The organism is Novosphingobium gossypii, assembly GCF_050433305.1.
Taxonomy (GTDB): domain Bacteria; phylum Pseudomonadota; class Alphaproteobacteria; order Sphingomonadales; family Sphingomonadaceae; genus Novosphingobium; species Novosphingobium gossypii.
Map to the genome: position 1 here is coordinate 109,263 of NZ_JBNPXM010000001.1, position 112,515 is coordinate 221,777.

General features: G+C 65.5%; 107 protein-coding genes and 4 tRNA genes (2 of these 111 running past the window's edge). 45 read left to right on the top strand and 66 right to left on the bottom strand.

Annotated elements, in window-relative coordinates; all coding sequences use genetic code 11:
* The 8 genes from recO to GGR40_RS00635 form a co-directional block, all read right to left on the bottom strand.
* Positions 1–223, bottom strand: the 5' portion of a protein-coding gene (recO, locus tag GGR40_RS00600; RefSeq protein ID WP_429274259.1) for a DNA repair protein RecO. The gene continues 383 nt to the left of window position 1, outside the view; the window shows 223 of its 606 coding nt (coding positions 1–223); its start codon is at positions 221–223; its stop codon lies beyond the left edge, outside the window.
* Between the two features lie 27 nt (positions 224–250).
* Positions 251–517 (bottom strand): hypothetical protein, encoded by a 267-nt coding sequence (locus GGR40_RS00605; RefSeq protein ID WP_429274260.1) that lies wholly within the window; start codon positions 515–517, stop codon positions 251–253.
* A gap of 81 nt (positions 518–598) precedes the next feature.
* Complete coding sequence (gene mmsB / locus GGR40_RS00610) at positions 599–1,468, bottom strand: 3-hydroxyisobutyrate dehydrogenase (protein WP_429274261.1); 870 nt, start codon at positions 1,466–1,468, stop codon at positions 599–601.
* A 27-nt stretch (positions 1,469–1,495) separates the two neighbouring features.
* Entirely contained in the window at positions 1,496–2,278 is a 783-nt protein-coding gene (locus tag GGR40_RS00615; protein ID WP_429274262.1) for an enoyl-CoA hydratase-related protein, read from the bottom strand.
* Positions 2,275–3,318 (bottom strand): enoyl-CoA hydratase/isomerase family protein, encoded by a 1,044-nt coding sequence (locus GGR40_RS00620; protein WP_429274263.1) that lies wholly within the window; start codon positions 3,316–3,318, stop codon positions 2,275–2,277. The genes GGR40_RS00615 and GGR40_RS00620 overlap by 4 nt, the downstream gene beginning before the upstream one ends.
* Positions 3,319–3,329: 11 nt before the next feature.
* Positions 3,330–4,472 carry an acyl-CoA dehydrogenase family protein gene (locus GGR40_RS00625; RefSeq protein ID WP_429274264.1) on the bottom strand — a complete coding sequence of 381 codons (1,143 nt, stop codon included), beginning with the start codon at positions 4,470–4,472 and terminating at the stop codon, positions 3,330–3,332.
* Positions 4,473–4,500: 28 nt separating this feature from the next.
* Entirely contained in the window at positions 4,501–5,022 is a 522-nt protein-coding gene (locus tag GGR40_RS00630; RefSeq protein ID WP_429274265.1) for a hypothetical protein, read from the bottom strand.
* A gap of 140 nt (positions 5,023–5,162) precedes the next feature.
* A complete protein-coding gene (locus tag GGR40_RS00635) occupies positions 5,163–6,659 on the bottom strand; it encodes a CoA-acylating methylmalonate-semialdehyde dehydrogenase (RefSeq protein WP_429274266.1) in 1,497 nt (498 codons plus the stop codon).
* Between the two features lie 122 nt (positions 6,660–6,781).
* On the opposite strand from GGR40_RS00635, the gene GGR40_RS00640 reads away from it, so the two are divergent.
* Together GGR40_RS00640 and GGR40_RS00645 are read left to right on the top strand one after the other, a co-directional pair.
* Positions 6,782–7,675: a LysR family transcriptional regulator gene (locus GGR40_RS00640; protein WP_429274267.1), complete on the top strand. Its 894-nt coding sequence runs from the start codon at positions 6,782–6,784 to the stop codon at positions 7,673–7,675.
* A 46-nt stretch (positions 7,676–7,721) separates the two neighbouring features.
* The gene (locus GGR40_RS00645; RefSeq protein WP_429274268.1) at positions 7,722–8,213 is read left to right on the top strand and encodes a flavin reductase family protein; all 492 of its coding nucleotides are present in this window, start codon (positions 7,722–7,724) and stop codon (positions 8,211–8,213) included.
* A gap of 35 nt (positions 8,214–8,248) precedes the next feature.
* Here the strand turns inward: GGR40_RS00645 and GGR40_RS00650 are convergent, their stop codons facing one another.
* Positions 8,249–9,529: a phospholipid carrier-dependent glycosyltransferase gene (locus GGR40_RS00650; RefSeq protein WP_429274269.1), complete on the bottom strand. Its 1,281-nt coding sequence runs from the start codon at positions 9,527–9,529 to the stop codon at positions 8,249–8,251.
* A gap of 126 nt (positions 9,530–9,655) precedes the next feature.
* Between GGR40_RS00650 and GGR40_RS00655 the strand changes: the two genes are divergently transcribed.
* From GGR40_RS00655 to GGR40_RS00665, 3 genes are all read left to right on the top strand, one after another.
* On the top strand, positions 9,656–10,864 hold the full coding sequence (locus GGR40_RS00655) for a trans-sulfuration enzyme family protein (protein ID WP_429274270.1): 1,209 nt from the start codon (positions 9,656–9,658) through the stop codon (positions 10,862–10,864).
* 125 nt (positions 10,865–10,989) lie between these two features.
* Positions 10,990–11,388 carry a Co2+/Mg2+ efflux protein ApaG gene (gene apaG, locus GGR40_RS00660; protein ID WP_429274271.1) on the top strand — a complete coding sequence of 133 codons (399 nt, stop codon included), beginning with the start codon at positions 10,990–10,992 and terminating at the stop codon, positions 11,386–11,388.
* Positions 11,389–11,438: 50 nt separating this feature from the next.
* Positions 11,439–12,221, top strand: a complete 783-nt coding sequence (locus GGR40_RS00665) for a LysR family transcriptional regulator (RefSeq protein ID WP_429274272.1) — start codon at positions 11,439–11,441, stop codon at positions 12,219–12,221.
* 59 nt (positions 12,222–12,280) lie between these two features.
* Here GGR40_RS00665 and rlmN read toward each other — a convergent pair whose 3' ends face one another.
* Positions 12,281–13,600 carry a dual-specificity RNA methyltransferase RlmN gene (rlmN, locus tag GGR40_RS00670; RefSeq protein ID WP_429274273.1) on the bottom strand — a complete coding sequence of 440 codons (1,320 nt, stop codon included), beginning with the start codon at positions 13,598–13,600 and terminating at the stop codon, positions 12,281–12,283.
* A gap of 277 nt (positions 13,601–13,877) precedes the next feature.
* On the opposite strand from rlmN, the gene GGR40_RS00675 reads away from it, so the two are divergent.
* Complete coding sequence (locus GGR40_RS00675; RefSeq protein WP_429274274.1) at positions 13,878–14,549, top strand: outer membrane protein; 672 nt, start codon at positions 13,878–13,880, stop codon at positions 14,547–14,549.
* Between the two features lie 63 nt (positions 14,550–14,612).
* On the opposite strand, the gene GGR40_RS00680 is transcribed toward GGR40_RS00675, so the two are convergent.
* Genes GGR40_RS00680 through GGR40_RS00700 form a run of 5 tightly spaced genes read right to left on the bottom strand, consistent with a single transcriptional unit; the run spans position 14,613 to position 18,713 of the window.
* Positions 14,613–15,083, bottom strand: coding sequence for a hypothetical protein (locus GGR40_RS00680; RefSeq protein ID WP_429274275.1), 471 nt, complete (start codon positions 15,081–15,083; stop codon positions 14,613–14,615).
* A gap of 26 nt (positions 15,084–15,109) precedes the next feature.
* Complete coding sequence (locus GGR40_RS00685) at positions 15,110–15,901, bottom strand: TSUP family transporter (protein ID WP_429274276.1); 792 nt, start codon at positions 15,899–15,901, stop codon at positions 15,110–15,112.
* Positions 15,898–16,377, bottom strand: a complete 480-nt coding sequence (greB, locus tag GGR40_RS00690; protein WP_429274277.1) for a transcription elongation factor GreB — start codon at positions 16,375–16,377, stop codon at positions 15,898–15,900. Before greB ends, GGR40_RS00685 begins: the two co-directional genes overlap by 4 nt.
* A gap of 52 nt (positions 16,378–16,429) precedes the next feature.
* A complete protein-coding gene (locus GGR40_RS00695) occupies positions 16,430–16,720 on the bottom strand; it encodes a hypothetical protein (RefSeq protein ID WP_429274278.1) in 291 nt (96 codons plus the stop codon).
* A 13-nt stretch (positions 16,721–16,733) separates the two neighbouring features.
* Positions 16,734–18,713, bottom strand: a complete 1,980-nt coding sequence (locus GGR40_RS00700) for a lytic transglycosylase domain-containing protein (protein ID WP_429274279.1) — start codon at positions 18,711–18,713, stop codon at positions 16,734–16,736.
* Between the two features lie 101 nt (positions 18,714–18,814).
* On the opposite strand from GGR40_RS00700, the gene dapA reads away from it, so the two are divergent.
* From dapA to GGR40_RS00765, 13 genes are all read left to right on the top strand, one after another.
* Positions 18,815–19,696 carry a 4-hydroxy-tetrahydrodipicolinate synthase gene (dapA, locus tag GGR40_RS00705; protein ID WP_429274280.1) on the top strand — a complete coding sequence of 294 codons (882 nt, stop codon included), beginning with the start codon at positions 18,815–18,817 and terminating at the stop codon, positions 19,694–19,696.
* 104 nt (positions 19,697–19,800) lie between these two features.
* Positions 19,801–20,283 carry an SsrA-binding protein SmpB gene (smpB, locus tag GGR40_RS00710; RefSeq protein WP_429274281.1) on the top strand — a complete coding sequence of 161 codons (483 nt, stop codon included), beginning with the start codon at positions 19,801–19,803 and terminating at the stop codon, positions 20,281–20,283.
* A gap of 7 nt (positions 20,284–20,290) precedes the next feature.
* Positions 20,291–20,878: a DUF2062 domain-containing protein gene (locus tag GGR40_RS00715; RefSeq protein WP_429274282.1), complete on the top strand. Its 588-nt coding sequence runs from the start codon at positions 20,291–20,293 to the stop codon at positions 20,876–20,878.
* On the top strand, positions 20,875–23,322 hold the full coding sequence (locus tag GGR40_RS00720) for a hybrid sensor histidine kinase/response regulator (protein WP_429274283.1): 2,448 nt from the start codon (positions 20,875–20,877) through the stop codon (positions 23,320–23,322). Before GGR40_RS00715 ends, GGR40_RS00720 begins: the two co-directional genes overlap by 4 nt.
* A 110-nt stretch (positions 23,323–23,432) precedes the next feature.
* Positions 23,433–24,506 carry a recombinase RecA gene (gene recA / locus GGR40_RS00725; RefSeq protein WP_429274284.1) on the top strand — a complete coding sequence of 358 codons (1,074 nt, stop codon included), beginning with the start codon at positions 23,433–23,435 and terminating at the stop codon, positions 24,504–24,506.
* A gap of 404 nt (positions 24,507–24,910) precedes the next feature.
* Positions 24,911–27,562: an alanine--tRNA ligase gene (gene alaS, locus GGR40_RS00730; protein WP_429274285.1), complete on the top strand. Its 2,652-nt coding sequence runs from the start codon at positions 24,911–24,913 to the stop codon at positions 27,560–27,562.
* Positions 27,559–28,050 (top strand): hypothetical protein, encoded by a 492-nt coding sequence (locus GGR40_RS00735; protein ID WP_429274286.1) that lies wholly within the window; start codon positions 27,559–27,561, stop codon positions 28,048–28,050. Before alaS ends, GGR40_RS00735 begins: the two co-directional genes overlap by 4 nt.
* The gene (locus tag GGR40_RS00740) at positions 28,043–28,990 is read left to right on the top strand and encodes a glutaminase (protein WP_429274287.1); all 948 of its coding nucleotides are present in this window, start codon (positions 28,043–28,045) and stop codon (positions 28,988–28,990) included. Before GGR40_RS00735 ends, GGR40_RS00740 begins: the two co-directional genes overlap by 8 nt.
* Before the next feature lie 88 nt (positions 28,991–29,078).
* The gene (locus GGR40_RS00745; protein ID WP_429274288.1) at positions 29,079–30,104 is read left to right on the top strand and encodes an aspartate-semialdehyde dehydrogenase; all 1,026 of its coding nucleotides are present in this window, start codon (positions 29,079–29,081) and stop codon (positions 30,102–30,104) included.
* Positions 30,105–30,182: 78 nt separating this feature from the next.
* On the top strand, positions 30,183–30,626 hold the full coding sequence (locus tag GGR40_RS00750) for a GFA family protein (protein WP_429274289.1): 444 nt from the start codon (positions 30,183–30,185) through the stop codon (positions 30,624–30,626).
* A 28-nt stretch (positions 30,627–30,654) separates the two neighbouring features.
* A complete protein-coding gene (locus GGR40_RS00755; RefSeq protein ID WP_429274290.1) occupies positions 30,655–31,425 on the top strand; it encodes an alpha/beta fold hydrolase in 771 nt (256 codons plus the stop codon).
* Between the two features lie 146 nt (positions 31,426–31,571).
* On the top strand, positions 31,572–33,650 hold the full coding sequence (locus GGR40_RS00760) for a putative bifunctional diguanylate cyclase/phosphodiesterase (RefSeq protein ID WP_429274291.1): 2,079 nt from the start codon (positions 31,572–31,574) through the stop codon (positions 33,648–33,650).
* 90 nt (positions 33,651–33,740) lie between these two features.
* Entirely contained in the window at positions 33,741–35,564 is a 1,824-nt protein-coding gene (locus GGR40_RS00765; RefSeq protein ID WP_429274292.1) for a M2 family metallopeptidase, read from the top strand.
* Between the two features lie 52 nt (positions 35,565–35,616).
* On the opposite strand, the gene GGR40_RS00770 is transcribed toward GGR40_RS00765, so the two are convergent.
* From GGR40_RS00770 to rpsF, 4 genes are all read right to left on the bottom strand, one after another.
* Entirely contained in the window at positions 35,617–37,047 is a 1,431-nt protein-coding gene (locus GGR40_RS00770; RefSeq protein ID WP_429274293.1) for an AMP nucleosidase, read from the bottom strand.
* Between the two features lie 148 nt (positions 37,048–37,195).
* Positions 37,196–37,792: a 50S ribosomal protein L9 gene (rplI, locus tag GGR40_RS00775; RefSeq protein WP_429274294.1), complete on the bottom strand. Its 597-nt coding sequence runs from the start codon at positions 37,790–37,792 to the stop codon at positions 37,196–37,198.
* Between the two features lie 15 nt (positions 37,793–37,807).
* Positions 37,808–38,032, bottom strand: a complete 225-nt coding sequence (rpsR, locus tag GGR40_RS00780; RefSeq protein ID WP_007686754.1) for a 30S ribosomal protein S18 — start codon at positions 38,030–38,032, stop codon at positions 37,808–37,810.
* Positions 38,033–38,037: 5 nt separating this feature from the next.
* Complete coding sequence (rpsF, locus tag GGR40_RS00785; RefSeq protein ID WP_429274295.1) at positions 38,038–38,400, bottom strand: 30S ribosomal protein S6; 363 nt, start codon at positions 38,398–38,400, stop codon at positions 38,038–38,040.
* Positions 38,401–38,666: 266 nt separating this feature from the next.
* Between rpsF and GGR40_RS00790 the strand changes: the two genes are divergently transcribed.
* A complete protein-coding gene (locus GGR40_RS00790; RefSeq protein WP_429274296.1) occupies positions 38,667–41,339 on the top strand; it encodes a M1 family metallopeptidase in 2,673 nt (890 codons plus the stop codon).
* 122 nt (positions 41,340–41,461) lie between these two features.
* On the opposite strand, the gene GGR40_RS00795 is transcribed toward GGR40_RS00790, so the two are convergent.
* Genes GGR40_RS00795 through GGR40_RS00815 form a run of 5 tightly spaced genes read right to left on the bottom strand, consistent with a single transcriptional unit; the run spans position 41,462 to position 47,256 of the window.
* Positions 41,462–42,328: a glucosamine kinase nucleotide-binding domain-containing protein gene (locus GGR40_RS00795; RefSeq protein ID WP_429274297.1), complete on the bottom strand. Its 867-nt coding sequence runs from the start codon at positions 42,326–42,328 to the stop codon at positions 41,462–41,464.
* Positions 42,325–44,001 carry a D-lactate dehydrogenase gene (gene dld / locus GGR40_RS00800; RefSeq protein ID WP_429274298.1) on the bottom strand — a complete coding sequence of 559 codons (1,677 nt, stop codon included), beginning with the start codon at positions 43,999–44,001 and terminating at the stop codon, positions 42,325–42,327. The genes GGR40_RS00795 and dld overlap by 4 nt, the downstream gene beginning before the upstream one ends.
* Complete coding sequence (locus GGR40_RS00805) at positions 43,998–45,062, bottom strand: beta-N-acetylglucosaminidase domain-containing protein (protein WP_429274299.1); 1,065 nt, start codon at positions 45,060–45,062, stop codon at positions 43,998–44,000. The genes dld and GGR40_RS00805 overlap by 4 nt, the downstream gene beginning before the upstream one ends.
* Positions 45,059–46,204, bottom strand: coding sequence for an N-acetylglucosamine-6-phosphate deacetylase (gene nagA / locus GGR40_RS00810; protein WP_429274300.1), 1,146 nt, complete (start codon positions 46,202–46,204; stop codon positions 45,059–45,061). The genes GGR40_RS00805 and nagA overlap by 4 nt, the downstream gene beginning before the upstream one ends.
* Positions 46,201–47,256: an SIS domain-containing protein gene (locus tag GGR40_RS00815; RefSeq protein ID WP_429274301.1), complete on the bottom strand. Its 1,056-nt coding sequence runs from the start codon at positions 47,254–47,256 to the stop codon at positions 46,201–46,203. Before GGR40_RS00815 ends, nagA begins: the two co-directional genes overlap by 4 nt.
* Before the next feature lie 142 nt (positions 47,257–47,398).
* Here GGR40_RS00815 and GGR40_RS00820 point away from each other — a divergent pair, with 142 nt between their 5' ends.
* The 5 genes from GGR40_RS00820 to GGR40_RS00840 all read left to right on the top strand — a co-directional run bounded on the left by GGR40_RS00820 (position 47,399) and on the right by GGR40_RS00840 (position 54,693).
* Positions 47,399–48,496 (top strand): anhydro-N-acetylmuramic acid kinase, encoded by a 1,098-nt coding sequence (locus GGR40_RS00820; RefSeq protein WP_429274302.1) that lies wholly within the window; start codon positions 47,399–47,401, stop codon positions 48,494–48,496.
* A gap of 154 nt (positions 48,497–48,650) precedes the next feature.
* On the top strand, positions 48,651–51,374 hold the full coding sequence (locus GGR40_RS00825; RefSeq protein ID WP_429274303.1) for a TonB-dependent receptor plug domain-containing protein: 2,724 nt from the start codon (positions 48,651–48,653) through the stop codon (positions 51,372–51,374).
* 114 nt (positions 51,375–51,488) lie between these two features.
* Positions 51,489–53,054: a sodium:solute symporter gene (locus GGR40_RS00830; RefSeq protein ID WP_429274304.1), complete on the top strand. Its 1,566-nt coding sequence runs from the start codon at positions 51,489–51,491 to the stop codon at positions 53,052–53,054.
* A gap of 13 nt (positions 53,055–53,067) precedes the next feature.
* The gene (locus GGR40_RS00835) at positions 53,068–53,958 is read left to right on the top strand and encodes an N-acetylmuramic acid 6-phosphate etherase (RefSeq protein ID WP_429274305.1); all 891 of its coding nucleotides are present in this window, start codon (positions 53,068–53,070) and stop codon (positions 53,956–53,958) included.
* A 6-nt stretch (positions 53,959–53,964) separates the two neighbouring features.
* Positions 53,965–54,693 carry a GntR family transcriptional regulator gene (locus GGR40_RS00840; protein ID WP_429274306.1) on the top strand — a complete coding sequence of 243 codons (729 nt, stop codon included), beginning with the start codon at positions 53,965–53,967 and terminating at the stop codon, positions 54,691–54,693.
* A 28-nt stretch (positions 54,694–54,721) separates the two neighbouring features.
* On the opposite strand, the gene GGR40_RS00845 is transcribed toward GGR40_RS00840, so the two are convergent.
* The 7 genes from GGR40_RS00845 to GGR40_RS00875 all read right to left on the bottom strand — a co-directional run bounded on the left by GGR40_RS00845 (position 54,722) and on the right by GGR40_RS00875 (position 63,308).
* On the bottom strand, positions 54,722–55,753 hold the full coding sequence (locus GGR40_RS00845) for a c-type cytochrome (protein ID WP_429274307.1): 1,032 nt from the start codon (positions 55,751–55,753) through the stop codon (positions 54,722–54,724).
* A complete protein-coding gene (locus GGR40_RS00850; protein WP_429274308.1) occupies positions 55,750–56,343 on the bottom strand; it encodes a cytochrome c oxidase assembly protein in 594 nt (197 codons plus the stop codon). The genes GGR40_RS00845 and GGR40_RS00850 overlap by 4 nt, the downstream gene beginning before the upstream one ends.
* The gene (locus GGR40_RS00855; RefSeq protein ID WP_429274309.1) at positions 56,340–56,720 is read right to left on the bottom strand and encodes a hypothetical protein; all 381 of its coding nucleotides are present in this window, start codon (positions 56,718–56,720) and stop codon (positions 56,340–56,342) included. The genes GGR40_RS00850 and GGR40_RS00855 overlap by 4 nt, the downstream gene beginning before the upstream one ends.
* Positions 56,717–59,239 carry a cytochrome c oxidase subunit I gene (ctaD, locus tag GGR40_RS00860; protein WP_429274310.1) on the bottom strand — a complete coding sequence of 841 codons (2,523 nt, stop codon included), beginning with the start codon at positions 59,237–59,239 and terminating at the stop codon, positions 56,717–56,719. Before ctaD ends, GGR40_RS00855 begins: the two co-directional genes overlap by 4 nt.
* On the bottom strand, positions 59,236–60,183 hold the full coding sequence (gene coxB / locus GGR40_RS00865; protein WP_429274311.1) for a cytochrome c oxidase subunit II: 948 nt from the start codon (positions 60,181–60,183) through the stop codon (positions 59,236–59,238). The genes ctaD and coxB overlap by 4 nt, the downstream gene beginning before the upstream one ends.
* Before the next feature lie 91 nt (positions 60,184–60,274).
* Positions 60,275–62,542, bottom strand: a complete 2,268-nt coding sequence (locus tag GGR40_RS00870; RefSeq protein WP_429274312.1) for an acyl-CoA dehydrogenase — start codon at positions 62,540–62,542, stop codon at positions 60,275–60,277.
* Between the two features lie 67 nt (positions 62,543–62,609).
* Positions 62,610–63,308 (bottom strand): murein L,D-transpeptidase catalytic domain family protein, encoded by a 699-nt coding sequence (locus tag GGR40_RS00875; protein ID WP_429274313.1) that lies wholly within the window; start codon positions 63,306–63,308, stop codon positions 62,610–62,612.
* A 348-nt stretch (positions 63,309–63,656) separates the two neighbouring features.
* Here GGR40_RS00875 and GGR40_RS00880 point away from each other — a divergent pair, with 348 nt between their 5' ends.
* Positions 63,657–65,738: a TonB-dependent receptor domain-containing protein gene (locus tag GGR40_RS00880; RefSeq protein WP_429274314.1), complete on the top strand. Its 2,082-nt coding sequence runs from the start codon at positions 63,657–63,659 to the stop codon at positions 65,736–65,738.
* Positions 65,739–65,756: 18 nt separating this feature from the next.
* On the opposite strand, the gene GGR40_RS00885 is transcribed toward GGR40_RS00880, so the two are convergent.
* From GGR40_RS00885 to GGR40_RS00905, 5 genes are all read right to left on the bottom strand, one after another.
* Positions 65,757–67,043 (bottom strand): methyltransferase domain-containing protein, encoded by a 1,287-nt coding sequence (locus GGR40_RS00885; RefSeq protein ID WP_429274315.1) that lies wholly within the window; start codon positions 67,041–67,043, stop codon positions 65,757–65,759.
* Between the two features lie 125 nt (positions 67,044–67,168).
* Positions 67,169–67,245 (bottom strand) — tRNA-Pro (locus GGR40_RS00890).
* Positions 67,246–67,676: 431 nt separating this feature from the next.
* Positions 67,677–67,752, bottom strand: a tRNA-Ile gene (locus GGR40_RS00895).
* 81 nt (positions 67,753–67,833) lie between these two features.
* Positions 67,834–68,838: a polysaccharide deacetylase family protein gene (locus tag GGR40_RS00900; RefSeq protein ID WP_429274316.1), complete on the bottom strand. Its 1,005-nt coding sequence runs from the start codon at positions 68,836–68,838 to the stop codon at positions 67,834–67,836.
* 38 nt (positions 68,839–68,876) lie between these two features.
* Entirely contained in the window at positions 68,877–70,877 is a 2,001-nt protein-coding gene (locus GGR40_RS00905) for a histidine kinase (protein WP_429274317.1), read from the bottom strand.
* A gap of 271 nt (positions 70,878–71,148) precedes the next feature.
* Between GGR40_RS00905 and GGR40_RS00910 the strand changes: the two genes are divergently transcribed.
* Both GGR40_RS00910 and GGR40_RS00915 read left to right on the top strand, forming a co-directional pair.
* On the top strand, positions 71,149–71,610 hold the full coding sequence (locus GGR40_RS00910) for an Lrp/AsnC family transcriptional regulator (protein ID WP_429274318.1): 462 nt from the start codon (positions 71,149–71,151) through the stop codon (positions 71,608–71,610).
* Positions 71,610–72,080 (top strand): hypothetical protein, encoded by a 471-nt coding sequence (locus GGR40_RS00915; RefSeq protein WP_429274319.1) that lies wholly within the window; start codon positions 71,610–71,612, stop codon positions 72,078–72,080. Before GGR40_RS00910 ends, GGR40_RS00915 begins: the two co-directional genes overlap by 1 nt.
* Positions 72,081–72,123: 43 nt before the next feature.
* Here the strand turns inward: GGR40_RS00915 and aroQ are convergent, their stop codons facing one another.
* The 5 genes from aroQ to GGR40_RS00940 all read right to left on the bottom strand — a co-directional run bounded on the left by aroQ (position 72,124) and on the right by GGR40_RS00940 (position 74,163).
* Positions 72,124–72,561 carry a type II 3-dehydroquinate dehydratase gene (aroQ, locus tag GGR40_RS00920; protein WP_429274320.1) on the bottom strand — a complete coding sequence of 146 codons (438 nt, stop codon included), beginning with the start codon at positions 72,559–72,561 and terminating at the stop codon, positions 72,124–72,126.
* An 82-nt stretch (positions 72,562–72,643) separates the two neighbouring features.
* The gene (locus tag GGR40_RS00925) at positions 72,644–73,021 is read right to left on the bottom strand and encodes a hypothetical protein (RefSeq protein WP_429274321.1); all 378 of its coding nucleotides are present in this window, start codon (positions 73,019–73,021) and stop codon (positions 72,644–72,646) included.
* A 36-nt stretch (positions 73,022–73,057) separates the two neighbouring features.
* Complete coding sequence (locus GGR40_RS00930; RefSeq protein WP_429274322.1) at positions 73,058–73,471, bottom strand: holin family protein; 414 nt, start codon at positions 73,469–73,471, stop codon at positions 73,058–73,060.
* A 107-nt stretch (positions 73,472–73,578) separates the two neighbouring features.
* On the bottom strand, positions 73,579–73,941 hold the full coding sequence (locus tag GGR40_RS00935) for a hypothetical protein (protein WP_429274323.1): 363 nt from the start codon (positions 73,939–73,941) through the stop codon (positions 73,579–73,581).
* 145 nt (positions 73,942–74,086) lie between these two features.
* A tRNA-Pro gene (locus GGR40_RS00940) sits at positions 74,087–74,163 on the bottom strand.
* Between the two features lie 292 nt (positions 74,164–74,455).
* Between GGR40_RS00940 and yajC the strand changes: the two genes are divergently transcribed.
* Genes yajC through secF form a run of 3 tightly spaced genes read left to right on the top strand, consistent with a single transcriptional unit; the run spans position 74,456 to position 77,431 of the window.
* Positions 74,456–74,791 carry a preprotein translocase subunit YajC gene (gene yajC / locus GGR40_RS00945; protein WP_429274324.1) on the top strand — a complete coding sequence of 112 codons (336 nt, stop codon included), beginning with the start codon at positions 74,456–74,458 and terminating at the stop codon, positions 74,789–74,791.
* A 23-nt stretch (positions 74,792–74,814) separates the two neighbouring features.
* Positions 74,815–76,425: a protein translocase subunit SecD gene (gene secD, locus GGR40_RS00950; RefSeq protein WP_429274325.1), complete on the top strand. Its 1,611-nt coding sequence runs from the start codon at positions 74,815–74,817 to the stop codon at positions 76,423–76,425.
* A gap of 16 nt (positions 76,426–76,441) precedes the next feature.
* Complete coding sequence (gene secF / locus GGR40_RS00955) at positions 76,442–77,431, top strand: protein translocase subunit SecF (protein WP_429274326.1); 990 nt, start codon at positions 76,442–76,444, stop codon at positions 77,429–77,431.
* A gap of 625 nt (positions 77,432–78,056) precedes the next feature.
* Here the strand turns inward: secF and rsmA are convergent.
* The 4 genes from rsmA to GGR40_RS00975 all read right to left on the bottom strand — a co-directional run bounded on the left by rsmA (position 78,057) and on the right by GGR40_RS00975 (position 83,749).
* Positions 78,057–78,881: a 16S rRNA (adenine(1518)-N(6)/adenine(1519)-N(6))-dimethyltransferase RsmA gene (rsmA, locus tag GGR40_RS00960; protein WP_429275191.1), complete on the bottom strand. Its 825-nt coding sequence runs from the start codon at positions 78,879–78,881 to the stop codon at positions 78,057–78,059.
* Between the two features lie 5 nt (positions 78,882–78,886).
* A complete protein-coding gene (gene pdxA, locus GGR40_RS00965) occupies positions 78,887–79,891 on the bottom strand; it encodes a 4-hydroxythreonine-4-phosphate dehydrogenase PdxA (RefSeq protein WP_429275192.1) in 1,005 nt (334 codons plus the stop codon).
* A 7-nt stretch (positions 79,892–79,898) separates the two neighbouring features.
* Positions 79,899–81,218: a peptidylprolyl isomerase gene (locus GGR40_RS00970; RefSeq protein WP_429274327.1), complete on the bottom strand. Its 1,320-nt coding sequence runs from the start codon at positions 81,216–81,218 to the stop codon at positions 79,899–79,901.
* Between the two features lie 203 nt (positions 81,219–81,421).
* The gene (locus tag GGR40_RS00975; RefSeq protein ID WP_429274328.1) at positions 81,422–83,749 is read right to left on the bottom strand and encodes an LPS-assembly protein LptD; all 2,328 of its coding nucleotides are present in this window, start codon (positions 83,747–83,749) and stop codon (positions 81,422–81,424) included.
* A gap of 95 nt (positions 83,750–83,844) precedes the next feature.
* Between GGR40_RS00975 and GGR40_RS00980 the strand changes: the two genes are divergently transcribed.
* Together GGR40_RS00980 and GGR40_RS00985 are read left to right on the top strand one after the other, a co-directional pair.
* Positions 83,845–85,308, top strand: a complete 1,464-nt coding sequence (locus GGR40_RS00980) for a leucyl aminopeptidase (protein ID WP_429274329.1) — start codon at positions 83,845–83,847, stop codon at positions 85,306–85,308.
* Positions 85,309–85,331: 23 nt separating this feature from the next.
* Complete coding sequence (locus GGR40_RS00985; protein ID WP_429274330.1) at positions 85,332–85,775, top strand: DNA polymerase III subunit chi; 444 nt, start codon at positions 85,332–85,334, stop codon at positions 85,773–85,775.
* Positions 85,776–85,794: 19 nt separating this feature from the next.
* Here the strand turns inward: GGR40_RS00985 and GGR40_RS00990 are convergent, their stop codons facing one another.
* From GGR40_RS00990 to GGR40_RS01015, 6 genes are all read right to left on the bottom strand, one after another.
* Complete coding sequence (locus GGR40_RS00990; protein WP_429274331.1) at positions 85,795–86,442, bottom strand: inner membrane-spanning protein YciB; 648 nt, start codon at positions 86,440–86,442, stop codon at positions 85,795–85,797.
* Complete coding sequence (gene ftsY, locus GGR40_RS00995) at positions 86,439–87,389, bottom strand: signal recognition particle-docking protein FtsY (RefSeq protein WP_429274332.1); 951 nt, start codon at positions 87,387–87,389, stop codon at positions 86,439–86,441. The genes GGR40_RS00990 and ftsY overlap by 4 nt, the downstream gene beginning before the upstream one ends.
* Positions 87,386–88,579, bottom strand: coding sequence for a MiaB/RimO family radical SAM methylthiotransferase (locus GGR40_RS01000; RefSeq protein ID WP_429274333.1), 1,194 nt, complete (start codon positions 88,577–88,579; stop codon positions 87,386–87,388). Before GGR40_RS01000 ends, ftsY begins: the two co-directional genes overlap by 4 nt.
* Positions 88,576–89,406: a diaminopimelate epimerase gene (gene dapF / locus GGR40_RS01005; RefSeq protein WP_429274334.1), complete on the bottom strand. Its 831-nt coding sequence runs from the start codon at positions 89,404–89,406 to the stop codon at positions 88,576–88,578. Before dapF ends, GGR40_RS01000 begins: the two co-directional genes overlap by 4 nt.
* A 73-nt stretch (positions 89,407–89,479) precedes the next feature.
* A complete protein-coding gene (locus GGR40_RS01010) occupies positions 89,480–91,120 on the bottom strand; it encodes a putative bifunctional diguanylate cyclase/phosphodiesterase (RefSeq protein WP_429274335.1) in 1,641 nt (546 codons plus the stop codon).
* Between the two features lie 139 nt (positions 91,121–91,259).
* The gene (locus tag GGR40_RS01015) at positions 91,260–92,195 is read right to left on the bottom strand and encodes an isopenicillin N synthase family dioxygenase (protein ID WP_429274336.1); all 936 of its coding nucleotides are present in this window, start codon (positions 92,193–92,195) and stop codon (positions 91,260–91,262) included.
* A 79-nt stretch (positions 92,196–92,274) separates the two neighbouring features.
* Between GGR40_RS01015 and GGR40_RS01020 the strand changes: the two genes are divergently transcribed.
* The 3 genes from GGR40_RS01020 to GGR40_RS01030 all read left to right on the top strand — a co-directional run bounded on the left by GGR40_RS01020 (position 92,275) and on the right by GGR40_RS01030 (position 93,403).
* Positions 92,275–92,682, top strand: a complete 408-nt coding sequence (locus GGR40_RS01020) for an EVE domain-containing protein (protein WP_429274337.1) — start codon at positions 92,275–92,277, stop codon at positions 92,680–92,682.
* 148 nt (positions 92,683–92,830) lie between these two features.
* Positions 92,831–93,013: a CsbD family protein gene (locus GGR40_RS01025; RefSeq protein ID WP_429274338.1), complete on the top strand. Its 183-nt coding sequence runs from the start codon at positions 92,831–92,833 to the stop codon at positions 93,011–93,013.
* A 174-nt stretch (positions 93,014–93,187) separates the two neighbouring features.
* A complete protein-coding gene (locus GGR40_RS01030; protein WP_429274339.1) occupies positions 93,188–93,403 on the top strand; it encodes a hypothetical protein in 216 nt (71 codons plus the stop codon).
* 7 nt (positions 93,404–93,410) lie between these two features.
* Here the strand turns inward: GGR40_RS01030 and GGR40_RS01035 are convergent, their stop codons facing one another.
* Positions 93,411–94,724, bottom strand: a complete 1,314-nt coding sequence (locus GGR40_RS01035; RefSeq protein WP_429274340.1) for an MFS transporter — start codon at positions 94,722–94,724, stop codon at positions 93,411–93,413.
* 123 nt (positions 94,725–94,847) lie between these two features.
* Here GGR40_RS01035 and pgsA point away from each other — a divergent pair, with 123 nt between their 5' ends.
* Together pgsA and GGR40_RS01045 are read left to right on the top strand one after the other, a co-directional pair.
* Positions 94,848–95,441, top strand: a complete 594-nt coding sequence (gene pgsA / locus GGR40_RS01040; protein WP_429274341.1) for a CDP-diacylglycerol--glycerol-3-phosphate 3-phosphatidyltransferase — start codon at positions 94,848–94,850, stop codon at positions 95,439–95,441.
* Positions 95,442–95,586: 145 nt separating this feature from the next.
* On the top strand, positions 95,587–96,759 hold the full coding sequence (locus GGR40_RS01045; protein WP_429274342.1) for an MFS transporter: 1,173 nt from the start codon (positions 95,587–95,589) through the stop codon (positions 96,757–96,759).
* Between the two features lie 2 nt (positions 96,760–96,761).
* Here the strand turns inward: GGR40_RS01045 and GGR40_RS01050 are convergent, their stop codons facing one another.
* From GGR40_RS01050 to GGR40_RS01060, 3 genes are all read right to left on the bottom strand, one after another.
* Entirely contained in the window at positions 96,762–97,658 is an 897-nt protein-coding gene (locus GGR40_RS01050) for a hydrogen peroxide-inducible genes activator (protein WP_429274343.1), read from the bottom strand.
* Positions 97,659–97,753: 95 nt separating this feature from the next.
* Positions 97,754–98,956: a ribonuclease D gene (rnd, locus tag GGR40_RS01055; protein ID WP_429274344.1), complete on the bottom strand. Its 1,203-nt coding sequence runs from the start codon at positions 98,954–98,956 to the stop codon at positions 97,754–97,756.
* 65 nt (positions 98,957–99,021) lie between these two features.
* A complete protein-coding gene (locus tag GGR40_RS01060; protein ID WP_429274345.1) occupies positions 99,022–99,366 on the bottom strand; it encodes a hypothetical protein in 345 nt (114 codons plus the stop codon).
* A gap of 197 nt (positions 99,367–99,563) precedes the next feature.
* Between GGR40_RS01060 and aspS the strand changes: the two genes are divergently transcribed.
* The 7 genes from aspS (at position 99,564) to GGR40_RS01095 (ending at position 106,223) form a co-directional block, all read left to right on the top strand.
* Complete coding sequence (gene aspS, locus GGR40_RS01065) at positions 99,564–101,384, top strand: aspartate--tRNA ligase (protein ID WP_429274346.1); 1,821 nt, start codon at positions 99,564–99,566, stop codon at positions 101,382–101,384.
* A gap of 177 nt (positions 101,385–101,561) precedes the next feature.
* Positions 101,562–101,798 carry an acyl carrier protein gene (locus tag GGR40_RS01070; RefSeq protein WP_007679564.1) on the top strand — a complete coding sequence of 79 codons (237 nt, stop codon included), beginning with the start codon at positions 101,562–101,564 and terminating at the stop codon, positions 101,796–101,798.
* Between the two features lie 178 nt (positions 101,799–101,976).
* The gene (fabF, locus tag GGR40_RS01075; RefSeq protein ID WP_429274347.1) at positions 101,977–103,236 is read left to right on the top strand and encodes a beta-ketoacyl-ACP synthase II; all 1,260 of its coding nucleotides are present in this window, start codon (positions 101,977–101,979) and stop codon (positions 103,234–103,236) included.
* A gap of 10 nt (positions 103,237–103,246) precedes the next feature.
* Positions 103,247–104,221, top strand: coding sequence for an endolytic transglycosylase MltG (gene mltG / locus GGR40_RS01080; RefSeq protein WP_429274348.1), 975 nt, complete (start codon positions 103,247–103,249; stop codon positions 104,219–104,221).
* Positions 104,222–104,237: 16 nt separating this feature from the next.
* On the top strand, positions 104,238–104,801 hold the full coding sequence (locus GGR40_RS01085) for a 2'-5' RNA ligase family protein (protein WP_429274349.1): 564 nt from the start codon (positions 104,238–104,240) through the stop codon (positions 104,799–104,801).
* A gap of 109 nt (positions 104,802–104,910) precedes the next feature.
* Positions 104,911–104,987 (top strand) — tRNA-Met (locus tag GGR40_RS01090).
* Between the two features lie 678 nt (positions 104,988–105,665).
* Positions 105,666–106,223, top strand: a complete 558-nt coding sequence (locus tag GGR40_RS01095; RefSeq protein ID WP_429274350.1) for a hypothetical protein — start codon at positions 105,666–105,668, stop codon at positions 106,221–106,223.
* A gap of 28 nt (positions 106,224–106,251) precedes the next feature.
* Here the strand turns inward: GGR40_RS01095 and GGR40_RS01100 are convergent, their stop codons facing one another.
* The 11 genes from GGR40_RS01100 to GGR40_RS01150 all read right to left on the bottom strand — a co-directional run.
* Positions 106,252–107,262, bottom strand: a complete 1,011-nt coding sequence (locus GGR40_RS01100) for a tyrosine-type recombinase/integrase (protein ID WP_429274351.1) — start codon at positions 107,260–107,262, stop codon at positions 106,252–106,254.
* Positions 107,237–107,440, bottom strand: a complete 204-nt coding sequence (locus tag GGR40_RS01105) for a hypothetical protein (protein WP_429274352.1) — start codon at positions 107,438–107,440, stop codon at positions 107,237–107,239. The genes GGR40_RS01100 and GGR40_RS01105 overlap by 26 nt, the downstream gene beginning before the upstream one ends.
* Positions 107,437–107,721 (bottom strand): hypothetical protein, encoded by a 285-nt coding sequence (locus tag GGR40_RS01110; protein ID WP_429274353.1) that lies wholly within the window; start codon positions 107,719–107,721, stop codon positions 107,437–107,439. Before GGR40_RS01110 ends, GGR40_RS01105 begins: the two co-directional genes overlap by 4 nt.
* Positions 107,721–108,296: an MT-A70 family methyltransferase gene (locus tag GGR40_RS01115; protein WP_429274354.1), complete on the bottom strand. Its 576-nt coding sequence runs from the start codon at positions 108,294–108,296 to the stop codon at positions 107,721–107,723. Before GGR40_RS01115 ends, GGR40_RS01110 begins: the two co-directional genes overlap by 1 nt.
* On the bottom strand, positions 108,293–108,652 hold the full coding sequence (locus tag GGR40_RS01120) for a hypothetical protein (RefSeq protein ID WP_429274355.1): 360 nt from the start codon (positions 108,650–108,652) through the stop codon (positions 108,293–108,295). Before GGR40_RS01120 ends, GGR40_RS01115 begins: the two co-directional genes overlap by 4 nt.
* The gene (locus GGR40_RS01125) at positions 108,649–110,553 is read right to left on the bottom strand and encodes a DNA cytosine methyltransferase (protein ID WP_429274356.1); all 1,905 of its coding nucleotides are present in this window, start codon (positions 110,551–110,553) and stop codon (positions 108,649–108,651) included. The genes GGR40_RS01120 and GGR40_RS01125 overlap by 4 nt, the downstream gene beginning before the upstream one ends.
* The gene (locus GGR40_RS01130; protein ID WP_429274357.1) at positions 110,550–111,095 is read right to left on the bottom strand and encodes a hypothetical protein; all 546 of its coding nucleotides are present in this window, start codon (positions 111,093–111,095) and stop codon (positions 110,550–110,552) included. Before GGR40_RS01130 ends, GGR40_RS01125 begins: the two co-directional genes overlap by 4 nt.
* A 124-nt stretch (positions 111,096–111,219) precedes the next feature.
* The gene (locus GGR40_RS01135) at positions 111,220–111,402 is read right to left on the bottom strand and encodes a hypothetical protein (RefSeq protein WP_429274358.1); all 183 of its coding nucleotides are present in this window, start codon (positions 111,400–111,402) and stop codon (positions 111,220–111,222) included.
* Positions 111,399–111,869, bottom strand: coding sequence for a hypothetical protein (locus tag GGR40_RS01140; RefSeq protein WP_429274359.1), 471 nt, complete (start codon positions 111,867–111,869; stop codon positions 111,399–111,401). Before GGR40_RS01140 ends, GGR40_RS01135 begins: the two co-directional genes overlap by 4 nt.
* Complete coding sequence (locus GGR40_RS01145; RefSeq protein ID WP_429274360.1) at positions 111,862–112,359, bottom strand: hypothetical protein; 498 nt, start codon at positions 112,357–112,359, stop codon at positions 111,862–111,864. The genes GGR40_RS01140 and GGR40_RS01145 overlap by 8 nt, the downstream gene beginning before the upstream one ends.
* Positions 112,356–112,515: the 3' portion of a hypothetical protein gene (locus tag GGR40_RS01150; protein ID WP_429274361.1), read on the bottom strand. Its footprint extends 152 nt past the window's final position; only the last 160 of its 312 coding nucleotides appear in the window; its start codon lies off the right edge, out of view; it ends in the stop codon at positions 112,356–112,358. Before GGR40_RS01150 ends, GGR40_RS01145 begins: the two co-directional genes overlap by 4 nt.

Below are 112,515 nucleotides of genomic sequence, written 5' to 3' on the forward strand. Positions count from 1 at the left end.
GCAGCAGTTCCAGCCGGGCAAACGGCAACTGCGTGTCGGAGCGGGAGCGGACTTCGGCCTCCACCGTGTTGCCGGGGATCAGCACGGGCCGCATCTCGCGCCCGCGCCCCCCGGCGACATAGGCGGCGACAAGGCCGTGATCCTCTGTCAGCAGGCGCGCGATGACGGCGTTTTCGCCGTGCGGCAGGGCGGCGCAGACCAGGGCAGGGGTGCGAAAGTGCATCGCCATCCCCTGTGAAGCGTCAGCGCGTCAGTTGCAAATCTCCTGTTGCGCGGCGTCCTTGGCACGCTCGGCCTGCTTGTCCTTGGTGATGAGCGGGTTTTCGGCGCGACCCATCGTCCAATTGCGGCCCAGCCGCACTGTCGCGTTCGGCGCGCACCAGATCTCTCCCGAATCGTCCAGCGCGGTGACCCAGATCAGATTGTGCTCCTGTCCGTAGTCGATCATGCCGATGGCATAGCCATCGCCCTTGCCGACGACATGCAGCGGGATGGTGGGATTGAGCTGTGTGAACATCGCGGGTCTTTCGTGGCGTTTGCGATGTCCAACGAAGCGTCGGCGTGCTGTGTTCCCGGGGAACACAGCACGCCGACGCGTTTACAACGTGGTGAAGATCGCGCCGAAATCCTTGCCACCATTGCCGGCCTCCACGAAAGCCTCGTAGATCTTCGCCGCATGCTCTCCCAGCGGGACGGAGGCGCCCGCCGTCTCGGCTCCGCCCATGGCAAGGCGCAGGTCCTTGAGCATCAGCGCGGAGGCGAAGCCGCCTGCATAGCCGTTGTCCGCCGGGCTGGCTGCGCCGACGCCGGGGGCGGGGGTATAGTCGTTGAGTGACCAGCAGTAGCCGGTCGACTTGGAACTGATTTCATAGAAGGTCTGGGGATCGAGGCCCGCCTTATCGGCAAGGGCGAGCGCTTCGCAGGTGCCGATCATGTGGATCGCCAGCAGCATGTTGTTGCACATCTTGGCGACCTGCCCTGCGCCGCTGTCACCGGCGCGGATCACGGCCTTCGCCATCGGTTCGAGGACGGGCCGGGCCTTGTCGAAGGCCGCTTCGCTGCCACCAACCATGAAGGTCAGGGTGCCACCGTTGGCCGCCGCGATACCCCCCGAAACCGGCGCATCGACCATGTCGTAACCGGCGTCGATGGCCGCTTGCGTCACTTCGCGCGCGGTGGCGAGGTCGATGGTGGAGCAATCGATGAACAGCGCGCCCGCCGGAGCCTTGCCGATGACGTCTGCAGTGTAGACCGCCTTCACGATCCCGCCGTTGGGCAGCATGGTGACGACTGCGTCCGCCCCGGCGACTGCATCGGGAACGGCGCTGTGGGTGGCGCAGCCGTTTTCCGCCGCCTTCGACAGGGCTTCGGGCGAAAGGTCGAAGGCGTGGACTTCGTGTCCTGCCCGGACGAGGTTCGCGGCCATGCCGCCGCCCATGTTGCCAAGGCCGATGAATGCGATCTTCATTGTCTCTCTCCCGATCCCTTTTTGAGCTTACTTGCCCTTCCACACCCCCGGGCGCTTTTCGACGAAGGCGGTCATGCCTTCCACCTTGTCCTCGGTGGCGGTCAGCACCTGGAACATGCGCCGTTCCAGCACGAGGCCGGTGTCCAGCGTGGTCTCGAAGGCCAGGTTCACCATTTCCTTGTTCATCGTGGCTGCGAGCGGCGGCATCGCGGCGATCGTCTCGGCGGATTTCAGCGCCGTTTCCAGCAGCGCGTCGAGCGGCACGACCTGGCTGACGAGGCCCGAACGCTCGGCCTCGGCGGCGTCCATCATGCGGCCGGTCAGGCACATGTCCATCGCCTTGGACTTGCCGACGGCGCGGGTCAGGCGCTGCGATCCGCCCATGCCGGGGGCGACGCCCAGCTTGATCTCGGGCTGGCCGAACTTCGCATTTTCGGACGCGATGATGAAGTCCGCCATCATCGCCAGTTCGCAGCCGCCGCCCAGCGCGAAGCCGTTCACCGCCGCGATCCACGGCTTGCGGGTGGTCTTGACGATCTGGCTGGTCCACCCTGCGAAGAAGTCCTCGGCATAGAACTGGGCGCTGGGCTTGTCGGCCATTTCCTTGATGTCGGCGCCGGCGGCAAACGCCTTTTCGCCCGATCCGGTCAGGACGGCGCTGCGCTGCGAGGGGTCGCTTTCGAAAGCGGCGAACGCCTCGATCAGTTCGGCCAGCACCTGCGAGTTCAACGCATTGAGCGCCTGCGGACGGTTGAGGGTGATGAGGGTGACGGCCCCCTTCTGCTCCACCAGGATCGTTTCGTAAGTCATAGGGGCTTCCATTCCTCTTCGTGGGGAAGGGGCGCGAAGACCGCGTCCAGCATCTCTTCGGTCACGCCCTGGGGGGTGACGGGGTTCCATTGGGGGTTCTGGTCCTTGTCGACGATGACCGCGCGCACCCCTTCGGCGAAATCGGGCAGGACCAGCACGCGCGCGCCAATGCGGTATTCCATCGCCATGTTCTGGGCGAAAGTGTCCAGCCCCAGCGACGTCTCCAGCTGGCGCAGAGAGACCTTGCAAGCCTGCGGGCTCTTGGTGCGCAGCGTGGCAAGCTCCTTCGCCGCCCATTCGCCGCCGTCTGCTTCGAGCGATTCGAGCACCTGTTCCAGCGTGTCGAAGGCGAAGTGCCGGCGGATCACCCCGGCGTTGGCGGCCACCCTGGCTTCGGGCGCGGCGGTGGACAGCGCAGCCAGGACGCCGCCGATGTCCTCGCCAAGGGCGATGCGCGCCTTGGCGTCGATGAGGGCTTCGGCGGGCAGGTAATGCGTGGCCAGCCCGGCCCACAGGCATTCCGCGCCGTCGAACCGCGCGCCGGTCAGCGCCAGGAACTGGCCGATCCGCCCGTCCAGCCGCGACAGGTACCAGCCGCCGCCCACGTCCGGAAACAGGCCGATGCCGGTCTCTGGCATGGCATAGCGGGTGTTTTCGGTGGCGACGCGATAGCGTGCCGGCTGCGAGATGCCGACGCCACCACCCATGGTGATGCCGTCCATGAAGGCGACCACCGGCTTGTCATATGTGAACAACTGGTGGTTCAGGCGGTATTCCGCGAAAAAGAACCTGCGGCCTTCCGCCCCGCCATCGTTGAGGGCGGAGTGGCGCAGCAGGTTGATGTCACCGCCCGAACAGAAGCCGCGCCCCTCGGCGTGATCGATGATGACCGCTCCCACCGCATCGTCGGCGGCCCATGCGGAAAGCTGCGCGCTGATCGCCTCGCACATGGGAAGGGTCAGGGCGTGGATCGCCTTGGGCCGGTTGAGCGAGATGATCCCCGCGACGCCTTCGCGCCGGAACAGCACTTCGTCGGTCATCGTGAGGCCCCTTACTTCACCAGATCCCGGCCGACGATCATGCGCATGACCTCGTTCGTGCCTTCGAGGATGCGATGCACGCGCAAGTCGCGCCAGAAGCGCTCGATCGGATAGTCGCGCAGGTAGCCGTAACCGCCGAAAATCTGCAGCGCCCGGTCCACCACGGACGACCCGGTGTCGGTGGCGATCAGCTTGGCCATGGCGGAAAAGCGCGTCTTGTCCGGCGACCCGGCGGACACCTTGGCGGCGGCAAGGTAAAGCAGCGCGCGGGCGGCTTCCAGTTCGGCGGCCATGTCGGCCAGGCGGAACTGCGTGTTCTGGAACTCGGCGATCGGCTGGTCGAACTGCCTGCGGTCCTTGGCATAGGCCACCGCTTCGTCGAGGCAGCGCTGCGCCCCGCCCAGCGAGCAGGCGCCGATGTTGAGGCGGCCGCCGTCAAGGCCCGCCATCGCGAACCGGAACCCGTCACCTTCGGCGCCGACGCGGTTCTCGGCTGGCACGCGGGAATTGTCGAAGATCACCTGCGCCGTGGGCGAGGCGTTCCAGCCCAGCTTCTTCTCCGGCGCGCCGAAGCTGACGCCGGGCGTGTCGCGGTCCACCACGAAGCACGAAATCCCGCGCGACTTGTGTTCGCCGGTGCGTGCCATGACGAGGTAGACGTCGTTGACGCCGCCGCCGGAAATGAACTGCTTGGTGCCGTTGAGGACGTAGTGGTCGCCATCGCGCCGCGCCGTCGTCTTGAGCGCGGCGGCGTCGGAACCCGACCCCGGCTCGGTCAGGCAGTACGATGCGATCTTCTCCATCGTCACCAGATCGGGAAGATAGCGGTCCTTGAGCTGCTGGTCCCCGAAAGCATCGATCATCCATGCGCCCATGTTGTGGATCGAGATGTAGGCGCTGGTCGCCGGGCAGCCGTAGGACATCGCCTCCATGATGAGCGCCGCGTCGAGGCGCGACAGGCCGATGCCGCCGTTCTCCTCCGAAACGTAGATCGCGCCAAAGCCCAGTTCGCCCGCGGCCTTCCACACGTCGACCGGATAATGATGCTTCTCGTCCCACTCCGCCGCGAAGGGGGTGATCCGGTCGGCGGTGAACCGCTGCGCGGTTTCCTGGATCGCAAGCTGGTCGTCGGTGAAGCCAAACTGTTCGGTCATCGCTATCCCTGTATGGTCCTGTGCGCCGTCATGTGCAGCGCGTATATTTCAGCGGTCCGGGCATGGCATCCTTGCCGTAATCCCGCCGGATCATCGTCTTGCCGTCGTCCTGCACGTCCAGCACCACGTCGTTGGTCCAGCTCTGGCCTTCTCCGGAGTAGTCGAACGTGCCGCGGATGCGGCTCTCGCCTGCTTCCTTGATCTCGCCCAGCTTCGCAACCGATTCATAGAACTTGAGCTGGTCCGCCGAAATTTCGAGCAGGCCCTTGGCGTCGCCCTTCGTGCTGGTGCAGTCCGCCGCGACAAGGCCCCAGCGGCCCCGGATCGTCTCGGGAATTTCGGACAGGCCGCCTGCGGGCGTTGCCTCCGTCTCATCCGCGGCCAGCGAAGCTTCGGCAGGTGCGGGCGTTTCCTGGAACACCTCTTCGGTCTCCGTCGCCGAAGCGGTGGGCTGCGGCGCATCCGATTTGGACGAGCAGCCGGAAATGGTCGCCAGTGTCAGGATGGACGCAAGAGCGAGCGGGGCCAGTCGGGTGAGCGGGGCGGGCACGGCATTTCCTTTCGTTGGCAGCACCATGATGGGGGCCATGGCCATGGCAACGTCCGCACCGCGCCCGGTGTTCCCGCCCCCAACCGGAAAGGCACGAACCGCAAAAGGACGGGGCCGCCGCCCCACGCTCGATCCTCTCCTCAGCCCATCGTCGGGATGATGAAGGCGCTGTCGCCCGCCGCGCCGCCATCGGGCCAGCGCTGGGTGACGGTCTTCACCTTGGTCCAGAAGCGCACGCCTTCCATGCCGTACTGGTTGTGGTCGCCGAAGGCCGAGCGCTTCCAGCCGCCGAAACTGTGGTAGGCGACCGGCACCGGGATCGGCACGTTGATGCCCACCATGCCCACCTGCACCCGGCTGGCGAATTCGCGCGCCGCGTGGCCGTTGCGGGTGAAGATGGCAACGCCGTTGCCGTACTGGTGGCGGCTGGGCAGTTCCAGCGCCTCTTCGAAGCTGGCCGCCCGCACGATCTGCAGCACGGGGCCGAAGATTTCCTCCCTGTAGGCGCTCATGTCGGTCGTCACGCGGTCGAACAGCGAAGGGCCGACGAAGAAGCCGTCCTCGTAGCCCTGCAGCTTGAAGCCGCGTCCGTCGACGACCAGTTCCGCGCCTTCGTCCACGCCGGTCTGGATCCAGTCCTCGACCCGCTTCTTGTGGATGGCGGTGACGACGGGGCCGTACTGCGCCTCGGGGTCTGTGGAGATGCCGACCTTGAGCGTGTCCATGGCGGCGACGATCCTGTCGCGCAGGAGGTCGGCGGTCTTCTCGCCCACCGGCACCGCGACGGGCAGGGCCATGCAGCGTTCACCCGCCGAACCGAAGGCCGCGCCCATCAGGTCGTTGACGGTCTGGTCCATGTCCGCATCGGGCATGATGATCGCGTGGTTCTTGGCGCCGCCCATCGCCTGGACGCGCTTGCCCGCTTCGACGCCGCGCTTGTAGACATAGTGCGCGATGTCGGACGAGCCGACGAAGCTGACTGCCGCGATGCCCGGATGATCTAGGATCGCATCGACCATCTCCTTGTCGCCGTGGACCACCTGCAGCACGCCTTCCGGCGCGCCGGCTTCGCGGAACAGTTCGGCCAAGCGGATCGGCACGGAAGGATCGCGCTCGGACGGCTTGAGGATGAAGGTGTTGCCCACCGCGATGGCGGTGGCGAACATCCACATCGGGATCATCGCCGGGAAGTTGAACGGGGTGATCCCTGCACCGACGCCCAGCGGCTGGCGCATCGAATAGACGTCGATGCCCGGCCCCGCGCCCTGCGTATATTCGCCCTTGAGCATGTGCGGGATGGAACAGCAGAACTCCACCACCTCAAGCCCGCGCTGGATGTCCCCCTTGGCGTCGTCGATGACCTTGCCGTGCTCGGACGCGAGCATCTCGGCCAGTGACTGCATGTTCTGCTCGATCAGTTCCTTGAAGCGGAACAGGACGCGGGCACGGCGCTGCGGATTGGTGGCGGCCCATGCGGGCTGCACCGCCTGCGCGGTGGCGACGGCTGTGTCGAGCAGAGCCTTGTCGCCAAGGTTCACCCGTGCCTGGACCTGGCCGGTGCTGGGATTGAACACGTCGCTCTGGCGGCTGGTGCCGCCGCCGGTGCCGCCGACGATGTAATGGTCGATCAGTCGCATGGCCTCTTCCTTTTGCGTCTTTAGTTTGGTGACTAGGTGCCCCTCGAAAGATTTGCAGGCAAGCTGAGAATGCGCCATCTATAACTGCAATTTTGCAGCTTGAGGTCGCGCCGTCCATGTCCATGCCGTCAATCAGCTGGAGCGACTATCAGGCGTTCCTAGCCATTGCCCGCGCGGGGCAGTTGGCATCGGGCGCGCGGGCGCTGGGCGTGGACCCCACCACGGCGGGGCGGCGGCTGCGGCGGCTGGAGGCGGCGCTGGGCACCCGCCTGTTCGAACAGTCCCGCACCGGGCAGGAACTGACCGAAGCGGGGGAGGCATTGCTGGCCTCGGTAGAAGCGATGGCCAGTGCAGCGGGCCGGATCACTGAGGATGCACAAGGGGGCGACGGACTGCACGGCACCTTGCGCATCAGCGCTTCGGAAGGGTTCGGGTCGTGGTTCCTTGCCGCGCACCTGCCGCGCTTTCAGGCCGCCCATCCGCGCCTTGCCATCGACCTTGTCGCCAACAGCGGCTTCCTCAGCCCCAGCCGCCGCGAAGCCGATGTCGCGATCATGCTGTCGCGTCCGCATACCGGCCCGCTGGTAGCGCACAAACTGGCGGACTATACCCTGCGGCTTTACGGATCGCGCAGTTACCTCGATGCTCACGGCGCACCGCAGAAGCCGTCGGAACTGGCGGAACGCCACGCGCTGGTCGGCTACGTGCCGGACCTGCTCTATGCCCCCGAACTGCGCTATCTCGATGAAATCCACGCCGGGCTGAAGGCGCAGATCCGCTCCCCCAGCATCACTGCGCAGATGCAGCTGGTGATCGCCGGGGCGGCGCTGGGCGTGCTGCCGTGCTTCATGGCCGAAGGCGACCCGCGGCTGGTGCAGGTGCTGCCCGAGTGCCGCATAACCCGCTCGTTCTGGTGCGTGACGCATCAGGACATCCGCAAGTCGCCACGGGTCGCTTTATTCCGCCAGTGGCTTGACGAAACCGTGCGGGACATGGAGGAAGTCCTCCAGCCATGATCCGCCCGTTTTCGGGCGTTCCCGCCGCAAGAACAGGGATACGCATTTGACCACCTCCACCATCGATCCGGCAGAGTTCCGCAAGGTGCTCGGCAGCTATCCCACCGGCGTGTGCGTCATCACCGCGCTGGACGAAGACAAGCCTGCCGGCATGGTCGTGGGCAGCTTCACGTCGGTATCGCTGGATCCGCCGCTGGTCGGGTTCTTCCCGGACAAATCATCGTCCTCGTGGCCGCTGATCGAGAAGGCGGGCCACTTCTGCGTCAACGTCATGGCCGCCGACCAGATGGACGTGTGCCGCTCGGTCGTCGCCAAGGGAGAGGCGAAGTTCGTGGGCGTGGAATACACGGTCTCCGACCACGACCTGCCGGTGATCGCGGGATCGATCGCGACGATCGAATGCCGGCTTTATTCGGTCACCGAGGCGGGCGACCACTGGTTCGTGCTGGGTCAGGTGCTGCGCATGGAAAACGTGCGTGAGGACGATCCCATGCTGTTCCACCGGGGCCGCTACGGCGGTTTCGCCGAACGTATGTGAATATACTAAGGCCGCGTGAAAACGCGGCCTTTTCCTTATCGCCAGCTCGGCAGCCACATCCAGAAGTTGTAGGCGTCCTTGAACGGCAGCGGCCAGCCCGAGATGATCGGGTAGAACACCACGAACAGCGCCAGGGATAGGCCCAGCACCCAGCGCGGCACCAGCCGCCAGCGGTCGCGCCGATCCCACAGTGCGTCCAGCGCCAGAGCCAGCAGAGCCATCAGGAACGCGCCCGGCAGCAGATAGTGATAGTAGAACTGCACCGGCTTGCCGTTCACCGCCCACATCCCCACGCACAGGGCATAGAGCACCGCGAAGAACAGCGCGTCCCACCGGCGGCGCAGGGCGATGGCCCACAGGCTCCAGAAGAATGCCGCCAGCCCCGCCAGCATCGCCATCGGGTTGCCGATCATCACCACCCCGCGATGAGCGCCGTCGACGTTCTCGAACAGATACCAGATGCCCCGCCAGTCGACGATCCACTGATACCAGTAGGTCTTGTAGGGATGCGGCTTCTTCACGCTGTCCTGCAGGCGCACCATCAGTTCGTGCTGCTCGACGAAGCCGTAAGGCGACAGGGTGTGATGCGGATAGAACATCGCCGGGGCGAACGTGGCCCAGTAGACGGCGATGGGGAGCACGCCCAGCCACAGCGCGGCTTCGATCAGGCTGATGCCCTTGATCGGCCCGGCGCCCCGCTTGCCCACGAACACCGGCCCGGTCTCGGCAATGCGCATCGCCAGGAACGCCAGCCCCGGGATCGCCAGCGCCGGAGCACCGCTCCACTTCGCGCCCAGCGACAGACCAAGCGCGATGCCGCTGAGGATCAGATGAACTCGTGCTACGCCCGTCCGCTTCGCGCGCCATGCCGCCGCGAACTGCCACAGGCCGACCATGCACAGCCCGGCAGAGATCATGTCCAGCATGGCGATGCGGCTCTGGATGAACCACATGAAGTTGGTGGCCAGCAGCGCGGTTGCCAGTATAGTGGCGCGGCGGTTCTGCGTCACATGCCACACCAGCCGCGCAAAGGCGAACAGGCCCAGACCGCCCGACAGCGCCGGACCCAGCCGCCACGCCAGCGGCCTGTCTCCCAGCATGTGGATGAAGGCAGCGATCACTTCCTTGCCGAACAGCGGATGTTCGCGGTTGGCGGGGATCAGGTCCAGCAGCTTGAGCGCGGCGGGGACGTAATGCACTTCATCGAAATAATAGCGCGTCGGCAGGGCGATGCGCCACAGCACCAGCGCCTGGAACGCCGCGACGATGAGCAGGCACCAGCCGAGAGGATCACGATTCTGACGGGAAAAAGGCATCGGCTGCGCGGATAAAGGCGGGCGCGGCTTTCGGCAAGTATATGGGCGCGCAGGAAGGTCTGTGGCGCAAGGCGAGGGGGCGCATCCGCTTGCACACAGCCGCGCGCCCGCTTAGAGGCTTGGGCCATGAAACGCACCACCGGACAGGACCGTAGCCAGACCCGCAACTGGCGCCCCGCAACCCGCGCGATCCGTGGAGGCACCTGGCGTTCGGAGATGGGCGAAACGAGCGAGGCGCTGTTCCTCACCTCGGGCTACAGCTACGACGATGCCGCCACCGTCGCCGCGCGCTTTGCCGGCGAAGAGCAGGGCATGACCTATTCGCGCCTGCAGAACCCGACCGTGGCGATGCTGGAAGAACGCATCGCCCTGCTCGAAGGCGCAGAGGCGTGCCGCACGCAGGCCACCGGCATGGCGGCGATGACGGCGGCGCTGCTGTGCCAGCTTTCGGCGGGAGACCACATGGTGAGCGCGCGCGCCGCCTTCGGTTCGTGCCGCTGGCTGGGCGATCACCTGCTGCCGCGCTTCGGTGTCGAAGTGACCAACGTGGACGCGGGCGACATTGCCCAGTGGGAAGCGGCGATCCGCCCCAATACCAAGGTCTTCTTCTTCGAGACGCCCGCCAACCCGACGATGGACGTGGCTGACCTTGCCGCCATCGCCGAGCTGGCAAAGGCGCACGGCATCGTCACCGTGGTCGACAACGCGTTCTGCAGCCCGGCGTTGCAGCGGCCCATGGAGTTCGGCATCGACGTCGTCGCCTATTCCGCGACCAAGCTGATGGACGGGCAGGGCCGCGTGCTGGCCGGCGCCGTCTGCGGTTCGGACAGCTTCATCAACGACGTGCTGCTGCCGTTCCAGCGCAACACCGGTCCCAACCTCTCGCCGTTCAACGCATGGGTGGTGCTGAAGGGGCTGGAGACGCTGGACCTGCGCGCGAAGAAGCAGAGCGAGAACGCGCTGGCGCTGGGCCGGTTCATGGAAAGCCGCGTGCCCACCATCCTGCACCCCTGGCTCGACAGCCACCCGGCGCAGGCTCTGGCGCAGCGGCAGATGGACGCCTGCGGTCCGATCTTCTCGTTCGTGCTCGACGGCGGGCGCGAGCAGGCGCATGGCGTTCTGGACGCGCTGAAGCTGATCGACATCTCGAACAACATCGGCGACTCGCGCTCCCTGATGTGCCACCCGGCATCGACCACGCACTTCAGCATGAGCGCCGAAGCGCGCGCCGAAATGGGTGTGAGCGAAGGCATGCTGCGCATCAACGTGGGCCTTGAGGATATCGAGGATCTGAAGGAAGACATCGATCAGGCGCTGAAGGCGGTGGGGCTTTGAGAGCGGCGTCGTCCCGGACTCGGTCCGGGACGGCGACTTGATCCGGGACAGGAAGGCGGTTCGGAACCCACCCGCTCCCACACGGGTTGTAGCCTGACTGAATCGTCGTTAGGCTGCTCCCTGTCATGAAGGAACTGTTCCAGCACTCCGCCATCACCGACGGCCTCGTCGTCCGCGTGGCCGTCAATTTCCTGCCCGAGCAATCGCGGATAGAGGCGGGAAAATGGTTCTGGGTCTACCACATCCGGATCGAGAACGAGACCGATCGCACCGTCCAGCTGATGACCCGCCACTGGCGGATTACCGACGCCACCGGCAAGGTCGATGTGGTGGAGGGCGAAGGCGTGGTGGGCGAACAGCCGGTGCTCGAACCCGGTCGGAGCCACGACTATGTGTCCGGCTGCCCGCTGTCGACGCCGCAGGGCTCCATGGAGGGGTATTACACCTTCCGACGGGACGACGGGCTGGAAGTGCGCGCGAACATCCCGTTCTTCCCGCTTGCAGCACCGGCGACTGCAGGCTGATATTGCGCGCTGATATTGCCCCGGAGCCATCTGGCCCTTAGGGAAGCGCCATGAAGCGCACGCACCTGCCCCTCAACGCCCTGCGCGTCTTCGACGCGGCGGCCCGTCACCTGTCCTTCACCCGCGCGGCGGACGAACTGGCGGTGACGCCCGCCGCCGTCGGCCAGCAAATCCGGGCGCTGGAGGATCTCCTTGGCGTGGTCCTGTTCCGCCGCACCAGCAAGGGGCTGGAATTGACCGAGGAGGCGGGCGCGGGCCTTGCCGCCCTTCGCAGCGGCTTTCTCCATTTCGAGGATGCGGTGCAGGCCATGCAGGCGGGCCAGTCCAGCCACGTCTACACCATCGCCGCCCCGCGTGAATTCTTCGCCGCCTGGCTGGCCCCGCGACTTGCCGCGTTCCGCGATGCCAACCCGCAAGTGCGCTATGTGCTGGTCGATGGCGAACTGACCGACTTCACCGAAGCGAATCTGGACCTTGCCGTGCGCTGGACCGATGGGCCGGGCGATCTGGAAGGCGTGCCGCTGGGCGCTGCGGAATGGGTCGAAGTGGGCAGCGGCGACTGGATCGGCTGGCCCGGCGACCCCGAGCCCGATGGCGAGGAAGAGGAAGCCAAGCCGCCGGTCATGGTCGGCGATGCCGGGCAGGCCATCGCCGCAGCGCTTGCAGGGATTGGCCGTGCGCGCATTCCGGCGTTGCTGGCGGCGGGCGTAGCCGGCCCCGGCGCCCTGGTAGGTGAGCCCACGCCCAGCCGTCGCGGTTACTGGCTGGTCGCGCCGACGCCGCAATGGCGGCAGAAGAAGGTCAAGGAACTGGTTGCCGCCCTGACGGCTTGAAGAAGCCTCGTCGGCGCAATGCCCACAGTCCCGGATCAGGTCCGGGACTGTGGGGATACTTACCCCAGCAGCGCCGCTTCCTTCTCGGCCAGCAGGCGGTCGATCTCGGCCCGGCTCTTCTTTTCCGCAGCGGTCTTCAACTGCCCGCAGGCCGCGTCGATGTCGCGCCCACGCGGGGTGCGCACGGGGGCAGAAATGCCGCCCTGAAACACGATTTCCGAGAACGAACGGATCCGCTCGGGCGTCGAACATTCGTAAGGGGCGCCCGGCCAGGGGTTGAACGGGATCAGGTTCACCTTGGCGGGCAGCTTGTAATGCTTGAGCAGGCGGACCAGTTCGCGTGCATCGTCGTCGCTGTCGTTCTTGTCCTTGAGCATCACATACTCGAACGTGATGCGCCGGGCGTTCGACGCGCGGGGATAGTCCGCGCAGGCCTGCAGCAGTTCCTCGATCCCGTACTTCTTGTTCACCGGCACGATTTCGTCGCGCACTTCCTTGGTCACCGCGTGGAGCGAGACGGCCAGGTTCACGCCGATTTCCTCGCCGCAGCGCTCCATCTGCGGGATCACGCCCGACGTGGACAGCGTGATGCGCCGCTTGGACAAGGCCAGCCCGTCGCCGTCCATCACCAGCTTGAGCGCGTCGCGCACGTTGTCGAAATTATACAGCGGCTCGCCCATGCCCATCATGACGATGTTGGTCAGCAGGCGACCGTCCGAGGTGTAGGAACCTTCGTCCTCATCGTCATCGTTTTCGGCCACGTTGGCAAAGCGCGTGTCAGACGCGCTCTTGGGCCATTCGCCAAGCGAATCGCGCGCCAGCATCACCTGCCCCACGATCTCGCCCACGGTGAGGTTGCGCACCAGCCGCATGGTGCCGGTGTGGCAGAAGCGGCAGTTGAGCGTGCACCCTACCTGTGAGGATACGCAAAGCGTCCCGCGATCAGCGTCGGGGATGAACACCATCTCGAAATCGTGCGCGTCCGCCGTGCGCAGCAGCCACTTGCGGGTGCCGTCGCTGGAATGCTGCGCCTCGACGATTTCGGGGCGACCGATGACGAAGCGTTCGGCCAGCCAGGGGCGCATGGTCTTGGCAATGTCGGTCATCGCCTCGAACTCGGTCACGCCGCGGTGGTAGAGCCAGTGGTACACCTGCTTGGCGCGCAGCTTGGCGGCCTTGGCGTCGAGTCCGGCTTCGCCGAACAGTTCTGCGATGCGCTTCTTCGGCAGGCCGATCAGGTCGATGCGACCATCCTCGCGCGGGGTCACGCCGTCGACCAGAGTGGGGCGCGCCAGCGTCATAGGATCGACGTTGCCCGGGATCGGCGTGAGGCCGGCGGCGGTCGAAACCGCAGCGGTGGAAGTGTTCTGCTCTGACATGATGGGCGGGCATATAATGCATCCGCCGCCAAAACAAAAGACGCCCGCCCGCGCGAACGGCCACGACCGCATCGGGTTCCGCCGGCGCGTCGCTCGCCCGGCGCGATCCGTCGATGCACTGTTGCGCAAAAACATCAATATTTTCGTTGTCTTACGTTCATGAAACTCGGCACCATCGAACGGCTTTTGACTGGTCCGGAGCGGGTATGGCCCCGCCCGTTAGCTTTATGGACACTGGCGAGCGCCGCGCCACGAGTTCAGTTTTTGGAGTACCGTTATGAAGAAGATCCTTGTTTGCCTTGCCGCAGGAACCGCAATGGCGGCAGCTGCCCCGGCGTTCGCGCAGGACACCGCACCGGTCGATCCGTTCTCGTCGTTCCACGTAGAGGCGTTGGGCGGCTACGACGTCACCAAGGCGGGCAGCAGCGTCGACGATGACGTTAATGAGGACAACGACCAGTCGATCGACGGCTTCACCTACGGCGTTGGCGCAGGTTACGATTTCCGCGCCGGCAACTTCGTGGTCGGCCCCGAAGCGGAAGTGACCTGGTCGACTGCCAAGACCAAATTCAATGACGGCGACTTCGAAGGTTTCGGCCTCGGCAATGTGAAGACCAACCGCGATCTCTATGTCGGTGCACGCGTCGGCTACGTGCTCAGCCCGAAGACGATGATCTATGCTAAGGGCGGTTACACCAACGCCAAGTTCGACGTGAACAGCACGTTCGGCACCGTCGAGACCAACCGCGACATTGACGCGGACGGCTGGCGCATCGGCGCCGGTGTCGAGCAGGCGATCACCAACAACGTCTTCGCCAAGGTCGAGTATCGCTATTCCAACTACAGCAAGGGCGAACTGGACTACACCGGCGATGCCCCGGACGGTCGCCGCTTCGACCTCGACCTCGACCGTCACCAGGTGATGGCAGGCGTGGGCGTGCGCTTCTAAAGCTGGACAGCCTCATGGCGAGGGAAGGGCGGGGCTTCGGCTCCGCCCTTCTTGCATTCGGGGTCAGCGCAGTCTCGCGCAGCCGATCAGCGCGGCGTCCATCGCGGAAGCGGCGCCTGGCAGGGCGTAGATGTTGGCGAACGAACGCCCCCGCCGGTCGCGTGCGCTGATCGTCATCGTCGCGGCCGAACGCATCGCTGCGACGATGGCGGCATTGTCGGTGTCGTTGCGCGGCCAGGCATCGCCGCCGCCGCCCGTCAGCACGATCCGGCGATCACCGATGCGAACCGAGATGGCGGCGTTGGGTGCCAGCGCGCGGGAAAGACGGAAATGCACCTGATTGCGCGTCCCCCGCCGGGGCCAGGTGCCGATGGCGGCATAAGGCTGGTAGTCGCGCTGTCTGGCGCTAGGCTCTGCCATGGCGATGGCGTAGCAGCGCGGCACCAGCGGGTCGCGAAATGCGCCCCAGCCTGCGTAGAGGCCAAGGCTTTCGCGCGCGGTGGCGGGGCTGGCCAGAAACAGGCAGGCCAGCATAAAAGAGACGTGCAGCGCCGCCCGCTTCAAAACAGCGTCCAGATCGGATTTGCCGGATCGGACAGCAGCTTGACTGTCAGCGCGAACGACATGACCACCAGCAGCGGACGCACGCCCTTGCCGCCGTAGCGGATCGCCAGCCGCGCGCCGACCTGATTGCCCGCTACGTTGGCCACGGCCATCGCCGCGCCCAGCAGCCACAGCACCTTGCCCCCCGCGATCATCGCGGCCAGCCCGGCGACGTTGGTGGAAAGGTTCAGGAACTTGGTGTTGGCGATGGCCCGCACCAGCCCCAGACCGCCCAGCGCCACCAGCGCCGTGGTCAGGAAAGAACCGGTGCCGGGGCCGAAAAATCCATCGTAGAAGCCGATGCCGGTCGTCACCATGGTCAGGCCGACGCGGCCCATGCGCGCATGGCGGTCCACATCGCTCATCGGTGGAGCCAGCAGGAAATACAGCCCCATCGCGATCAGCAGCACCGGCACGAAGGCCGACAGGAACCTGGGATCGACGAACTGCACCGCAGTACCACCCGCCACCGAGCCGAGGAAGGCACCCAGCGCCGGAAGCGCGAAGGTCTTCAGATCGATGTGGCCCGCACGGTGGAACGTCAGGAAGGCGGAGGCCGTGCCGGTGGCGCTCTGCAGCTTGTTGGTTGCGATTGCCGATACCGGCGGGATGCCGGCGGCCATCAGCGCCGGGATCGTCAGCAGCCCGCCACCGCCGGCCAGCGCATCGATGCCCCCGGCCACGAAGGCGACTGCGATCAACAGCGCGAAAGTGTCGAGCCCGAGGTGGATCATTTCCGTGCCGATCATGGGTACTGCACCGCCATCACTTCCCACTCCTTCTCGCCCGAAGGCAGGCGCACCACGCGCAGATCGCCCACGGCAGCACCGCGCAGGGCGCGGGCGATGGGCGCACTCCAGCCGATGCGACCGGCGGAGGCATCCTGCTCGTCATCGCCGACGATGGTGAGGGTCAGGCGCTCGTCATCCTCGTCCGCCAGTTCGACGGTGGCGCCGAAGAACACCTTGCCGCGTTCGGTCTGGTCGGCGGGATCGACGACGCGCAGCGCCTTCATCCGCCGAGCCAGGAAGGCGAGTTCGCGGTCGATCTCGCGCATGCGCTTGCGGCCATAGAGATAGTCACCGTTTTCGGAACGGTCGCCATTGCCCGCCGCCCAGGACACGATCTCGACGATCTCTGGCCGTTCCTTGCCGAGCAGGTGGTCGTAGCGGGCGCGCAGGGCAGCCATGCCTTTGGGGGTGATCGGTGGACCGGCGGGTTTCATCGCCGCTGCTAGTAAGCGCAGTAAGACCGGAATTGAAGCGGCGTTTGACCAGCTATCGGCGTTTGACGAACCACGCCATCGTGCAGGTCGCAACCAGCGGACCGATCCAGTCGATCCACTGGTCCGGCTTGGTCCAGACCCTGAGGTCGAACGGTCCCCACCACGGCATGTTGGCGCGCCGGCCCTGGCCGAAATGCTCGATCCAGCGATATTCCGCCTGCGCCGCCTCGCGCCCGATGAAGTACGCACTGGCCAGCGCCGCCCCGGCCCACCAGTTGCCGGTCAGCCTGCCGACCAGTGCCTGGACGGCCAGCGCCAGCAGGGCATGTTCGACATAGTTCACGGTGCGGGGGCCGTCAGCCGGGCGACCGCTTGCCCGGCATCAGCTTGGACAGCTTGTTGGCGCCGTTGTAATCGGACTTTTCCGGGTACATCGTTTCATAGACGACGGCGTTTTCCAGCACGCGCTGCACGTAGTTCTTGGTTTCGAAGAAGGGGATCTGCTCGATCCAGTCGATCCAGTCCACGGCGCCGGTGCGCGGATCGCCGTTGGCGCGGATCCACTTGTTCACATTACCCGGACCGGCGTTGTAGGCGGCCACGGCCAGCGGCAGCGCACCGCCGAAATAATCGCGCACCCGGCGGAAATATCCGTCGCCCAGCTGCAGGTTGTAGGACGGATTGCTGATGAGCGCGTCCTGATCGTAGGCCAGCCCCATCTTGCCCGCCTGTTCGCGCGCGGTGCCGGGCATCAGCTGCATCAGCCCGCGCGCCCCTGCGGAACTCAGCGCGTTCTGGGCGAACTGGCTCTCCTGACGGGACAGGGCGTGGACCATCGTCCAGTCGGTACCCGGCGGGTTGGGCACCAGCGGGAACGAAATCTTGCCGAACTGGTCGAAGCCGCCTGCATGTGCGCTCTGCCCCATGATGACGGCAAGGTCGCGCCGCCCGATCTCCTTCGCCAGATCGGCGACCAGCACATAGTCCTCCGCCGTCTCGGCCTGGTTGGAGATTTCGCGGTAGAACTGGATGCCGGTGCGCCAGTCGGCATCGCGGGCCACATCGCGCACCGCCCGGGTGATCGGCAGGCTGGCGAAGGACGTGCGCTGCGCCGCCGAGGGCACGGCGCTGGGCCGGGTGTCGAGGTTGGGGATGGGCCGACCCAGCCGTTCGAGCGACAGCTGGCCGTAGAAATACTGCGGATACTGCGCCGCCATCTCGAAGTAGCGGTTCGCGCCCGCCATGTCGCCGCCCATCGCCAGCGCTCGGCCTGCCCAATAGAATCCCTTGGACCGGGTGCCGGGCGTCTGCGCGGCAGCGCCGTAGCGATAGAACAGCGGCGCCGCCTGACGCGGGTTGCGCAGCGACCACAGGGCCTTGGTCCCGCCCAGCCAGACCAGCGTCGTGTAATCGTCGCGCACGCGATACGACTGGCGGCTTACGTCGGTGCCGGGGGCGAAGGCATCGTCGATAGACGCGGCGATCCGCACGGCGCTGGCATCGTCGGCGCTCTTGGCGGCGGTCAGCAGTTCGCGCACCCATAGCTCGGGCTGCGGCACCGGCGAGGCCAGCGTAGGGCGGTTGGCGAGCAGGCTGATGGCGCCCGGAACGTTGCCCGACCGCCGCGCCTGCACCGCACGGTTGTAGATGTAGCCGGGGTTCGAGGCGACCGAAGGTGGCAGGCTCATCCCCAGCGTGCCGGGCTGGGAGCCCTGCAGCAGCGTCAGCCGCTCCATGAACTCGGCGCGTCGACCTGCGGACACGAACGAGATCTGCCGCTCCGCCTGCGCGGTCTCACCCTGCCACAGCAGTGCGTCCATGCGCGCGTCATGATCGGCGGCGGTGAACTGGTTGCGGTAGAGGCCAAGCAGCGCCGCTTCGTCGCTGTCGATCAGCGCGCCCTTGCGCCATGCGGCCACGGCATTGGTTGCGGCGTCGGCGCGGCGCATGGTGGCCAGCGCCACTGCATAGCGCCCCGTCGCACGGCTGCCGAGGGGGGCAAAGCGGTCGAAATAGCCGACTACGGCCTGCGGTGTCGGCGATTCGGTCAGCAGCGCCTTTTCCGCATAGCCGCGGATCTTGTCCTGCTGCGGGTATCCGGGATACGACAGCAGGAAACCGGTATAGGCGGCAAAGCCCATGCGATCGTTAGAGGACAGCAGCTTCCACCGGTCGATCGCCTGATGGACGTTCATGTCGTGAGCCTGCATCGACTGCGCCCTTGCGGCATCCCATTCGCGCCCGTCGGGGGTCACCGACTGCGCAAGTGCGGGAGAGGCCAGAACGGCGAAAGAAATGCTCAGCAGAAGGTGGGGTGCGCGCAACATGCTGGACATTTTCTCCGTAGGCTCCTTATCAGGCGCTGAACGTGACGTTCGGCAAGCGGGGTTGTTCCCGCCCCCGGGCGATCATTGAGCATCGCCAAGAGGTAAAGTCCATGTTTTCCGGCTCGATTCCCGCGCTTGTCACACCGTTTCGCGACGGGGCGTTCGACGAACAGGCTTTCCGGCGGCTGGTGGAATGGCAGATCGAATCGGGCTCGTCGGCACTGGTGCCCTGCGGCACGACCGGCGAAAACTCGACCCTGTCCAACGCCGAGCATCACCGCGTCATCGAAGTCTGCGTCGAGCAGGCGGCGGGCCGCGTGCCGATCATCGCCGGTTGCGGCAGCAACGACACGATGAACGCGCTGCTCCACATGAACTTTTCCAAGAAGTGCGGCGCCGCCGCCGCGCTGCTGGTCGCGCCCTATTACAACCGACCGAGCCAGGAGGGCCTGCTTGCCCATTTCAGCTATCTGGCGGAAAACAACGACCTGCCGATCGTGCTCTACAACGTGCCCGGTCGCACCGTGACGGACCTGCTGCCCGAAACCGTGTGCGAACTGGCGCGCCGCTTCCCGGACCGCTTCATCGCGATCAAGGACGCCAGCGGCGACCTGTCGCGCGTGACCGACCATCGCATGGGCATCGGCAAGCATTTCGTCCAGCTTTGCGGTGACGACGAACTGGCCCTGCCGTTCAACGCGGCGGGCGGCGTGGGCTGCATTTCGGTGACGGCCAACGTCGCGCCGGCGCTTTGCGCAGAGTTCCAGGCGGCCTGTGCGGCCAACGATCTGGAAAAGGCGCGCGAACTGAACGACCGGCTCTATCCGCTGCACTACGCCATGTTCGAGGACAGCTCGCCCGGCCCCTGCAAGTACGCTCTGGCGCAGGTGCACGACTGGATCGCCAACGAACTGCGCCTGCCGCTGGTGCCGTGCGGCCCCGCCGCTCGCAAGTCGGTGGACGAGGCACTGGTCCACGCCGGGCTGGTGTAGTTCGTTTCGGCGAATGCCGGCACGACGAATTCGGGGGCAGCGCGACGAAACCGGATCAAAGGGGCGTTTTCTTTTGCCCTGCTTGTCCCTACATGCGGCAGACTATGGCACGCCCTCAAAACTCCGTATTCGACAAGTTCAAGACCGTCGCCGAGAACCGCAAGGCCCGGTTCGACTATCACATAGAGGATAAGTTCGAGGCGGGGATCGCGCTGACCGGCACCGAAGTCAAGTCGCTGCGCTTCGGCGAAGGGTCGATCGCGGAATCCTTCGCCGAGATTCGCGGCGGAGAGTGCTGGCTGGTCAACGCCAACGTGCCCGAATTCAGCCACGGCAACCGCTTCAATCACACGCCCAAGCGGCCCCGCAAGCTGCTGCTGCACGAGCGCGAGATTTCCCGCCTGCAGGGCGCGGTTGAGCGCAAAGGCATGACCCTGGTGCCACTGTCGATCTACTTCAACAGCCGGGGCCGCGCCAAGGTCGAACTGGCGCTGGCCAAGGGCAAGAACGCGGCAGACAAGCGCCAGACCATCAAGGATCGCGACTGGAAGCGCGATCAGGCGCGCATCATGCGCGACCACGGGTAATTTGCGGGTGAGCGGTCTCCTGCACAAGCTGTCCGTGTTCCTGCATCGCCAGATGCCCACTCACGCCCAGCTTGAAGGGAATCGCTTTACCGCGCCCTTCGCCCGGCGACAGGAACTGTTCCGCTTCACCCGCCGCTCGGTTCCGGCAGGCATGGCCGTGGGCATGTTCGTGGGCATCTTCGCGCTGATACCGGGCGTGCAGATCGTCGGCGCAGCGCTGATGTGCGTGCCGTTTCGCGGCAACATCCCGCTCGCCGCCGCCGTCACCTTCGTCAGCAATCCGGCGACCACGCTGCTCATCATCCTGCCCCTGGCGGTCGCGATCGGCAACAGCTTCGGTTACCACGCAGACATCGCCACGGTGAACGCCATGGTGAAGAACGGCGCGGGGATCGACGAGTGGTGGCACTGGCTGCTGTCCGACACTGCGCCTGCCGTCGTCATCGGCCTGTTCATCCAGTCGATCATCGCCGCGGCCGTAAGCTATGTGCTGGCCGTCTGGTTCTGGCGCTGGTGGATCGGTCGCAAGCACCGCGCCCGCCGTCTGCGTCCTGCACGGGAAGCCACCCGATCGACCCCGGAAACGCCGGCATGAGCGCTCAGGCGCGCCAACCCGTCCTGCGCACCGATGTCGCCGTCGTCGTCGGCGCGCTCGTGTTCAGCGCCCTACTTGTCTGGGCGGTCTCGGGCGATGCCGTGCTCATGGGCGTGTTCATCGCCGCGATCCTCGCATTTGGGGCGGGTGCCTGGGCACTTTCCCGCCGCCGCGCGCCATCGGCAGAGGCCGAGTTCGCACAGCCTGACTGGTCCGTCACCGTCGCCGGGATCGAGCGTCCCGACATGGCTATCGCCGTCACCGACCGCGCCGGGCGGCTGACGTGCGCCAACTCCACCTTCGAGACATGGTTCGGCCCGGCCGCCGCTCCGCCCAGCCTGCCGGTCGTCTCAGCCTCGCTGGAACGGCTGGCCGATGCCACCCGCCGCGCCTGGCGTGACGGCCACGGCACCGCAGAGATCGTCAACGAAGACGGCGTCCACTGGCGGGCCGACGTGCGCCGCACCGGGCGGGGCGACGATTTCCTCGTCTGGCGAATCAGCACCGTTGGGGCCAGCGATCCGGTCGGCGAACTGGTGGCGCATCTGGACGGAAAGCTGGGTCGCGGCCTTGCCAAGGCTGGCATTGCCGCGGCGCTCGTCGATCCCGACGGCACCATCCGCGCCGCCAGCGCCGGTTTTGCCCTGCGTGCAACCGGAGACGCCGCCACCGACATGACCGGCGTCGACTTCGTCGCCCTGCTGGCACAGGAAGAAGGCGAACGGATCGGCTGGGCGCGCGAAGGCGGTCGCGGCGGGGCGCTCGTGCTCTACCACGTCCCGGTTGCCGACCCGGACCGCGCCGACGAAGCCGATCCCAACACCACGCCCTCGCTGATGCTGGTGGTGGAGGCGTCGCAGGGCATCGGCACCGGCGGCGGCGGCACCGGCGCCGCCCCGCACCTTGAGGCGCTGCTCAGCCAGTTGCCCCTCGGCCTCGCCATGGCCGACCGCGACGGGCGGCTGCTGTTCGCCAACCCCGCCTTCATGCGCGCTGCGGGGCAGGAAGGGCAGGAGCCGCCGACGTATCCGACCGATCTTGTCGTCAAGGAGGACAAGCGCCCGCTATCCGAGGCCATCCGCCGCTTTGCGCAAGGGCCGGCCGCTGCAGGCGACCTTGCGATTCGCTTGACCAGCCAGCCCGACGATCCGGTGTCGCTCAGCCTTGCCGGCGTGCGCGGCCTCGGCGAGGCGGCAGTGCTGCTCGGCCTCACCGATACCTCCGAAGAGATGCGCCTCAAGCGGCAGGTCGCGCAGGCCACCAAGATGCAGGCGGTCGGCCAGCTGGCAGGCGGCGTCGCGCACGATTTCAACAACGTGCTCACCGCGATCCTGGGCACCTGCGACCTCATGCTGATGCGCCATACGCCCGGCGATTCGGACTATGACGACATCCAGCAGATCCGCGCCAACTCCAACCGCGCGGCCTCGCTGACCCGGCAACTGCTCGCCTTCTCGCGCCAGCAGACGCTACGGCCCGAAGTGATCCAGGTGCCCGACGTCGTCGCCGACGTGTCGCAGATGCTGCGCCGTCTGATCGGCGAGAAAATCCAGCTCGTCGTCACGCATGACCGTGATCTTGGCCCCGTCCGCGCCGACCCGACCCAGCTGGAGCAGGTCATCGTCAACCTGTGCGTCAACGCGCGTGATGCGATGCAGTCGCGCGGTGATGGTGCGGGCCGCCTGACGCTTGCCACCCGCCGCGTGACCACCACGGACGTGCGCGCGATGCGCTCGGAAATCATCCCGGCGGGGGAATACACCGCGCTCATTGTCGAGGATACCGGCGGCGGCATTCCGCCGGAGATTCTCGGCAAGATCTTCGAACCGTTCTTCACCACCAAGGAACAGGGCAAGGGCACCGGCCTTGGCCTGTCGACGGTCTACGGCATCGTCAAGCAGTCGGGCGGCTTCATCTTCGCCGAAAGCGAAACGCCGCAGGCGGGCAGGACCGGCGGCACGCGCTTCACCGTCTATCTGCCGGTCCACCATGCCGCGCCCGGCAGCGTGCCGGACCGCGCGGCGAACACCCCCGCCCCGCCGCCGACGCAGTGGGCGGGCGGCGGCTCGATCCTGCTGGTGGAGGACGAGGATCCCGTCCGCATCGTCGCCGAACGCGCGCTGACCCGGCAGGGCTATCAGGTTACCTGTGCCCGCGACGGCGAAGAGGGCCTGGAACTGGTGGAAGAGGGCGGCCAGTTCGACCTTGTCGTGTCAGACGTCGTCATGCCTACGCTCGACGGTCCGGCCATGGCGCGCGAGATTCGCCGGTTCGCCCCGGACCTGCCGGTACTGTTCATGTCCGGCTATGCCGAGGAACAGCTGCGCAAGCAGATCGGCATCGCCAACGCCTGGTTCATGCCCAAGCCGTTCTCGGTACAGCAGCTTTCCGAAAAAGTCGGGGAAGTTCTGGCGCAGACCGCTCAGGGCGGAATTGGGCGTTAAAAAACGGAAATCTGCCGAAGTTCCCCTCTTGTTCTCCGTGAACGGAACGGGTACACGTCTGGATGTGACGTTGACCTTTCCGGTCACGCCGGTAGCAGGAGGGTAGTGACATGGCTGCTCAGCTCAAGCTGATCCAGGAAGGCAAGGAAAAGGAATCGATGGACCGTCAGAAGGCGCTCGAAGCCGCGCTTGCGCAGATCGACAAGGCGTTCGGCAAGGGCTCTGCGATGAAGCTGGGCTCGAAGGAGGCCATGCAGGTCGAAGCGATCTCCACCGGCTCGCTCGGCCTCGATATCGCGCTCGGCGTCGGCGGCCTGCCGCGCGGCCGCGTGATCGAAATCTATGGCCCGGAAAGCTCGGGCAAGACCACGCTGGCGCTGCACTGCATCGCCGAAGCGCAGAAGACCGGTGGCACCGCTGCATTCATCGATGCCGAACACGCGCTCGATCCGGTCTATGCCAAGAAGCTGGGCGTCAACATCGACGAACTGATCGTCTCGCAGCCGGACACCGGTGAGCAGGCGCTGGAAATCACCGATACGCTGGTCCGCTCGAACGCCATCGACGTTCTGGTGGTCGATTCGGTCGCCGCGCTCGTTCCCCGCGCCGAAATCGAAGGCGAGATGGGCGACAGCCACGTTGGCCTTCAGGCCCGCCTGATGAGCCAGTCGCTGCGCAAGCTGACCGGCTCGATCAGTCGTTCGCGCTGCATGGTGATCTTCATCAACCAGCTGCGCATGAAGATCGGCGTGATGTACGGCAACCCCGAGACGACGACGGGCGGCAACGCGCTCAAGTTTTACGCCTCGGTCCGCCTCGACATTCGCCGCACCGGTGCGATCAAGGACCGCGACGAAGTCGTTGGCAACGCCACCCGCGTCAAGATCGTCAAGAACAAGGTCGCCCCGCCGTTCAAGCAGGTCGAATTCGACATCATGTATGGCGAAGGCGTATCGAAGATCGGCGAAATCCTCGACCTTGGCGTCAAGGCCGGCCTCGTCGAGAAGTCGGGGGCGTGGTTCAGCTACGATTCGATCCGCATCGGTCAGGGGCGTGAAAACGCCAAGACCTACCTCAAGACCAACCCCGAAGTCTGCGATCGCCTTGAAAAGGCCATCCGCGCCAAGACCGAAGGCTTGGCCGAAGAGATGATGGTCGGGCCTTCCGAGGAAGACGACAACTGATCAGGCTTGAAGCCCCGGCAGCAATGTCGGGGCTTTTCGTTTCAGGAAGTGAGGCGGATCAAAGGTGGGACAAGGCGAGAATGGCCCCGGTCACGGCAATGGCGGCGCCAAAGCCAAACTGGAGTGGATTGGTCAGCAGCCGCAAGGGCAGGGCGAGCGCGTGTTCGATCTTGGACATGCAGTGAAAATAAGTCTGGCGGTGCCGGATTACGCGCGCACAAATCTGCTAACAGTCATGCAATTTGCTGCACACCGACCTTTCCCGGCGTCCGGCTAGGCGGCTTTCGCCACGTCACCGAGCCGCCACTATGGTGCAAAAACCCGCTCGTCATCGCAAATCCCGACCAGTCTGACCGCAGACTCCCGCTTGCCGCCGCGCGCGGTGTCCATTATCGGCGCAAACCATGCACACGACGAACGAAATCCGCCGGTCATTCCTCGACTACTTCGCCAGCAATGGTCATGAGGCCGTCCAGTCTGCGCCGCTCGTTCCTTACAACGACCCGACGCTGATGTTCGTGAACGCCGGCATGGTGCCTTTCAAGAATGTGTTCACGGGCCTCGAAACCCGCAGCACGCCGCGCGCCACTTCGTCGCAGAAGTGCGTCCGCGCGGGCGGCAAGCACAACGACCTCGACAACGTCGGCTATACCGCACGCCATCACACGTTCTTCGAAATGCTCGGCAATTTTTCGTTCGGCGATTACTTCAAGGAGCAGGCGATCACCCATGCGTGGACGCTGCTGACGAAGGAATGGGGCCTGCCGCTCGATAAGCTGCTGGTCACCGTCTACCACACCGACGACGAAGCGTTCGACTTGTGGAAGAAGATCGCGGGCCTGCCCGAACAGAAGATTATCCGCATCCCCACCAAGGACAACTTCTGGGCGATGGGCGATGAAGGCCCTTGCGGCCCATGCTCGGAAATCTTCTTCGACCATGGCGACCACATCTGGGGCGGACCGCCGGGATCACCGGAGGAGGACGGCGACCGCTTCATCGAGATCTGGAACCTGGTGTTCATGCAGTTCGAGCAGGCGGCGGGCGAAATCGTCGGCAACCTGCCCAAGCCCTCGATCGACACCGGCATGGGGCTGGAGCGTATCTCCGCCGTCATGCAGGGCGTGCATGACAATTACGACATCGACACCTTCAAGGCGCTGATCGCGGCGTCGGAAAGCCTCACCGGCGTGGCCGCCGAAGGTGATAGCCGCGCCAGCCACCGCGTCATCGCGGATCATTTGCGCTCGACCAGCTTCCTGCTGGCTGACGGGGTGCTGCCGTCGAACGAAGGCCGCGGCTATGTTCTGCGCCGCATCATGCGCCGCGCGATGCGTCATGCGCATCTGCTGGGCGCGCGCGATCCGCTGATGCACCGCCTGGTGCCTGCGCTGGTCGCCGAGATGGGCCAGGCCTATCCGGAGCTAGGCCGCGCGCAGCCGCTGATCGAGGAAACGCTGGAGCGCGAGGAAATCCAGTTCCGCCGCACTCTGTCGAACGGCCTCAAGCTGCTGGACGAGGCAACCGTCGGCATGGCCGAGGGTGGCGAACTTCCCGGTGAAACCGCGTTCAAGCTCTACGACACGTTCGGCTTCCCTTACGATCTGACAGAGGATGCGTTGCGTTCGCGCGGGATCGCCGTCGACAAGGCGGGCTTCGACGCCGCCATGGCGCAGCAGAAAGCCGCCGCGCGTGCCGCGTGGAAGGGGTCGGGTCAGGCTGCTGACAGCGAAGTGTGGTTCGATATCGCCGAGCGCGAGGGCGCCAGCGAATTTACCGGCTATACCTCCACCACCGGCGAAGGCCAGGTCGTGGCGCTGGTAAAGGACGGCCGGGAGGTGCAGTCTGCCGGTGCGGGTGACGCTGTCGTCGTGCTAACCAACCAGACCCCGTTCTACGGCGAATCCGGCGGTCAGGAAGGCGATCGCGGTACGATTGCCGGGGCCAACGGCCTCAAGATCGCCGTAGTCGATACCGCCAAGCCGCTGGGCCGCCTGCATGCGATGAGCGGCACCGTGGAAGCGGGCACGATCAAGGTCGGCGATGCCGTTGCGATGACTGTGGACGTCGAGCGCCGCGATGCGGTGCGCGCCAACCACTCGGCGACGCACCTGCTGCATGCGGCGCTGCGCAATCGGCTGGGCGATCATGTCACCCAGAAGGGTTCGCTGGTTGCCGCCGACCGTCTGCGCTTCGACTTCTCGCACCCCAAGGCGCTGACCGAGGAAGACATTGCCGCGATCGAGGCCGAGGTGAACTCGGAAGTTCGTGCCAATGAGCAGGTTCTGACCCGTCTGATGACGCCCGACGACGCCATTTCTGCAGGCGCGATGGCACTGTTCGGCGAAAAATACGGCGACGAAGTGCGCGTGCTGTCGATGGGCCGCAGCTCCGGCGAACGCACGTATTCGGTGGAACTTTGCGGCGGCACGCACGTGCGCGCTACCGGCGACATCGGCGTCTTCCGCATCGTTTCGGAAAGCGCCGTATCTTCGGGTGTTCGCCGCATCGAGGCCATGACCGGCGAAGGTGCGCGCCAGTGGCTGGTTGCCCGCGAGGATGCGCTCAAGAACGCCGCAAGCCTGCTGCGCACTACGCCCGAGGACGTTGAAGCCCGCGTTGCCGCGCTGCTGGACGAGCGCCGCAAGCTGGAACGCGAACTGGCAGAAGCGAAGAAGGCGCTTGCGCTCTCTGGTGGCGGCGGGGCGAAGGCAGAGGCTGCGGATGAAGAGGTCAACGGCGTCAAGTTCTCCGGTCAGGTGCTGGAAGGACTGGACCCCAAGGAACTGCGCGGACTGCTCGATCAGGCCAAGCAGCGGCTGGGTGCGGGCGTTGCCGTCATCGTCGCGGTGAACGAGGGCAAGGCGAGCATCGCCGCTGCCGTTACCGAGGACCTGACCGGTACCGTCAGCGCGGTCGAACTCGTCCGCAAGGGCGTTGAGGCGCTGGGCGGTAAGGGCGGCGGTGGCCGCGCCGACATGGCGCAGGGCGGCGGCCCCGATGGCGACAAGGCGGCGGACGCCATCGCGGCGGTCAAGGCGGCGCTGGCGGGGTGATCCTGCGGGAGAACGCCCGCAAGGCCCTTGCCCTGACCGGCTGTGGGCTGTGGCTGGCGTCCTCCCTCATGCCGCTGTTCGGCGGCGGCGCAAAGCATGAGGTCGAATGCCGGGGGCGGGAGCCGCCGGTTGGCGGGTTCGATGCCTGCTTCAACGACTATATTCCCGTCTTGGAACTGGCGGCACCGGTCTTCGCGGTGCCGCTGCTGTTCCTGTTCGGCTCTTTCGCCATGGCGGTATGGGCGCCGCCACCGAAACTGCGACGCCATGCCTGGCGGCTTGCGCCAAGGGCGGGATCGGCTGCCTATCATCCGAACTTTGCTGTCTGTTGCATGGCCGGGGCCGCGTGGTGCCTGTGGCGGGCATGGCTTTATCCTCTGGACCGCCTGACTTTGCCGTACATGGGCTTCTGGATTGTCTTCGCGATGTGGTTCGCAGGGGCGGCGGTCATCTGCCGGCAGGATGCAAACGGTGCCGACGATGCCTGATACAGAAACCCTCGATCTGGGCGCGATCGTCACGGCGATCGCCGCGGAGATGCAGGCAGAAACGGAGCGCGGCACCGTGGCCTCCTACATCCCGCCGCTGGCGCAGGTGCCGGTCGGGAAATTCGGCATCGCGGTGGTCCTGGCGGACGGCGCCGTGCACATCGGCGGGGATGCGGACGAAGCATTTTCCATCCAGTCCATCTCCAAGGTGTTCGCGCTGACACTGGCGCTGGGCGCAGTAGGCGACCAGTTGTGGAGCCGGGTGGGGCGCGAACCGTCCGGCAGCGCGTTCAACTCCATCGTGCAACTGGAGACCGAGCAGGGCATTCCGCGTAATCCCTTTATCAACGCCGGGGCGATCGTGGTGTGCGACGTGCTGCTGGGCCGGTTGCAGCCGCGCGAGGCGATCGGCCAGATGCTGCGCTTCGTGCGGGAACTGGCTGGCGACGACGACACCATCGGCATCGACGGAACGGTTGCCCGCGCCGAGCAGGAAACGGGTTTTCGCAATATTGCGCTCGCCAATTACATGCGCGCCTTCGGCAACATCCGGGGCGAGACGGGGCTGGTGCTGGGCACCTATTTCCATTTCTGCGCGCTGGCGATGAGTTGCCGGCAGCTGGCCATGGCGGGCCGGTTCCTGATGGGCGGCGGGCGTGTGGATGGCCACAGGGTGATTACCGAGAAGCGCGCGCGGCGCATCAATGCGTTGATGATGTCCTGCGGGCACTACGACAATTCCGGCGATTTCGCCTACCGCATCGGCCTGCCGGGCAAGTCGGGCGTGGGCGGCGGCATCCTGGCGGTGGCGCCGGGCATAGCCAGCATCGCGGTATGGTCGCCGGGGTTGAACGAGGCAGGCAATTCGCATCTCGGGCAGCTGGCGCTGGAACGCCTGGTGCAGCGGACAGGCTGGTCCGTTTTCGAGCCGAGAGGGTGACGCGGGTTGCCCTGAGCGGCGCGGGCGGGTAACCCGCCGGGCGTGTCGGCGCCCGCGTGTCCGGGTGCGTCTGCAAAAGGAATTTGCCATGGGTTACCGGGTTGTCGTCGTCGGTGCGACGGGGAATGTCGGCCGCGAAGTGCTGAACATTCTGGCAGAGCGCGAATTCCCGGCGGACGAGATCGCCGCCGTCGCGTCTTCGCGTTCGGTCGGCACCGAGATCGAGTATGGCGACACAGGCCGCATGCTCAAGGTGAAGAACGTCGAGCATTTCGACTTCACCGGATGGGACATCGCGCTGTTCGCGGCGGGTTCCGCAGCCACCAAGGTCTATGCGCCCAAGGCAGCATCGCAGGGCTGTGTGGTGATCGACAATTCCTCGCTTTACCGCATGGACCCGGACGTGCCGCTGATCGTGCCTGAAGTGAACCCCGAGGCGATCGACGGGTACAAGGCGCGCAACATCATCGCCAATCCCAACTGCTCCACCGCGCAGATGGTGGTGGCGTTGAAGCCGCTGCACGACAAGGCCAAGATCAAGCGCGTGGTCGTGTCCACGTACCAGTCGGTTTCGGGTGCGGGCAAGGCAGGCATGGACGAACTGTTCGAGCAGAGCCGCGCGATCTTCGTCGGCGATCCGGTCGACGCGAAGAAGTTCACCAAGCAGATCGCCTTCAACGTGATCCCGCACATCGACGTCTTCCTGGACGATGGCTCCACCAAGGAAGAGTGGAAGATGGTGGTGGAGACCAAGAAGATCCTCGACCCGAAGATCAAGGTGCAGGCCACCTGCGTTCGCGTGCCGGTCTTCGTCGGCCACTCAGAATCGCTCAACATCGAGTTCGAGGACGAGATCAGCGCCGAGGAAGCACAGGACATCCTGCGCGAGGCGCCGGGCGTGATGCTCGTCGACAAGCGCGAGGATGGCGGATACGTCACGCCTGTGGAGGCCGTGGGCGACGGTGCCACTTACGTCAGCCGCGTGCGCGAGGATTCGACCGTTGAGAACGGTCTGGCGCTGTGGTGCGTATCGGATAACCTGCGCAAGGGCGCGGCGCTGAATGCGGTGCAGATCGCCGAACTGCTGGGCCGCCGCCACCTGAAGAAGGGCTGAGTTCCGAGGGAGCGCGGTCGAAGCCGATCGGCCCGCTCCCCCTTCCACAAGTCCGCGCATCGCGGTACGCTGACGGGCATGAGCACCTCCATGACCGGCGGCTGCCAATGTGGCCGCATCCGATATCGCGCGCAGGTCGAGCCGGACAAGGCGTACTTGTGCCACTGCTCCATGTGCCGGCGCGCGACGGGCGGGGTGTCCATCGCCTTCGTCAACGCGCCGCTGTCCGGCGTATGCTGGGAGGCGGAGCCGGACTGGTATCGCTCCTCTCCCATCGCGCACCGACCTTTCTGTTCGCGCTGTGGCACGCCGCTGGGCTTTGCCTTTCTGGATGGCGAGAACATCGACCTGACGGTGGGCAGCTTCGACGATCCCACGCCGTTCCGCCCCAGCCAGAACTACGCCACCGAAAGCATGTTGACGGCATGGACCGACGTGCGGCACTTGCCCGGCATGACCAGCGCCGAGAACCCCGGCGTTACGGACAGGTGGAAAGCCGCAGGGCTTGAGCCGCCTGCGTAGAACGGCCCGATAGAAAGCGAGTTTGCCCGTGAGCGAAGTGAAGACCGAATTCGTCGAAGGTTTCGGCGGCGCGAAGCTTGCCCTGCACACGATGAAGGCTTCCGGCGGTGAGGGGGCTGGCAGGCCGCTGGTGCTGCTGCACGGACTGTTTTCCAGCGCCGAGGTGAACTGGATCAAGTTCGGCAATGCGCGGATTCTGGCCGATGCGGGGTTCGACGTGTTCATGCCCGACTTGCGCGCGCATGGACAGAGCGACGGCCCGCACGATCCTGCTGCCTATCCGTCGGACGTGCTGGTGCGCGATCTCAAGGCGGTGATCGCGGCACTGGAGCTGTCCGATTTCGACCTTGGCGGTTTCTCTCTGGGCGCGCGCACGGCGGTTCGCGGAGTGCTGGCGGGGCTGGCGCCGCAGCGACTGGTGTTGGGGGGAATGGGATTGACGGGGCTGTCCGGCTGGGCTCGCCGCAGCGCCCATTTCGTCGATGCGATAGATCGTTTCGGTACCATCGAGCGGGGCGACAAGGCGTTCGTCGCGCAGGCCTTCATGAAGACGATGAAGATCGACCGGGTTGCGGCGCGGCTGCTGCTCGGCTCGGTGGACGACACCGCCCCCGATGCCATCGCCCAAGTGCCGATGCCGACGCTTTGCGTGTGCGGCGTTGACGATCGCGACAACGGCTCCGCCCCGGAACTGGCGGAGGCGCTGCCGCAGGGTAGGTATGCCGAAGTCCCCGGCAATCACATGTCGTCGGTGACGTTCAAGGACATGGGAAGGGCGATCGCTGCATTTCTGGGCTAAGGCACCGGCGCCGTGATTGTTACAGTTAAATGACAGATGTTGCGCGTAAGATGTTCAGAACGTTATAAAATTCTTAGGGAATCATCCTTAACGACACAGCCCGAACGGACGGAATGTAAATTCCCACGTAATCGGGTGACAGAATCTTGAACCAGAAATCGAAGTTCGGGCGCATGTTCGCGTCGCTTGAAACGCGCCTGATAAGCGCCCTGGCGCTGATCGCCACGCTCACTCTGGTGCTCCAGTTCGTTACGCAGCACGAAGCCTATGCCCTGAAGGAACAGACCGACGCGCTGATCCATGCGTCGGCGGTAGCGGAGAACGCCGACCAGTTTTCAGCCGCCGTGGACAAGCTGCGCATGGCGACCAATCGGGGGCTTGCCGCGCGGGGCGGGAGTGACGAACTGACCGATCTGGCGATCGGCCTCGACGATCAGCTTGGGCGCCTGCGCAGCAGCGGCATGACGATCTACGGATCGTCCCAGGCGGACAACCCGTTTGCCGATCTCGACCGGCACATCGCCGAAATCGTTGCTATCCAGAACGGTCGGGAAGCCGGAAGCGGCCTGATCGCGCGGGTAGAGGCGCGCAACGCCGCGATGGTCGCCTATGCCGGGAACATCGTCAGCCGCGCCCATGCGCAGCGGCAGGAAGCGGCGGCAGGGTTCGTGGCTTCTGTCAGCCGCTGGCAACTGCTGGTGATCGCCACGGGCCTTGTAACCATGCTGGTCGTGCTGCTGGCGCTGTTCGACATCATGCGCAACATCCTGCCGTCGATGCGGCGGATGCACGGTGCGCTTCAGGCGCTGGCGAACGGCGATCTGGACGTGACGATAGAGGAATTCCGGCTCAAGGAACTGAAGGCGCTGTCCAACTCGCTGGAAACCTTCCGCCGCAATGCCAAGGCGGTGAAGAACCTTGCCTTCAGCGATCCGGCGACGGGCATGCCCAACCGCCGGGCGTTCCAGGAACGAGTCGGCAAACTGACGGCGGTGGGCGCCGGCAGTTTTGCCTTCATGGTCATCGACATCGACCGCTTCAAGCACATCAACGATGACTATGGCCATGCCGCAGGAGACGAACTGGTGGGCCTGATCGGTGGCCGCGTGAAGGCGTTGCTGGGCGACGAATGCGTGGTGGCCCGCGTCGGCGGCGACGAGTTCGCGGTATGCTTGCCACTAGCTGGGAGGGATAACGGCATCGCGGTCGCATCCGACATCGTCGATGCAGTGCGCCAACCTTTCAGTCTGGGCGAATACGCGGTGGTCGTCACCGTATCCATGGGCGTCGTCGATATCGATGCGGTGGACTGCGAGGACATCGACGACGTGCTGCGCAAGGCCGACATGGCGCTTTACGCATCCAAGAAGAACGGTCGCAACTGTGCCACCGCGTTCGATCAGACGATGGCGCAGGAGAGGGCCGTGGACCGCGCGCTGGAAAAGGATCTGGAACTGGCGTTCGAACGCGACCAGCTGCGGATGGTCTACCAGCCGATCCACTCCATGGTGGATGACGTGCGCGAAGTGGAAGCGCTGGTGCGCTGGCGCCATCCGGAGCTGGGCGACGTTCCGCCGTCCACCTTCATCCCTGCGGCCGAACGCAGCGGGCTGATGGTTCGGCTGGGTGAATGGATCATCAGGCGCGCGCTGGCGGATTTCGCGCAGTGGCCCGACATGCACCTCAGCCTGAACCTGTCGCCGGTGCAGTTGCAGCATGAAGGGTTCAGCGGGTTCCTGCTGCAATGCTGCCGAGACAGCGGAATTCCGCCCCACCGGCTGTTTCTGGAAGTGACCGAATCGCTGTCGATCGAGCGCAACACGCGGGCGCTGCTGACGCTCAACCTGCTGCGCACGCTGGGTTTCCGCATTGCGCTGGACGATTTCGGCACCGGCTATTCCTCGCTCTCGATGGTCAAGAGCTTCAAGTTCGACCGCATGAAGCTGGACCGCAGTCTGGTGATGGACCTGGGGCAGGATCCGGCCTCCGTCGCGGTTCTGGAAGCGGCGGTGACGATGGCGCGGCATGTGGGCGCCGAAGTAGTCGCGGAAGGCATCAGCGAAGCCCATCTGATCGGCGCAACCCGCTCGGCAGGCTGCACCCACTTGCAGGGGTACTACTACAGCAAGCCGATCGAGGCGGGCGAAGTCCTGGGCTACTTCGCGAACGTGGACGATGGCGCGACGAACGATCAGGCCGAGGAAGGGCTTGCGCAAGTCGCCTGAACGGATGGTGGAAAGCCCGTGGGGGGAGTTGATCTGGCGGCGGGCTGGCCTAGTGTCTGCGGTATAAGAAAAGTTCAGGAAGGTTCCCCCATGAAATTCGCATCCACCGCCCTTGCTGCGCTGGCCGCCGGCCTTTCGTTCGCTGCGATCCCCGCCTATGCGCAGGACTATCCGCAGACCCCGGAGGGCGCGGCCAGGTTCATCGCCGATGCCGAGAAGGATCTGTCCGACTTCTCGCTGGGCAACAACCAGGTGAACTGGGTCAACTACACCTACATCACCGAGGATACCGATGCGCTGGCGGCGAAGTCGAATGGCGACCTCACCGAAAAGCAAGTGAAGTACGCGGTGGAGGCGGCGAAGTTCGCGAAAGTGCCCGGCCTCAATGCCGACGTTGCGCGAAAGCTGGGCATTCTGCGGCAGGGCATCGTCCTGCCCGCGCCCAACACCCCCGGCGCGGCGGCGCAGCTGAGCGAGATCACCACGCGCCTGTCCTCCGCCTACGGCAAGGGCAAGGGCACGCTTGGCGGCAAGCCGGTCAACGGCTCCGACATCGAAGCGGAAATGGGCAATCTGCAGCACACCCCGGCCGAATTCGCCGAGATGTGGACGACCTGGCACGACAATGTCGGCGCGCCGATGAAGGGCGACTACGCGAAGATGGTCGGCATCGCCAATCAGGGCGCGAAGGAGCTTGGCTATGCCGACGTCGGCGCCATGTGGCGGTCCGGCTACGACATGACGCCCGAACAGTTCGCAGCGGAAACGCAGCGTCTGTGGGAAGAGACCAAGCCGCTTTACCTCGCCTTGCATACATACGTGCGCCGCAAGCTGAACGAGAAGTATGGCGATGCCGTGCAGCCCCGCAGCGGGCCGATCCGCGCCGACCTCTTGGGCAACATGTGGGCGCAGGAATGGGGCAACGTATACCCGCTGGTGGCTCCGCAGGGCGCGGGCGATCTGGGCTACGACATAGGCGACCTGCTTAAGACGCAGGGCAAGAAGCCGCTGGACATGGTGAAGGCGGGCGAAGGGTTCTATTCCTCGCTGGGCTTCGATCCGCTGCCGGGGACGTTCTGGACCCGATCGATGATCACCAAGCCCGCAGACCGCGAAGTGATCTGCCATGCCTCGGCCTGGGACGTCGATAACAAGGACGACATTCGCATCAAGATGTGCACGAAGGTCAATTCGGAAGACTTCGTCACGATCCACCACGAACTGGGCCACAACTACTACCAGCGCGCCTACAACAGGCAGCCGTTCCTGTACCTCAACGGCGCGAACGACGGCTTCCACGAAGCGATCGGCGACTTCATCGCGCTGTCGATCACGCCGCAGTACCTTGTGGACATCGGCCTGCTGGACAAGAACAAGGTGCCCGGCGCCGACAAGGACATCGGCCTGCTGCTACGCCAGGCGATGGACAAGGTGGCGTTCCTGCCCTTCGGCCTGATGATCGACCGCTATCGCTGGGGCATCTTCGACGGCTCGATCCAGCCTGCCGACTACAACAAGGCGTGGACCAAGATGCGCCTCGACTATCAGGGCATCACCCCGCCCTCGGCACGGCCGGACGACGGGTTCGACGCCGGTGCCAAGTTCCACGTACCGGGCAACACGCCCTATACGCGCTACTTCCTGGCCCGGATCCTGCAGTTCCAGTTCTATCAGGCCGCATGCAAGCAGGCCGGGTGGAAGGGGCCGCTGCACCGCTGCAGCTTCTATGGCAACAAAAAGGTCGGCGAGAACCTGAACCGGATGCTGGCGATGGGCCAGTCGAAGCCGTGGCCCGAAGCGCTGAAAACCTTCACCGGCTCCCCGCAGATGAGCGCCAAGCCGATGCTGGACTACTTCGCGCCCCTCAAGAAGTGGCTCGATGCGCAGAACAAGGGCGAAAAGTCCGGCTGGTGAGACCAGGCAGGCCGACCATGCCATACGCGGCATGGTCGGCCTGCTTTTCGAGTTAACGGAACGGGGGTTCGTTGAACGCGCGAAGCTTGCGGGAATGCAGGCGGTCGCCCTGTTCGCGCAGCAGGTCGCAGGTAATGAGGCCGATCTTCAGGTGGCTGGCAATCGCCTCCTCGTAGAAGCGGTTGGCCTGTCCCGGCAGCTTCAGTTCGCCGTGAAGCGGCTTGTCGGACACGCACAACAGGGTGCCGTAAGGCACGCGGAAGCGATAGCCCTGCGCACTGATCGTGGCGCTTTCCATGTCGATGCCGATCGCGCGGCTGAGCGAGAAGCGCTTGGCGGATTCGGTATAGCGCAGTTCCCAGTTGCGATCGTCGGTGGTGACGATGGTGCCGGTGCGCATCCGCTTTTTCAGGTTCGCGCCGCCTTCGCCGCTGACCATCTCGGCGGCCTGGGCCAGCGCCATCTGCACTTCCGCGATGGCGGGCAGCGGGATTTCCGGCGGCAGCACCGGGTCCAGCACATGGTCGTCGCGCAGGTACGCATGGGCCAGCACGTAGTCGCCGATGCGCTGCGTTTCGCGCAGGCCGCCGCAATGGCCGATCATCAGCCATGCCTCGGGGCGCAGCACCGCCAGATGGTCGGTGATCGTCTTGGCATTGGACGGGCCGACGCCGATGTTGACAAGGGTGATGCCCGAACCGTCCTTGCGGATCAGGTGGTAGGCGGGCATCTGGTGCCGGCGCCACGCCGTGTCGGACAGCCGTGCGCGGGCGTTATCGACCGGTGCATCGAGGTACAGGCCGCCGGCACCCGACAGCGCCACGTAGCCGTCGGAGCCGACTTGCGTGCCTGCCCAGTCCACGAATTCATCGACGTAGCGGTGATAGTTGGTGAAAAGCACGAAGCGCTGGCAGTGCTCCGGGCTGGTGCCGGTGTAGTGCGCCAGGCGTGCCAGGCTGAAGTCGGTGCGCAGTCCGTCGAACAGGGCCAGCGGGTGCGGCTCGTCCTCTCCGGACAGGAACGTGCCGTCGGCGATCTCATCGCCGATCATCGCCAGTTCGGTGCTGGGGAAGTGCGCAGCCAGTTCCTGCGGCGTCACCGTGCCGACCGACACGCCTTCGAGCACGTAGGGGAACGGGATTTCCTGCGTGGAAGGGGCGACCTCGAACTCAACTTCGTACTCGGCCTCGATCAGGGCGAGCTGTTCTTCGAGATAGGACGCGAACAGGTGCGGGCGGGTGACGGTGGTGGCATAAGTGCCGGCCAGTTCCAGCCGCCCGAACGCGCGCGAGGCGCGGGCGTTGCGCTCGGTGCCGCGATAGGTGATCCGCAGCTCAGGATAAGTCCAGAGGCGATCGGCGCGGCGGTTGGATGGGGGAAGGGTGCCGTTCTCTACGAAGGCGGCAATATCGGCCTTGAGAGTGGAAACGGCGGCTTCGTAAACGCGGACCAGTTCCGCGAGCGTTTCTTTCATCGTTTGCATGGCCATCTATTACGCATTCCGTGCTGCGGCGCAATAGGGGCGGATGACGGCAGGGTGATGACGGATTGGACGACAGCACAAAAGGAAAAGCCCCCGTTCCGTGAAGGAACGAGGGCTTTCGTATTCCTCGGATGTCCGAAGGAAGGGCTTAGGCCTGAGCCTCGCCCTCTTCCTCGGTTTCCTCGACCGCGATTTCGCCGGGTTCGGCGTTCGGGTCGTAAGCTTCGGTGAAGCCCGAGACGTCCTGTTCGAACATCGCGGCCATCACGTCCACGCCCTGCGACTGCAGCTCGGCTTCGTCGGGCGAACGTGCGACGTTCACCTTGACGTTGACCGAAACTTCAGGGTGCAGCGAAACCTTGACGTCGAAGATGCCAAGCGTCTTGATCGGGCGTTCAAGCACGATCATCTGCTTCGACACGTTCGCGCCTTCGGCGTTCAGGCCGTCGACGATGTCACGGACCGAAACCGAACCGTACAGCTGGCCCGAGTTCGACGAGGCGCGGATCAGGACGATCTGCTTGCCTTCGACGTTGCCCGAGTTGGCTTCGGCAGCCGAACGACGCTCAGCGTTGTCCGCTTCGATCTTGGCGCGGTTGGCTTCGAAGACCTTCTTGTTCGCGTCGTTGGCGCGAAGGGCCTTCTTGTTCGGAAGCAGGTAGTTACGGGCGTAACCGTCCTTAACCGAGACGACGTCGCCGATGGCACCGAGCTTCTCGATGCGCTCCAGGAGGATGATCTGCATGGGTAGGTCCCTCCCTTACTTGACGATGAAGGGAAGCAGGCCGATGTGGCGGGCACGCTTGATAGCCTGGCCCAGCTCACGCTGCTTCTTGGCGGAAACCGCGGTGATGCGGCTCGGAACGATCTTGCCACGCTCGGACATGAAGCCCTGGAGCAGACGAACGTCCTTGTAATCGATCTTCGGCGCGTTCTTGCCCGAGAACGGGCAGGACTTGCGACGGCGGAAGAATGCACGTGCCATCTGGATCAGGCTCCTTCACGTTCGCGACGGCGAGTACGCTCGCGGTCGGTCTTGCGCATCATGACCGAGGGGCCTTCCTCGTGCTCGTCAACGCGGATGGTGACGTAGCGGATGACGTCTTCGTTGATCTGCGTCTGGCGCTCGAGCTCGGCGACGACGTCGCCCGAAGCTTCGATGTTCAGCATCACGAAGTGAGCCTTGCGGTTGCGCTTGATCTTGTACGCGAGATTCTTGAGGCCCCAGGTCTCGGTCTTGACGACCTTGCCCTGGTTCGACTCGACGATCTCGGTGGCGGCGGCAGCAAGCGCATCGACCTGCGCCTGGCTGAGGTCCTGGCGTGCCAGGAACACGTGCTCATATAGAGCCACGGCAGCTTCCTTTATCTAGTCTAACCGATCGCTGGCGACCCGCGGGATTGCGGGGCCCCTCCGGCTTTCTTTCTTTTCCTTCGCGTCACTCGGACTGCGGGGAAGGGGCGCCCTTAGCGGATTGGCGGCGGAATGCAAGCGCTGCGTGGCGCACGGCAGGCGCGTATCCCGGTCAGCGTTTAAAATTGCACATTGCGGTTAAATTGTTGCGCCACTGCGACAGGGCGTTAGCAATGCGTCATCCCCCTTTCTGGTGTGAGTCGTCCATGAAGAAACCGTATCGTCGCGCCGCGCTGGCGCTTCTCGCCGGCGTCGCCCTTCCGTTTTCCGCCTTTGCACAGAATGGGGGGGCGCAGGATGCGGGCACTGCCTCCACGACCAAGGGCGCGACTGCCGAGACGGTGACGACGCAGCTGCCGCGCTCCGTTCGGCCCAGCCATTACGACATCACGTTCACGCCCGATGCCAAGGCGATGACGTTCGCAGGCAAGGCTGCGATCACCGTCGATGTCGTGGAAGCGACCAGCACGATCACGCTGCAGGCAGCGGACCTGGCGATCGCCAGGGCGGCGCTGGCGACGAAGGCGGGCAGGAAGGCCGGTGCGCCGACCGTCTCGCTGGACGAGAAGGCGCAGACCGCGACCTTCACCTTCGCCAAGCCGATCGCGCCCGGCAGCTACGTGCTGTCGATCGACTACACCGGCAAGATCAACACGCAGGCCTTCGGTCTGTTCGCCCTCGACTACAAGGCGGCGGACGGCACCCAGAAGCGCGCGTTGTTCACCCAGTTCGAGAACTCCGACGCGCGCCGCTTCATGCCTTCGTGGGACGAGCCGTTCTACAAGGCGACGTTCGACCTCAAGGCCGTGGTCCCGACCGAGGAAGTGGCCGTGGGCAACCTGCCGGTCGCAAGCCGCAAGGATCAGGGCAACGGCAGGACGCTGGTGACCTTCGGCACCAGCCCGAAGATGTCTACCTACCTGCTGTTCTTCGGCCTTGGCGATTTCGAGCGCAAGACGAAGATAGCGGGCGACACCGAAGTGGGCGTGCTGACCAAGAAGGGCGATCTTGCGCAGGCCGATTATGCGCTGAACGCCTCGGCGGATCTGCTGCCGTGGATGAACAGCTATTTCGGCGAGAAGTATCCGCTGCCCAAGCTGGACCACATCGCGGCGCCCGGTCGCAGCCAGTTCTTCTCTGCGATGGAGAACTGGGGCGGGATCTTCTACTTCGAAAACGCGATGCTGCTCGATCCGAAGATCGCCTCGAACGCGCTGCGTGAGCGGATCTTCACGGTCGTGGCGCATGAAATGGCGCACCAGTGGTTCGGCGATCTCGTCACCATGTCGTGGTGGGACGACCTGTGGCTGAACGAAGGTTTTGCATCGTGGATGGAAGGCCGGGCAACCGAGAAGTTCCACCCCGAATGGCACCCCGAACTCACCGCGCTGGGTTCGCGCGAACTGGCGATGGGTCAGGACGCCTACGTCACCACGCACCCGATCATCCACCACATCGCGACGGTGGAGGAAGCCAGCCAGGCCTTCGATTCGATCACCTATTCCAAGGGTGAGGCGGTGATCCGCATGCTTGAGGCCTATGCCGGTTCGGAAGGCTGGCAGAAGGGCGTGCAGGCCTACATGGGGCGCTACAAGCATTCCAACACCGTCACTGACGACCTGTGGCGCGAGATCGACAAGTCCTCCGGCAAGCCGATCAGCCAGATCGCGCACGACTTCACGCTGCAGCCGGGCATTCCGCTGGTGAAGGTGACGGCGGCCTGCGCGGCGGGTTCGACCACGCTGGCGCTGGAGCAGGGCGAGTTCACCCGTGATCGTGCCGACAAGCAGCCGCTTTCGTGGCGCGTGCCGGTTCGCGCCGCTGCTGTGGGCGGTGCAGAGGCGGAGACGCTGCTGCAGGGCAAGGGCGCGCTCAAGGTTGCGGGCTGCGGTCCGGTGGTCGTCAACGCCGGTCAGTCGGGCTACTACCGCGTGCTGTATGATGCGAAGACCTTCGCCGGTCTGGCCAAGGGGATCGCGTCGGTCCAGCCGGTGGACCAGCTTGGCATCCTGAACGATGCGGTGGCACTGGGTTATGCCGGCAACCAGCCGATGGCCGACATGCTTGACCTTGTGAAGAACCTCCCCGCCAATGCCTCGCCGCAGGTTCTGGAGCGTGCAACCAAGGTGATCGGCGGGCTTGCCGAGTTCACGGATGGCAACGCCAAGCGCAAGACCGCGCTGTCGCGCTTTGCCTCGGCGCGGCTGCTGCCGGTGCTGAACACTCTGGGCTGGGCGCCCAAGGCGGACGAGCCGGCCACCGCCGGCGACCTGCGCGCCACGCTGATCGAGACGCTGGGCGATCTGGGTGAAGCCAGTGTCGTGGCGCAGGCGCGCCGCCTGTTCGCCGATCCGGCTTCGATCGATCCTTCGGTCAAGGTCGCGGTGCTCACTGTCGTCGCCAAGAATGCCGACGCGGCGACCTGGGACAAGCTGCACCAGATGGCGAAGGAAGAAACCTCGGCGCAGGTGAAGACCACGCTCTATTCGCTGCTGGGCCGCGCCAACGATCCGGCGCTGGCGGGCAAGGCGCTGGCGCTGTCGCTTACGGACGAGCCGGGCGTCACCACCAGCCCGGTGATCGTCAGCGCGGTCGGCACCGAGCACCCGGAGCAGGCGTTCGACTTCGTGCTTGCCAACTATGATGCGGTGATGAGCCGCGTCGATGTCTCGGGCGCCACCCGCTACGTCGGCCGTCTGGCGGCAGGCAGCGCCGATCCGGCGATGGTGGGCAAGCTGGACGCGTACGCCAAGGCCCGCCTTGCAGCCGGTTCGCGCCGCCCGGTGGACGAAACCATCGCCAAGATCCAGGACCGCGTGAAGGTCGGCCAGACGCGCTTGCCCGAAGTGGACGCCTGGCTTGCAAAGCAGGGCTACTGAACGAAGAAACAGACGGGTCCGGGGCAAATGCCTCGGACCCTTGCAAGTGTCGCCCCGCAGAACAGGTGTGCTGCGGGGCGTTTTTTCAGGACTACGTGGACGCGCCTCTACGGCGCTGCAAATCAGACCGCGGGAGCATACCCGGCAAGCCGCAGCGCCCCGTCGAGCGAATCCCCCAGCGCTTCGCTGAGCCGCTCCACCGTCCGCGCGCGAAGCCATGGCATCATGCGCGGAGCCAGCCCCCCCACCAGCGTGCAGCGCGTCGCGCCGCGTTCGAAGATCGTCTCTATGAAGCGTTCGATATGGCCCGCCGCGTTCTCGACGATCGATCGCGCGATGGCGTCGTCCGCTTCGGCATAGTCCATCACCAGCGGGGCAAACGTGCCGTAGTCGCGCGGGGTGGCATGGTCCATCCAGGCGATGGCCTGCGCGGTGTCATGCCCGAAACGCTCGGTAACGGCGGCGCTGAGCGGGGTCTTGCGGGTGCGACCGTCCAGCGCGCGCAACGCGTGCCGCATGGCAGAAAGGCCCAGCGCGGCGCCGCTGCCTTCGTCCGAGATCGGGAAGCCATAGCCGCCGATTGTGAATTCGTGGCCCTCCACGCGCAGTTGTGCCGCGCTGCCGGTGCCGATGATGAGGATCGCACCGTCCTGCCCGCCGTGCGCGCCCAGGTTCGCGATCTGCGCGTCGGTGGCATAGTTGGCGGAGGCGAAGCCGAAATCCAGTTCCGCCAACGCGTCGCGAACGCCGGGGCGGGTTATGCCCGCGATGCCCATGCCGGCGCGGATGGTAGCGCGCTGCCCGGTCGAAAGGCCCGCCTGCGCCACGGCCTGATCGGCGGTGTCCTTCAGCGTTTCGTAAAGCGCGTCGATCCCGATCCGGGCGTTGGCGGTGCCTGAGCGTCCTTCGCCGATGACCGCGCCGCCTGCGTCGATCAGCCGTGCGCGGCAATTGCTGCCGCCTGCGTCGATGCCGAGGTAGTAAGTCATGCGTGATCTCCGCAATCGGCCCAGTCACGCGCTTTTGACGTATGACCGATGCCGGGATTCAACTGGTTGCGCGGGTCGATGCTGCGGTAGAACTCCGCCAACTGCGGCTTCGCGACATAGAGGTGGCCGACGTTGTGTTCCGCCGGATACTGCGCGCCGCGTGCGTCCAGCAGGCGCCACAGGGCATGTTCGAATGCGAGCGGATCGGTGCCTTTGCGCACGATGTAGTCCTGATGGAACACCTGGCAGAAGAAGTGCCCGTAATAGAGCGTGTGGATGCAGCGGTCCGACAGATCATCGGGCAGGTGTTCCACCCACTCGCGCATATTGCGGGGCAGGGCAACGTCCAGCGCGACGATGTCCTCCACCTGCGCCCGGTGCACCGCGCGATAGCGAACCGCCGCGCCCGCCGCGACGAAGCGGTGGAGGAACGCCTTGGCCGCTTCCTGCGCGGTGCATTCGAAATGCGCGGCCGGAAACAGCCGTGCCAGCAGCGCGCGCGTGTCTGCGGCCTGATCGCCCGAGACCTTGAGGATCAGGTGATGATCGAAGCGCCTGCGCCATTCGCGCATCCGGGCGGGCAGGTGATCGGGAAGGAAGCGTCCGGCCCACTGCATCAGCCGGTCGCTGCGCCCGTTGCCGAACGTGGCGTCGAACCTGGCCTTCGCGGCGAACAGCGCCGGAAGACGGTCCGTGCCGAGCTTTTCGATAGCGACGAACGTGTCGCGGCCATAACGGTCGGCCACGTCGAACGCGTCGGCGTGCATGTATTCGCCTGCGATCGGTGGTGCAGCAAAATCGCGCAGCATGGTGCGGCGAAGTTCGGTCAGCGGTTCCGGCGTGGTCGCGCCGAGGTAGAACGTGGCGGTGTCTTCCTCGCGCGCGAAAGTGTCCAGCCTCACGGCAAAGACGATCAGCTTGCCCGCGCTTCCCGCAGCTTCGAACAGGCAGCGCGGGTCGGCGTTGAAGCGGGCGGGGACGTCGCTGTCGATGTCGCGGACGTGGCTGGCATAGTCGTGATCGTGGGCGCGGCGGTCAGTGGCAGGATCGATATCCGCCTCGGTGAAATGCCCTCCATCCAGCCGCGCCAGCACGGTTTCGGGATCATCGCCCAGCGCGATGCCCAGATGGTTCACCAGCCGCAGCGAACCGTCATGCTGCACCTGCGCGTAAAGCGCCATCTCGGTATAGGCGGGGCCGCGCCGCACCAGCGATCCGCCCGAATTGTTGCACACGCCGCCCACCACCGACGCGCCAAGGCACGACGATCCGATCACAGAATGCGGTTCCCTGCCGAATGGGCGCAAGGCCTGTTCCAGCCGGTTCAGCGTTGTGCCCGGCAGGCACAGCACCTGTTCTCCGCCCCGGATGACCTTGAGCGCCGAAAGCCGCGTGGTGCTGACGATCACCAGCCCGCCGGGATAATCGGCGCCATCCGGCGTGGAGCCGCCGGTCAGCCCGGTGTTCGACGCCTGCATGATGATCGAGACGTCGGCTGCCACGCACGCGCTTGTCACGCGCCACAGTTCGAGCAGGCTGCCGGGGCGCACCACGGCCAGCGCAGGCCCGTCTCCCGTGCGATAGCCCTTGCGGTAACGGGCGGTCGCACGCGGGGACGTCAGCACATGGCGCTTGCCGACAGCGTTACGCAACGTGGCAAGAAGCGCGGTCACTGGGTCTGTACCTCTTCGTCGGTCATCAGGTCGTCGCCGTCCAGCCAGCGCACGATCTCTCGCGCGGCGGGATGGTCGATCCCTTCATAGCGGCTGCGCAGCCGCTGCGTTCGCACGCCAAGGCGCTCATGCCCCACGTCCTGCAATGCTGCAATGTCCTGCTGCAGCATTGTGGCAAATTCCGGCCCGAGCAGTTCCCGCGCAGCCGAGGCGAAGGCGGCGCCATAGGCATAGTCATCGCCCAGCGTGTAGACCTGCGGCAGGGTCAGCGCAGGGATGCATCCCAGATGCGCCTGGATCGCCGGATTGACCGCATGGCCGCTGATATGCTGCGCCGCCTTGGCGCTGCGTCCGGTAAAGGCGCGCAAATGCAGGAAGCGGGACATGCGCGCCCCGTCGTTGACCGGCCAGTTGTCCCACAGGCACACCGGGCGGCCAAGTTCGCCCGCCACGCGCTGGAGGTGGGCAGGCTCGATCGCCTTGGAGCAGACTTCCTCGCCGGTCCAGTAGACCTGCACCTGCGAATCCAGCCGCCGGCCCAGTTCGCCCAGATAATCTTCCGGCCGCTGCTCGAACACGAGGTCCAGCACGGGGTCGTCCGAGTAGTACGTGGGGCAGGTATAGACCCGCGTGGCGCGCGACCTGTCGGCGCAGAAGTTCACTACGTCCGCCTGTCGCAGGGCCAGTTCGGGCATGTCGCCGCGCAAGTCGTCGAACAGCACGCAGAGGTCGTCGATGCCGATGGCGTCGAGATCGGCGACACGCCGCGCCAGATCCGCGCGGGCATCGTCGTCGAACGGGTGCGTCGATCCCACCGGCGTCAGGGCGATGCCGAAACGCATCCCGTTTTCGCGGACTTGCGCCGAAAGTCTTGCCAGCGCTTCGGTCTGCTGCGGGGTATGCGCGGTGCGCCATTCGCGCCGTAGCGCACGGTCGGCCTTTGGGCCGTAATGGTAGAAGCCATAGCCGGCACCTGCCAGCGTGCGCACCACGTAGCCGCGCTCCGCCTCGTCCCACAGGCGTCCGAACCGCCCTTCCACCAGACCGAGCTGCGGCATCATTCGCGGCTGTCCTCCCTTGCGCCCGCGATCCATGTGGCGCGCACATGGCGGGCATCGTCAAGGTGGACGAGGTCGGCGGCAAGGCCGGGGGCGATCGTGCCCGTGCTGTCCTGCAGCTTCAGGAACCGTGCCGGGTTGCCGCTGGCCATCCGCGACGCGGCGACGATGTCGAGGCCAAGCATGTCCATCGTGTTGCGCAGGGCCTGTGCCATCGTCAGTGCGGAACCCGCCAGCGTGCCGTCAGGGCCGCGACAGCCGCCTTCGCCCACAGTGATTTCCTGCCCCATCAGCGTGAAGCGGGTGCAGCGCCCTCCCACCGGCGGCATCGCATCGGTCACCAGCATCGCGCCCTCGATCCCGCGCGCCAGCAGGGCCACGCGCAGGGCGGCGGGGTGGACGTGCAGGCCGTCGACGATCAGGCCGAAATGCGTGCTGCGATCTTCCAGCGCGGCGCCGACCATGCCCGGATCGCGGCTGAGGAACTGGGTCATCGCGTTGAACAGGTGGGTGAAGCCGCTGAGCCCTTCGTCCAGTGCCGCGCGTGTCTGGTCGTAGTCGGCCAGCGAATGGCCCGCGCAGACGAGAATACCGGCATTCGCCAGCGCGCGAACCGCACCTGCTGGTGCCAGTTCGGGGGCAAGCGTGACGATACGGCGCCCTTTGGATGGCACCGTCAGCCTTGCCAGCACGGCATCGTCGACTGTGCTAAACCGCCCGGCGTCGTGGATGCCCTTCTTCACGGGGTTGAGGTGCGGCCCTTCGATGTGAACGCCGAGCACGCCGGGGACACCGGCCTCCAGAGCCGCTTCGCCCGCCGCGATCGCGGCCTCCACGACAGGGGCATAGTCGCTTATCAGCGTGGGCAGCAGCCCGGTGGTGCCATAACGCCGGTGCGCCTGTGCGATGGCACGAATGCCCTCCACGCAGGGCATGTCGTTGAACAGCACATCCCCGCCGCCGTTCACCTGGGTGTCGATGAAGCCCGGCAGCAGCCAGCCGCCGCCAAGATCCTGCACTGCGGCACCTTCCGGCGCGGCTTCGGCCACGCCGACGATGCGCGCCCCGTCGAGTACTAGCACCCGGTCCTCGGCAATGCGGTCCGCCAGTACGATGCGGGCGCCGGCAAGAGCGGTCAGGGTCATAGCGTGCGGGTCACCTTGTTGAGATGTGGCGGACTGTCCGGATTGCGCCCGCGCGCCAGTGAAAGGGCTTCGGCCAGCGCGTAGAAGCTCTGGATCTGGGCGATGGCGCCCAGCGCCGGATGTGTGTCGGGGGCAAACGGCAGGATCGTCGCGCCGGCAGGGATGTCTTCCGGAAGCCCTGCGGCGATCACTTTCGCCCCGCGCGCGGCGAAATCGTCAAGCCGTTCGCGCAGGCCGGTACGCGCAACATCCAGCGGGGCCAGCACCAGCACCGGGTCGCCTTCGCCCACCAGCGTCATGGGGCCATGCGCGACTTCGGCGCTGCTGAAAGCCTCGGCGTGAAGGCTGGACGTTTCCTTCAGCTTCAGCGCAGCCTCGCCCGCGATCGGCAGGGTGGGACCGCGACCCAGCACCAGCATGTCGTCAGCGTCGAGCAGCAGCGGAACGGCGGGCGTCCAGTCGGTGTGCGCGGCCTGTTCCAGAACGTCTCCGGCAGTGTCCAGCGCTTTCAGAAGCTCTGCGTCCTGGCTCCACTCTGCAACGAGGTGCGTGAGGGCGACAAGCGTGCAGACGAAGCTCTTGGTCGCCGCCACGCTGGTTTCAGGGCCAGCGTGGACCGGTATCACGATCTGCGCCAGTTCCGCCAGCGGAGACGCGGCGTCGTTGACGATGGCGATCACAACTGCACCTTGACGCCGGGCGTCCTGCGCGGCGGCGATCAGGTCGGGGCTGCGTCCGGATTGCGAAATCGCGATCAGCGGTACGCCTGCAAAGTGCGGTGAAGTCGCCTGATACAACGATCCGATGGATGGTGCGTGGCTCAGCGTGGGGATACCCGCATGAGTTTCGAGCAGGAACTTGGCGAAAGCGGCCGCCTGATCCGAACTGCCCCGCGCCAGGGTAGCGGCGAAGGGGGGCGAAAGGTCGCGCAGCCGCTGGCCCGCTTCGCGCACGACATCGGCGTTGAGGCGCAGTTGTTCGGCCACGCGCGCAGGTGCTTCGCGGGCTTCCTGCGCCATCTTCGTGGCGCCCTGAAGGATCGTCTGGGTCATGCTGCTTCTGATACCAGTCTACCGGTTTTGCACAAGTGGCATTAAATTGGTTTTGTCATTAACGCCGATGGTGTTACCCGATCATACAGTGAGCGCTTACCGGACTTTCGGGACGGCAGCGTGTCGGTGGGAGGCAATGCTGATGCTGGTGCTGGGATTCATGAGCGGGACGTCGCTCGATGGCGTGGACGCTGCGCTAATCGAAACGGACGGAGAGGAAATCGATTCGTTCGGTGCCAGCTTCCTCTCGCCATTTTCCGGGGAAGAGCGTGCGACGATAGAGCGCGCGACCGCAGATGCGCTGGCGTGGAATGGCCATGGCCCCCGTCCGCAGACATTCGCTGCGGCGGAAGACGTCGTCCATGCCGTCCATGTTCGCGCCGCTCGGGAAGTCATGTCCAGGGCAGGGCGCCGGCCCGATCTGGTCGGGTTCCACGGACAGACGGTGCTCCATCGGCCGGACCGTCGGCTGTCGATCCAGTTGGGCGATCCGGCCCGTCTCGCCGACGCCTTGGGCATCGACGTCGTGGCGGACATGCGGCAGGACGACCTTGCCGCAGGCGGGCAGGGCGCGCCGCTGGTCCCGGCCTACCATGCCGCTCTGGCGCGGCGGCTGGGACTGGCCGGGCCGCTGGCGTTCCTCAATCTGGGCGGCATCGCGAACGTCACGTTCATCGGTGCCGACGGCGAAGTGCTGGCGTTCGATACTGGCCCTGCGAATGGCCTGATCGATCAGGTTGTGCAGGCGCATGGAGCAGGGCGCTATGACGATGGCGGGCGCTTCGCGGCGGCAGGGAGGGTCGACGAAGCCGTTCTCGCCAAGCTACTTTCGCACGGGCATTTCCGGGGACAAGGCCCGAAGTCGCTTGACCGCTACGACTTTCCGCTTGAATGGGCCGACGCCTGTTCGCTGGAGGATGCGGCGGCGACGCTGACGGCGTTCACGGCGGAATCGGTTGCGCTTGCCACGCGCCATCTGCCGGACGTGCCTGCGGTATGGATCGTCTGCGGCGGCGGGTGCCACAACCCGGTGCTGATGCAGGCGCTGGCCGATCGGCTGGGGGATTGCCGCAAGGCGGACGACATGGGGCTGCGCAGCGACTTCATCGAGGCCGAGGCGATGGCGTTCCTCGCGGTGCGCAGCCTGAAGGGACTGCCGCTGACTTATCCCGGCACCACGGGCGTGGCCGCCCCGTTGTCTGGCGGCACACTCTGGCAATCCCGCATTGTGCTGGCTTGATATAGAACCAATAGAATACCGGTACTTTACAAAGTGTGACAGGTATGGTCTGTGGCGCAATCCAGCCGCAAGCCGCCGAGTCTTTCGGGTCGCGCCACAAGATAATCAGGCGGCGACTGGGTTCAGGGAAGTCGGAAATATGAAGGGAAAGCCGATGGTCAAGTTTCACAGGAATGCCGTGGGCGTCGCCGCGCTCGCCGTCGCGCTGGTCAATGCGCCTGCCTCAGCGCAGTCTGCCGGAGCGGCGGACGCCGGGGCGGATACCAGCGCGGACATCGTCGTCACCGGCACCCGCATTTTGCTGCCGGGCGTGAAGTCCAGCAGCCCGATCGCCTCCACCTCGGAAGAGCAGATCAGGCTGCAGGCAGCCCAGACCATCGAGGATTTCTCGACCAAGATCCCGCAGCTGTCGGGCGGCGTGCGCCAGGGTTCGCAGGGCAGCGACGCATTCGGCGCGCAAGTGCTTGAACTGCGCAACTTCGGCCAGAGCCGTTCGCTGGTGCTGATCGATGGCACCCGCGCAGCGCCGTTCAGCTTCCGCAATTCGGTAGATGTGAACTCCATCCCCGCCTCGCTCATCAAGCGTACCGACGTGCTGACCGGCGGTGCCGCTGCGGTGTACGGCGCCGACGCAGTCGCGGGCGTGGTGAACTTCATCCTCAACGACGACTTCGAGGGCCTGCGCGCCAATGCGTCCAGCCGCCTGTCGACGCGCGGCGGTGCGCAGTACGGCGGCTCGATCATGCTGGGCACCGGCCTTGGCGATCGCGGCAACCTGGTGATCGCGGCGGACTACACCCAGCGCGACCTGATCCGCGCCGGCCAGCGCGACTGGGCGGAGACGCCCAACCAGACGATCCCCAGCATCGGTGGCGTCTTTACCGACGTGGCCAGCGGCCGCCGGTTCGGCTTCACCGACAGCGGCGCCTTCACCACCAGCCCGTCCGCCACGTCGAACGTGTCGAGCCAGTATCCGCTGATCTCGCCGCTGAAGCGCATCAACGTCGCCGCGCTCTACAAGTACGAGATCACCCCGCAGGTCGAAGTCTATGGCCGCGCGATGTATACCAACACCCGCACGACCGAGACCGGCACTCCGGGCGCGACGCCGGTTTCGGTGAACCGCACCGTCTCGATCAGCGAAAGCAACCCGTTCCTGACCGACGCGATCCGCAACCAACTGACCTTCGTCAACGGCGCGGCGCAGGTGAACGTGGCGCGTTCGCTGTACGAACTGGGCCTTGTCCAGTACCGCACCGAGCGCAACACGCTGCAGTTGCAGACGGGTCTGCGCGGTCCGCTGACCAGTGCGATCAAATGGAACGCCTATGCCCAGTATGGCCGGTCCACCGAAAACACGCTGATCACCGGCGACGGTCTGGTGGCCAACAATGCGGGCGCCAACAATTTCGCGTCCATCGTCAATACAGTGAACATCTTCGGGCCCAATGCCAGCGGTCTGGCCGATGCGCTGGGCACGCCGATCAACGGCTTCAACCGCAAGCGCGACCAGTTCGTCGCCGCCGCCACCCTCAGCGGCACGCTGGAGGAACTGTTCTCGCTGCCCGCCGGCCCGATCGGTTTCGCCATCGGCGCAGAGTATCGCCGCGAGACTGCCGACATCGATCAGGACACCGCGCTGCTCACCGGTAACACGTATCGTCAGGGCGTGCAGGCCGCCTACAGCGGATCGTTCGACGTCAAGGAGCTTTACGGCGAAGTGCTGGTGCCGGTGCTCCGCGATCTGCCGCTGATTCGCAAGCTGGACGTGGGCGGCGCCTATCGCCTGTCGGACTATAACCTGTTCGGCACCCACGGCACCTGGAAGGTCGAGGGCAACTGGGAAGTCGACCGCAACCTGCGTGTTCGCGGCACCTACCAGCGCGTCCTGCGCACCCCGAACTTCGGTGAGTTCGCAGGCGGCGTGTCCTCTCTGCCGTTCAGCAATCTGGTGACGGTGGATCGCCTGAAGCCCCGTTATGGTGGCGATCCGTGCGTGCTGGGCACCGGCAATGCAGAGCAGTGCGCCCGCTTCGGTGCGCCTGCGGTGGGTTCGGCGAACTCCAATGCGGCCAGCTATCTGACCGGCAACTACTATTACGGCGGCAACCCGGACCTGAAGCCCGAAACCGGTTACACCACCACGGCAGGCGTGGTCATCACGCCGACGTTCGTGCCGGGCCTGACCGTCACCGTCGACTGGTACGAGCTGGACCTCAAGGGCGCGGTCGGCGTGATCCAGCCGATCGCCGCCATCACCAGCTGCTATATCACCAACCCGACGGCGGGTAACCCGCTGTGCGGTCTGGTCACGCGCAACGCGGACGGCACGTTCGCCGATGCCTATGTGAACAACCAGAATCTGGGACGTCTGCTGCAGCGCGGGCTGGACATCTCGGCCAGCTACACGCTGCGTCAGGACTGGCTGCCGGGCGAGGGTCTGCGCCTGAGCTATCAGGGCAACATCGTCACCTCGTATAAGATCCAGGCGAACTCCACCGTCGCCGCGATCCAGTGCAAGGGCACGTTCGGCGCCACCTGTTCGAGCGACGGCACCACGCTGGTTCAGCCTGACTATCGCCACACCGTGGGCGCTGGCCTGCTGTTCGACAAGGGCGTGATCCAGTTCGACTGGCAGCGCATCGGCAAGGTGCGTTCGAGCACCGCCGGTTCGGCCGAGACGCTGAAGGCGCAGAACACCTTCGACCTTTCGGCATCGTATGACTTCGTCGAAGGCATCACGATGACCGCAGGCGTCTACAACCTGTTCGACAAGAACCCCCCCATGGTGTCCACCGGCGGTGTCTTCAACACCTTCCCGGACACCTACGACATCCTCGGGCGCACGATCGGCCTTTCGCTGACCGCGCATATCTGAGGAGCATTCCCCCCCTGACGGCGCGCCCGGCCAACTCTCCTCCGGCCGGGCGCCCGTCTTTTCTTTCGGTATTTCCAACCCCGCGCGGGCAACTGCACTACGGAGACTATCGCGATGACGCTGCCATTTTCCATGGCGGACTGGCTGGTGATCGCCGCCTACCTCCTGCTGCTGGTTGCGGGCGGGTGGATATTCACGCCGCGCAAGACCGCTTCTGCGCATGACTATTTCCTTGCCGGCGGCAGTGTGCCCGCTTGGCTGGCGGCCATATCGGTGCTGTCGGCGACACAGTCCGCCGCGACCTTCCTTGGCGGGCCGGACTATGGCTACCACGGCGACCTGACGTATCTGAGCGGCAACATCGGCGGGCTGATCGGTGCGATCTTCGTGGCGCATGTGATGATCCCGCGCTTCTACGCTATCAAGGCGACGACCGCCTACGAACTGCTGACGCTGCGGTTCTCGGAAAAGGCGACGCGGTGGGCGGGCGGCATGTTCCTCGTAGGGCGCGTGTTTGCCGGCGGTGCGCGGGTCTATCTTGCGGCGATCGCGCTGGCGATGGTCATCACCGGCACGGTGGAAGCGCAGGGCATCATGATCGCCGCTGCGGTTCTCATCGTGGCAAGCGTGCTGTTCACCTTCGTCGGCGGCCTGAAATCGGTGCTGTGGAACGACCTTATCCAGTTCGTGGTCTATCTGGGGTCCGCCATCGCGGTGCTGGTGTTCCTGCGCCTGTCGATCCCGGCTTCCAACGCCGAGATCGTGCAGGGGCTGATGCATACGCCCGAGGGCGTGAACAAGCTGAAGCTGTTCGATTTCTCGATGGACCTGTCGCGTCCGTTCTCGATGCTGGCGATCGTGCTGGGCCTCTCGCTGCTCTACATCGCCAATGCCGGGATGGACCAGGACACGACCCAGCGCCTGCTTTCGTGCAAGGACGCGAAGACCGGGGCGCGCAGCCTCTACCTTTCCGTGCTGGCCACGGTGCCGACGGTGGGCATGTTCATCGTCATCGGCCTGCTGCTTTACGTGTTCTACGACAGGCCCGACCTGATGGGCGGCGCCACCGCCGCCGCAGGCAACCAGTTCGGCGGCGAGAAGATCAGCATCTTCATGCACTACATCCTCACCCAGCTGCCGGGCGGTCTGCGCGGGCTTGTCACCATCGGCATCTGCGCGGCGGCAGTGGCGACCACCAATTCCGCGCTGAACGCGATGTCTTCGGTGCTGGTGCAGGACTTCTATCGCCCGTGGAAGGAAAAGCGCGCAAACCCGCCGGAACATCACTACGTCACGGCGGGACGCGCCGGCATGGGCGTGATTGGCCTTGCGATGTTCGTGATGGCGATCGTCTCGTTCTACTGGCAGCGCTATACCGACATGGGGTTGCTGGAATTCGCGCTACAGGTGATGGTGTTCACGTATGCGGGGCTGCTGGGCGTCTACTTCACCGCGCTGTTCACGGGGCGCGGGACGACCGGATCGGTAATCGCGTCGCTGATCGTCGGGTTCGTCACGGTACTGTTGCTTCAGCCGGGTATCGCCCGCGTCATCGGACTGCCGACCGCGCTGAGCGGCCTGTCGTTCCCTTTCCAGCTATGCATTGCCACCGTGGTGGCCTTCGTGGTCTGCGCCGTACCTGCCGGTTCCGGCAGGACGATCCCCGCGACCGCCACTTGATCCAGGGTACCCCATGAAAACCGAAGCGCTCGATCCCCGTTACCGCGACCTCGACCTGTGGCCCACTGCGCTGGCGGTGGACGCCATGCTGGAAGGGCAGATGGCCGCGGTCGCCGCGATCCAGTCGCAGACGCAGGCCATCGCCGCCGCCGCAGAAGCTGCCGCCCTGCGTCTGGGCGCAGGCGGGCGGCTGGTCTTCGTCGGGGCAGGAACCTCGGGCCGCCTTGCCGTGCAGGACGGCACCGAACTTTACCCGACCTATGGTTGGCCGATGGAGCGCATGGTGTTCCTGATGGCAGGGGGCACCGATGCCCTCACCGAAGCACAGGAAGGCGCGGAGGACGATGTCGAGGCAGGCCGCGCCGACGTGCTGCGCGCCGGCGTCGGTCCGAACGACGTGGTGATCGGTGTCGCCGCCAGCGGACGCACGCCCTTTACGCTCGCCGCGATAGAGCAGGCGCGTGAACTGGGCGCGCTCACCATCGGCATCGCGAACAATGCCGGTTCCGCCCTGCTGGACGCCTGCGGGCATCCGCTTTGTGCCGTCACCGGCAGCGAAGTCGTCGCCGGGTCCACCCGCATGAAGGCGGGCACGGCGCAGAAGGCGATGCTCAACCTGCTGTCCACCGCCATCATGATCCGGCTGGGGCTGGTCTACGAAGGGCGCATGGTCGCCATGCGCATATCCAATGCCAAGCTCTTGCAACGGGGCCGCGGCATGGTTCAGGATATTGCAGGGGTGGACGCCGAGGTGGCGGCACGCGCCCTCGACGCGGCGGGGAACGAGATCCGGCTGGGCGTGCTGGTCGCTCTCGGGCAATCCGTGGCAGAGGGGCAGGCGCTGCTCGACCGGGCGGGCGGCGACTTGCGCCGCGCCCTGTCGATGCGGAAAGGCCAAGGCTGAACGACGATGCGTGACATTGCCTGGACCCGCCCTGACGAAGGGACGCCGCTGTATCTGCAACTGGCGCGTTCCCTGCGCGAGCATATCAGCAGCGGCGGCATCGATCCGGGCAGCGCGCTTCCGTCGGAACGTGACCTGAGCGAGATGGCGGGCCTGTCCCGCGTCACGGTGCGCAAGGGCATAGAGCAACTGATCGACGAAGGCGTGCTGGTCCGCAAGCAGGGGTCCGGCACGTTCGTCGCCCAGCGGATCGAGACTTCGGGCGGCAAGCTCAGCAGCTTCAGCGACGAGACGCGGCAGCGCGGCGAGGCGCCCGGCGTGGTCTGGATCAACCGGACTTACGCCCAGCCGACAGAGGAAGAGGCGGCGGCGCTGGACGTGTCGCCCACCACGCGCGTGGCCCGGCTGGGCCGGGTGCGCCTGGCTGGCGGAGAGCCGCTGGCGATAGAGCACGCCGTGATCCCGGCATCGTTCCTGCCCGATCTGGATGCGCTGCAGGACTCGCTCTATCAGGCGCTGGACCACCACGGGTTCCGCCCCAGTTCGGGCACGCAGCGCGTCCGCGCATCGCTTGCCACCCCGACGGAGGCGGGCATCCTCAGCATCAAGCAGAACTCGGAAGTTCTGCGGATCGAACGGATCACGCGCATACCGGATGGCCGGATCGTGGAATTCACGCGCTCCGTCTATCGCGGCGACCGCTACGAATTCGTGACCGAACTCAAGGATATCTGATCGCGCGGCTTGGGGGAATTGGGGGGCCTCACCGCGTTTCGGCGGCGAGCGCCCGGGCCAGATCGTCGATCGCCTCGTCAGGGATGCGGCGCGCGATGACCGCCATCGGATCCTGCGGCTTGTGCGCGTCGATGACGGTTTCCTCGCCCTGCCAGTGCCGCAGCCGTTCGGCCAGATAGTTCTGGCGCTGCCCGGCGATGCGGGGGGCGGTGCCGCCTTCGCGGTGGCAGCGCGCGCAGGCAGGCAGTTGCGCCTCCGCAAGACCATGCGCGGCGATGGGATGAAGCGGGGCCACGTCCCTGCGGGGCAGTCCGGGCAGGCTGGCGTAATAACGCGCGGCGGTGTCGATCTCCCGGTCGTCCAGCGCGGCTGCAGCGGTCTGCATCACTGCGCTGGCGCGCCCGCCGTCGCGATAGCGGCGCAGCGTGGCGGCCATATAGGCGGCGTCCTGCCCGGCCAGGATCGGCACGTCGCGCTGGTTCCTGCCAGACCCGTCCGCACCGTGGCAGCCGGAGCAGCGGGCGATGACGGGCGGTGCCGCTGCCGGTGCGTCCTGCACCGTCAGCGCCCGGTACTGCGCCGGGGTCATGCTGGACAGGCGGCGCACGAAGCCGACCATGCGGCGCACCTCGTCGTCGCGCCCATCCGCCGCCCACGCGGGCATCCCGGTGTACTTGACGCCGTGGCGGATGATCCAGAACAGTTCGCGGTCGGTGTAGTGGCCCGCCGTCTTCGCCAGATCGGGCGCGGGGGGCGTGGCCGCCTGCATCACCGGCGAAGGCCGTTCGCCCGGAGCGCCGTGGCACACCTGGCACGCCTGCCGGAAATGCCCCGCCGCGCTGACGAGGCCGGTGTCGTCGCGCACGTCCCTGGGCGTTTGCACAGCGCTGTAGGTGCGGGCGGAATTCTGCATCGTCCAGTGCAGGAACCAGTCGGTGATCTTCCAGTGCCCGGAAGAAGCCGCGATCGGCACCAGCCCCGCAGCGGCGACGCCAAAGCCCAGCGTCACCAGAGCACTCAGCGCCAGTACGGCGCGGCCGATCGTCACTTTCACCATCATGCCGATGCGCTCCTTTCGCCGCGCAGGAGAGTGGCCAACAGCGCAAGGCCGCCCAGCAGATACCCCGCGCCGCCGATGACGAGCATTATCACCCCGCCCAGTTGCTGGTCCGACAGCGGATCGAGGTGCGCGGCATGGTGGTGCATCGCGCCGTAGAGGGGGCGCGGTGCAAGCCCCACCAGGACGCCCAGCAGGGTCATGTGCATCGAGGTCAGCAGCATGGCACCGATCCCGGCGGCACGGCCCGGCCGGTGCGTAGCGGCGCTCCACAGCAGGATGCCCGCAGCAAGGAAGCTCAGTTGTTCCAGCGCCGTCAGCAGGATGGACCCGTCCGCCGCGTGGCGCAGCGCGGGCAGGTGCCAGCCCCATACCGTGACCAGTTCCACCAGCATCATCGCCATCGGCGTGACGGTGCGCGGCCAGCGCCGGGTGGGGTCGGCGCGGGTTCCGGACAGCCCTACCGCCACCAGCGGGGCAGCCACGGCCACGGCGATCATGTGCGCGGCCATGTGCCCGCTCATGCCCAGTGGGGCCAGAGCCCAGCCTGCGGGGACGAGGCCCGCGCCAAGATAGAGCGCGCCGCGCTTCACCGGCAGTCCCCGATGAACGCCACCGGTAGCGCCGTGAACAGCACGCCCACGAAGCTGAGGCCCGCGAGCAACAGCGTGGACATGGCAAGAAACCGCAGGCGGTCCGCTTCGGTGCCCTGTTCGTGCGGGGGCGGATCGCCGGTGGTGCGTTGCTGCTTCCACGCGATCCAGCCGGACAGCGCGATCACTAGCAGCGCCAGCACGGTGCCGGCCACGAACAGCAGCGGGAACCGGGCAAAGGCGCCCGCCTTGGCGCAGGAGATGGCCGCCCACAGGTAGGCGAACAGGAAGTGCGCGGCCCACACCGATGGCGGGACGATCAGCGTCCACAGCGTGACCCGCAGGCGTTCATGCCACTTGCGCCGCTCGTCCGTCATGCGACCTCCGGGAAAAGGCCGATGGTGAGGTACGTGACCACCACCGTCAGCGCGAAGAAGTGCATGTAGACGGTGACGTTGCGGATGTCGGCGTCGTGGCGGGGCGTCATCCGTCCGGCCAGGCTGCGCGCAAGGGCATAGCCGAGCATGATCGCCGCTACCCCGCCATGCGCCGCGGTCCAGATCGCCAGCGTCCAGACGATGGCGGGATAGCTGTGCGTCTGCGGGTCCATGCCGGACAGCCACGGCCCCGCAAGGCCCGCGAACACGCCCGCAATGCTGCCGACGAAGGCCAGCGCTATCAGCGCACGTGCGGCGCCAACCCGGCTTCGGGCATGGACTTCGCGCGCGGCGATCGTCGCCAGCCAGCTTGCCACGCCAAGCGCCAGCGCCACCATCGGCCAGAACACGCCGGGCGCATCGGCCATGGCGGCGGGCGGGAAATCCTCGTGCCGGGTCCAGAAGAAGTAATATCCGAAGACAAGGCCCGAGAACGCGGTGGCATCGGCCATCATCGTGATGAACATCGCCCACCACCCCGGCGCCGCATCGCCCGAAATGTAGAGCGGCAGTTCCAGCCCATGGCCGATCGGCTTGCAGGGTTTTTCGGGGATTTGCGCGGTGCCCGTCCACAGCCATGTCAGCACCAGCCCCAGTGTGGCGCCGCCGGAAACCAGCGCGGCCCAGTAGAAGTGGTAGGTCGTCAGGATGAACACGCCGCCCAGCGCGATGGCGGTCAGCATCGGCAGCACGCTGGGGCCGCCAAGCCGGATCACCGAGACGGGGCGCGCGTCCAGCACTGAGGTGATGATCGTTTCGCGCCGACCTTCCTCTGCGTCGGGCAGGAAGAAGCGGCCTTCGTCCACCTTGCGGACGAAATCCTGCTGGTCCCAGATCGGATAGCGGCTTTCGATCAGGGGGATGGAGCGGATGCCCCAGTTCTCGTCCTCCGGATGGGCCAGCCATTCCAGCGTGCCCGCGCCCCAGGGATTGCGCGCGGCCTTGGTGCGCCACGGCGAACGGCACAGGTCCAGCACGATCACCGCGACGCCCGCCGCGATGATGAAGGAGCCTATCGTGGAAGCCATGTTCAGCCCGCCAAGGCCCAGTTCTGCCGGATAGGTGAACACGCGCCGGGGCATCCCCTCCAGCCCGGACAGGTGCATGGGAAAGAAGCACAGGTTCGCGCCGACGAAGATGAGCCAGAACGCCGTGCGGCCCAGCCGGTCGGACAGCTTCTTGCCGGTCACCAGCGGCCAGTAGTAATAGAGCCCGGCGAACAGCGGCATCAGCGTGCCCCCGATCAGCACGTAATGCAGGTGCGCGACGACGAAGTAGGTGTCGTGCGCCTGCCAGTCGAACGGGGCGACGGCCACCATCACGCCGGTCAGCCCGCCGATCACGAATATCGCAAGGCTGCCGGTGGCGTAGAGCAGCGGCGTCGACCACGTCACGCGCCCGGCCCACAACGTCACGATGAACACGAAGATCTGCACTGCCGTCGGGATTGCCACGGCCTCCGAAGCGGCGGAGAAGAACGCGAGACTGATCTTGGGCAGCCCCGTGGCGAACATGTGGTGCACCCACAGGCCGAACGACAGGAACGCCGTCCCCACCGCCGCCAGCACGATCCACGGGTAGCCCAGCAGGTGCCGCCGCGCGAACGTGGGGACCAGCATCGCGAACAGCGCGATCGAGGGCAGGAACACGATGTAGACCTCCGGGTGGCCGAAGATCCAGAACAGGTGCTGCCACAGCAGCGGATCGCCGCCCCGCGTCGCATCGAAGAACGGCCAGTCCAGCAGGCGTTCCATCTCGAACAGCACGTCGCCTGCGATCAGCGGCGGGAAGGCGAACAGGATCATCACCGCCACGACAAGGATGTACCACGCGTAAAGCGGCATCAGATTCAGCCGCATGCCCGGCGGGCGGCACTTCAGCACGCCCACGATCAGTTCCACCGCCGCCGCGACGGACGATACCTCGATGAAGGACAGGCCCAGCATCCAGATGTCCGCGCCAAGGCCGGACAGGTCGGTGCGGGTGGTCAGCGGCGGGTACATGAACCAGCCGCCATCGGGCGCGGCATCGAAGAAGATCGAGCCGGACACGAAGACCCCGCCGATCAGGAAGGACCAGTACCCGAAGGCGGACAGGCGTGGGAACGGCAGGTCGCGCGCGCCCAGCAGCTGCGGCAGCAGGATGATCGAGACGGCCTCGAACATCGGCACCGCGAACAGAAACATCATCACCGAGCCATGCAGCGTGAACAGCTGGTTGAAGGTGCCGGGATCGATCAGGTCGTTGTCGGGCACCGCCAGCTGCGTGCGCATGATCAGCGCCAGAACGCCCGCGAACAGCATGAAGGCAAATGCGGTCAGGACATACCACACGCCGACCTGGTTGTTGTTGGTGTCCGTCCAGCGCAGGAACAGCCCGCGCGGCGGCTCCCACACCTGTCGCAGGCGTTCTTCCTGCGCGCGGCGCAGCGCAAGGTCGTCCTGATCGTGCAGGCTCATCGGGCGTCCTTCAGCCAGCGCGCGATGGCAAGCGCGTCTTCGTTCGACATGTGGGTATAGGCGGGCATGCGGGTGCCGGGCTTGAAATGCCCAGCGTCGCGGACGAAGGCGGCGGTATTCGCCACGGTGGGGGCAAGGATGCCTGCGCCCAGCGTCTGGCGGCTGGCGTAGGTTCCAAGGTCCGGGCCGATCCCGCGCGTGCCGTCCAGCGTATGGCAGGCCGCGCAGCCATTGGCGGCGAACAACTCAGCCCCGCGCCCGCCCGACCGCGTGGCCGGTTGGCGTGCTGCGGCCAGCCAGCGGTCGAACGCGGCCGGCTCCATCGCGATGACGTCGAAGGCCATCAGCGCGTGGGACAGGCCGCAGAACTCCGCGCAGACGCCGCGATAGGTGCCTGGCTTGTCCGCCTTCACCACCAGCCGGTTCACGCGGCCCGGGATCATGTCCATCTTGCCCGCTAGGCCGGGTATCCAGAGGCTGTGGATGACGTCCGTCGCGGTCAGTTCCAGCACCACCGTGCGCCCGACGGGGAGGCGGATTTCATTGGCGGTGACGAACGGCGCACCGCCGCCGGGTCGGTAACCGACCCGCCACCAGAACTGCTCCCCCTCTACCTGTATGCGCAGGTCGGCGTCACGGTCGGGCAGGGGGCGCATCGCGGGAAGCACCCATAGCAGCAGCGCGGTCAGCACCATCGTCGGGATGATCGCGCCCAGCCACATCACCAGCCGCATTCCGCCCGCATGGTCCAGCCGGCCTTCAGGCGCGCGCACCGCCATTATGAAGGCCGCCGCCACGCCCGCGGCGATGACCAGCGCGCCGATCACCAGCACCAGCGTCATCGTCGCCGTGTCGCGCGCCTCCACCCCGAACGGGGCAAGGGCGGACTGATGTCGGTTGCAGCCTGCGAGCATGAGCGCGCAGGCGATGATCGGTTTTCGCAAGATGCCCGTTCCCTGTGTTGCGCAAACAAACGCACGACACGAGGGAGGGTTCGGTGAAATGTCCGTTACAAAGGGTTTCTGCGAACGTGCCCTATTCCGCAGCCTCCTGCCGGGGCTCTGCCGCCGAGTGGCGGGGCAGGTCTTCCGGAGCGAAGTCGTCCACTGCGATCACATCCGCGACGGCGGCATCGGCTTCGCGCAACTGCTCGCGCTCCTCGGCAGAGATCAGCCCGGCCGCCAGCGCCTTGTCGGCGTCGCGCAGGCGGGCCTCCTTCATGCGGTCATGGATGGGCTGCGTGGCCACCGTCTTGCGGAACGCCTCCGTCAGCCGCGCCACGGCCTCCGTCCCGCCGTTCGTACTGGTTTCCGCACCGATGTAGACGTTCTCCACCAGCCGATCGCGCGCGGGGCAGGGGTCGAGCAGGATCGCGGCGCAGCGCCGCACCGTGCGGTCGGACGGACCATGGCGGCGGCGGCCATGCGGCATCACGAACAGGCGCAGCATCCAGCCGACGGGGCGGGCCGGGAAGTTCTCGATGATCTGGGACAGGCTCTGCTCTATGCTGGCGAACCCGCTTTCCATGCACCAGTCGAGGAGGGGCAGGTCGTCGTCCTGCCGTCCTTCATCCTCCCAGCGCTTGAGCGCGCCCGACAGCATGTAGAGTTCGGACAGAACATCGCCCAGCCGCGCCGAAAGCAGTTCGCGCCGCTTCAGTTCGCCGCCCAGCGTCAGGAACGCGATGTCGGACATGAAGGCGAAGGCGGCGGCATAGCGGCTCATCTGGCGATAGTAGCGCGTCGCCTTCCCGGCGCGGGGTGCGGGGGCGAACAGGCCGCCGGTCCAGCTGCGGGCAAAGGCGCGGATCGCCGTCTTCAGCGCATGGCCCGCGTGCTTCCACACCACCCGATCGAAATCGGCCAGCGCGAGTTCGCGGTTCGCTTCGCCCACGGCGCGGATTTCGTCGAGCAGGTAGGGGTGGGAGCGGATCGCGCCCTGGCCGAAGACCATCAGGCTGCGCGTCAGGATATTGGCGCCTTCCACGGTGATGCCCACCGGGATGGCGCGGTATTGGCTGCCCATGTAGTTGCCGGGGCCGTCGATCACCGCCTTGCCGCCGTGGACGTCCATCGCATCGTTGATGACCGTGCGCATCCGTTCGGTGGCGTGCAGTTTCAGGATGGAGGAGATAACGGCGGGATGATTGCCCTGATCCAGCCCGGCGCAGGTCAGCCGCCGCGCGCCGTCGAGCAGGTAGGCATTGCCGGCGATCCGGGCCAGCCGCTCCTGAATGCCCTCGAACCGGCCGATTGGCAGGTTGAATTGCGAGCGAATGCGCGCGTAGGCGCCCGTTGCGTGGGCAGAGAATGCGCCCGCCGCCGCCGCCATCGAGGGCAGCGAAATGCCGCGCCCCGCCGCCAGCGCGCTCATCAGCATCTTCCATCCCTGACCGACGCGGTTCGGCCCGCCGATCACGCTGTCCAGCGGAATGAAGACGTCGTGCCCTTCGTTGGGGCCGTTCTGGAACGTGTGCATCGAAGGAATGTGCCGCCGCCCGATCTCCACGCCAGGCAGGTCGGTGGGGACAAGCGCGACGGTGATGCCGATGTCCTCCCTGTCACCCAGCAGTCCGTCGGGATCACGCAGCTTGAACGCAAGGCCCAGGATCGTCGCCACCGGGCCCAGCGTGATGTAGCGCTTGCGCCAGTTGAGGCGGATGCCGAGCACTTCCCGGCCCTGCCACTGGCCTTTGCAGACGACGCCTTCGTCGGTCATGGCGGCGGCGTCCGATCCGGCTTCGGGGCTGGTCAGGCCGAAGGCGGGAATCTCACGCCCGTCGGCAAGGCGCGGCAGCCAGTGGCGCTGCTGTTCGTCGGTGCCGAAGCGCAGGATCAGCTCGCCCGGCCCCAGCGAGTTGGGCACCATCGCCGTCACCGCAGCGGATACGGAGCGGGTGGCGATCTTGCGCACGATCTCGCTGTGCGCGAAGTTCGAGAAACCAAGACCGCCGTGTTCCCGGGGGATGATGATGCCGAAGAACTTTTCGCGCTTCAGGTAATCCCAGGTTTCCGGCGACAGATCCTGCGTCTCCCAGGTCATGCGCCAGTCGTCGATCATGGCACACAGCGTTTCCACCGGCCCGTCCATGAACGCCTGCTCTTCCGCCGTCAGCGTGGCGCGCGGAACCGCAAGGAGGGCTTCCCAATCGGGATTGCCGGTGAACAGGGCGGCGTCCCACCAGGTATTGCCCGCGTCGATCGCCTCGCTCTCAGTCGCGGACAAGGCGGGCATCGCGGACTGGACGAGCGAGAAGACCGGGCGCGTCAGGGCTTCGCGGCGGACGGTGGTGGCAATCGACATGGCAGGCTCCTTCTCCAGACCGGACAACGCACGAACGCGCTGCATGATCCGGATAGGAGGAGCCGCCTCAGGCGCGGCTGGCGAAGATCATGCGGCCTTTGCCAAGAAACGAGAACACGTCGTCCAGCTTGTTTTCGCCGACCGCGAAGCAACCCTGGCTGCGGCCCAGCTTGCCATGCGCCTTGATCATGTCGTCGTTGGCGTACCACGCGCTGTGCACCACCACGGCGCGATCGAGCGCGTTGTTGTTGGTCGCATCAAGCCCGATGAGGCGTTGCGAGCGGCCGTGCTTGCCGACGTAATAGTCGGACGTCAGGAAAGCGCCTTCACTGGATGCGTTCGATCCGAAGGCGTTGGAGAATTTCTCCAGCAGACCGGTGTGATGCGGGTCGGACCCCGAACCGTGCGCGACGAGAAGCTGCGAGGCCTTGCCATTCACCACGTCGAGGAAATGCAGCCGCGGTTGCGAAGACGGCACCGAGAAGTCGACGATGGCGATGCGGTCGGTCGCCTTGATCAACCGCGAATGCCGGTCGAGCGAGGCGAGGGCCTTGCGCAGCAGCTTTGGATCGACCGACGAGAATGCCGCCCCGGCGCGTCCAGCGGCAACGTCCCCGCCACCGGGCGCGGCGGGCAATGTGGGGCGCACGGCAAGCGGTGCGCCCACGGGTTTCGCAGGCGGCGTCAGGCCCAGCGGCGATCGCCCGAACGGGACGGGAGCGGTTTGTGCAAGCACGCCGACAGCCGCCGTCGCTCCGGTGGCCATGAGAGCACGCCTGCTCAGTCGAGAGGAGTGGTCGTTCATAAGCGCGATATGGGGCGCCGACGCCGATTATGAAGCGGGAAAATCAGGTCCAGCGATAAACCGTGCATTCGCTGCGCTTCATGCAAAATCCGTCGCTTGAACGCATGCTGGCGCAGGGCGCTGCCGTGAATATCGCTTATTCATTCGCGAATGTTGCAAATGCGAATACGTGGCGATAGCTGACGCGAACCATTCGCAATAGCAAGTGGAAGCGTCGTTACGGGCGCGGGGTATCACGACAAGTCAGGGCGTGGGTGAAGACCGTTCGGTTTTGGCCGCGAGCACACTTGTCCAAAATCGGGGGTTTCATTGTCACGGTTCCGTAAGCGCATTCTCGCCACTACGTCTCTTGTCGCCGTTTCTCTGGCGCCGCAGCACGGGTTCGCCGCCTCCGAGGCGCAGGCGGGCAGTTCCTATTCGCGTGAAGATGCGATCCCCGACGACATCGTGGTGTCCGCCACCGGCTACGAACTCAACGTCAAGGATGCGCCTGCGACCATTTCCGTCATTACCGCTGACGAGATCAAGCAGCGGTCCTATACCGACATCACCGACGTGCTCATGAACGTGCCGGGAGTCCACATCCAGGGCGGCGGCGTCGAGCAGTCGGTCATGATCCGTGGCATGAGCGCCGACTACACGCTGTTCCTGATCGACGGAAAGCGGATGCAGGACAATCAGGCGTTCGGCCTCAACGGCCAGCAGGCAGGGACGCCGATCAACTTCCTGCCGCCGCTGGATTCGATCGAGCGGATCGAAGTCATTCGGGGCCCCGCATCCTCGCTCTACGGGTCGGATGCGATCGGCGGCGTCATCAACGTGATCACCAAGAAGGTCATGAACGACTTCGGCGGCAGCTTCACCACCGAATACATCAAGGCCGGTCCCGGCAACGACGTGACCAACGACGGGGTCAACGCCAGTCTGGCGCTGAACGTGCCGATCGTGCGCGACCGCCTGTCCCTCCAGGTCACCGGCGGGCTGCGTTATCAGGACGAGGCGGACTATGTCGGTGGCGACGACAGCGCGGCGGCCGACCCGGAGTTCAAGCGCCGCAACATCGGTGGCAAGCTCAGCTTCCGGCTGGACAGCGCCAACACCTTCACCGCAGGCGCGACGCACACGATCCAGGAACGCACCGCGACCCCCGGCAAGAGCATCGCCGCCACTGACGACGCCACGTTCAACAAGACCGTGCGCGACAACTACTTCGCCACCCACGAAGGCACCTATGGCGCCGTTGTCTGGAACAGCTACGTCACTTACGACACCTCGAACAACCCGACGCGGGTGAATGCGACCACCGGCAACGGCATCACGTTCGACACGCTGGTGGCGAACACCCAGGCGGCGCTGTCGCTGTCGCGGCACAAGATCGTCGCGGGCGCCAACTATTTCCACGAAAAGCTGAAGGACGGGGCGACGAACGGCCTCAACCTGCCGGGCTTCGTCGTGCCGACCGATGTCATCACCATGGACCGTAAGCAATACGCCGGCTTCATCGAGGACAACTGGGAGATCATCGACGACCTCTCGCTCCTGCTGAGCGGTCGCTACGATCACAGCGACAGCTTCGGCGGCCGGTTCAGCCCCAAGGCCTATGCGGTGTTCGACGTGACCGACGCACTGACGATCAAGGGCGGCGTCACCAGCGGCTACAAGGTGCCCAGCCTGCGCATGGCCGCGACGGACTTCGGTTCTACATCCATGGGCGGCGTCATCATCGGCAACCCGGACCTGAAGCCCGAAAAGACGGTGAACTATGAAATCGGCGTCAGCTATGCCCACCGCCCGGCGGGGATCTCCACCAGCCTGACCGCCTACAAGAGCGACTTCAAGGACAAGCTGCTGCGCACCGGGCGCATCTGCGCGCAGAACGTGACGTGCGAATACGGCGGCGTCACGTACCCGGCACACCAGTTCGGCTATACCACATATGTCAACGTCGATACCGCCGAACTGAAGGGCGTGGAATGGACGCTCGACTGGCGCGTGCTGAACAACCTGCGCTACCGCCACAGCTACACCTATTCGCAGACTGAACAGACCTCGGGCGCCAACGCGGGCAAGCCGCTGAACGACGTGCCCGAACACATGTTCAACGCTTCTGTGGACTGGACGGCGACGGATGCGGTCAAGGTCTGGGGTCAGTTGAATTATCGTGGACGGACTTCGGGGCGCACCACCAATTCAAGCGGGTCGGGCACCAACGATTTCCGCTATCCGCCCTACACGTTCTACAATCTGGGCTTCGTCATAGAGGCGAAGAAGGATGTGCGGATCAACCTGGGCGTCTACAACCTGACCAACAAGCAGGTGACGCCGGAAGACGGGTTTGCCTACATCCTCGACGGTCGCCGGTTCAGCGCATCGCTGAGCGTCGATTTCTGATCCGCGATCGGGCGGCGCTCAACCGGGCGCCGCCGTCGCGCAATCGGGCAGGACGGAAAGGGCGAGGCCGTTGCGCGCGAGCCAGCGCGACAGTCTCTCCACCTGATCGCTCGCCGGGCGGGGCTGCTGCAGCGCGGGATGCGCGATCTGCTGCATCATCAGCAGTTGCAGCGCCTGCAGCAGTGCATCGGCATCGCCCGCGAAAGCAGGCAGGACGAGCAGGTCCGCTCCCGTCGCAGCCCCTCGTGCCAACTTCTCCAGCAGCGGCGTGAACACGGATTCCGGTCCGGTGATCGGGCCGATGGGCGTCTCGAACGTGACAGGCCCGTGGCGGGGCGCTCCCGGCAGCGCCTTCATTCGAAGTGCGCGCAAGTGCGCCATAACTGTATCGCGGCTGGGAGGTGCGGCCTCCTTCTGAAACAGGTCCATGCGCTGATGGGCGTTGCGGGCCATGTCCTTGAGCGTCTCTGCCAGTGCGGGTGCGGCAGTCCGGCGGACCAGTTCCTGCATGCGGCCCGGCACCGACAGCGACACATCCAGATTGGCGAACACGTCGGCACTGCCAATGAGGGCAAGGCCCGCATCACCCACTGTACGATGAACATCCACCGAATGCTGCGGGTGCCAGTGGTCGGTCAGGAATTCATGCGCGATGTCGGCAGGATCTCGCCGCGCCATGTTGGCCAGATGCTGCAGCATGGCAGGCCGCTGCGCAAACAGCCCGGCCTCGGCAACCTGCTTCAGCAGGGCCATGCCGGTCTGTGCCCTGCGCGGCGACGGCCCGGGCAGGTGATGCGCGCAAAGATTGAGCAGGTGCTGAAACTGCAGCATCTCGGTGGAGCCGGGGTGGCACATGTAGTGCAGATAAAACAGCCCCTGCGGCTTCAGCCCGAGCGCCGCGCAATCCAGCAGCGCTGCCTGATGCTGCGGCGCGATCCACGACCATGCGCCGTGACAGGTGACGTAGTCGAACTGCCATTCGTTCTGGCGGGAGAAGGTGGCGAAGTCGGCATGGATGAACTCCACGTTGTCGATGCCGCACTCGCGCGCCGCATCGCGCGCCAGCCGCAGGTGCTCTTCGTTGAAGTCCACACCCGTGAAAAGCCCGTCCGGTTGGCACGCTGCCGCAACCAGCAGATTGACGCCGACGCCGCACCCCAGTTCACACAGCGCGATCGGCCCATCGGCATCGGGCGCCGCAAACCCGCGCAGCCCCGCCACGGTCGACAGCCAGAGCGGCTGCATCTCCTTGTAGAAGAACGCAGGATAGCCGACGTCGCAGATATAGCCGTCATTCCAGGTCAAACCCGGCGCCCTTTCATGGAAGTGTTTCGCATTGGCGAATAGGGGCGCGAGTTGCCGGTTGTAAATTACCGGGAATGGATAACGCCTATGCAGAAGCACATGTCGTCTTGACCATGTGGGAAAGTTGGTCGGGGAGACAGGATTCGAACCTGCGACATCTTGCTCCCAAAGCAAGCGCGCTACCGGGCTGCGCCACTCCCCGACGCACGAGCGCCCTTAGGTTTTGGCGGTGCGGGGCGCAAGCGCTTATTGCGACCCTTAGCGAATTATCCGGCGGTCGCAGCGTTTGGGAGAACGCAGGGGTTAAAAATATGCAATAAGTTCGGTTAGCTGATGCGACGGCCGCCATTAGCGAATATCCAGTAGTCATGATCTTCTGGAAAGACATCGGCGCTATACTGGGGCGGCTTTGGGTGCGGATCGGCGGTGCTTGTCCACACGCCAGCCATGATTGTACGCCCTTTTCTTATTCGTGCGAACCATGCAGGCGCGATACGCGCGAACAGATATTCTGAATGAATATCAAACGTGCAGTTTGACTCGCCCGGGCGTTGTTACGACGCTCTTCCTGCATCCTGAAACTACTTGGAACGGTAGCGCTGCGCCTGGCCTTCCAGGTTGCTCGGCAAGGGGTGGTGGGCCCGGCAGGATTCGAACCCGCGACCTAGCCGTTATGAGCGGCCAGCTCTAACCGCTGAGCTACAGGCCCCCATGCCGGTCCGACATCATCATCGACGATGGCCGGATGCCAGCGCGTTAGCTTGGCGCGCGCGATCAGGCAAGCGCCGTTCTATGTGCCTTTCACCATGTTCATGATTTCGCCCGCACTTGTCGGCCTGATGCCGCGCCGTTGCAGGTGCGCGAACAGCGTGCGCCACCAGTCGTAGAGCGCGTCGAGATCCGCTTCGGAGCGCACGTAAGGCGTATGTCCGATCGCCAGCGAGGGGCTGTGGAAGGAGAAGACCAGCACCGGAAGGCCTTCGTCGATCGCGATGTCGACCCCGCGCAGGGCCTCCTCGTCGGTGATGCCCTCGGGCGTCAGCGGGATGCGTTCCAGCAGGCCGGTGCGCGCCAGAACACCGCGCATCGACGGCGCGCGCCACAAATGCGGGTAGATGACGTTGCCCATTTGCCGAAGCGGCCCCCAGTAGACAGTCGTCAGCGGCAGTTCGAGCAAGCGCCGCTGCGGGTCGGCCCAGTAAGGGTGCAGCGGATGGTTGCGATAGTTCGGTCCACCGGTTCCGCTGTAGTCGAACCGCGCACGGACCGAAGTGTCTATGGCGATGCCGTTCTCCAGCAGGATTTCCGCCGTGCGCGGGCCCAGACCATAGCGGCCGGCGCGGTAGATGCGCGGCGCGACACCGAAAGCATCCTCTATCCGGTCACGCAGGGCGGTCAGCTTCTGCCGTTCCAGCGCAAAAGGCAGATTGCCGGCGTAGCTGTTGCGTTCGGTCACGTCCTCCTCGAACGGCGGGTTCACCCAGGGGTGAAGCTGCACGCCGACTTCAGCTGCACCGCGTCGCACGGCATCGCCGATGGCCTCGGGCGCCAGCGCGGAATCGGCCACCGGCCAGTCGATCAGATAGGACGGGATGACGCCAAACCCCTCGCAGAACTGCTGGAACTGGCGCAGGGCGGGAACGGTGACGACGCCGTGCTTTTCGCGGTCGAGCGGGGCCGACCAGTCGAACTCCTCCTCCGTATCGACGGTGACGATGAAGCGCTGCCCGAAGCCTTCGGGGAACGCAGCGCGTGTTTCCCTTCCGGGCGGTTCCAGAAGGTTGGGGCCTGGCAACTGAACTGTTCCCTCCTGGGGTCGCATCCCGAAGGCGTCTACTGCGAGAATGCTGAAGAATTCGTAGTGTCGGTTGTCTTTTCCATGCCGGATGCCGGCAGCGAAAGAACCAGCGCGTTGTCCACGCGGACCAGGCTGCCGCCCGCCGCCGCCGCTTCTGCCGTGGCCAGGCGCAGGGTGAAGCCGATGCCGAACATTCCTGCCGCGAGCGACTGGCCGCGCTCTGCCGGAGCCGTGTCGAACAGGGCGTCGCCTTCGCGTTCGGCAAGAAGGGCGGGCAGGGCGACGGTCAGTTCCACCAGCGCGCCGCATTCCACCCAGCCAAGATCGAGCATCTCGCCCGGCGCTGTGGATCCGGCGAGCGCGGCGAACAGGCGCCAGACCATGCGCTCCACGTCGGCGCGGGCGTTGTTGACGGGCAGGGTGGAGGCGGAAGGATCGGCCGCGAGCGCAAATCCGCTGCCGCGCGGCCCGGTCCACGCATGCAGCCGCACGATGGTCTGCGCCAGCACGCGGGCAAGGTCGCACTCGCCTTCTTCCAGCGCCAGTGCCCCCGATTCGAGCCGTACCAGCCGGTCCAGCTCCTCGAACCCGGCAAGAATATGCGCGCAATCGCCAGCAATGGCGGCAGCCAGCGCGCGGTATTCGTGCGGGGCGGGACCGTAGAGCTGCTGCTGGATGATCTCGGCAGCGACCTGGATGGCGTTGGCGGGGGTGCGCAGTTCGTGCAGCACTTCGCGCATGCGGTCGGCCTCGGCGTGGCCGCTATCTTTCGCGATCTCGGCGGGTGTGGGGCAGGCGGGACGACGCAGGCGACCGCAATAGCCGACGAAACGGCCATGCGTGAACCGGGGCGCCGCATCGACCTGCCACAACCCGCTTACCGCAGGCGCGCCGGTGATATTGATGTGCCGCCCGCGCAGTGGCAGGCGCTGGCGCAGGGCATGGGCAAGGTCGCCGAAGCCGGGATCGTCGTGTGTTCCGGCAGGCTGCTGGCCGGCGATGTCCAGCCCGGCGATCGATGGCGCGTCGGGGCCGTCCGCCCAGTCGATGATGCCGCGGGTGTCGGTAGTGAAATCGATCGAGGTGGCAAGCCGCTGCGTTGCGGGCAGCACGTCACCCAGAGGCAGGCGCGGCGAATCAAAGCGGCTGGCGGCGGTGTGCGCCTCTACATGGGTGCGGGCTTCGCGTGCCTTGCGAAACTCCTCGATACGGCGAACGATGGCCCCGATCCCGGCGTCGCGCGGGGGAGTTACCATCGGAGCGGGGGCGGGGACCGGCGTCGGAGCCGCTACAGGGGCGGCTGAGGAGAAGCGGTGCTGGCCCGCGCGCGCGCGCGCCCATTCGCTGAGCGAGGTTGGCGGCAGCGGATCGTCGGCCATGTTCAGCAGATCGAGGACGTCCGGCGATATGTCCTGATCGACGGCAATGTCGCCCGTCGGCTTGCGCAGGCGCGCAGGCGACGGTTCGGGGATCGAATCCTCGGGATCGGGTTCGGGCCAGTCCGACTGTAGAACGGGTGCCGGCGCAGATTCGGGCTGCGCGGCGGTGTCCGGCTCGGCATCGAACGTGCCGCCCGGCGGCAGCGCCCGGTCCTGTACGCCCAGCCGGTCCAGCAGAGCCTCCACCGCAGGCGAAAGGTCACGCCGATGGCGCAGGATGCCCCGCGCGCGCACCGGCAGGCGCGGGATCAGCGACAGCCAGCCAGCATCGTCGAGCTGGGCAGCGGCGATCCCGGCGCAGGCGACGTCCGGCTCCGCTTCGGCCAGCCACGCCAGCAGGCGCGGATTGGTCATCGGTTGCAGCGGCGTGCGCAGCAGGCGGGCGCGGTCGGCAGGCGGGATCACGCGCCCCAGCTGGGCCAGGCGGGCAAAGGCGGCCTCTGTCGAATCGCTGCGTGCGGCATCATCGGCATCGTTGGCCGCCGATTCGGGCGCATGGCCCAGGATGTCGACCAGCTGCCTGAACTGCACGCGCGCCAGTGCCCCGCCGGAAGGTGGCAGGCGCAGGACCGTGGCAAGGCGATCGTCGAAATGCATTCCATCTCCAGGCACGCGAAATGCGGCTCGGGGTTACGTGGCAGAATCAGTCCTATGGCCCGGTGATGTTTACCATAAGGAAAACGCCGGGTCGCTTTTTCGTACAAAGAGGCCGCCAGAACGAAAGAGGCCGCTGGACGCCCTCTTTGTACCGTTGCAAAGCGGGACGATTACGCTATGGCCTAATATTATTACAGCGCACTGGCTTTTTCGGTGGGGATGTTGCAACACGCTGGCTCGAATCGCGCCTGCGCGGGGATATTTTTGAAACATGATCAATCTCGATGAAATCGACCGTCGCCTCCTTGCGGAGCTGCAGGACGAAGGTCGCATCACCAACGTGGAACTGGCCCAGCGCGTCGGGCTGACTGCGCCACCGTGCCTGCGCCGCGTGCGCAGCCTTGAGGAAGCGGGCGTGATCCAGGGCTATCATGCCGATCTGGACGCGTCCAAACTGGGCTTCACGATCACCGTCTTCGCGCTGGTCAGCCTGAAAAGCCAGGCCGAGGAATCGCTGCGCGCGTTCGAGGACCACATGAAGGGTCTGCCCGAAGTGCGCGAATGCCATATGCTCAACGGCGAGATCGACTTCATCTTGAAGATCGTCAGCCGCGACCTGCAGAGCTTCCAGGAATTCCTCACGAGCAAGCTGACGCCCGCACCCAACGTGGACAGCGTGAAGACCTCGCTGACCATTCGCACTGCCAAGAGCGTACCGGGCGTTCCGCTCTGATGCGATCGAAACGCACGCCGCTGCTGCTTGCGGCGGTGGCGGTGCTGCTGGCGGCGAATATCTGGTGGTTTACCCGCGCCCCGGCAGAGCATGAGCCCGACTTCGTTCTTGCTGCACGTACAGAGGGCGTCCGCCTGCCCGGCGCGGCGATCGCACAAGTGCCCGCCTATGATACCCGCAACGACGGATGGACGGTGCAGGGCAAGACGGCGGCATCGCTGAATGGCTATCTCCGTCGTGACAACGACCGTGCACTGGAGCCTTATCTTCCCGTAGCGCTTTCGCCGCACGCCAGCACGCAGGACTTCCGGGCCATGCTGGCGTCGCTTGTTGATCGCGGCATATGCAGTTTTGCGCTGGTGCAGGCGACGGGCGATCGGCAGGAGATCGCGGCGACCGTGCAGCACATCGTATCGGTTCGCGATGCGCGCGGCGCGAACAAGTCTTGCAAGGTATCCGACGCCAGCTGAGGGGGCGCTTAGACAAAGCCCCCCATGCGGTCTGCGGCCTGGCCTAAAACCCCGCTGCGGCCTCCAGCGCCAGCACATAGCTCTGCGCGCCGAACCCGGCGATGGTCCCCTTTGCGGCCATGCCGACCCAGGAGGTATGGCGAAATTCCTCTCGCGTGTGGGGGTTGGAGAGGTGCACCTCGATCACCGGCGCGCTGATCGAGCGGATCGCGTCCAGCAGCGCCACCGAAGTGTGGGTGTAGGCCCCGGCATTCAGCAGCACGGCATGAGCGCCGGCGTCCTCCGCCTCGTGCAGCCAATCGACCAGATCGCCTTCGTGGTTGGACTGGAACATCACGACGGACAGGCCCAGCGCCTTGCCGCGCTCTTCCAGCGTGGCGCCGATGTCGTCCAGTGTCTGCGATCCGTAGATCGCCGGCTCGCGCTTGCCCAACCGGTTGAGATTGGGGCCGTTGAGCACGTAGACCAGCTTTTCCGTCATGAGCCTGGATACCTCCCGCAAGCGTCAGGGCCAGAGCTTTAACGGGCCGGACGCCGGGCGCAAGCGCCAGTCCGAGGGCATGTCACTGGATCGGCGGCCCCACCGGAGCGCGCGGCGGCGGAGCGTTGGGCGCTGGCGGCGGGGGTGGGGGTGCATTGGCCGGCTCGACGTTGACCGGCGGGGGCGAGGGCGTGTCGGCGGACGTATCCGCATCAGGCGCCTTGGTCGGCTCTCCGGAAGGCGCGCCGCCGCCATAGAAGCTGGCCAGCTTGGCCTCGCGTTCGGCCTTGTCGGCTGCCGCCTTTGCCGCCCTGGCCTCGGCCGCCTGTTCCTCCGGGGAAGTTTCGGTCGACTGCGGGGCGGGCGCGGCTGCGGGGTTGCAGGCGGCAAGGGCAGGCATGGCGGCAAGGCCGAACACGACCTTGCCGACAGAGCGAAGAGAAAGGATCCGGACCATCATGCCCGCGACCCTAGCGCGAAAGCGTTAGCGTTTCGCTTACTTGTCCGACCCGCGCGTCTTGCCCCACTGGCGCATGGCCGAATAGCCCAGGTATCCCGTGCCGAACAGCGCGTAGAGCGGCTCTGGTATCCCTGCGAGATACCCGTTCATCCCCGCGCCGATCGCACGCGCCAGGCCGGGATTGAACGCGGCCACCACACCCATCGGCAGTGCCCACAGGATCACGGCATACATGACATAGAGGAAGCTGGGCCGCGCGCGGCTGGTCCACGGGTCGGCACTCTGCGCCTCGGCGACGATGGCCGAAAGGCTGGCCTGGAGCATCTCCAGTTCCTGCGAATTTTCCAGCTTGAGCAGTTCCAGCTTGGCCCGGTCCCGCGCTTCCGGGTCGGGGACGACCTTGTCGATGATGCGGGTTACGGGGCCGAGCAGCGAATCGAGGAGAGGCATGGCAAGTCCTTTGCAAAAGTGACTTGCCGATAAATGACCATATCGGTTCGTGTAGGAAAATGTTTTCTGCGCGCGATCAGCGCCGTTCAGGCATCATCGACCCGGCATCACCGGCGGCGGGCAGGTGCCTCGCACATCGATCCCGCGCGATCGGCGAGGGCGAAGTCGCCCGCCCGCAGCGCCGTCTTGCGCGCATCGGCGCATCGGCCATCGGCGACCAGCGCGCCCACTTCCTCGCGCAGCCCCTGGTACTGGCGCGCTTCCTCGCGCTCCTCGTTCTTGTCGCGCAGGCGTTCCACTTCCTGAAAGCCCGAGTAGCGCCGCTCTGCCGGATTGTCTCCGGCACCCGGCCCGACCGTGCACGAGGCGACATTGCCCAGGCGATAGCACGTCGATGTCTGCGCCGCGCAAGGCGATGCGACGGCAAGGGTCACCGAACCCACAAGGGCAGTTGCAAGCGCGCGTTTCATGATCACCCCGACATGACGAACCTTTTCCCGTTCAGGATGGCCCGCCGACGATCCGGCGTCAAGGAAAGGGTCTACGTCAGGTAAAGGGTAGGGCCGAAACGAAAAACGCCGTCTCCTGCGCGAACAGGAAACGGCGTTTTTTCGTTGGTCGGGACGAGAGGATTCGAACCTCCGACCCCCACACCCCCAGTGTGATGCGCTACCAGGCTGCGCTACGTCCCGACCGGAGCGCGGCCTATAGGCAGGTCTTTCCAGATGCGCAAGCGCCTCAGGCATAGTTTTTCATCATGGCGTGCATCCGGTTGAACGCGGGGCGGGGCGCCCTATCTGCGGCTGCGGCGGGGGAAGCCGCGGCCGGCGCAAGTTGCGGGCCGCGCGTTGCCAGCGCTGCGCTTTATTGCTAACCGCCCGCATCCGCCTGCGCGCAGCCTGCGGGTAATACCGTCATGCGCGCAGGCCCGGCCGGCACGCGATTCGCCGTCCGACACGCGACACGAGAAGGCCCATCATTTCCATGCAGACCTCGATCCTCGCCCAGCTTGCCGCAACCGCACCCGCCGGTGCGCCGCCGGCCTGGATGACTTACCTGCCCTTCGTGGCGATGGCGCTGATCTTCTGGTTCCTCATCCTGCGCCCGCAGATGAAGCAGCAGAAGGAGCACAAGTCCAAGCTTTCCGCGCTCAAGAAGGGTGACGAGGTGCTGACGGGCGGTGGCCTGATCGGCAAGATCGTCAAGGTGGACGACAACTACGCCGAAGTCGAACTGGCTCAGGGCCTGAAGGTCAAGGCGCTCAAGTCCACGATCGTCGATGTGATCCCTCCCGCCGGCTCCAAGCCCGCGAACGACTGATCCGGCTGTTACGGGAATAGGCGATGCTTGAATTTTCGATCTGGAAGAAGGTCTGGTACTGGGGGCTGGCGGCGGTGCTGTGCCTTCTGGCCGTGCCGACCCTGCTGACCTTCACCAACATCCACCTGCCTGCGGGCGTGCCCGCGCCCAAGGTGAACCTCGGCCTCGATCTGGCGGGCGGTTCGCGTCTGCTGCTTGAGGCGGATCGCAACCAGGTCATCCAGCAGCGTCTGGAAGGCATGGAGGAATCGGTCCGCACCAAGCTGAACGCCGCGCAGCCGCGCATCGCCATCGGCGACGTGTCCAGCCGGGGCGGTCGCCTGACCTTCACCGTGCGCGACACCTCACAGGTCGACGCCGCGCGTGAGGCGCTGCTGCCGCTGACCAATGGCGCCGGGCTTACCGGCCAGCGCGACTGGGACATCTCGGTCGTCAACGGCAACCAGTTCGTGCTGGCGCCGACCGACGCGGGCATCGACCTAGAAGTCAGCAATGCGATGGACACCGCCGTCGAAGTCGTGCGCAAGCGCATCGACGCGCTGGGCACCAAGGAGCCCGACATCCGTCGCCTCGGCGGCACCCGCATCGACGTTCAGGTGCCGGGGCTTCAGGATCCTGCGGCGCTGAAGGCACTGCTGGGCCAGACCGCGAAGCTCGAATTCAAGATGGTGGACGAAACCGCCTCGCCGGCCGATCTGGCGCAGGGCATCGCACCTCCGGGCGACGAGATCGTCCCTTACGCAGAGGGCATGGCCGAAGGGCCCTCGCCGGTCATCGCGGTGAAGCGCCTCGGCGGCATCACCGGCGACCAACTGACCAACGCCAAGCAGGGCTTCGACCAGCAGAACAACCGTGCGGTCGTAAACATCACCTTCAACCAGCAGGGTGGCGAGAAGTTCGCCGCGCTGACCAGCGCCAACGTCGGCAAGCGTTTCGCCATCATCCTTGACGGCAAGGTGCTTTCCGCGCCTTCTATCAATGAGGCGATCCTTGGTGGCAGTGCCCAGATTTCGGGCAGCTTCACCACCAAGTCGGCCACCCAGCTGGCGATTGCGCTGCGTTCGGGTGCGCTGCCAGTGGACCTCAAGGTGGTCGAGGAACGCACCGTTGGACCGGACCTTGGCGCAGAAGCGATCCACAAGGGCGCGGTGGCGATGGCTGTCGGCACGCTGGCGCTCGTCCTGTTCATCATCCTCACCTATGGCCGCTTCGGCATCTATGCCTGCATCTGCGCGCTGGGAATCAACATCCTGATGATCCTTGGCGTGATGGCGGTGTTCGGCACCACGCTGACGCTGCCTGGCATCGCCGGCTTCGTGCTGACGCTGGGCGCGGCGGTCGACGCCAACGTGCTCATCAACGAACGCATCCGCGAAGAACGGTCCAAGGGGCGCCGCGTGGTCCAGTCGGTGGAACTGGGCTACAAGGAAGCCAGCCGCGCCATCTTCGACGCCAACATCACCAACTCGATTGCGGCGCTGCTGATGTTCGCCTTCGGCTCCGGTCCGGTGCGCGGCTTTGCGGTGGTGCTGATGATCGGTATCGTCACCTCGGTGTTCACTGCCGTGACCCTGACCCGCATGTGGGTTGCCGGATGGCTGCGCAAGGCGCGCCCTTCGGACCTGAACCTGTAAGCGCGGAGATTATCCCATGAAGCTCCTGAAGCTTATTCCCGACAACACCAACATCCACTTCCTGAAGTGGCAGTGGCCGTTCTTCATCAGCAACATCGCGTTGATGATCGCCTCGGTGGTGCTGCTGTTCACCCATGGCCTGAACCTGGGCGTCGATTTCGTCGGCGGCCAGATGATCCGCGTCGCCTTCGAACGCAGCGCCACCGCTCCGGTCGATGCGCTGACGCAGACCGTCGACAAGCTGGGCTACGGCGAGCCGGTGGTGCAGACCTTCGGCAAGCCGAACGAGGTGTCGCTGCGCATGAAGCTGCCCGAGGGCACCGAATCGCAGCCGCAGCTGGCCGACGCCATGGCGCAGAAGATCACCACTTCCATCAAGCAGACCTTCCCGGACGCCCGCATCGACGGCGTCGATTCGGTATCGGGCAAGGTCTCGGGCGAACTGTTCAAGACCGGCGTGCTGGCGCTCAGCCTGGCGATGATCTGCATCTCGATCTACATCTGGGTGCGCTTCGAATGGCAGTTCGCGGCAGGGGCCCTGTTCGCGCTGGTGCAGGACATCCTGCTCACGGTGGGCATGTTCTCGCTGACGCAGATGGAGTTCGACCTCAACATCGTCGCCGCGCTGCTGACGCTGCTGGGGTATTCGCTGAACGACAAGATCGTGGTCTACGACCGCATCCGCGAAAACCTGAAGAAGCACCGTCGCATGCCGATGGCCGAACTGCTCGACCTGTCGGTGAACGAGACGCTGTCGCGCACCGTGGTCACGTCGCTGTCGGTCCTGATCATGCTGGTCGCGCTGCTGCTGCTCGGTCCGGACGTGATCTTCGGCTTCACCGCGGCGATCACGCTGGGCATCTTCATCGGTACGTACAGCTCGATCTTCATGTCCGCCCCGATCCTGATCTGGCTGGGCGTCAAGTCCGACAGCTTCGTCCAGACCGAATCGGCGATCGACCGGCAGGAGCGCCTGGCCCGCGAACGCGGACAGCCGCAGCCCTGATTGCGGGTTCACCGTTAAGGGAAGGCCCGCTCCGCTACGCGCGGGGCGGGCTTTTTCTTTGGGGTTTCTAGCTGCTTTGGGTTCACTACATTCCGTCACCCTGAACGTGTTTCAGGGTATATCGTGCCTGCAGCGCGGCTGTGTGAATCCCAAAGCGCAAGTGCCGCTGGTGTTTCCGCCTTCCGGCACCAACTGCCAGATGGACCCTGAAACACGTTCAGGGTGGCGGCGGCGGAGTTTGGACGGGGGCCGGGGTTCACGTCACGCTTGACAAAAATAACCTAAATGGATATATATCTTCGCGCTGGTATCTCATTGGCAAGGCGGGTCGGACTAACGGGAAGGCCATCCGTTCACACCGTCCGCACGCGGCCGGCGACCCGCAGGAAGGGCCGCCTGCAAAGACGCGACACGGTTTTCACCTTTCTTCGGAAAGGATCGATGGCAGGACGCGAGCCCGCACCATCGATACCGCGCCGCCAGGGCCGAGCAGGTGAGGCACGCCGTTTCCCTCTCCCGCCGTTCGCATCGAAGAAGCGCAGCCAAGCCTGTCGTGTCAGGCCCCACGCCGGCCGCACCGCCCGCGTTTTCCTTGTGGCGTTATCCTGCGCTCGCCGGCGGGCGATCAGCCGTGCGTAAGCGCCTTTGCCACACTGACGAACTCCGCGACCGACAGCGTTTCCGCCCGCCGCTGGGCATCGATCCCCAGACCTTCAAGTGCGTCCAGAGCGCCGGGAACGCCCTTCAGGCTCTGGCGCAGCATCTTGCGGCGCTGGCCGAAGGCGGCTTCGGTCACCCGTTCCAGCACCCGCATCGAAACGCCTTCAGGCGCCCTGCCGGGGGTGACGTGGACGATGGCCGACATGACTTTGGGCGGCGGGGTGAAGGCGCTGCGGTGGACCTTCATCGCCAGCTTCGACCTCGAGCGCCACTGCGCCAGCACCGCCAGGCGGCCATAGGCCGACGTGTCCGGCTCGGCGACGATGCGGCGGGCGACTTCCTCCTGGAACATCAGCGTCAGCGATGCCCACTGCGGCGGCCAGTCCTGCCCCGAAAGCCAGCCGGTGAACAGCGCGGTGCCCACGTTGTAGGGCAGGTTGGAAAGGATGTGGTACTCGCCCGCAAACAGCGTCTTCGGATCGATCTTCAGCGCGTCGCCCTCAATCACCTTGAGCTTGCCGGGGAACGCCTCGGCCAGTTCGGCAAGCGCGGGCAGGCAGCGGCGGTCCATCTCGATCGCGGTGACGTTGGCCCCGGCGCGCAGCAGCGCGCGGGTGAGGCCCCCGGGACCGGGGCCGACTTCGAGCACGTCCCTGCCGTTCAGCGAGCCGGGTATGGCGGCGATGCGGTCCAGCAGTTGCTCGTCGAACAGGAAGTTCTGGCCCAGCGCCTTCGACGCAGACAGGCCGTGACGCGCTATGACTTCGCGCAAGGGGGGCAACTGGGGCAGGGCGGTCATGCGGCCCTCCGCGTGGCGCATTCGCCCGCCATGCGGATCGCCGCGATCATCGCCCCGGCGCTGGCGGTGCCCTTGCCGGCGATGGCGAAGGCGGTGCCGTGATCGGGCGAGGTGCGCACGATGGGCAGCCCGAGGGTGACGTTGACGCCCTGATCGAAGTCCAGCGTCTTGATCGGGATCAGCGCCTGATCGTGGTACATGCACAGCGCCACGTCGTAGCTTGCGCGGGCATGCGCGGCGAAGAGTGCATCGGCGGGGTGCGGGCCGGTGACGGCAAGACCCTCTGCCAGAAGGGCGGCAATGGCGGGGGCGATGACGTCGCGGTCCTCTGTGCCCATGCGTCCGTCCTCTCCGGCGTGGGGATTGAGGCCGGTGATCGCGATGCGCGGTGCCGGCAGCCCGAAGTCGCGGGCCAGCGCGCGCGCGACGATGCGCGCCTTGCTTTCGATGAGGGTGCGGGTGACGAGGGCAGGCACCGCCGCCAGCGCTTCGTGCACGGTCAGCGGCACGGTGCGCAGGGACGGTCCGGCCAGCATCATCACCGCCGCGTCGTGCGGTAATCCGCAGGCATCCGCCAGAAACTCGGTCTGGCCGGGCTGGATGAAGCCGACTTCGGCCAGCCGGGATTTGGCGATGGGGCCGGTGACGACGCCGCCCGCCTCGCCAGACAAGGCAAGCGCAGTGGCCTGCGTCAGCGAGTGCAGGGCCAGTGCGGCGCCCTGAGCGTTCGGATTGCCGAACGACGGCACGCAGTCTTCCTCGCCCAGCACGGGCAGGGCCGAGCCGAAGACCTCCGCGGCCTGTGCCGGGGCGGAAATCTGCACCACCGGCAGGTCGATCTCGCGCGATGCCGCCGCCGCGCGCAGTACGCCCGCGCCGCCCACGACGAAGAACGGCGCGAGGGCTTGTTCCTCACGCCGTAGCCAGCTTTCGGCGATCACTTCGGGGGCGATCCCAGCGGGATCGCCCAATGAAATGGCGAGCGGTGCCGCCATGATCAGTTCACCATCAGTTGTATTCGATGACCGCATCGCGGCGCAGGTCGCGCAGGTAGGTCTGGGCGCGCTTGTTGACGCGGTCGTCTTCCAGCTGGGCCTGCAGCTGTTCGAAGCTGGGGCCGCTGTCGGTCTGCGGATCGTCGCGACCGCAGAGCATCAGGATGCGCACGCCATCCTCCAGCGAGCCGAACGGCGGCAGCGTTTCGCCGGGCGAAAGCTGCAGGATCGAGTTCTGGATCTGCGCGGGCAGATCGCGGGCCTTGACCTGGTCGTTGGTGACGACCTGCGCGCCCACGCCCTTGGCCACGGCATCGACGTCACCGCAGCCCTTGGCCGCCTTCATCGCGGTGGAGAACGCTTCGGCGCGCTTGCCGGCCTCAGCCTCGGAGATGCCCTTGGGGAAGGGCAGCGAGATCTGCTTGAGCGCAAGAACGGCATCGCGCGGATCTGCGGTCAGCACCTTGCGCTTGTCGATCAGGTAAAGGATGTCGAAGCCGCCGGGCACCTCGATCGGGCCGACGAGCTGGCCGGATTCCATATCGCGCGCGACGGTCTGCAGTTCGCCGGGCAGCTGTGCCAGGCGGACCCAGCCCAGATCGCCGCCGACCGATGCGGTGCTGGCCTGCGAATACTGGCGGGCATAGGCGACGAAGCTGGCGCCCTGCTTGAGCTGCTGCACGATCTGCGTCGCGTTCTTGTAGACCTGTTCGCGCGCATCGGGCGTGGCGGCGAGGTAGATTTCGCCGAGGCGGTATTCGTCCGTGCCCTTGGCGGCCTTGAGGCGGGCCAGCACGTCGTTCACTTCATCGTCGGAGACGTTGATGAACGGCTGCACGTTGCGCTGAAGCAGGCGCTGCCACGACAGCTCGCCCCGGATCTGGCGCTTGAGCGAGTCGGGCGAGGAGCCGATGCGCTTCAGGTAGGCATCCATCGCGGCAGTGTCCTGCCCGAAGTTCTGGCGGGCGACACGCGCGTAGGACTGATTGATCTCCGCTTCGTCGACAGCGACGTCGGCGGCCTTGGCTTCCTGAATCTGCAGCGTTTCGTCGATCAGGTTGCGCAGGATCTGCAGCCGCAGGCGCTTCATTTCCTCTTCGTCGATCTTGCCCTGATTGGCCGCGACGATGAGGGCAAGGCGCTGGTCGACGTCGGTGCCGGTGATGACATCGCCGTTCACGACCGCGGTGGCGCGGCGCATGTTGGGATTGTCGTTGCCGAAGATCTTGACGTCGTCAGGAATGACGATTTCGCCCTGAGGCGCATTCTGGGCCTGAACGGTGAGCGCGGTGGACAGCGCGGCGAAACCGCCGACGCAAAGGAAAGCGCGCATGAGGAACTTGCGGTTAACTGCTTGCACCGTTGTATCAATCCCGTTTTGACCGACCCTTCGGCCGGTACATCATCGGCGGAAATTCCCGAGTGCCGGGAGCTTCCGCCGCATCATAAGTCACACCTGCCGGGGGGCGGCTTAACTGAAAATGAGCACACCCGATAGCGGCTTTGGCACAAGGTGCCAATGCTCGTGCAATCTTGTCAGCCTCCGCCGCCGATGTTCTTGAGCGAGAAGCCGAGCTGGAAGGAGTCGCCGCGCCGCACGTCGCCCAGGGCCACGTAATCGCGGCGCCAGGTGAGCGAGATCTGGATGCAGTCGTCCTCATACGCTGCGCCGACGCGCGTGCGCAGGGGCTGGAAGCCGTTCGAGCCGTATTCCGGGTTGTCCTTCCGGCTGGTCATGTTGATGACGGCGGACCCGAACATTGACCAGTATTTCGCAAATGCAATGCGCCCCGCCGCGCGCAGTTCCTCGCGGTCCTGAAGATCCTCAAGGTCGTTGGTGATGTCGCGGTTGAGGCGGGTGTAGCCAAGTTCCAGATAGCTGTTCGTGTTGCCGATCACCGCATCGAACTCGTTGCGGCGGACCGCCATCGAGTCCTTGTCCACCCGGAATCGGTGGATGAAGTTCAGGAAATCGCGATAGCGGATTTCGGTGCGGCCGACGATGTCGGACATCTTGTTGGACAGGCCGGTGCCATCGGGCAGCACGCGGTTCTGGTTGCTGAGCCGCACCGACTGGCCGACCGTGGTCTTGATCTTCCAGCGCGGGCGTTCGAACTGCCAGTCGAAGCCGTACGTCACGCGCACGCCGTCTTCCAACCGGTCATAGCCGGGGAAGCGGTTGAGCGCGAAGAGGTTGCCGGTGTCGAGATCGACCGCGCGCGAATCCTCGTTCGGGATCGACAGGTTCCTAACATGCGGCGAAGCGACCACCTGAACGCGCGGGGTCAGCACCTGGGTGCCGCCGAAAGCCTGCCCCACCAGCGGCCACTTCACGTCCACCGCAGCCGTCGCGATGCCGCGCTCCTGCCATCCGGCAAGGCCGCGATAGAGATCCTCGGTCGTCAGCGCATTGTCCGACGAATGGTAGACGTCACCGCGCACGAGGCCGGTCAGCGTCACTTCCTGGCCCATCCCGGTCAGGCGGCGCAGCGACCACTGCGCACTGGCAAAAGCGCGCTGGGTGTCCTGCCCTTCGGTGCGGCTGATGGCGAGCGAGTTGGCCTGAAGCTCGAACTTCCCGCCGAGCAGGGGATCGTCGATGCGGCGGCGATAGTCGATCAGCGGCAGCGCCACCGGGATAAGGCCCTGCGATCGGGTCGATACCAGTGTCTGGGTAGCGTAACCCGCGATCGAGAAGTAGCTGTTCTGGTCGATCCGCTCCACTTCCACCATCGAGCGCAGGCGGTCGTCGCGGTTGTTGTCGTAGCGGCGCAGGAACGTGCGGTCGGTGGCGCGACGGATCGAACCGGTCACGCTCCAGTTGTCGTCCAGCTGGAACTTGCCATTGGCGAAGATGTAGCCGCGGAACGATCTCTCGCCGTTGGTGGTGACGGTGCCGTCGCTGCCGGCGATGGGAATCTTGCTGCTGGCGGTGGCAAGGCCGGTGATCTGATAGGCGCCCTTGTCGGTCAGGGCGCGGTACTGGATCGAGGCCATGGGCGCGGCCCGCGTAAAGGCGGAAATGGTGCCCGTGAGATCGCGGTTCTCGCCGATCTTCCAGTAGTAGGACTGCGCCAGCTCGATGCCGTTCGACGGGCTTGAGCGGATGTCCGGGATCAGGAAGCCGGACACCGCGTGCCCGTCCGTGCTGACGGTCAGGCCGAACAGCGGCAACTGGATCGCGCCGAACATCTCGATCCTGGCGTCCTTGAAGCGCACGCGCTTCTGGGCGTCCGAATAGATCACCTGCTTGGCAAGGATGCGCCAGGTGGGGTTCTTGGGGCAGCCGTCATCATCGGTCACGTCGCAGCCGGTATAGGCCGCCCGGTTGAGGATGACGTCGCCATTGGCGATGCGGGTGCCGTCCTGAGCGGCCAGACGCCCGCCTTCGCGCATGACGAGAAGCAGGTTCTCCATCATGCCGGTCTTGAGTTCGTCCGTCAGTTCGACCTGCTCGGTATACAGCTGATTGCCGTCCTGATCGACCATGCGGACATTGCCCGAGGACAGGATCTTGCCGGTCTGGCGGTTCCAGATCACCTTGTCGGAACGGACGGACTGCACCTGCCCCTTTTCGTCGCGGCGGCGCAGGACGACGTTGCCGGTGGCAGTCACCGTCTCGGCGTTCTGGTCGTACTGGACGTCATCCGCCTCGAACGCGACAGGCTGCGCTTCATCCGTGGGAGCGGCGGGGGCGGCAGGCGCGCCTTCGATCGGGCCGGTGTCCACCGGCTTCGTCAGATCCTGCGCATTGGCGGCGAAAGGGACCGTGAACGTCGCTATCCCGAAGGCGAGCGCATGCAACGAAAGCGGACGCAAGCGACGGATAGGGGCTTGCAGCGGGGTCTGCGCAGGCGGGAGCATGGCTTGCCTATCGCACCGGCTGCTCCTAACTGCAATCCAGTCATGCGATGAAGCGCGCAAGTTCGGTGCTTCATCGGGGAAATCCAGGAGAATCCATGAAGATCCAGTTCCTTGGTGCCGCAGGCGATGCCGATGCAGGCGTCATCGCGCATCTCGTCAACCAGGACGCCGTGCCGGCAGACCTCGAAGCGGTGCTGGCCGAGGGTGCCAGGCGCGCCCGCTTCACCGGCAAGGCGGGGCAGGTGTTCGACGGATTCGTGGAGCGCGGCGGAAAAATCGTGCGCGTGGCGCTGGCCGGGTTGGGCGAGGCTTCGGCCAAGGATCGCAAGAGCGCGATTGAACGCGCGGCGGCTGCCGTTGTCGCGAAGTACCTGACCAGCGGCGAGACGTCGCTGGTGATGGACGTTACCGGCGCGGGCCTTTCGGCTGAGGAAGCGGCGGGCGCGCTGACCGGTGCGGTGCTGCGTTCGTGGCGTCACGACGTCTACCGCACCAAGCTGGCGGCGGACGCGAAGCCCACGCTGGCGCAGGTCGCCCTTGCCGGCGCCCCGGAAGGCACCGAGGCGGTGTGGGAAATCGAACAGGCCATCGCGCAGGGCGTCGCCTTCACCCGCGAACTGGTCACCGAACCGGCGAACATCATCTATCCCGAAAGCTTCGTGGAGCGCTGCAAGGCGCGCATGGAGGGTTCGGGCCTGACCATCCGTGTCCTCGACGACAAGGAAATGGCGGCGCTGGGCATGGGTTCGCTGCTGGGCGTAGCGCAGGGTTCGGTGAAGCCCGCGCGCCTGCTCGTGATGGAATGGCTGGGCGGCACCGAGGGTGAGAAGCCGGTCGCCTTCGTCGGCAAGGGCGTGTGCTTCGACACCGGCGGCATCTCGATCAAGCCCGCCGCGGGCATGGAAGACATGAAGTGGGACATGGGCGGCGCGGGCGCCGTTGCAGGCACGATGCTTGCGCTGGCACTGCGCAAGGCGAAGGCCAACGTCATTGGCGTGTGCGGCCTTGTAGAGAACATGCCGGACGGCAATGCCCAGCGCCCCGGCGACGTGGTGACCTCGATGTCCGGCCAGACCATCGAGGTCATCAACACCGACGCCGAGGGCCGCCTTGTCCTGTGCGACGCTCTCACCTGGGTGCAGCGCGAATACGCCCCGGCGAAGATCGTCGATCTTGCCACGCTGACCGGCGCGATCATCCTCAGCCTGGCGCATGAATATGCGGGCCTGTTCTCGAACAACGATGCGCTGGCGGCAGAGCTGAATGCAGCGGGCGATGCTTCGGGCGACCGCCTGTGGCGCATGCCCATGGGCCCCGCCTACGACAAGCTGATCGACAGCCCCATCGCCGACATCAAGAACGTCGGCCCCCGCTTCGGCGGTTCGATCACGGCGGCGCAGTTCCTCCTGCGCTTCATCGAGAACGATACGCCCTGGGCGCACCTCGACATCGCCGGCACGGTGTGGACCGACAAGCCCGGCGCCACCTGGGACAAGGGCGCAACCGGCTTCGGCGTGCGCCTGCTCGACCGCTTCGTGCGCGACACGATCGAGGCCTGAGAAGAAAAAAGGAGCGCGGCTGAGTGCAGGTCATGTTCTATGAACTCAGCCGCGATCCGGCGCATGCGGTGGTGCCCCTGCTGGCGCGCCGCATCGTCGAACAACAGGGCCGCGTGCTGGTCGTCTCCGCAGACGAACAGCAGCGCGCCCGCATTTCGACGGGATTGTGGGCAAGCCGCCCCGAGAGCTTTCTTGCCAACGGACAGGCGGGGGATGGGGGCGAGGATCGCCAGCCGATCCTGCTTTCCGACATACCCGATCCGCAGAACGGCGCGCGCTTCCTCATCATCGCCGACGGCGTATGGTGCGAGGGCGAGGAGCCGTTCGAGCGGACGTTCTACCTGTTCGATGACGAAACCCGCGCGCAGGCCCGCGAAGTCTGGCGCGACCTGCGCGGGCGCGAGGGCGTGACCAAGCAATACTGGGCGCAGGAAGACGGCCGCTGGACGAAGAAGGCCGAGGAGTGACTTTCGGCCTTCTGCGCGATCAGTCGTGCGGCGGGTTCTCTATCACTTCTTCCTTCGCAGCTTCGCCCATGCCGTGCTTCAGCACCATCGGCAGCTGCGAGAAGGTGAACAGGAACGACAGCACCGTGAAGCCCCACAGCTTCGCCTGAAGCCAGGTGTCGAAGCTGACGGTATAGACCAGCGCGGTGTTCAGCACTGCCAGGAACAGGAAGAACCACGCCCAGTTGCGTGACAGCTTGAACCAGCCTTCCTCGTTCAGCCCTTCGAACGCGGCTTGTAGCAGATACTTGAGCATCGCCTTGCCGCGCCACAGCCCGACGAACAGCACCGCCGAGAACATCAGGTAGACGGCGGTCGGCTTGAGCTGGATGAAGATCGCGTTGCGGAAGATGACCGTAAGCGCGCCGAAGCCCAGGATCAGCACCGTGGTCAGCCACAGCATCGGGGATACGTGCCCCAGCCGCCATTTCGACACGATCAGCGCCGCGACCGTGGCGATCATGAAGGCGACGGTGCCCTTGATGACGGCGGCCACCGTGGCGACGGGATTGCCATCACCGTCCGGCGCGAAGTGGCGATAGGCGAGGAAGAAGACCAGCAGCGGCCCGAAATCGACGACGAGGTTCAGCCACGAACTCTTGGGCTTTGCGGTTTCGTTCGTCATCATGCGATCCCCGCGATGACCCGCGCCAGCAGGTCGGGGTTGAAGGGGCGCAGGTCGTCGATCTTCTCACCGACGCCGATGGCGTGGATCGGCAAGCCGTATTGCTCCGCCGCCGCGACCAGAACGCCGCCGCGCGCCGTGCCATCCAGCTTGGTCATGATGAGGCCGGATACGCCCGCCACTTCCTTGAATGTCTCGATCTGCGACAATGCGTTCTGACCGTTGGTGGCGTCCAGTACCAGCACCACGTCGTGCGGCGCCTCGGGGTTGAGGCGGCCCAGAACGCGGCGGATCTTGGCCAGTTCGTCCATCAGTTCGCGCTTGTTCTGCAGGCGTCCGGCGGTGTCGACGATCAGCGCGTCGATCCCCTGATCCGTCGCCGCCTTTACCGCGTCGAACACGATGGATGCCGGGTCGCCGCCTTCGGGGCCGGTGACGATGGGGATCGACAGCCGTTCTGCCCATACTTTCAGCTGGCCGATGGCGGCGGCGCGGAAGGTGTCGCCCGCTGCCAGCATCACCGAATAGTCCTGCTCCTGGAACAGGTGCGCCAGCTTGGCGATGGTGGTCGTCTTGCCCGATCCGTTGACGCCGATCACCAGGATCACCTGCGGACGCGGGAAGGCCACCACGTCGAGTGGCTTTGCCACCGGGCGCAGGATCTCGGCGATTTCGCGCGCGACCACTTCCATGATGGCGCGTTCGTCGGCGTCACGCTCAAAGCGTTCGTCAGCCAGCCGGTCGCGGATGCGGGCGGCGGCGCGGGGGCCGAGGTCGGACATGATGAGCGCGTCTTCCAGCGCGTCCAGCTGCGCCGATGTCAGCCGCGTGCCGCCGCCGAGGCCGGCAAGGTTGCCCGCAAGGCGTTGCGAGGTCTGGCGGAATCCTCCGAAAAGGCGTTCCGACCAGTCGCTGCCCCCTTGGGTTTCCTGGGGGTCCTGGGTACTCATGCTTCCAGCATTCCTTCGACTATTCGGGTCGGGGTCACCTCCACCAGCACGCCGGGCGGCGTGCCGGGGGGAACCCGGACGGGCGCGAAGTCGGCTGCATGGCCGCTCCCGCCTCTTTCGGCGAGCACCCATAGCGGCATGCCCAGATGCCCGGCAAGCCACGATGCACGCACCTGCGCCACCTTTGCGCGCAATTGCACGGCGCGGGCGCGGATCGTGGCGTGCTCCACCTGCGGCATCCGGGCGGCAGGCGTGCCGGGCCGCTGCGAGTAGGGGAACACATGGCCGTGCACGACGCCCAGTTCCCCGATGATGGACACGTTGGCGGCGTGGGCGGCTTCGTCCTCCGTCGGGAAGCCGGCGATGAGGTCGGCGCCGATGGCGATTTCGGGCCGCCGAGCGCGCAGCCGTTCCACCAGCGATATCGCATCGGCGCGAGAATGACGGCGCTTCATGCGCTTCAACATCAGGTCGTCGCCGTGCTGCAGGGACAGGTGGACATGCGGCATGACCCGCGTTTCCGAGACGATGAGGTCGAACAGCGTCTCGTCCACTTCGGCCCCGTCGATCGAGGACAGGCGCAGGCGGGGCAGATCGGGGAAGCGGTGCAGGATCGCGGCGGCCAGCACGCCAAGGGCGGGAGTGCCTTGAAGGTCGCTGCCCCACGATGTCAGGTCAACGCCGGTCAGGATCACCTCCTGCACGCCCGCGTCGCGGTGGCGGGCAATGTCTTCCAGCACTTGCGCAACCGGGTGCGAGCGGCTGGGCCCGCGCCCCTGCGGGATGACGCAGAATGTGCAGGCATGGTCGCAGCCGTTCTGCACCTGCACGAACGCGCGGGTGTGCGCGCGGGTTTCGGGCAGGCGCGTGGGGACGGGCACGTTCCAGGCGCGCGGGTCGAGCTTGGCGGTGTTGGCGATCAGGCCGTCCACTTCGGGCATGGCGGCCAGCGCCTCGCGCTCGACCTCGGCAGCGCAGCCGGTGACGAGCAGGCGCGCATCGGGTCGTGCCTTGCGCGCACGACGGATCGCCTGCCGGGTCTGGCGTACGGCTTCTGCGGTGACGGCGCAGGAGTTGATGACGACCAGATCGTCCGCTTCGTGCAGCATCGTGCGCAGGGCTTCGCTCTCGGCCAGGTTCAGGCGGCAGCCCAGCGAATGGACTTCGACCTTGGGTTGAAGAACCGTCAAATGGGAATCCTGAGCACGGCCCCATAGTCGGCAGCATCGAACGATCCTCGGAAAGCCTCGGTCGCCGGGCCGGTCATGACGATCTCGTTATCCTCGCGCCATTCGATGAGGAGCGGGCCGCCGGGCAGCGTCACGGTGACGCGGCGCTCGACCAGGCCGCGCTTCATCGCGCCTATGGCGGTGGCGCAGGCGCCAGTGCCGCAGGCGCGGGTCAGGCCGGCGCCGCGCTCCCACACGCGCAGGGTGATGGCATCGGGCGCGGTTACGGCGGCGACGTTGACGTTGATGCGATCCGGGAACAGCGGATCGGTCTCGATCATCGGGCCAAGGCGGGACAGGGCAATGGCGTGAGGATCGGCGACGAAGAAGATCACATGCGGATTGCCGACATTGACCGCGATCGGGTTCACCAGTTCCTCCCACGCGACGGGCATGGCGTAGGTGTCCATCGGATAGGCGAGCGGAATCGCGTCCCAGTCGAAACGCGGCTTGCCCATCTGGACGCTGATGCCTGCATCGGTCGGGGTGGAGGAAACCATCCCGCCCAGCGTCTCTATCCGCGCCGGTTCGCCATGGAGCAGGCCCACGGCACGGGTGGCGTTGCCGCAGGCCTCCACCTCGCTGCCGTCGGCGTTGAAGATGCGCATGCGGAAGTCGGCGTCCAGCGAGGGCTCCAGCACGATGAGCTGGTCGCAGCCGATGCCCGTATGCCGGTCCGCCAGCGCCGAGGCAAAGGCGGCATCCACCGGAGGAATGGGGCGCGTGCGCGCGTCGAGCACGATGAAGTCGTTGCCCAGTCCGTGCATCTTGGTGAAGTCGATCCGCATGCCCGCGATTTAAGGACTGCGGCGGCTAAGGTCCAGTGAAGAACGGTCCTTGCGGCGCAGCAGGGGCAGGAGGTCAGGCCCGCTTCGCTTCGTCCGTGTCCGTGGTGTCGGTCTCAGGCGAGATTTCCGGAGTTGGCTCTGCACCCAGCCATTCGCCGAGTTCGGTGGCGGGGCGGGGGCGGCCGTAGAGGTATCCCTGCCCGGTGATGCCGCCATACTGGCGCAGGCTGTCGAGCACGTCCTGCGTGTCGATCCCCTCTGCGGTGACCGGCATGTGCAGCCCTTCGCCAAGGGTCGCCACCGCGCGCACGATGGCGGCGCTGTCCTCGTCCTCCAGCATGGTGGATACGAAGCTGCGGTCGATCTTGATCCGGTCGAACGGCAACTGCTTCAGCTGGCCGATGGAGCTGTAGCCGGTGCCGAAATCATCCAGGCTGATGCGGATGCCCTGGTTCTTCAGGCTGGTGACCAGATTCCGCACCTGACCCAGGTTCTGGTGCAGGCAGCTTTCGGTGATCTCCACCTCAAGGCGCTGGGGCGGGAAGTTCGCCTCGACCAGCATCTGCAGCAGCTTTTGCGCGAACCACGGATCGCGCAGCTGGATCGGAGAGATGTTGACCGCCAGCGTCAGCTTCGGATCCCACAGCTTCGCGTCCTCCAGCGCCTGGCCGATGACGCTGCGCGACAGTTCGCCGATGGCGCCGATGTCCTCGGCCACGGGGATGAAGATGTCCGGCGCGACGATGCCGAACTGCGGCGAATCCCAGCGCGCCAGCATTTCGAACCCGGTCAGTTCGCCCGTTTCCAGATCGACCTGCTGTTCATAGAAGGGCACGAACTCGCCGCGCGGAATGCCCTGCCGGATGCCGGCCTCAAGATCTGCCCGGTAGCGCATTTCGTGCGCCATCTGCGGTTCGAACCAGTTGAACTGGTTCCGGCCCTGTCGCTTGGCATGGTACATCGCGACGTCGGCCATTTCCAGCAGCGCCTGCGCGGTGGTGGTGCGCGATTCGGCCCGGGCGATGCCGATGGAGGCCGTGACCTCGATGGTGACGGAGCGGATGCGCGACCCCTCTGCCACGGCCTGCACCAGCGCGGCGGCGATGTGATCCACGGTGTCCGAATGGTGCCGGTCGAACGCCAGCGCCACGGCAAACTCGTCCCCGCCGATACGGCCGACGATGGCATGGTCGGGAAGCGCCTCCACGATGCGGCGGGCGCATTCGCGAAGCAGCCGGTCGCCGGTGGCGTGGCCGTTGTAGTCGTTGACCTGCTTGAAATTGTCGAGGTCGATCATCAGCACGCCGACCGCCCGGCCTGCTTCCACCGTCCGGTCAATAAGGGCATCGACGCTCAGGTTGAAGCTGCGGCGGTTATGGAAGCCGGTGAGGGAATCGGTTTCGGCCAGACGACGTGCCTCGCGCTCTGCGACCTTGCCCTGCACGATCTCGTCGCACAGTTCGCGGTAGCGGCTCCAGCCGAAGATGATGATGGCGATGTTGAGGAGGAAGGCGTCGAGGAGGAAGCCGTCAGGCCCGGGACCATGTCCTGACAGCGAACGCATTACTGCGGGACCGATCGTGCTGCCCGTGGCGAGGAAAAGGATGATCGCAGCCGTGACGATGCCGAGCGCCACCACATCGACCTTCCGTTCCCGGAGCGAGCTGGCGTCGGCGGTCTTTCTGCCGCCGAAAAGGATGCTTGCTGGTTGCAAAGGTGCCCCCCCACGGGCGTCACGTCTAAGGTATTGAGGCTACGCGGTTCCTCTGAAGTATAGGTTAACGAAAATATCCCGGCGCTGCCCGGGGCGCCGGGATACTGCGAAGTTACAGAGTTTTAATGGCGGAGCGATCTCACATCTTGAGGCCGATCTCGCGCAGGCGCTCCTGCAGGTAATCGTCGGCGGTGATCGACTCGGGATAACGGTCGGGGTTCTGCGGGGTGATGCAGCCGGGCAGGGTTTCGAACCGGAAGTCGCTGCGCAAGTGCAGGAAGAACGGCATCGAATAGCGGCTGTGGCCGGCGCGGGCGCCTTCGGGATTGCGCACGCGGTGCGTGGTCGAAGGCAGGACGTGGTTGGTCAGGCGCTGCAGCATGTCGCCGATGTTGACCACCACGGCGCCTTCCGGGGGTGCCACGGAGAGCCAGCGTCCATCCTTGGCCAGCAGTTCCAGCCCCGCTTCCTGCGCGCCCAGCAGCAGGGTGATGAGGTTGATGTCCTCGTGCGCGCCCGCGCGGATGGCGCCGCCCGACGATGCCGGGACTGGCGGGTAATGCAGCAGGCGCATGACCGAATTGCCGTCCTCGATCGCCGGGTCGAACCAGTTCGCATCCAGACCAAGGTCGATGGCGATGGCCGAGAGGATCCGGGCGCCCGCTTCGTCGAACTGGGCGTAGAGTTCGCGAAACGTCTCTTCGAAACCATCGACTTCACTGGGCCAGATGTTGGGCGGCATGGAAGCGGCAAGCGGCGAATCGGCGGGAACGTCGCGCCCTACGTGCCAGAATTCCTTGAGGTCCTTCTCGGTCGCGCCCTTGGCCACTTCGGTGCGGAACGGGGTGTAGCCGCGCGCACCGCCCTGACCGGGGATGAAATACTTCTGCTTCGTCTCGACGGGAAGGGCGAAGAATTCCTCCGTTTTCGCCCAGGCCCGCTCGATCAGGGCCTGGTCGATGCCGTGGTCGCGAATCATGGCGAAGCCGAAGGTGCGGAAACTCTCGCCGATGCGCGCCGGCAGGTCGGCGCGGTCGGCCACGAGGCTGAGAACGGGGATTTGTGCGAGGTCCATGGGTGTGCAATCCGTAACGAGTCGGTATGCGGCCCCTTTAGAGGCCGGATGGCCGTCCGTCTAAACCGAAAGGCGATGCATGGCATACTGGCTGATGAAGTCCGAACCCGACGCTTATGGCTGGGCCGATCTTGTTCGCGAAGGGGAGGGCACCTGGGACGGCGTGCGCAACCACCGCGCCGCCAACAACCTGCGGGCGATGGAGGTGGGCGATCAGGCGTTCTTCTATCACTCGAACATCGGCAAGGAGATCGTCGGCATCGTCACGATCAGCGTGGCCGGCATCGCCGATCCCAGCGATCCGGAGGGCAAGTGGGCGGCGGTGAAGGTAAAGCCGGTGCGCAAGCTGAAGCGGCCCGTGACGCTGGCTCAGGCCAAGGCCGACCCGGAATTGACCGACATGGAACTGGTGAAATTCTCCCGCCTGTCCGTGGCGGCGGTGACCCCGAAGGAATGGCATCATGTGCTGGGCTTGGCCGGGGAATGATGATTGCCGGCCTATTTGCCTGAATGCACAATATCGCTGATCTCGCACGGTTTGGCGCAGTGTCCGGCAACTTGCTAACATAGGAACGTGTTCTTCCGGTGTGAGGGCGACGGAATGTTTTCGCCGCCGAAACCAAGGAGATACCGCCATGGGTGAACTCAAGGACACTGCAAAGGGCCTCGGCAACGAAGTGGCCGGCAACGTCAAGCAGGCGCTGGGCAAGGCGCGCAATGACCCGGCGCAGCACGCCGAAGGTGTCGCTCAGGAAAAGAAGGGCGAACTTCAGCAGGGCGTCGGCAAGGTCAAGGGCGCGCTCGGCGACCGCGTTTGACGCGACTTCCCTTGGGAACCAGTCAGAGGGCTGCCTTCGGGCGGCCCTTTTTCTTTGTGCTTTCCGCAGCTTGCTTTCGCGTCGGGTGAGGTGGGGTGGGGTGAAGCGTCCCGTTTCGGGAAGTCCCGAATTGGCGCTTTGCGAAAAGGTAAACGAATCGTTAACCCGCTGGGCATGACCCGACGCTCACTCGTTCTTACGCATGAAGCCGCGCGGCACTGGTTCCGTCGTTCGCTGCCGCCGCACGTCTTCGCCATCCCTGTGGAAGATGCAGGTGCGCCGGACAATATCGATGCCGCAAAGACATGGACCCTGAACGGAGGCGACTGGCGCGGGTTTCTGAGCGCCTACTGCGCCAGCTTCGTGGCGATCAGCCTGTTCATCGCCTGACGCCGGATCACCCGGCTGCCGGGGCCTTTTCCGCCTGGTAGAGCAGATAGCCCAGCCACGCTGCGGCAAGGCAGCACAGTGACACGACCAGCAACTGCTGCGCCACCGCAACCCCCATCAGCGTCATTCCGCCAGTGGCGATCGAGCCGAGCACCATCGCACCCGAATTGACGATGTTGTTCGCCGCAATGGTGCGGGCGGTCTGAGACTTGTCCACGAACGTGGTAAGAAACGCGTAGAGCGGCACCACGAACATGCCGCCGCAGATCGCGATCCCCAGAAGCGTAAGCATCAGCGGGATCGCCAGCGGCTGGACCACGAACACGCCTACGTCCATCAGCGCATCCCCGCCCGAGTGCGGCGGCCAAACGCGGCAGACCTGCTGGAATGCCACCAGGAAAGCGCCCATCCCGATCACGGAAACCGGTGACCAGCGGGCGGATACGGTGCCCTTGAGCAGCGCATTGATCGCCATCGAACCGATCGCCACGCCCACCGAGAAGATCACCAGAAACAGGCTCGCCACTTCCTTGCTGGCCATCAGCATGTTTTTGGCCAGCGGCGGGAACTGGACGAACAGCACCGTGCCGATCGCCCAGAAGAAGCTGATCGCGCAGATCGCCAGGAACACCCGGCGGTCCTTCATCGTCGTGCGGACAAGTCGCACGGAAGCGCGGACGATGTGAAAGTCCAGCGGCTCGATCTTGCCCAGCGGCGGCGCGGAAGGCACCTGCCGACCGGCGAACCAGCCGATCACGGCCACCACGATGACGCCGATGGCTGCCGCATCCACGCTGATCCAGCCCGCCACGATCGTGCCGGCCAGCACCGCGATATAGGTGCCCGCCTCGACCAGACCGGTGCCAGACAGGACTTCGCCGTCCTTCAGGTGCTGCGGCAGGATGGCATACTTGATCGGCCCGAAGAAGGTGGAGTGGACGCCCATCGCGAACAGCGCCAGCAGCATCAGCGGGATCGCCACCGTCTCCAGCGCCTGTCCCTGCCATGCCAGCGCAAGGCCGGCGCCGCCGACCAGCATGATGCCGATCTCGCACGCCTTGATGATCCGGATCAGCTTTGCCTTGTCGCGCATGTCGGCAAGCTGCCCGGCCAGTGCAGACAGCAGGAAGAACGGGATGATGAAGATGGCCGAGGCCAGCGCGCTGAATCGCGCTTCCTGCGCTTCGGAGTGGTACACCTCGTACACCACGAAAAGCACCATCGCGTTCTTGAACAGGTTGTCGTTGAACGCGCCCAGCAACTGGGTGATGAACAGGGGCAGAAATCGCCGCGCCCGGATGAGTCTGGTCGTCGTGGTCATGATCTGGGGATTGCCGCCGGCCTTGCTCTCTGGTCGCCCGGACACTTAATGGCATGAAGCGAGGGCACAAGCCCCGTTCGCCACTTTATTCCTCCGCTCATTGCGCGCTATGGCACTGGAACCATGCTGACTCTGCCGAACATCCTGACGCTTTCGCGAATCGTCACGCTGCCGCTGCTGGGCTTTCTCTTGTGGTGGCCCCGATGGGAGTTCGGCTACGGACTGGCGTTCGGGCTCTACTGCCTGATGGGGATCACCGATTACTTCGACGGTTACCTGGCCCGATCCAGCGGCACGGTGTCGAAGCTGGGCGTCTTCCTCGATCCCATCGCCGACAAGATCATGGTGGCGACGGTGATCCTGGTGCTGACGGCGCAGGGCATCCTTAGAGGGCCCTACGTTGGCGACATGCACGTCATCGCCGGACTGGTGATCCTCGTGCGGGAAATCGCCGTGTCGGGCCTGCGCGAATTTCTGGGAGGGCTGCAGGTGTCGGTGCCGGTCAGCCGTCTGGCCAAGTGGAAGACGACGTTCCAGCTCATTTCACTCGGCGCGCTGATACTGGGCGCGGCGATGCCGTGGTGGAACCTGGACCTTGGCGCGCTGGAGATCAACGTGCCGCATACCGTGGGTCTAACCACGCTCTGGGCGGCGGCGGCGCTGACGCTGGTGACTGGCTGGGACTACCTGCGCGTAGGCCTCAGGCACATGGATTGAGACATTCCGCCAGGCAGTTCGGCTTGCGCTTCGTGCAACCGGCGGTGCGCTCACCACGCTTGGCCGGGCGGACATCTGTCTCCATGTGGACGCTTTCCCAGCGCCTGCAATTGAGGACATTACCATCTCCGCCGCTTCTCCAGCCATGACTGTGTCCACTCCAGTACAGGCGGGGCCCACCCGCTCGGTCGTGTTCGCGCTCGCTGCAGCGTCGGGGCTGGCAGTGGCGAACATCTACTACAACCAGCCCATGATCGGCCTGATGGCTGGCGACCTGAAGGGCGGTGCGATCACTTACGTGCCTACCGCAACGCAGCTTGGCTATGCCGTGGGCCTCGTCGCGCTGGTGCCGCTGGGTGATCTGCTGGAGCGGCGGCGGCTGATCGTCCTGCAACTGCTGGCGCTTACGGGAGCGCTGGCGCTTACCGCGCTTGCCCCCACGGGCGGGCTGGTGCTGGCGGCTTCGCTGCTGGTCGGCCTGCTGAGTTCAGTGGCGCAGCAGATCGTCCCTTTTGCCGCCAACCTTGCCCCTGACGAGAAACGTGGCGCGATCGTCGGTACGGTGATGGCCGGGCTGCTGTGCGGCATCCTGCTAAGCCGGACGCTGGCGGGAGTCGTCGCCGGCATGTTCGGCTGGCGCGAGATGTTCTGGCTGGCGGTGCCGCTGGCGCTGCTGACGGCTGCGCTCATGGCCTTCAAACTGCCGCGCAGCCGCCCGCAGGCGAGTGGGCTGACATATGGCGGTCTGCTGTCGTCCCTGTGGCACTTGTGGCGCGAATTTCCGGCGCTTCGAATGGCCAGCTACACCCAGTGCTGCCAGTTCGGCGTGTTCAGCGTGTTCTGGACGATTCTGGCGCTGCGGCTGCAGGAGCATTTCGGCTTCGGCCCGGAAGCGGCAGGACTGTTCGGCATAGTCGGCGCGGCGGGGGTGCTTGCGGCACCGATAGCAGGCCGCATGGCCGATCGCAGCGGGCCGCACCGAATCATCGTCGCGGCCAGCGTGCTCACGCTGGCGTCATGGATCGTCTTTGCCGTGTGGCATTCGATCGCGGGGCTGGTGGTCGGCGTGATCGCGCTCGACGTTGCAGTGCAGCTTAGCCAGATTTCCAACCAGAGCATCATCTACGCTTTGCGGCCAGAGGCGAGGGCGCGGATCAACACCGTCTACATGGCGCTGATGTTCCTGGCCGGCGCGGCCTGTTCGGGCCTGGCCACCACGATATGGCACCAGTGGGGCTGGAGCGGGGTGTCCGGCCTGGGCATCGCCGTGTCGTCACTGGGCGTAGGCCTGCAGGCCCTGCGTCGGCGCCCTTCCTGAGGTCAACCCGCCCGCAGTTCGTCGGCAAGCATTCGGAATTCATCGGCGCGCGGAGAATTCTTGCGCCACACCAGCGCAATCTCGCGGTTGGCGTTGGGCGAAACCAGCGGACGCGCGACTACGTTGGTGCCGTTGAGGATGCCCGCATCCAGCGCCATTTCCGGCAGCATCGTCAGCCCGAGGCCATTGTCCACCATCTGCACCAGCGTATGCAGCGAAGTGCCGATCATCGTTGCGCTGGCGCGCAGTTCAGGCCGGTTGCAGGCCGCCAACGCATGGTCCTTCAGGCAGTGCCCATCTTCCAGCAGAAGCAGGCGATGTTCGTCGATCACGTCGGGGCTGACTTCGCTAGGCGGATCGCGCGGATCGTCGGCGGGGAAGGCGACGAAGAAGGCGTCCAGCTCGATCGTCTCCTTCTCCACTTCGCCCGTGGCATAAGGCAGGGCCAGCAGCACGCAGTCGGCACGGCCGTGATGTAGAGATTCAATCGCCTGCTGGCTGGGTTCCTCGCGCAGGAACAGCTTCAGGTTGGGCCGTTCACGGCGCAGGCGCGGCAGCATCCGGGGCAGCAGGAACGGCGCGATCGTGGGAATCACGCTCATCCGCACCTCGCCGGAGAGCGGCTTGCCGCTGGACTGCACCAGATCCGAAAGCTCTTCGGTCTCCCTCAGGATGCGATGAGCCTTGTCGACCACGGCATTGCCCAACGGGGTGAAGCGAACGGCGCGCTTGGTCCGTTCGACCAGGGTGACGCCAAGCAGCGTCTCCAGATCGCGCAGACCTGCGGAGAGGGTGGATTGCGAGACGAAGCAGGCATCGGCGGCCCGGCCGAAATGGCCATGCTCATGAAGCGAGACGAGATACTGAAGCTGCTTGAGCGTCGGCTGGTAGACGGTCATGCGCAGGCTATTGCATGCCAGTCGCGCTTCGCCAAGGGCAGCGTTGCATAACGTCGCTATCCCGGCGCCGGTCCCGGATCACGTCCGGAACAACGTCACTCTGCCTCGCCGACCTCGGCCTCGACCGCGGCGTCTTCCACGCGGGTCATCTTCAGCTTGCCGTTTTCCACAGCGAAGGCCAGCTTGCCTTCTACCAGGTCGAGCGCATCGCGGCCGAACACGTCGTAGCGCCAGCCCTGCAGCAGGCTGAGGTTCTTGCGCACGCCGGCCGCCAGCAGTTCCAGTTCGTCGCTGCGGGCCAGCAGCCGCGCCGCCGCATCGATTTCGCGGGCGCGGATCTTGAGCAGCAGCTTGAGCAGGTCCGCCACCAGCGCGCCTTCCTTGCCAAGTGGCGCACCGCGCGGCGCGCGCGGCGGCATCTCGTCGTCCGTCAGCGGTTCGGCCTTGGCGATGGCGGTCATCAGGCGGCGACCGATCTCGTTGTCCTTCCACCCCTGCGAAAGGCCGCGAACCTTGGCGAGGTCGGCCTGCTGCTTGGGCGGATGGCTGGCGATGTCGGCCAGCGTCTCGTCGCGGGCGATGCGGCCACGCGGGATGTTCTTGCCCTGCGCTTCCAGTTCGCGCCATTCGGCGATGGCGCGCAGGCGGCCCAAAACCTGCGGGTTGCGGCCCGGCGCCTTGATACGGTGCCAGGCTTCCTTCGGGTCGTTCCGGTAGTTTTCCGGTTCCGCCAGCTTTTCCATCTCCTGGTCCAGCCACTCCCCACGGCCCGTCTTCATCAGGCGCTTGAGGATCTTGGGGAAGATCTTGGAGAGATAAGTGACGTCGCCGATCGCATATTCGATCTGCCGGTCGGTGAGCGGACGGCGGGACCAGTCGGTGAAGCGCGCGCCCTTGTCGATGGTGACGCCCTGCCACGATTCGACGAGGTTGGAATAGCCGATCTGCTCGGACTGGCTGATCGCCATCATCGCGATCTGCGTGTCGAAGATCGGGTGCGGCGTACGGCCGGTGAAGTTGAACATGATCTCGACGTCCTGCCCGCCGGCGTGGAAGACCTTGAGGACCTCCTCGTTGCGGGTCAACAGGTCGAACAGCGGGGTCATGTCGAGACCATCGGCCAGCGGGTCGACCGCCGCCGCTTCCTCCGTATTGGCGATCTGCACAAGGCACAGTTCGGGCCAATAGGTGTTCTCGCGCATGAACTCGGTGTCCACGCTCACGAAATCGGATTTCGCAAGGCGCTCGCACAGGGCGGCAAGATCTTCGGTCTTCGTTATCAGCGGATGGATTTTCATTGAACGGAGGCGTTACGCTCAACCGGCGCGCGGATCAACGCCTCGTGTTACCGTTTTGTCGCAGTTTATTTCCGCCGCAGCAGTCGCCGGAACAATCGGGGCCACAGGCCGGGTTTCTCCTGCGCTTCCAGTTCCGCGATGCTTTCCGGCGTCACGAGGCGGTGGCGCAACTGGCTGCCGGTCGTGTGGAAGTAGGGCAGGGGCAGGTCTACCGCGGCCTGTTCGATGCGCGGGTCCAGCCCGGGATCCGCCTCCGGGGCGGCGAGTTCGCGCAGATCCAGCATCGCCGGACTTTCCGCTTCGGAACGGCGCGGCACGTCCATTGGCGCGTCCGCCCATGCCGGATAGAGCGAGGTGGCCCGCTCTTCCCGCTCGACGATTGCGGTACGCGTCTTGTCTTCAGCAAACATGTGCGATTCCCGTATCTTGTTTCATGTTGCCCTTGCGTGCAGGATTACCGGGAAATGGTTTATTTCGGGTTACCGGGCAGGCCGGGCCGGGCCGGCTTCGCGACGAACGGGCTTTTCGCGAATCCCCATCTGGAAATCATGGCCCCAGTCGACTAGTGGGCGCGCTATCTTATTAAAGACCATCTGAAGAGTTCATCATGACCCATCCCTACCGCTCCCACACCTGCGGCGCCCTGAGTGCGGCCGAGGTCGGCCAGACCGTGCGCCTCTCGGGCTGGGTCCATCGCAAGCGCGATCATGGCGGCGTCCTCTTCGTCGACCTTCGCGACCACTACGGCATCACCCAAGTCGTGACCGACAGCGACAGCCCGGCGCTGGCGATCCTCGATTCGCTGCGCGCAGAAAGCGTGGTCACGATCGAAGGCACGGTGAAGGCGCGTTCGGAAGGCACCGTCAACCCGAACCTCGCCACTGGCCAGATTGAGGTCTATGCCCGCAGCGCCACCGTGCTGGGCAAGGCCGAGGAACTGCCGATGCCCGTCGCTGGCGAGCAGGAGTATCCTGAGGACATCCGCCTCAAGTACCGCTTTCTCGACCTTCGCCGCGAAACGCTGCACGCCAACATCGTCAAGCGCACGCAGATCATCCGCGACATGCGCCGCCGCATGGAAGACACCGGCTTCACCGAATACTCGACGCCGATCCTGACCGCGTCGTCGCCCGAAGGCGCGCGCGACTTCCTGGTGCCCAGCCGCATCCATGCAGGCAAGTTCTACGCGCTGCCGCAGGCGCCGCAGCAGTACAAGCAGCTGCTGATGGTCGCCGGTTTCGACCGCTATTTCCAGATCGCCCCCTGCTTCCGCGACGAGGATCCGCGCGCAGACCGCCTGCCGGGCGAATTCTACCAGCTCGACCTCGAGATGAGCTTCGTCACCCAGGAGGAAGTCTGGGAGACGATGGAGCCGGTGCTGCGCGCCACGTTCGCGCAGTTCGCAGGCGACAAGCCGGTCACGCCGGCAGGTGAGTTCCGCCGCATTCCGCACGCGCAGGCGATGCTGGATTACGGCTCGGACAAGCCGGACCTGCGCAACCCGCTGCTCATTAGGGATGTGACCGAGCACTTCGTCGAATCGGGCTTTGGCATCTTTGCTGGCATCGTCGGCAACGGCGGCACCATCCGCGCGATCCCGGCACCGGGTGCAGGCGCGGGCAGCCGCAAGTTCTTCGACGACATGAACGTCTGGGCGCGCGGAGAAGGCTACTCGGGCCTCGGCTACATCAACATCAAGGACGGCGTCCCCGGCGGCCCGATCGCCAAGAACCACGGCGAGGAAAAGACCGCCGCGCTGATCGAGGCGCTGGGCCTTGGCCCCAACGACGGCGTGTTCTTCGCCGCCGGCAAGGAAGAGCAGGCCGCCAAGCTGGCCGGTCTGGCGCGCACCCGCGTGGCTGAGCAGCTGGACCTGATCGACCGCGACCGCTTCGAGCTGTGCTGGATCGTCGACTTCCCGTTCTTCGAATGGGACGAGGACAACAAGAAGGTCGACTTCGCGCACAACCCGTTCTCGATGCCGCAGGGCGGGATGGACGCGCTGGAGAACCAGGATCCGCTGACGATCAAGGCCTACCAGTACGACCTCGTCTGCAACGGCTTCGAAATCGCGTCGGGCTCGATTCGCAACCAGTCGCCCGAATTGATGGTCGCCGCGTTCGAGAAGGTGGGACTGTCGAAGGCCGACGTGGAAGAGCGCTTCGGCGGCCTGTATCGCGCGTTCCAGTACGGCGCGCCGCCGCACGGTGGCATGGCTGCCGGCGTCGACCGCATCGTGATGCTGCTGTGCGGCGCGCAGAACCTGCGTGAAATCACGCTGTTCCCGATGAACCAGCGCGCCGAGGATCTCCTCATGAACGCGCCCAGCCCAGCAGAGGCGAAGCAGCTGCGCGAACTGCACCTGCGAGTGGTGGAGCCGGTCAAGCAGGCAGCTCCGGCTGCGGGCAAGGTGGTTGCGCCCGAATAAAGGCAAACATCGTTCCGGATCAGGTCCGGGACGATGGGGGTGAAACCACGGTAACCGTGGATAATGCGAGGCACCGCAGCGCCCGCTGCCTCGCCAAGCCCCTTGCCAGCGCGCCGCCCAGTCTTTAGGGCGACTAACGAAATTCAAACCCGCATATCTTTGAAGGGGTCTATACAAATGAGCGATACCGCCGATCGGGTTAAGAAGATCGTCGTCGAGCATCTTGGCGTCGAAGCCGAGAAGGTCACCGAAGACGCCAGCTTCATCGACGATCTGGGCGCCGACTCGCTCGACATCGTCGAGCTGGTCATGGCGTTCGAAGAAGAATTCGGCGTCGAAATCCCGGACGATGCCGCCGAGAAGATCAGCACCGTCTCCGATGCCATCAAGTACATCGAAGAGAACAAGGGCTAAGCCCTTCGGCTCTGATCTCGGTCCCGTATTCGCGCGCGCCATGTCTCAGTGGCGGGGCGCGGATACGACGCCGGATTGAAATCGTCAGGCTCGCCCTTTAAGGGGGCGGGCCTGACGCCGTTTTCGGGCTGCCGGTTTTCGGCGGCTGAAGCGGCTATTTAAGACTTTCGGAGAGCTTATGCGTCGTGTCGTCGTAACCGGACTTGGTCTTGTCACCCCGCTGGGTGCCGACGTGGAGACCACCTGGGCCAACATCCTCGCCAGCAAGTCGGGCGCGGCAACGATCACCAGGTTCGACACGACGGGCCAGAAATGCACCATCGCCTGCGAGGTGAAGCCCGCCGACCACGAATACGGCTTCGATCCGAACAAGCGTGTCGATCACAAGATCCAGCGCCAGGTCGATCCGTTCATCGTCTATGGCATCGACGCTGCGGGCCAGGCGCTCGAAGACGCGGGCCTCACGGACATGAGCGAGGAAGACAAGCTCATGGCTGGCTGCTCGATCGGTTCGGGCATCGGCGGCCTGCCGGGCATCGAAAGCGAATCGCTGGTGCTGGCTGAAAAGGGCCCCGCGCGCGTCAGCCCCCATTTCGTCCACGGTCGCCTCATCAACCTGATCTCGGGCCAGGTGTCGATCAAGTACGGCCTCAAGGGTCCGAACCACGCGGTCGTCACCGCCTGCTCCACCGGCGCCCACTCGATCGGCGACGCCGCGCGCATGATTAGGGACGGCGACGCCGACATCATGCTGGCGGGCGGGGCCGAGTCGACCGTCTGCCCGATCGGCATCGCCGGTTTCGCGCAGGCCCGCGCGCTCAACAGCAGCTTCAACGACCGCCCCGAACAGGCCAGCCGTCCTTATGACAAGGACCGCGACGGCTTCGTCATGGGCGAGGGCGCAGGCGTCCTGGTGCTTGAAGAATACGAACACGCCAAGGCGCGCGGCGCGAAGATCTACTGCGAAGTGATCGGCTATGGCCTCTCGGGCGACGCCTACCACGTCACCGCCCCGCATCCCGACGGCGACGGCGCCTACCGCTCGATGCAGATGGCGCTGAAGAAGGCGGGAATGACCCCCGCCGACATCGACTACATCAATGCCCATGGCACCTCGACCATGGCCGACACCATCGAACTGGGCGCGGTGCGCCGCCTGTTCGGCGATGCCATCGGCGGCGTCTCGATGAGTTCGACCAAGTCGGCCATCGGTCACCTGCTGGGCGGCGCCGGTGCGGTCGAATCGATCTTCTGCATCCTGGCGATGCGTGACCAGATCGTGCCGCCCACCCTCAACCTCGACAACCCGGACGAGGGCTGCGAAGGCGTGGACCTGGTGCCGCACGTCGCCCGCAAGCGCGAAGTGCGCGCCGTGCTCAACAACAGCTTCGGGTTTGGCGGCACCAACGCCAGCCTCGTGATGCGCAAGATCGACTGAGGCCATACCCATGATCTCCCGGCGCGGATGCGGCCTGGCGGCGATCGTCGCCGTTCTCTTCGTCGGGAGCCTATGGGCCTTCTTCGGCGGCTGGTACGGTTCCGGTCCGCTGGATAAGGAACAGCACTTCATCGTGCCCACCGGCGCGGGCCTCGGCGACGTGGCTGACCGGCTGGAAAAGCAGGGCGTGATCGCGTCCGCCACCGGCTTCAAGCTGCGCGCGCGGGTGTTCGGCGGCGGCAGCGGCATCAAGGCGGGGGAATTCGCCATCCCAGCCCATGCCAGCCCCTCCGCCGTGCTGGCCATCATTTCAAGCGACGAGATCGTGCGCCGGTTCGTGACCGTGCCCGAGGGCATGCCCTCGATCATGGTCTATGACCGGCTGAAGGCGCAGCAGGCGCTGACCGGCGACGTCGCCGTGCCTGCCGAAGGATCGGTCCTGCCCGACACCTACACTTTCGAGAAGGGTGAACCGCGCGAGGAAGTCGTGCGCCGCATGCAGGCCGCGATGAGCCGCACACTCAAGGAGCTGTGGGCCGGTCGAGCCAAGAACCTCGTCGTGAAGACGCCCGAGCAGGCGATCGTCCTGGCCTCCATCGTCGAGAAGGAAACCGGCAAGCCGTCGGAACGCCGCATGGTGGCGGGCCTCTATTCCAACCGCCTGCGCACCGGGATGCTGCTGCAGGCCGACCCGACGATCATCTACCCCATCACGAAGGGCAAGCGCCTGGGCCGCCGCATCCTTCAGTCGGAGATTCAGGCGGTCAACGGGTACAACACCTACACGATGGTCGGCCTGCCCAAGGGACCGATCACCAACCCAAGCCGCGAATCGATCGCCGCCGTGTTGAACCCTGCGAAGACCGACGCGCTCTACATGGTTGCGGACGGCACCGGCGGGCACGTCTTCGCCAGCACCCTGGCCGATCACAACCGCAACGTCGCCAAGTGGTTCGCCATCCGGCGCGAGCGCGGCGAACTGTAACGGGAAGGGCGGGGCGGTGACGTCAGACACTTCAGACTGGCCTGCCCCCAACTGGATCGCCACCGGCCTGCGTAAGGCTGGAGCGCCGCTTCTGGTTACCGCCGAACTGCCATCCGACGTGCTCGGTTGGGCCGATGGGCTGCGACGCGCGCATTATCCCCCGGAGCGCAACCGCCTGCGCGCCCATGTCACGCTGTTCCATGCCCTGCCGCCCTCGGTGGAGGACGAACTCGTCGGCGTCCTCGTCGATCTCGCCCGTGCCGCCCCGCCGCCGGCGCGGATCAACGGCCTGATGAAGCTGGGCACCGGCACCGCCCTTTCCATCGACAGCCCGGCGATGGTGGATCTCCACGCTGTCATCGCCGAGCGGATGCACGGTTTGCTGACCCGCCAGGACGCGCAGCCACTGCGGCTCCACGTAACGATCCAGAACAAGGTGACGAGCCAGGCCGCCCGTGCCCTTCAGGCCGAACTCGGCCCACGGCTGGAGCCTGTATCCTTCCGCTTTCGCGGCTTCGGCCTCTACGCCTGGGAGGCCGCATTGTGGCGTCCGCTGAGGGTTGTGAATTTTCGGGGCTGAAGGCGCTTTTTCGGTGTTGACCGATGCGAACCTTCCCCCTAGAGGACGCGGCCTGCACCGCAGCGTCGGTGCACCGGATCGGGCCACTCCACTGGAGCGGCCCTGGTTTGGCGGAGTAGCTCAGTCGGTTAGAGCAGCGGAATCATAATCCGCGTGTCGGGGGTTCGAGTCCCTCCTCCGCTACCATTTTCTTCTTATTTAGCAGTGGTTTAGCGTTGGCCATCCGGGGCCTTTTTCGCGTCCAGAAGAGCCGGTTTACAAACTGCTGTAAACCTCGTGCGCAATTTGCTTCATTCAGTGTTGATGATCGCGACGTTCGGAAGGGCTCTTTCTGTCGGTTGTTTGCTCATCTGTCCGACGCTGCGCTTCGTCGCATTTTGCGCTGTGAATGCCATGAGCATCTTGCAATCATCTTCGCGATGACCATTACTATGGTTGTCAACAGAATCGCTATCGTATATGCGCGCGCTGTTGCCTACGCGCTCATACGCGTAGGAAATTCTTAAACATTGGTTCAAACTTCGATGATAACGTTGAAATGAAACGTTTACGATACGTCGTGGGAACCGAGGGTAAAGGTTGTATGTTTGTGCCGCGAGTCGAAGGGGAAAGTGTAATGACCACACCGGAGAAAGGCGGGGAGTGCGCCAAGAAGAAGGTAGTGCGCATGTACCCCAATAATCAGCTGCGAGAGCAGGTCCGAGACTTCTCGGAAACGCTATGCGCATTTGACGTGATCGCTGGCGTCGTACACGCGGAGCCTGTCGCTGCCTAAGAAATTTGGCAGTTGAGATCCTAAAGAAGCCTCTTGCGAAAAGCAGGGGGCTTTTTTATTGGTCGCGCCCTTAAACAGGGTGATCCGCATTGTCTGATATCTTTAACGTTCTTGCTGAGCAGCACTCATTCGTAGCGTTTGTGGTTGATCATTTCCGCAATGCGACGACCCCTCTGAGCAAATTTATGGAATGCGACCTCGAGATCGACACGGAGCGCGTAATTTATGCGTTCCGCGAGTACTCGCAGTCTATCGAACGCTATTCTTTGTTGCTCGATTCATCTAATCCCGACCATTACAAACGGGCGGGAGCCCTGCTGCACGCACTTTATAGCAGTAAAGTCATTACCGCGATAACGCCCGTCTATGACAGGCAAGAGATCGCCAACGGGGTCGCGATGATCCATTTGCATGAAGAAGGTAAAGCCTTCGAAGCGCTGGATTTTTATGAAACCTATTATAATTTCCTGCACGCTTTCGATATCGCCTATCGGGCATGCGCCGCGTACGAAAAGGTACCTGTAGAGTACGATTTCGATTACCTGCACAATGTATGTTTCTTCATGTACAAAAACTCGGCGATCAGCGTCGATACGTTTTTCATGATTTTCAAATCGTTGATGGTCAGTAACGCCGTTTCTGGCTGACTTCGAAGGTAGCTTGCAGCTTGCTGGGCTACGCCGAAAGCCGGTCTGCGAGGCTGATGACGACCTTGGCTTCGTCGACATATCGGGCCCGGATTTCGCCAATGCGTTTCGCAGTCCAGCCCACAATTCTGGCAATCTCCTCGTCGGTAAGTCCCTTGACCGCAAGGAAGGTGACGAACGTCCCGCGCAGGTCGTGTAGCGTGCGGTCGAAGCCTTCCGGCTTGCGGCGCTGCCAGACCGTTTCAAGGCCGCTCACGGTCCAGCCCTGGTCACGGCTATTGAGCAGCAGCCTGCCAACCTTCTTCGGCCGAGCATCAAGCCACTTCCGCAGCTCGGTGTAGATCGGGATCAGGGCGCGACCGCCGCGCTTGCGCGTCTTCTCGACGACGATCGCTTTGTCACCCACGTTCGCCCAGTCCAGTTCCACCAGGTCGCCCAACCGCAGGCCCGTCAGGCTGGCGAGGGTCAGGGCATCCATGACATGGGCCGGGAACTTCTCAATGGCGCGCACTGATTGCCAGTGACGATCCTCCCACACCTGGTCAGCCTTGTTCACCTCATGCAGCTGGCGAATGCCGGCAGCGACGTTGATTTCGATTTTCCCGTTCTCCACAGCCCATCCGAGAAGCGTCGCCATCATCACTGACGCTTTGTCGGCCGTGCGGGGTTGGTGTGACCACTGATTGCGCCACTCGATGATGTCGCCGCGCATCCGCCTGTCCTCGAAAGCTTCGAGGGGCGTATTGCCGAATCGCTGCGAGATCCGCGTCAGCCACAATCGGTAGTCCCGCTTGGTGCTGTCCTTTTTCAGGGTGAAGTCCGGGCTGTCCTCGTACGCGGCGATGACCGAATCGATATCGTCGGTCCCGCGGGCCCCGAAGCTTTCTTGGAGGGCACGCTGTTGGGCCCCGAGGATCTCAGGCGTGATGACTGGCTTGGCACCGTCCTGCTGATGGATGCAGGGGCCGCCCCGCCACGCGTAGACGTACCAGCGCTTGCCGCCCTGGCGGGCTTTACTGACGACGTGCAGGCCGCTCACTATTCTTGTCCTTCGCCTTCCAGGCGTCATATGCATTCCCCGGCGTGCTCGCAGGGGGGTGGATAGTCACGCCGTCGCCCCGGATGTCAACGGAGCCGATCGGCAAGCCGTAGTCGCGGAACAGGTCCAGCATGCGCCGAACCTCGCTTTCGGGCACGAGTCGTCGGCGGGTCGTCATGACCCATCTTCCTGCCGTGATCGCAGCAAGCCGTTCCATGTTGCATAGAGCACGTGCTGCCCACCCTCGGTGACCGACAGGCCGCAGCCGTAGCACATGACGTACTGCGCGCCTTTGGTGCTCGACCGGTACTGCGGGTCGCTACGGTCGCAATTCGGGTTCGGGCAGGGCAGCAGCTCCGGCAGCGGCGGCAGCTGCAGATGGTCGCAGGGATCTAGGCGCAGCGCAGCGTGATCCTTGAAGCCGGTGTCGTCGCACATCAGGCAGCTCGGAATCGGCATCACGCCATCTCCTCGGAAAACTTTCCGGCCTCGTCGCCCCAGCAGTCCCAGCCCGGCCGGGTATTGCGGCTGAAGATTTCGGCATAAGGCCCGGCGTAGAGCGCCTCGACCATGGTGTACTGGTCGACGGGCTTGCGGCTGTGCTCGCGAACCGGCGCGACGATCAGGTTGCGGACCGAACGCGACAGGACTCGGGGCTTGCCGATGGTGCCGACCAGGATGAACTCGGCGGCTGAGCGGAAGACGTAGCCGGTTCCAAAGTGCCAAGCCTTGCCGGTGCTCGACTGCTTCGCCCAGGCGCCTGCCGTCTTGAAGGTGAAGCCCCATGCGCGCAGCAGCTCCACCGCTTCGGGTAGAAGAGGGGCCGTCGCCCACATGAATAGCGCGCAGTCCGGCGCGGCCAGATGGCTGACTGGCAGAGCCGCAATGTCCGCCAGCGACATGCACTTGTAGTGCGCCGATGGATTTTTCGTTTCTCCCACGTCCGAATAGTTGGTGAACCGCCACGGCGGATCGACCAGCAGCGCTCCGTAGGAAAGCGGGCGCATTGCGCCGAAGGGCCACGTGTCTGTCACGCTACCGCGTCCTGCGCGCTGGGCTTCCAGTAGCTGATCCACTCCCGAAAGTTTCCGGAGAACCAATCGGCTTCAAGGTATTCACGGTACCGGCGCTGGCTGCGAGTGAGCTTCGGCGGTGCCGGGCTGTTCTCCGCCATGCACTGGCGCCCAACGTCGGTGACAAGGAACAGATCATCCCCGCCCGTCAGAGCGTTACCCGGTCGCATCGTCATAAGCCCGAAGGCCACAGCGAGGAGGCAGGTCGGATAATCCTCCGACCCTTCGCCGGTGACGAAGTGGTTGCGGTACTGCCTGCCTCGTCCAAACTCATCGACACCGAGGCTGTGCTGAAGGATGTGAAGCATCTTGCTCATGCTGCCTGCGCCTCCCGCGTCGCGATCTCGTCAGCCATGTTGGCGCGCACGAGCGCTTCCGACAGCGGCGGGCACACGCTGTTGCCGCACTTCGCCACCTGCGCCGTCTTCGTGATCGGCTTGCCGTGGGCGTCGAAGCCGATCTGATAGTCGGCGGGGAAACCCTGCGCGTTGAACAGCTCGCGTGGCGACAGCATTCGCATGCCGATATCGACGATGACGTATTCCTCGCCCTCGATCGTCACCGTCACCAGCCCGAAGCGATCCTGCACCGTCACGGTGCCGAGCGGATTACCAAGCCCGTGGCCGTCTTCCTCGTTGCCGTAATATTTGATTAAGAACGCGCGGACCTCGGCAGCGTGGATACCGCCGCTGGATACGGTGTTCAATGGCTCCTCAACGCTGACCCCGCTGTTTTCGACATGGCCCTTGCTGGTGCCGCGCAGCTTGATGAGGTTCGACGTGACTAGGCGCTGCTGGCTCCCAACGGTGGCGACAGTCGAAAGCGGCGCGTCGGCGGCGCGGCCAGCGAGGTTATCGTTGTTCGGCCCACCGTTCGCCTGCTCAAGATGCGCGCAGACGACGGCGTGGCGCGGCGCGCCGGCCATGACGCTGTGCAGCGGCTCAGTTGAATCGACGCCTTGGCCGTTCTGGGCGAACTTCTGCATGAAGGCTGCGACCACATGCTGCTTGGTGCCGCTGGCAACGACGGTGCCCAACGGTGCCTCCACGTCCATCGCACGCGGGGCTTGCCCTTGGCGCTCACCGTTGCCGATGTGGACAAGGTGAGCAGCAGCGACGCAGTTCTGATCCTTATTCGACGCGGTGACCGTGTGCATCGGGTCTTCAACCGAGCGGTTCGCGCCGCCCTGCTGGGCATAGGTGGCAAACGGCGCAAGCGATGCTGCGACTAGCGCGCTGTCCTGCGACGTCGATATGGTCGGGAACGGCTCAGTCACTTCGTGCGAGCCGCGCCCGCGCCGCTTGCCGTTTTTATCGACATCACCATGCGCAGTGCGTGCGAATAGCGGTGATACCACCGCCATCTCGCCCCGGTTCGCCCCGGTCACGGTCGGCAGCGGCTGGTCGCCACCATAGGACCGGCCCGGCGCGCCGTGATGCGTCAGCGGCACGATGAAGGGCGAGGGGTTGTTGACGACGAACTTCATGATGCCGTGCGCGATGCGGCGCAGTGTCTTCTCAGCAAGCGGCTTCTTGCGGTCGAAGATCGACGGGCACGGGATCGACCAGTCGATGATCTCCGCAGCCGTGCGCCAAGGCTTGCGCCTGCCGCTCAGCACCTCAGGGGTGCCGGGCTTGTCATGCGTCGGCTCCGGCCAGACGATGGGCTTGCCGTCACGTCGCGCGATCATGAAAAAGCGCTTGCGGATGGTTGGCGCGCCGTAGTCGCAGGCGCGCAGTTCCTTCCACTGGATCTTGTACCCGGCCTTGCGCAGTTCGCGCTGCCACTTGTCGAACGTCTCGCCCGCGCGCTCCTTGATCGGGAAGCCTTTGTCGCAGAGCGGGCCCCAGGTGCGGAACTCCTCGACGTTCTCCAACAGGATGACGGCGGGCTGGACGCGCTGCGCCCAGAGCACGACAACCCACGCCAGATCGCGGATCGACTTCTCGCGGGGCTTGCCGCCCTTGGCCTTGCTGAAGTGCTTGCAGTCCGGGGAAAACCAAGCAAGGTCAACAGGCTTGCCGCCGGTCACTTCCTTGGGATCGATCTGCCAGATGTTGTTCCGGATATGACGGGTGCCGGGGTGATTGGCCTCGTGCATCCGGATCGCTTCCTCATCGTGGTTGATGGCGATGTCCACGGCGCGGCCCAGCGCGGCCTCGATCCCGGTGGATGCTCCACCGCCGCCGGCAAAATTGTCGACTATGAGGCCGGTCATATTTGGTCTCCTATGTAGGGCAGGAAGTGGTCGCACCCGATGGTCGTGCGGACACCGCAGCGGTGACATTCTCCGTCGCCGAGCGCGCGGCGGGTGGGGGCCTTCTTCGCTGCTGGTCCCAGCGCCTTGGCGCGATGCGCGGCCGCGATCTTGGCGCCATCCACCTTCGGCTCAACCTTGGCCGGGATCTGCTTCGCCCGGCGGGCGCGGGCGGCGCGCAGGTTGGCTTCGAATTCGGCCATGGCCGCGTCTGTCTCGCTGGCCGGTGCCAGTTCCTCTGCCGGGACGCTGACCGCGCGCGGTTTCGGCTTGCGGGCAAGCGAGCGCGTGGGTTCGAGCGCGCGGGGTGGGGGCGACGGGGCCAGGCGGACGCTGCTGCGCACCGGCGCGGGCGGCGCTGGCTGTGGTTTCGCACGCACGGTCACGACGGCGATCGCGACGACGCCCGTGGTCAGCGCGGCATGCAGCCGACCGTACCGGTCCAGATGGTACCGGCCTGGGCGAAGCGGTTGTGCGGGGTGGATGGCGAGCGGCTTTGTCATACGATGCACAGCCTTGCGATCAGGGTGAGGATCGCCGCCACCAACATGGCGGCGCCGGCGACGGCGATCCTCTGGCGGGCCGAGCCATGACATGGGGCGCCCGGGCCCGCCGGGGGGCGGATGTTCACGAGAAATACCGAGCCAGGTGCATGACGATGATGCCGGGCAGGCTCATCGCCAGCAGAAGCACGAGGGCGACCCACAACCATTCGGTGTAGAGGAACCAGTGCTCTAGGCGATCCGCCAAGGCGGCATCGGCGTCGTGCGTCAGTTGGACGATCGTCTGCGTGTAGAGGCCGTTCCTCACGCTGCCTTCCTTTCGGGCTGGGCGGGTCGCGCGCAGGATGCAGCGGTCAACGGCACGTCGAGGGCGCGGGCCAGGCGGCAAAGGTTGCGGGCGCGTTCGACGCGATCCGGCGTATTGGCCCTACCCAGCGCAGCGTCGCGCGCCTTCTCCAGCGCCTGGCGCCAGATGCTGCGCGGGCACAGATCGGCGGCAAGATCGCGGCGGGCCTCGGACTCCGGCAGAAGGTGTCCGTAAACGGCAGGCGCGCCATTGCCCGGGTAATGGACGATGGTGCGGCGATAGTCGGTGACGTCCGCCGACAGCACGCCGGGTGCATCGCAGATCAGCGCAATGGCCTGCCATGGACGCAGCTGCAGCGCGGCGGTAGCAGCCGGCAGTTCGCCAGCATTGACCATGCGCTTCGCTGCTGAGGTGCGGCGGGTAAGTTCGTCCAGTGCGATGCTGGCAATGGGATCGACTTCAGGCATGGTCCGGCTCTCCGCGCAGGCGGATGCCGCGGCGATTGGAAAGGCCGCTGCGATCCTTGATTGGTGCGAAGCCACGATCCGTCAGCTCGCGCCCGAAGCGGGTCTGCGACCATCGGTCCAGTTCGCACTGCGGCAAGCCGGTGCCGACCGCCCATTCCATGAAATCCCGGTAGAGGCTGGATGACCGCGTAACTGCCAGGCGGTACGACGTGGAGCAGCGGCGTGCTAGCCACTGCTCCACCGGGTGCATGTTCACGGAGCGATCGGCGATGCCGAAGGCGGCGGGGCATGCGTCGCGGAAACGGCTCTCAGCTGCCTCAGCCTGTGTCGTGGCGTTGCGCAGCCGTTTTTGGGCGAGGATCAAATCCTCGCCAGCGCGGCGGCGATGTTCCTGCGCGGCCTTCACTTCCTCGGCCAGCAGGCTGAGGCGCGCGAGGTCGGGTGAGACGGTGCCGCCGATGGCGTCGTCATGTGAGAGTGCGAGGCTCACCGGCGGCGGCCCTTGGTGCGACCCGAGGGCTTGGGGGAAGGTTGATGGACTTCAGGTTGCTCGGTTTCGCGCAGATCGGAGAGCCTGACGGTGCGATTGCCGCTAGCGGACTCACGAGGGGCAAGGCGATCGCGAATACCGATCAGCACGCGATCT

What these genes read in the sequence shown, in the direction of transcription:
- smpB (WP_429274281.1), top strand. Translation starts at nt 19,801, where the DNA reads ATGGCACGCCCTCAAAACTCCGTATTCGACAAGTTCAAGACCGTCGCC.
- GGR40_RS01020 (WP_429274337.1), top strand. Translation starts at nt 92,275, where the DNA reads ATGGCATACTGGCTGATGAAGTCCGAACCCGACGCTTATGGCTGGGCC.
- GGR40_RS00770 (WP_429274293.1), bottom strand. Translation starts at nt 37,047, where the DNA reads ATGCAAACGATGAAAGAAACGCTCGCGGAACTGGTCCGCGTTTACGAA.
- GGR40_RS00665 (WP_429274272.1), top strand. Translation starts at nt 11,439, where the DNA reads ATGAAGCGCACGCACCTGCCCCTCAACGCCCTGCGCGTCTTCGACGCG.
- GGR40_RS00835 (WP_429274305.1), top strand. Translation starts at nt 53,068, where the DNA reads ATGAAAACCGAAGCGCTCGATCCCCGTTACCGCGACCTCGACCTGTGG.
- rnd (WP_429274344.1), bottom strand. Translation starts at nt 98,956, where the DNA reads ATGAAAATCCATCCGCTGATAACGAAGACCGAAGATCTTGCCGCCCTG.
- GGR40_RS01125 (WP_429274356.1), bottom strand. Translation starts at nt 110,553, where the DNA reads ATGACCGGCCTCATAGTCGACAATTTTGCCGGCGGCGGTGGAGCATCC.
- dapF (WP_429274334.1), bottom strand. Translation starts at nt 89,406, where the DNA reads ATGCGGATCGACTTCACCAAGATGCACGGACTGGGCAACGACTTCATC.
- secF (WP_429274326.1), top strand. Translation starts at nt 76,442, where the DNA reads ATGAAGCTCCTGAAGCTTATTCCCGACAACACCAACATCCACTTCCTG.
- GGR40_RS01140 (WP_429274359.1), bottom strand. Translation starts at nt 111,869, where the DNA reads ATGCCTGAAGTCGATCCCATTGCCAGCATCGCACTGGACGAACTTACC.
- GGR40_RS00635 (WP_429274266.1), bottom strand. Translation starts at nt 6,659, where the DNA reads ATGCGACTGATCGACCATTACATCGTCGGCGGCACCGGCGGCGGCACC.
- rpsR (WP_007686754.1), bottom strand. Translation starts at nt 38,032, where the DNA reads ATGGCACGTGCATTCTTCCGCCGTCGCAAGTCCTGCCCGTTCTCGGGC.
- ftsY (WP_429274332.1), bottom strand. Translation starts at nt 87,389, where the DNA reads ATGAGTACCCAGGACCCCCAGGAAACCCAAGGGGGCAGCGACTGGTCG.
- GGR40_RS00605 (WP_429274260.1), bottom strand. Translation starts at nt 517, where the DNA reads ATGTTCACACAGCTCAATCCCACCATCCCGCTGCATGTCGTCGGCAAG.
- GGR40_RS00620 (WP_429274263.1), bottom strand. Translation starts at nt 3,318, where the DNA reads ATGACCGACGAAGTGCTGTTCCGGCGCGAAGGCGTCGCGGGGATCATC.
- GGR40_RS00935 (WP_429274323.1), bottom strand. Translation starts at nt 73,941, where the DNA reads ATGAAACGCGCGCTTGCAACTGCCCTTGTGGGTTCGGTGACCCTTGCC.
- GGR40_RS00925 (WP_429274321.1), bottom strand. Translation starts at nt 73,021, where the DNA reads ATGATGGTCCGGATCCTTTCTCTTCGCTCTGTCGGCAAGGTCGTGTTC.
- GGR40_RS00975 (WP_429274328.1), bottom strand. Translation starts at nt 83,749, where the DNA reads ATGCTCCCGCCTGCGCAGACCCCGCTGCAAGCCCCTATCCGTCGCTTG.
- GGR40_RS00765 (WP_429274292.1), top strand. Translation starts at nt 33,741, where the DNA reads ATGAAATTCGCATCCACCGCCCTTGCTGCGCTGGCCGCCGGCCTTTCG.
- GGR40_RS00990 (WP_429274331.1), bottom strand. Translation starts at nt 86,442, where the DNA reads ATGATGACGAACGAAACCGCAAAGCCCAAGAGTTCGTGGCTGAACCTC.
- GGR40_RS01050 (WP_429274343.1), bottom strand. Translation starts at nt 97,658, where the DNA reads ATGACCGTCTACCAGCCGACGCTCAAGCAGCTTCAGTATCTCGTCTCG.
- dapA (WP_429274280.1), top strand. Translation starts at nt 18,815, where the DNA reads ATGTTTTCCGGCTCGATTCCCGCGCTTGTCACACCGTTTCGCGACGGG.
- GGR40_RS01105 (WP_429274352.1), bottom strand. Translation starts at nt 107,440, where the DNA reads ATGACGACCCGCCGACGACTCGTGCCCGAAAGCGAGGTTCGGCGCATG.
- GGR40_RS00680 (WP_429274275.1), bottom strand. Translation starts at nt 15,083, where the DNA reads ATGCTGGCCTGCCTGTTTCTGGCCAGCCCCGCCACCGCGCGCGAAAGC.
- aroQ (WP_429274320.1), bottom strand. Translation starts at nt 72,561, where the DNA reads ATGACGGAAAAGCTGGTCTACGTGCTCAACGGCCCCAATCTCAACCGG.
- GGR40_RS00700 (WP_429274279.1), bottom strand. Translation starts at nt 18,713, where the DNA reads ATGTCCAGCATGTTGCGCGCACCCCACCTTCTGCTGAGCATTTCTTTC.
- recA (WP_429274284.1), top strand. Translation starts at nt 23,433, where the DNA reads ATGGCTGCTCAGCTCAAGCTGATCCAGGAAGGCAAGGAAAAGGAATCG.
- GGR40_RS00845 (WP_429274307.1), bottom strand. Translation starts at nt 55,753, where the DNA reads ATGATGGTGAAAGTGACGATCGGCCGCGCCGTACTGGCGCTGAGTGCT.
- rplI (WP_429274294.1), bottom strand. Translation starts at nt 37,792, where the DNA reads ATGCAGATCATCCTCCTGGAGCGCATCGAGAAGCTCGGTGCCATCGGC.
- apaG (WP_429274271.1), top strand. Translation starts at nt 10,990, where the DNA reads ATGAAGGAACTGTTCCAGCACTCCGCCATCACCGACGGCCTCGTCGTC.
- pgsA (WP_429274341.1), top strand. Translation starts at nt 94,848, where the DNA reads ATGCTGACTCTGCCGAACATCCTGACGCTTTCGCGAATCGTCACGCTG.
- GGR40_RS00625 (WP_429274264.1), bottom strand. Translation starts at nt 4,472, where the DNA reads ATGACCGAACAGTTTGGCTTCACCGACGACCAGCTTGCGATCCAGGAA.
- nagA (WP_429274300.1), bottom strand. Translation starts at nt 46,204, where the DNA reads ATGACCCTGACCGCTCTTGCCGGCGCCCGCATCGTACTGGCGGACCGC.
- GGR40_RS01030 (WP_429274339.1), top strand. Translation starts at nt 93,188, where the DNA reads ATGACCCGACGCTCACTCGTTCTTACGCATGAAGCCGCGCGGCACTGG.
- GGR40_RS00905 (WP_429274317.1), bottom strand. Translation starts at nt 70,877, where the DNA reads ATGCATTTCGACGATCGCCTTGCCACGGTCCTGCGCCTGCCACCTTCC.
- GGR40_RS00910 (WP_429274318.1), top strand. Translation starts at nt 71,149, where the DNA reads ATGATCAATCTCGATGAAATCGACCGTCGCCTCCTTGCGGAGCTGCAG.
- alaS (WP_429274285.1), top strand. Translation starts at nt 24,911, where the DNA reads ATGCACACGACGAACGAAATCCGCCGGTCATTCCTCGACTACTTCGCC.
- GGR40_RS00655 (WP_429274270.1), top strand. Translation starts at nt 9,656, where the DNA reads ATGAAACGCACCACCGGACAGGACCGTAGCCAGACCCGCAACTGGCGC.
- GGR40_RS01045 (WP_429274342.1), top strand. Translation starts at nt 95,587, where the DNA reads ATGACTGTGTCCACTCCAGTACAGGCGGGGCCCACCCGCTCGGTCGTG.
- GGR40_RS00675 (WP_429274274.1), top strand. Translation starts at nt 13,878, where the DNA reads ATGAAGAAGATCCTTGTTTGCCTTGCCGCAGGAACCGCAATGGCGGCA.
- mltG (WP_429274348.1), top strand. Translation starts at nt 103,247, where the DNA reads ATGATCTCCCGGCGCGGATGCGGCCTGGCGGCGATCGTCGCCGTTCTC.
- GGR40_RS00840 (WP_429274306.1), top strand. Translation starts at nt 53,965, where the DNA reads ATGCGTGACATTGCCTGGACCCGCCCTGACGAAGGGACGCCGCTGTAT.
- GGR40_RS01025 (WP_429274338.1), top strand. Translation starts at nt 92,831, where the DNA reads ATGGGTGAACTCAAGGACACTGCAAAGGGCCTCGGCAACGAAGTGGCC.
- GGR40_RS01015 (WP_429274336.1), bottom strand. Translation starts at nt 92,195, where the DNA reads ATGGACCTCGCACAAATCCCCGTTCTCAGCCTCGTGGCCGACCGCGCC.
- GGR40_RS00855 (WP_429274309.1), bottom strand. Translation starts at nt 56,720, where the DNA reads ATGACGGACGAGCGGCGCAAGTGGCATGAACGCCTGCGGGTCACGCTG.
- GGR40_RS00815 (WP_429274301.1), bottom strand. Translation starts at nt 47,256, where the DNA reads ATGACCCAGACGATCCTTCAGGGCGCCACGAAGATGGCGCAGGAAGCC.
- ctaD (WP_429274310.1), bottom strand. Translation starts at nt 59,239, where the DNA reads ATGAGCCTGCACGATCAGGACGACCTTGCGCTGCGCCGCGCGCAGGAA.
- GGR40_RS00745 (WP_429274288.1), top strand. Translation starts at nt 29,079, where the DNA reads ATGGGTTACCGGGTTGTCGTCGTCGGTGCGACGGGGAATGTCGGCCGC.
- GGR40_RS00930 (WP_429274322.1), bottom strand. Translation starts at nt 73,471, where the DNA reads ATGCCTCTCCTCGATTCGCTGCTCGGCCCCGTAACCCGCATCATCGAC.
- GGR40_RS01070 (WP_007679564.1), top strand. Translation starts at nt 101,562, where the DNA reads ATGAGCGATACCGCCGATCGGGTTAAGAAGATCGTCGTCGAGCATCTT.
- GGR40_RS01110 (WP_429274353.1), bottom strand. Translation starts at nt 107,721, where the DNA reads ATGCCGATTCCGAGCTGCCTGATGTGCGACGACACCGGCTTCAAGGAT.
- GGR40_RS01035 (WP_429274340.1), bottom strand. Translation starts at nt 94,724, where the DNA reads ATGACCACGACGACCAGACTCATCCGGGCGCGGCGATTTCTGCCCCTG.
- GGR40_RS00720 (WP_429274283.1), top strand. Translation starts at nt 20,875, where the DNA reads ATGAGCGCTCAGGCGCGCCAACCCGTCCTGCGCACCGATGTCGCCGTC.
- GGR40_RS00615 (WP_429274262.1), bottom strand. Translation starts at nt 2,278, where the DNA reads ATGACTTACGAAACGATCCTGGTGGAGCAGAAGGGGGCCGTCACCCTC.
- GGR40_RS00790 (WP_429274296.1), top strand. Translation starts at nt 38,667, where the DNA reads ATGAAGAAACCGTATCGTCGCGCCGCGCTGGCGCTTCTCGCCGGCGTC.
- GGR40_RS00805 (WP_429274299.1), bottom strand. Translation starts at nt 45,062, where the DNA reads ATGATGCCGCAGCTCGGTCTGGTGGAAGGGCGGTTCGGACGCCTGTGG.
- GGR40_RS00915 (WP_429274319.1), top strand. Translation starts at nt 71,610, where the DNA reads ATGCGATCGAAACGCACGCCGCTGCTGCTTGCGGCGGTGGCGGTGCTG.
- GGR40_RS01060 (WP_429274345.1), bottom strand. Translation starts at nt 99,366, where the DNA reads ATGTTTGCTGAAGACAAGACGCGTACCGCAATCGTCGAGCGGGAAGAG.
- GGR40_RS00750 (WP_429274289.1), top strand. Translation starts at nt 30,183, where the DNA reads ATGAGCACCTCCATGACCGGCGGCTGCCAATGTGGCCGCATCCGATAT.
- GGR40_RS00795 (WP_429274297.1), bottom strand. Translation starts at nt 42,328, where the DNA reads ATGACTTACTACCTCGGCATCGACGCAGGCGGCAGCAATTGCCGCGCA.
- rlmN (WP_429274273.1), bottom strand. Translation starts at nt 13,600, where the DNA reads ATGTCAGAGCAGAACACTTCCACCGCTGCGGTTTCGACCGCCGCCGGC.
- GGR40_RS00650 (WP_429274269.1), bottom strand. Translation starts at nt 9,529, where the DNA reads ATGCCTTTTTCCCGTCAGAATCGTGATCCTCTCGGCTGGTGCCTGCTC.
- GGR40_RS00980 (WP_429274329.1), top strand. Translation starts at nt 83,845, where the DNA reads ATGAAGATCCAGTTCCTTGGTGCCGCAGGCGATGCCGATGCAGGCGTC.
- mmsB (WP_429274261.1), bottom strand. Translation starts at nt 1,468, where the DNA reads ATGAAGATCGCATTCATCGGCCTTGGCAACATGGGCGGCGGCATGGCC.
- GGR40_RS00830 (WP_429274304.1), top strand. Translation starts at nt 51,489, where the DNA reads ATGACGCTGCCATTTTCCATGGCGGACTGGCTGGTGATCGCCGCCTAC.
- GGR40_RS00870 (WP_429274312.1), bottom strand. Translation starts at nt 62,542, where the DNA reads ATGTCGATTGCCACCACCGTCCGCCGCGAAGCCCTGACGCGCCCGGTC.
- GGR40_RS00970 (WP_429274327.1), bottom strand. Translation starts at nt 81,218, where the DNA reads ATGCGCGCTTTCCTTTGCGTCGGCGGTTTCGCCGCGCTGTCCACCGCG.
- GGR40_RS01120 (WP_429274355.1), bottom strand. Translation starts at nt 108,652, where the DNA reads ATGAGCAAGATGCTTCACATCCTTCAGCACAGCCTCGGTGTCGATGAG.
- greB (WP_429274277.1), bottom strand. Translation starts at nt 16,377, where the DNA reads ATGAAACCCGCCGGTCCACCGATCACCCCCAAAGGCATGGCTGCCCTG.
- GGR40_RS00875 (WP_429274313.1), bottom strand. Translation starts at nt 63,308, where the DNA reads ATGGCCACCGGAGCGACGGCGGCTGTCGGCGTGCTTGCACAAACCGCT.
- GGR40_RS00820 (WP_429274302.1), top strand. Translation starts at nt 47,399, where the DNA reads ATGCTGGTGCTGGGATTCATGAGCGGGACGTCGCTCGATGGCGTGGAC.
- GGR40_RS00640 (WP_429274267.1), top strand. Translation starts at nt 6,782, where the DNA reads ATGCCGTCAATCAGCTGGAGCGACTATCAGGCGTTCCTAGCCATTGCC.
- GGR40_RS00740 (WP_429274287.1), top strand. Translation starts at nt 28,043, where the DNA reads ATGCCTGATACAGAAACCCTCGATCTGGGCGCGATCGTCACGGCGATC.
- secD (WP_429274325.1), top strand. Translation starts at nt 74,815, where the DNA reads ATGCTTGAATTTTCGATCTGGAAGAAGGTCTGGTACTGGGGGCTGGCG.
- yajC (WP_429274324.1), top strand. Translation starts at nt 74,456, where the DNA reads ATGCAGACCTCGATCCTCGCCCAGCTTGCCGCAACCGCACCCGCCGGT.
- GGR40_RS00825 (WP_429274303.1), top strand. Translation starts at nt 48,651, where the DNA reads ATGGTCAAGTTTCACAGGAATGCCGTGGGCGTCGCCGCGCTCGCCGTC.
- GGR40_RS00685 (WP_429274276.1), bottom strand. Translation starts at nt 15,901, where the DNA reads ATGATCGGCACGGAAATGATCCACCTCGGGCTCGACACTTTCGCGCTG.
- fabF (WP_429274347.1), top strand. Translation starts at nt 101,977, where the DNA reads ATGCGTCGTGTCGTCGTAACCGGACTTGGTCTTGTCACCCCGCTGGGT.
- GGR40_RS01130 (WP_429274357.1), bottom strand. Translation starts at nt 111,095, where the DNA reads ATGACAAAGCCGCTCGCCATCCACCCCGCACAACCGCTTCGCCCAGGC.
- aspS (WP_429274346.1), top strand. Translation starts at nt 99,564, where the DNA reads ATGACCCATCCCTACCGCTCCCACACCTGCGGCGCCCTGAGTGCGGCC.